The 115343-nt window shown below is 38.4% G+C and carries 109 protein-coding genes and 1 pseudogene (1 of these 110 only partly in view); 94 read left to right on the forward strand and 16 right to left on the reverse strand.

Annotated features, from left to right (window positions below; translation table 11 throughout):
- The 9 genes from AC1D0Y_RS17695 to AC1D0Y_RS17735 all read left to right on the forward strand — a co-directional run.
- Positions 1-692, forward strand: the end of a protein-coding gene (locus AC1D0Y_RS17695; protein WP_060745879.1) for a (Fe-S)-binding protein. 1420 nt of this gene lie to the left of the window's left edge; only the last 692 of its 2112 coding nucleotides appear in the window; its start codon lies beyond the left edge, outside the window; it ends in the stop codon at positions 690-692.
- A gap of 102 nt (positions 693-794) precedes the next feature.
- Positions 795-1958: an acetyl-CoA C-acetyltransferase gene (locus AC1D0Y_RS17700; protein ID WP_098249412.1), complete on the forward strand. Its 1164-nt coding sequence runs from the start codon at positions 795-797 to the stop codon at positions 1956-1958.
- A gap of 15 nt (positions 1959-1973) precedes the next feature.
- Positions 1974-2828 (forward strand): 3-hydroxybutyryl-CoA dehydrogenase, encoded by an 855-nt coding sequence (locus tag AC1D0Y_RS17705; protein WP_028409711.1) that lies wholly within the window; start codon positions 1974-1976, stop codon positions 2826-2828.
- Between the two features lie 12 nt (positions 2829-2840).
- Complete coding sequence (locus AC1D0Y_RS17710; protein ID WP_028409710.1) at positions 2841-3968, forward strand: acyl-CoA dehydrogenase; 1128 nt, start codon at positions 2841-2843, stop codon at positions 3966-3968.
- Between the two features lie 11 nt (positions 3969-3979).
- Positions 3980-5113, forward strand: coding sequence for an acyl-CoA dehydrogenase (locus AC1D0Y_RS17715; RefSeq protein WP_028409709.1), 1134 nt, complete (start codon positions 3980-3982; stop codon positions 5111-5113).
- Between the two features lie 27 nt (positions 5114-5140).
- Positions 5141-5785 carry a TetR/AcrR family transcriptional regulator gene (locus tag AC1D0Y_RS17720; RefSeq protein WP_014457745.1) on the forward strand — a complete coding sequence of 215 codons (645 nt, stop codon included), beginning with the start codon at positions 5141-5143 and terminating at the stop codon, positions 5783-5785.
- A complete protein-coding gene (gene icmF, locus AC1D0Y_RS17725; protein ID WP_028409708.1) occupies positions 5782-9024 on the forward strand; it encodes a fused isobutyryl-CoA mutase/GTPase IcmF in 3243 nt (1080 codons plus the stop codon). Before AC1D0Y_RS17720 ends, icmF begins: the two co-directional genes overlap by 4 nt.
- Positions 9025-9374: 350 nt before the next feature.
- Positions 9375-9911, forward strand: coding sequence for a DNA-directed RNA polymerase subunit delta (gene rpoE, locus AC1D0Y_RS17730; RefSeq protein ID WP_477707825.1), 537 nt, complete (start codon positions 9375-9377; stop codon positions 9909-9911).
- A gap of 320 nt (positions 9912-10231) precedes the next feature.
- Positions 10232-11839, forward strand: a complete 1608-nt coding sequence (locus AC1D0Y_RS17735; protein WP_060745876.1) for a CTP synthase — start codon at positions 10232-10234, stop codon at positions 11837-11839.
- Positions 11840-11878: 39 nt separating this feature from the next.
- Here AC1D0Y_RS17735 and AC1D0Y_RS17740 read toward each other — a convergent pair whose 3' ends face one another.
- Positions 11879-12409 carry a DUF2529 family protein gene (locus AC1D0Y_RS17740; protein WP_060745875.1) on the reverse strand — a complete coding sequence of 177 codons (531 nt, stop codon included), beginning with the start codon at positions 12407-12409 and terminating at the stop codon, positions 11879-11881.
- A 237-nt stretch (positions 12410-12646) separates the two neighbouring features.
- Here AC1D0Y_RS17740 and AC1D0Y_RS17745 point away from each other — a divergent pair, with 237 nt between their 5' ends.
- The 41 genes from AC1D0Y_RS17745 (at position 12647) to fabZ (ending at position 48666) form a co-directional block, all read left to right on the forward strand.
- Complete coding sequence (locus AC1D0Y_RS17745; protein ID WP_087944205.1) at positions 12647-13021, forward strand: response regulator; 375 nt, start codon at positions 12647-12649, stop codon at positions 13019-13021.
- Positions 13022-13245: 224 nt separating this feature from the next.
- Entirely contained in the window at positions 13246-14103 is an 858-nt protein-coding gene (locus AC1D0Y_RS17750) for a class II fructose-bisphosphate aldolase (RefSeq protein WP_013059826.1), read from the forward strand.
- Between the two features lie 137 nt (positions 14104-14240).
- A complete protein-coding gene (fsa, locus tag AC1D0Y_RS17755; RefSeq protein WP_028409704.1) occupies positions 14241-14885 on the forward strand; it encodes a fructose-6-phosphate aldolase in 645 nt (214 codons plus the stop codon).
- A 207-nt stretch (positions 14886-15092) separates the two neighbouring features.
- Positions 15093-16379 carry a UDP-N-acetylglucosamine 1-carboxyvinyltransferase gene (locus AC1D0Y_RS17760; protein ID WP_477707826.1) on the forward strand — a complete coding sequence of 429 codons (1287 nt, stop codon included), beginning with the start codon at positions 15093-15095 and terminating at the stop codon, positions 16377-16379.
- 525 nt (positions 16380-16904) lie between these two features.
- Positions 16905-18179 carry a transcription termination factor Rho gene (rho, locus tag AC1D0Y_RS17765; protein WP_013059823.1) on the forward strand — a complete coding sequence of 425 codons (1275 nt, stop codon included), beginning with the start codon at positions 16905-16907 and terminating at the stop codon, positions 18177-18179.
- Positions 18180-18333: 154 nt separating this feature from the next.
- On the forward strand, positions 18334-18534 hold the full coding sequence (gene rpmE, locus AC1D0Y_RS17770) for a 50S ribosomal protein L31 (RefSeq protein WP_013085477.1): 201 nt from the start codon (positions 18334-18336) through the stop codon (positions 18532-18534).
- 204 nt (positions 18535-18738) lie between these two features.
- Positions 18739-19353 carry a thymidine kinase gene (locus tag AC1D0Y_RS17775; RefSeq protein ID WP_226897604.1) on the forward strand — a complete coding sequence of 205 codons (615 nt, stop codon included), beginning with the start codon at positions 18739-18741 and terminating at the stop codon, positions 19351-19353.
- Between the two features lie 138 nt (positions 19354-19491).
- On the forward strand, positions 19492-20559 hold the full coding sequence (prfA, locus tag AC1D0Y_RS17780; RefSeq protein ID WP_013059820.1) for a peptide chain release factor 1: 1068 nt from the start codon (positions 19492-19494) through the stop codon (positions 20557-20559).
- Entirely contained in the window at positions 20559-21410 is an 852-nt protein-coding gene (gene prmC / locus AC1D0Y_RS17785; protein ID WP_060745874.1) for a peptide chain release factor N(5)-glutamine methyltransferase, read from the forward strand. The genes prfA and prmC overlap by 1 nt, the downstream gene beginning before the upstream one ends.
- 121 nt (positions 21411-21531) lie before the next feature.
- Positions 21532-22425, forward strand: coding sequence for a stage II sporulation protein R (gene spoIIR, locus AC1D0Y_RS17790; RefSeq protein WP_028409702.1), 894 nt, complete (start codon positions 21532-21534; stop codon positions 22423-22425).
- Between the two features lie 85 nt (positions 22426-22510).
- Entirely contained in the window at positions 22511-22957 is a 447-nt protein-coding gene (locus AC1D0Y_RS17795) for a GNAT family N-acetyltransferase (RefSeq protein WP_013059817.1), read from the forward strand.
- Between the two features lie 192 nt (positions 22958-23149).
- The gene (locus AC1D0Y_RS17800) at positions 23150-24190 is read left to right on the forward strand and encodes an L-threonylcarbamoyladenylate synthase (protein WP_098249414.1); all 1041 of its coding nucleotides are present in this window, start codon (positions 23150-23152) and stop codon (positions 24188-24190) included.
- Positions 24191-24257: 67 nt separating this feature from the next.
- Positions 24258-24818 carry a manganese efflux pump MntP gene (locus AC1D0Y_RS17805; RefSeq protein ID WP_013059815.1) on the forward strand — a complete coding sequence of 187 codons (561 nt, stop codon included), beginning with the start codon at positions 24258-24260 and terminating at the stop codon, positions 24816-24818.
- Between the two features lie 22 nt (positions 24819-24840).
- Positions 24841-24996, forward strand: coding sequence for a hypothetical protein (locus tag AC1D0Y_RS17810; RefSeq protein ID WP_155660731.1), 156 nt, complete (start codon positions 24841-24843; stop codon positions 24994-24996).
- A 50-nt stretch (positions 24997-25046) separates the two neighbouring features.
- Positions 25047-25475, forward strand: a complete 429-nt coding sequence (locus AC1D0Y_RS17815; RefSeq protein WP_025752493.1) for a low molecular weight protein arginine phosphatase — start codon at positions 25047-25049, stop codon at positions 25473-25475.
- Between the two features lie 80 nt (positions 25476-25555).
- Complete coding sequence (rpiB, locus tag AC1D0Y_RS17820; RefSeq protein ID WP_013085468.1) at positions 25556-26017, forward strand: ribose 5-phosphate isomerase B; 462 nt, start codon at positions 25556-25558, stop codon at positions 26015-26017.
- 35 nt (positions 26018-26052) lie between these two features.
- Positions 26053-26604, forward strand: a complete 552-nt coding sequence (locus AC1D0Y_RS17825; RefSeq protein WP_028409699.1) for a TIGR01440 family protein — start codon at positions 26053-26055, stop codon at positions 26602-26604.
- Positions 26605-26721: 117 nt separating this feature from the next.
- Positions 26722-27966: a serine hydroxymethyltransferase gene (locus tag AC1D0Y_RS17830; RefSeq protein ID WP_013059811.1), complete on the forward strand. Its 1245-nt coding sequence runs from the start codon at positions 26722-26724 to the stop codon at positions 27964-27966.
- 213 nt (positions 27967-28179) lie between these two features.
- A complete protein-coding gene (gene upp / locus AC1D0Y_RS17835) occupies positions 28180-28809 on the forward strand; it encodes a uracil phosphoribosyltransferase (RefSeq protein WP_013059810.1) in 630 nt (209 codons plus the stop codon).
- Between the two features lie 22 nt (positions 28810-28831).
- Complete coding sequence (gene wecB, locus AC1D0Y_RS17840) at positions 28832-29983, forward strand: non-hydrolyzing UDP-N-acetylglucosamine 2-epimerase (protein WP_016765923.1); 1152 nt, start codon at positions 28832-28834, stop codon at positions 29981-29983.
- Positions 29984-30050: 67 nt separating this feature from the next.
- Positions 30051-32243 carry a S8 family serine peptidase gene (locus AC1D0Y_RS17845; protein WP_253351985.1) on the forward strand — a complete coding sequence of 731 codons (2193 nt, stop codon included), beginning with the start codon at positions 30051-30053 and terminating at the stop codon, positions 32241-32243.
- A 297-nt stretch (positions 32244-32540) separates the two neighbouring features.
- On the forward strand, positions 32541-32762 hold the full coding sequence (locus AC1D0Y_RS17850) for an AtpZ/AtpI family protein (RefSeq protein ID WP_013085464.1): 222 nt from the start codon (positions 32541-32543) through the stop codon (positions 32760-32762).
- A 6-nt stretch (positions 32763-32768) separates the two neighbouring features.
- On the forward strand, positions 32769-33140 hold the full coding sequence (locus AC1D0Y_RS17855; protein ID WP_013059806.1) for an ATP synthase subunit I: 372 nt from the start codon (positions 32769-32771) through the stop codon (positions 33138-33140).
- Positions 33141-33158: 18 nt separating this feature from the next.
- Positions 33159-33869: a F0F1 ATP synthase subunit A gene (gene atpB, locus AC1D0Y_RS17860; protein ID WP_013059805.1), complete on the forward strand. Its 711-nt coding sequence runs from the start codon at positions 33159-33161 to the stop codon at positions 33867-33869.
- 90 nt (positions 33870-33959) lie between these two features.
- The gene (gene atpE, locus AC1D0Y_RS17865; RefSeq protein ID WP_013059804.1) at positions 33960-34172 is read left to right on the forward strand and encodes a F0F1 ATP synthase subunit C; all 213 of its coding nucleotides are present in this window, start codon (positions 33960-33962) and stop codon (positions 34170-34172) included.
- Between the two features lie 102 nt (positions 34173-34274).
- Complete coding sequence (locus tag AC1D0Y_RS17870; RefSeq protein ID WP_013085463.1) at positions 34275-34793, forward strand: F0F1 ATP synthase subunit B; 519 nt, start codon at positions 34275-34277, stop codon at positions 34791-34793.
- Positions 34790-35335, forward strand: a complete 546-nt coding sequence (locus AC1D0Y_RS17875) for a F0F1 ATP synthase subunit delta (protein ID WP_050690856.1) — start codon at positions 34790-34792, stop codon at positions 35333-35335. The genes AC1D0Y_RS17870 and AC1D0Y_RS17875 overlap by 4 nt, the downstream gene beginning before the upstream one ends.
- Positions 35336-35350: 15 nt before the next feature.
- Positions 35351-36859, forward strand: coding sequence for a F0F1 ATP synthase subunit alpha (gene atpA, locus AC1D0Y_RS17880; protein ID WP_013085461.1), 1509 nt, complete (start codon positions 35351-35353; stop codon positions 36857-36859).
- Between the two features lie 105 nt (positions 36860-36964).
- Positions 36965-37822 carry a F0F1 ATP synthase subunit gamma gene (locus tag AC1D0Y_RS17885; protein WP_013059800.1) on the forward strand — a complete coding sequence of 286 codons (858 nt, stop codon included), beginning with the start codon at positions 36965-36967 and terminating at the stop codon, positions 37820-37822.
- Between the two features lie 36 nt (positions 37823-37858).
- A complete protein-coding gene (gene atpD / locus AC1D0Y_RS17890) occupies positions 37859-39280 on the forward strand; it encodes a F0F1 ATP synthase subunit beta (RefSeq protein ID WP_013059799.1) in 1422 nt (473 codons plus the stop codon).
- A gap of 26 nt (positions 39281-39306) precedes the next feature.
- The gene (locus AC1D0Y_RS17895) at positions 39307-39711 is read left to right on the forward strand and encodes a F0F1 ATP synthase subunit epsilon (protein ID WP_013059798.1); all 405 of its coding nucleotides are present in this window, start codon (positions 39307-39309) and stop codon (positions 39709-39711) included.
- Positions 39712-39985: 274 nt separating this feature from the next.
- Entirely contained in the window at positions 39986-40222 is a 237-nt protein-coding gene (locus AC1D0Y_RS17900; RefSeq protein WP_013059797.1) for a DUF1146 family protein, read from the forward strand.
- A 160-nt stretch (positions 40223-40382) separates the two neighbouring features.
- Positions 40383-41123: a YwmB family TATA-box binding protein gene (locus tag AC1D0Y_RS17905; RefSeq protein WP_028409697.1), complete on the forward strand. Its 741-nt coding sequence runs from the start codon at positions 40383-40385 to the stop codon at positions 41121-41123.
- A 31-nt stretch (positions 41124-41154) separates the two neighbouring features.
- Positions 41155-42459 (forward strand): UDP-N-acetylglucosamine 1-carboxyvinyltransferase, encoded by a 1305-nt coding sequence (murA, locus tag AC1D0Y_RS17910; protein ID WP_013059795.1) that lies wholly within the window; start codon positions 41155-41157, stop codon positions 42457-42459.
- A 162-nt stretch (positions 42460-42621) separates the two neighbouring features.
- A complete protein-coding gene (gene spoIID, locus AC1D0Y_RS17915) occupies positions 42622-43644 on the forward strand; it encodes a stage II sporulation protein D (RefSeq protein WP_477707827.1) in 1023 nt (340 codons plus the stop codon).
- 162 nt (positions 43645-43806) lie between these two features.
- Positions 43807-44637, forward strand: a complete 831-nt coding sequence (locus AC1D0Y_RS17920) for a stage II sporulation protein SpoIIQ (protein WP_028409695.1) — start codon at positions 43807-43809, stop codon at positions 44635-44637.
- A gap of 275 nt (positions 44638-44912) precedes the next feature.
- On the forward strand, positions 44913-45176 hold the full coding sequence (spoIIID, locus tag AC1D0Y_RS17925; protein WP_013059792.1) for a sporulation transcriptional regulator SpoIIID: 264 nt from the start codon (positions 44913-44915) through the stop codon (positions 45174-45176).
- A 186-nt stretch (positions 45177-45362) separates the two neighbouring features.
- Positions 45363-46364 (forward strand): rod shape-determining protein, encoded by a 1002-nt coding sequence (mreB, locus tag AC1D0Y_RS17930; RefSeq protein WP_013059791.1) that lies wholly within the window; start codon positions 45363-45365, stop codon positions 46362-46364.
- A gap of 114 nt (positions 46365-46478) precedes the next feature.
- A complete protein-coding gene (locus tag AC1D0Y_RS17935; RefSeq protein WP_477707828.1) occupies positions 46479-47303 on the forward strand; it encodes a flagellar hook-basal body protein in 825 nt (274 codons plus the stop codon).
- 23 nt (positions 47304-47326) lie between these two features.
- The gene (locus tag AC1D0Y_RS17940; protein ID WP_477707829.1) at positions 47327-48148 is read left to right on the forward strand and encodes a flagellar hook-basal body protein; all 822 of its coding nucleotides are present in this window, start codon (positions 47327-47329) and stop codon (positions 48146-48148) included.
- Positions 48149-48231: 83 nt separating this feature from the next.
- The gene (gene fabZ / locus AC1D0Y_RS17945; RefSeq protein WP_013059788.1) at positions 48232-48666 is read left to right on the forward strand and encodes a 3-hydroxyacyl-ACP dehydratase FabZ; all 435 of its coding nucleotides are present in this window, start codon (positions 48232-48234) and stop codon (positions 48664-48666) included.
- A gap of 28 nt (positions 48667-48694) precedes the next feature.
- Here fabZ and AC1D0Y_RS17950 read toward each other — a convergent pair whose 3' ends face one another.
- The gene (locus tag AC1D0Y_RS17950) at positions 48695-49117 is read right to left on the reverse strand and encodes a helix-turn-helix domain-containing protein (protein WP_028409692.1); all 423 of its coding nucleotides are present in this window, start codon (positions 49115-49117) and stop codon (positions 48695-48697) included.
- A gap of 524 nt (positions 49118-49641) precedes the next feature.
- Positions 49642-50079, reverse strand: a complete 438-nt coding sequence (locus tag AC1D0Y_RS17955) for a YwpF-like family protein (protein WP_014457773.1) — start codon at positions 50077-50079, stop codon at positions 49642-49644.
- A 96-nt stretch (positions 50080-50175) separates the two neighbouring features.
- On the opposite strand from AC1D0Y_RS17955, the gene ssb reads away from it, so the two are divergent.
- Complete coding sequence (gene ssb / locus AC1D0Y_RS17960) at positions 50176-50538, forward strand: single-stranded DNA-binding protein (protein WP_014457774.1); 363 nt, start codon at positions 50176-50178, stop codon at positions 50536-50538.
- A gap of 523 nt (positions 50539-51061) precedes the next feature.
- On the opposite strand, the gene AC1D0Y_RS17965 is transcribed toward ssb, so the two are convergent.
- From AC1D0Y_RS17965 to AC1D0Y_RS17975, 3 genes are all read right to left on the reverse strand, one after another.
- Positions 51062-52102, reverse strand: coding sequence for a C40 family peptidase (locus AC1D0Y_RS17965; RefSeq protein ID WP_477707830.1), 1041 nt, complete (start codon positions 52100-52102; stop codon positions 51062-51064).
- A 297-nt stretch (positions 52103-52399) separates the two neighbouring features.
- Positions 52400-55030: a DEAD/DEAH box helicase gene (locus tag AC1D0Y_RS17970; protein WP_477707831.1), complete on the reverse strand. Its 2631-nt coding sequence runs from the start codon at positions 55028-55030 to the stop codon at positions 52400-52402.
- Positions 55023-56585: a hypothetical protein gene (locus AC1D0Y_RS17975; protein WP_028409688.1), complete on the reverse strand. Its 1563-nt coding sequence runs from the start codon at positions 56583-56585 to the stop codon at positions 55023-55025. Before AC1D0Y_RS17975 ends, AC1D0Y_RS17970 begins: the two co-directional genes overlap by 8 nt.
- A gap of 241 nt (positions 56586-56826) precedes the next feature.
- On the opposite strand from AC1D0Y_RS17975, the gene galU reads away from it, so the two are divergent.
- From galU to AC1D0Y_RS17990, 3 genes are all read left to right on the forward strand, one after another.
- Positions 56827-57711: a UTP--glucose-1-phosphate uridylyltransferase GalU gene (gene galU, locus AC1D0Y_RS17980; RefSeq protein WP_050690865.1), complete on the forward strand. Its 885-nt coding sequence runs from the start codon at positions 56827-56829 to the stop codon at positions 57709-57711.
- A gap of 245 nt (positions 57712-57956) precedes the next feature.
- Positions 57957-59240: a nucleotide sugar dehydrogenase gene (locus AC1D0Y_RS17985; protein ID WP_013059780.1), complete on the forward strand. Its 1284-nt coding sequence runs from the start codon at positions 57957-57959 to the stop codon at positions 59238-59240.
- A 66-nt stretch (positions 59241-59306) separates the two neighbouring features.
- Positions 59307-60014, forward strand: a complete 708-nt coding sequence (locus AC1D0Y_RS17990) for a WecB/TagA/CpsF family glycosyltransferase (RefSeq protein ID WP_098967000.1) — start codon at positions 59307-59309, stop codon at positions 60012-60014.
- A 36-nt stretch (positions 60015-60050) separates the two neighbouring features.
- Here the strand turns inward: AC1D0Y_RS17990 and AC1D0Y_RS17995 are convergent, their stop codons facing one another.
- Together AC1D0Y_RS17995 and AC1D0Y_RS18000 are read right to left on the reverse strand one after the other, a co-directional pair.
- Positions 60051-61580 carry a flotillin family protein gene (locus AC1D0Y_RS17995; protein WP_013085445.1) on the reverse strand — a complete coding sequence of 510 codons (1530 nt, stop codon included), beginning with the start codon at positions 61578-61580 and terminating at the stop codon, positions 60051-60053.
- Between the two features lie 20 nt (positions 61581-61600).
- The gene (locus tag AC1D0Y_RS18000) at positions 61601-62134 is read right to left on the reverse strand and encodes an NfeD family membrane protein (protein ID WP_098249421.1); all 534 of its coding nucleotides are present in this window, start codon (positions 62132-62134) and stop codon (positions 61601-61603) included.
- A gap of 630 nt (positions 62135-62764) precedes the next feature.
- Here AC1D0Y_RS18000 and AC1D0Y_RS18005 point away from each other — a divergent pair.
- Positions 62765-63817, forward strand: a complete 1053-nt coding sequence (locus AC1D0Y_RS18005) for a glycosyltransferase family 4 protein (protein WP_013059776.1) — start codon at positions 62765-62767, stop codon at positions 63815-63817.
- Between the two features lie 38 nt (positions 63818-63855).
- Here AC1D0Y_RS18005 and AC1D0Y_RS18010 read toward each other — a convergent pair whose 3' ends face one another.
- Both AC1D0Y_RS18010 and AC1D0Y_RS18015 read right to left on the reverse strand, forming a co-directional pair.
- A complete protein-coding gene (locus tag AC1D0Y_RS18010) occupies positions 63856-64854 on the reverse strand; it encodes an LCP family protein (protein ID WP_060745864.1) in 999 nt (332 codons plus the stop codon).
- 196 nt (positions 64855-65050) lie between these two features.
- Positions 65051-65686, reverse strand: a complete 636-nt coding sequence (locus AC1D0Y_RS18015; protein WP_060745863.1) for a YigZ family protein — start codon at positions 65684-65686, stop codon at positions 65051-65053.
- Between the two features lie 439 nt (positions 65687-66125).
- Here AC1D0Y_RS18015 and AC1D0Y_RS18020 point away from each other — a divergent pair, with 439 nt between their 5' ends.
- The 15 genes and pseudogenes from AC1D0Y_RS18020 to cudC all read left to right on the forward strand — a co-directional run bounded on the left by AC1D0Y_RS18020 (position 66126) and on the right by cudC (position 78013).
- Positions 66126-67274, forward strand: a complete 1149-nt coding sequence (locus tag AC1D0Y_RS18020; protein ID WP_028409683.1) for a sensor histidine kinase — start codon at positions 66126-66128, stop codon at positions 67272-67274.
- A gap of 77 nt (positions 67275-67351) precedes the next feature.
- Positions 67352-68035 (forward strand): response regulator, encoded by a 684-nt coding sequence (locus AC1D0Y_RS18025; protein ID WP_013059772.1) that lies wholly within the window; start codon positions 67352-67354, stop codon positions 68033-68035.
- Positions 68036-68457: 422 nt separating this feature from the next.
- A pseudogene (fliS, locus tag AC1D0Y_RS18030) lies at positions 68458-68889 on the forward strand (flagellar export chaperone FliS).
- Positions 68890-69008: 119 nt separating this feature from the next.
- Entirely contained in the window at positions 69009-69446 is a 438-nt protein-coding gene (locus AC1D0Y_RS18035) for a YaaR family protein (RefSeq protein ID WP_028409681.1), read from the forward strand.
- 106 nt (positions 69447-69552) lie between these two features.
- Positions 69553-70398: a DegV family protein gene (locus AC1D0Y_RS18040; RefSeq protein WP_013085440.1), complete on the forward strand. Its 846-nt coding sequence runs from the start codon at positions 69553-69555 to the stop codon at positions 70396-70398.
- A 79-nt stretch (positions 70399-70477) separates the two neighbouring features.
- Positions 70478-71986: an ATP-dependent helicase ComFA gene (locus AC1D0Y_RS18045; protein ID WP_098332551.1), complete on the forward strand. Its 1509-nt coding sequence runs from the start codon at positions 70478-70480 to the stop codon at positions 71984-71986.
- Between the two features lie 53 nt (positions 71987-72039).
- Positions 72040-72675 carry a ComF family protein gene (locus AC1D0Y_RS18050; protein ID WP_257146763.1) on the forward strand — a complete coding sequence of 212 codons (636 nt, stop codon included), beginning with the start codon at positions 72040-72042 and terminating at the stop codon, positions 72673-72675.
- Positions 72676-72736: 61 nt separating this feature from the next.
- Entirely contained in the window at positions 72737-73150 is a 414-nt protein-coding gene (locus AC1D0Y_RS18055) for a TIGR03826 family flagellar region protein (protein WP_028409677.1), read from the forward strand.
- Positions 73151-73309: 159 nt separating this feature from the next.
- Positions 73310-73564, forward strand: a complete 255-nt coding sequence (gene flgM, locus AC1D0Y_RS18060; RefSeq protein WP_477707832.1) for a flagellar biosynthesis anti-sigma factor FlgM — start codon at positions 73310-73312, stop codon at positions 73562-73564.
- Between the two features lie 21 nt (positions 73565-73585).
- Positions 73586-74047 (forward strand): flagellar protein FlgN, encoded by a 462-nt coding sequence (locus AC1D0Y_RS18065; protein WP_255257933.1) that lies wholly within the window; start codon positions 73586-73588, stop codon positions 74045-74047.
- Positions 74048-74065: 18 nt separating this feature from the next.
- Positions 74066-75589: a flagellar hook-associated protein FlgK gene (gene flgK / locus AC1D0Y_RS18070; protein ID WP_098332554.1), complete on the forward strand. Its 1524-nt coding sequence runs from the start codon at positions 74066-74068 to the stop codon at positions 75587-75589.
- Positions 75590-75591: 2 nt separating this feature from the next.
- Positions 75592-76473, forward strand: a complete 882-nt coding sequence (gene flgL / locus AC1D0Y_RS18075; RefSeq protein WP_477707833.1) for a flagellar hook-associated protein FlgL — start codon at positions 75592-75594, stop codon at positions 76471-76473.
- Between the two features lie 81 nt (positions 76474-76554).
- Complete coding sequence (gene fliW / locus AC1D0Y_RS18080; RefSeq protein WP_050690875.1) at positions 76555-76977, forward strand: flagellar assembly protein FliW; 423 nt, start codon at positions 76555-76557, stop codon at positions 76975-76977.
- A gap of 24 nt (positions 76978-77001) precedes the next feature.
- Positions 77002-77232 carry a carbon storage regulator CsrA gene (gene csrA, locus AC1D0Y_RS18085; RefSeq protein ID WP_013085431.1) on the forward strand — a complete coding sequence of 77 codons (231 nt, stop codon included), beginning with the start codon at positions 77002-77004 and terminating at the stop codon, positions 77230-77232.
- 226 nt (positions 77233-77458) lie between these two features.
- A complete protein-coding gene (cudC, locus tag AC1D0Y_RS18090; protein WP_028409671.1) occupies positions 77459-78013 on the forward strand; it encodes a choline uptake/conversion transcriptional regulator CudC in 555 nt (184 codons plus the stop codon).
- A 42-nt stretch (positions 78014-78055) separates the two neighbouring features.
- Here cudC and AC1D0Y_RS18095 read toward each other — a convergent pair whose 3' ends face one another.
- Both AC1D0Y_RS18095 and betB read right to left on the reverse strand, forming a co-directional pair.
- Positions 78056-79258: an iron-containing alcohol dehydrogenase gene (locus AC1D0Y_RS18095; protein WP_016765895.1), complete on the reverse strand. Its 1203-nt coding sequence runs from the start codon at positions 79256-79258 to the stop codon at positions 78056-78058.
- A 21-nt stretch (positions 79259-79279) separates the two neighbouring features.
- Positions 79280-80737 (reverse strand): betaine-aldehyde dehydrogenase, encoded by a 1458-nt coding sequence (gene betB / locus AC1D0Y_RS18100; protein WP_430248591.1) that lies wholly within the window; start codon positions 80735-80737, stop codon positions 79280-79282.
- Between the two features lie 661 nt (positions 80738-81398).
- Between betB and AC1D0Y_RS18105 the strand changes: the two genes are divergently transcribed.
- Complete coding sequence (locus tag AC1D0Y_RS18105; RefSeq protein WP_253351961.1) at positions 81399-83111, forward strand: high affinity choline transporter 1; 1713 nt, start codon at positions 81399-81401, stop codon at positions 83109-83111.
- A 37-nt stretch (positions 83112-83148) separates the two neighbouring features.
- Here the strand turns inward: AC1D0Y_RS18105 and AC1D0Y_RS18110 are convergent, their stop codons facing one another.
- Positions 83149-84546, reverse strand: coding sequence for an amino acid permease (locus AC1D0Y_RS18110; protein ID WP_098967009.1), 1398 nt, complete (start codon positions 84544-84546; stop codon positions 83149-83151).
- A gap of 325 nt (positions 84547-84871) precedes the next feature.
- Between AC1D0Y_RS18110 and AC1D0Y_RS18115 the strand changes: the two genes are divergently transcribed.
- The 5 genes from AC1D0Y_RS18115 to hpf all read left to right on the forward strand — a co-directional run bounded on the left by AC1D0Y_RS18115 (position 84872) and on the right by hpf (position 89065).
- Entirely contained in the window at positions 84872-85558 is a 687-nt protein-coding gene (locus AC1D0Y_RS18115) for a hypothetical protein (protein ID WP_334038626.1), read from the forward strand.
- A 201-nt stretch (positions 85559-85759) separates the two neighbouring features.
- The gene (locus tag AC1D0Y_RS18120) at positions 85760-87565 is read left to right on the forward strand and encodes a flagellar hook-associated protein 2 (protein WP_098433194.1); all 1806 of its coding nucleotides are present in this window, start codon (positions 85760-85762) and stop codon (positions 87563-87565) included.
- Positions 87566-87581: 16 nt separating this feature from the next.
- Positions 87582-87983 carry a flagellar export chaperone FliS gene (gene fliS / locus AC1D0Y_RS18125; RefSeq protein WP_025752547.1) on the forward strand — a complete coding sequence of 134 codons (402 nt, stop codon included), beginning with the start codon at positions 87582-87584 and terminating at the stop codon, positions 87981-87983.
- 2 nt (positions 87984-87985) lie between these two features.
- Entirely contained in the window at positions 87986-88324 is a 339-nt protein-coding gene (gene fliT, locus AC1D0Y_RS18130; protein ID WP_028409666.1) for a flagellar protein FliT, read from the forward strand.
- A gap of 189 nt (positions 88325-88513) precedes the next feature.
- A complete protein-coding gene (gene hpf / locus AC1D0Y_RS18135; RefSeq protein WP_013059750.1) occupies positions 88514-89065 on the forward strand; it encodes a ribosome hibernation-promoting factor, HPF/YfiA family in 552 nt (183 codons plus the stop codon).
- 71 nt (positions 89066-89136) lie between these two features.
- Here the strand turns inward: hpf and AC1D0Y_RS18140 are convergent, their stop codons facing one another.
- A complete protein-coding gene (locus AC1D0Y_RS18140) occupies positions 89137-89541 on the reverse strand; it encodes a GNAT family N-acetyltransferase (protein WP_098332558.1) in 405 nt (134 codons plus the stop codon).
- Between the two features lie 226 nt (positions 89542-89767).
- Here AC1D0Y_RS18140 and secA point away from each other — a divergent pair, with 226 nt between their 5' ends.
- The 6 genes from secA (at position 89768) to cccB (ending at position 96981) form a co-directional block, all read left to right on the forward strand.
- Entirely contained in the window at positions 89768-92284 is a 2517-nt protein-coding gene (gene secA, locus AC1D0Y_RS18145; RefSeq protein WP_013059748.1) for a preprotein translocase subunit SecA, read from the forward strand.
- A gap of 99 nt (positions 92285-92383) precedes the next feature.
- A protein-coding gene (gene prfB, locus AC1D0Y_RS18150; protein WP_114324550.1) for a peptide chain release factor 2 occupies positions 92384-93482 on the forward strand; the annotation gives its coding sequence in 2 pieces (ribosomal slippage) (positions 92384-92446 and positions 92448-93482; 1098 coding nt in all).
- 278 nt (positions 93483-93760) lie between these two features.
- Positions 93761-95521, forward strand: a complete 1761-nt coding sequence (locus AC1D0Y_RS18155; protein ID WP_477707834.1) for an alkaline phosphatase D family protein — start codon at positions 93761-93763, stop codon at positions 95519-95521.
- Positions 95522-95547: 26 nt separating this feature from the next.
- Positions 95548-95766: a twin-arginine translocase TatA/TatE family subunit gene (locus AC1D0Y_RS18160; protein WP_013059745.1), complete on the forward strand. Its 219-nt coding sequence runs from the start codon at positions 95548-95550 to the stop codon at positions 95764-95766.
- Positions 95767-95825: 59 nt separating this feature from the next.
- Positions 95826-96542, forward strand: coding sequence for a twin-arginine translocase subunit TatC (tatC, locus tag AC1D0Y_RS18165; RefSeq protein WP_477707835.1), 717 nt, complete (start codon positions 95826-95828; stop codon positions 96540-96542).
- A gap of 124 nt (positions 96543-96666) precedes the next feature.
- Positions 96667-96981: a cytochrome c551 gene (gene cccB / locus AC1D0Y_RS18170; RefSeq protein ID WP_013059743.1), complete on the forward strand. Its 315-nt coding sequence runs from the start codon at positions 96667-96669 to the stop codon at positions 96979-96981.
- 25 nt (positions 96982-97006) lie between these two features.
- Here the strand turns inward: cccB and AC1D0Y_RS18175 are convergent, their stop codons facing one another.
- Positions 97007-97543: a flavodoxin family protein gene (locus AC1D0Y_RS18175; RefSeq protein ID WP_098249438.1), complete on the reverse strand. Its 537-nt coding sequence runs from the start codon at positions 97541-97543 to the stop codon at positions 97007-97009.
- A 338-nt stretch (positions 97544-97881) separates the two neighbouring features.
- Between AC1D0Y_RS18175 and ftsE the strand changes: the two genes are divergently transcribed.
- From ftsE to pruA, 8 genes are all read left to right on the forward strand, one after another.
- Positions 97882-98568 carry a cell division ATP-binding protein FtsE gene (gene ftsE / locus AC1D0Y_RS18180; protein ID WP_013085414.1) on the forward strand — a complete coding sequence of 229 codons (687 nt, stop codon included), beginning with the start codon at positions 97882-97884 and terminating at the stop codon, positions 98566-98568.
- Positions 98558-99448, forward strand: coding sequence for a permease-like cell division protein FtsX (ftsX, locus tag AC1D0Y_RS18185; protein ID WP_014457813.1), 891 nt, complete (start codon positions 98558-98560; stop codon positions 99446-99448). Before ftsE ends, ftsX begins: the two co-directional genes overlap by 11 nt.
- A gap of 160 nt (positions 99449-99608) precedes the next feature.
- On the forward strand, positions 99609-100817 hold the full coding sequence (locus AC1D0Y_RS18190; protein ID WP_098791949.1) for a murein hydrolase activator EnvC family protein: 1209 nt from the start codon (positions 99609-99611) through the stop codon (positions 100815-100817).
- 173 nt (positions 100818-100990) lie between these two features.
- Positions 100991-102430 carry a S41 family peptidase gene (locus AC1D0Y_RS18195; protein ID WP_013059738.1) on the forward strand — a complete coding sequence of 480 codons (1440 nt, stop codon included), beginning with the start codon at positions 100991-100993 and terminating at the stop codon, positions 102428-102430.
- Between the two features lie 162 nt (positions 102431-102592).
- Positions 102593-103783, forward strand: coding sequence for a PDZ domain-containing protein (locus AC1D0Y_RS18200; RefSeq protein ID WP_025752562.1), 1191 nt, complete (start codon positions 102593-102595; stop codon positions 103781-103783).
- Positions 103784-103803: 20 nt separating this feature from the next.
- Entirely contained in the window at positions 103804-104034 is a 231-nt protein-coding gene (locus AC1D0Y_RS18205) for a DUF2198 family protein (RefSeq protein WP_063611554.1), read from the forward strand.
- A 315-nt stretch (positions 104035-104349) separates the two neighbouring features.
- Positions 104350-105264, forward strand: a complete 915-nt coding sequence (locus tag AC1D0Y_RS18210; protein ID WP_477707849.1) for a proline dehydrogenase family protein — start codon at positions 104350-104352, stop codon at positions 105262-105264.
- Positions 105265-105291: 27 nt separating this feature from the next.
- Complete coding sequence (gene pruA, locus AC1D0Y_RS18215; protein WP_253351951.1) at positions 105292-106863, forward strand: L-glutamate gamma-semialdehyde dehydrogenase; 1572 nt, start codon at positions 105292-105294, stop codon at positions 106861-106863.
- 66 nt (positions 106864-106929) lie between these two features.
- On the opposite strand, the gene AC1D0Y_RS18220 is transcribed toward pruA, so the two are convergent.
- Positions 106930-108591, reverse strand: a complete 1662-nt coding sequence (locus AC1D0Y_RS18220) for a sigma-54 interaction domain-containing protein (RefSeq protein ID WP_028409657.1) — start codon at positions 108589-108591, stop codon at positions 106930-106932.
- 335 nt (positions 108592-108926) lie between these two features.
- Here AC1D0Y_RS18220 and uvrB point away from each other — a divergent pair, with 335 nt between their 5' ends.
- The 4 genes from uvrB (at position 108927) to AC1D0Y_RS18240 (ending at position 115318) form a co-directional block, all read left to right on the forward strand.
- Entirely contained in the window at positions 108927-110906 is a 1980-nt protein-coding gene (uvrB, locus tag AC1D0Y_RS18225; protein WP_013059732.1) for an excinuclease ABC subunit UvrB, read from the forward strand.
- Between the two features lie 6 nt (positions 110907-110912).
- Positions 110913-113789 (forward strand): excinuclease ABC subunit UvrA, encoded by a 2877-nt coding sequence (gene uvrA, locus AC1D0Y_RS18230; protein WP_028409656.1) that lies wholly within the window; start codon positions 110913-110915, stop codon positions 113787-113789.
- 87 nt (positions 113790-113876) lie between these two features.
- Positions 113877-114188 (forward strand): hypothetical protein, encoded by a 312-nt coding sequence (locus AC1D0Y_RS18235; RefSeq protein ID WP_013059730.1) that lies wholly within the window; start codon positions 113877-113879, stop codon positions 114186-114188.
- Positions 114189-114226: 38 nt separating this feature from the next.
- Positions 114227-115318 (forward strand): DUF4097 family beta strand repeat-containing protein, encoded by a 1092-nt coding sequence (locus AC1D0Y_RS18240; RefSeq protein WP_028409655.1) that lies wholly within the window; start codon positions 114227-114229, stop codon positions 115316-115318.
- The last annotated feature ends 25 nt before the right edge of the window (positions 115319-115343 follow it).

Genomic DNA, 115343 nt, shown 5'->3' on the forward strand with positions numbered 1-115343 from the left:
TCGCTCTATCGTTTGCAAAGCTTCTCAATGAAGCGGGTGTTTCATTTGCGATTTTAGGAAATAAAGAAAAAAATTCTGGTGACACGCCGCGCAGGCTGGGCAATGAATTTTTATTCCAAGAGTTAGCTTCTAAAAATATCGCTGAATTTGAAAAAAATGAAATCAAAAAAATTGTTACAATTGATCCACATGCTTACAATATTTTTAAAAATGAATATCCAGATTTCGGTTTTGAAGGAGAAGTGTATCATCACACAGAATTACTAGCTATGTTGGTGAAAGAAGGTAAGCTGTCACCAAAACATGCGGTTAATGAAAAAATTACCTTCCATGATTCCTGTTATTTAGGAAGATATAACGAAGTATACAGTCCGCCAAGAGAAATTTTGAAAGCGATTCCAGGTGTTCATTTGATTGAAATGGATCGCAACCGTGAAAATGGTATGTGCTGTGGAGCAGGAGGAGGGTTAATGTGGACGGAAGAAACGACCGGCCAGCGCATTAATGTAGCGCGCACGGAACAGGCCTTAGCTGTTAACCCAAGCATTATCAGTTCAGGTTGCCCATACTGCTTAACGATGCTAAGTGACGGAACAAAAGCAAAAGAAGTAGAAGAACAGGTTCATACGTATGACGTAGCAGAACTGCTTGAAAAGTCAATTTATGGCGACGTGCAAGAACAGGTTTCATAAAGGAGAAGTAGAGGTGGTCTTCATCTCTACTTTTTACAGAAAGGAAATTGAGCAAGCGTTCAATCGGCGAGGACAAAGAGGAAGAAAAAGGAGGAAATAACAGTGGGGAAAACAGTTATTGTGAGTGCAGTTCGAACACCTTTTGGAAAATTAGGTGGCAGCGTAAGTGGACTAAAAGCGGCAGAACTAGGCGGGAAAGCGATTCAAGCAGCATCAAAAGGACGTACAGAAATTGATTCCGTTATTATGGGGTGCGTGCTGCAAGGGGGCCAAGGGCAGCTGCCTTCTAGGCAAGCCATGCATTATGCAGGTTTACCGTGGCAAGTAGAGACGGAAACCATTAATAAAGTCTGTGCATCGGGTATGCGCAGCATTACAACTGCTGATCAGCTGATTCGATTAGGAGAAGCAAAAACAATCATTGCAGGTGGAATGGAATCGATGAGTAACGCACCGTATCTTCTTCCAAAAGCAAGGTGGGGGTTCCGTATGGGAGATAGCGTTGTGACGGATCTGATGGTTCATGACGGTTTGACATGCAGCTTTACAGGGGTCCAAATGGGTACGTATGGAAATGAAATAGCTTCTGAAATGGATATTTCCCGAGAAAAGCAGGATGAATGGGCCCTTCGCAGTCATCAATTAGCGGTAGAGTCAGAAGAGAAAGGGAGATGGACCGCAGAAAGAATTTCAGTTGATATTCCGTCTAAAAAAGGAACGATAACGGTTCAAAAAGATGAAGGACCAAGAAAAGACACGTCGTTAGAAAAACTTTCTTCTCTTCGGCCTGTATTTGGTCACAGCGGAACCATTACAGCAGGAAATGCACCTAGCGTGAATGACGGAGCAGCTGCGCTCATGCTAATGGATGAAGATGTGGCAAAAGCAAATGGCTATGAGCCGTTGGCTACGATTGTAAACCATACTTCTCTTGCGATGGAGCCAAGGGAATTTCCGAAAACGCCCGGGTTTGCTATTAATAAGCTATTGCAAAAAACAAATAAAACAGTAGACGATATTGCGCTGTTTGAAATCAATGAAGCTTTTTCAGCGGTAGCGTTGATGAGTATGGAAATTGCAGGGCTTCCGGCTGAAAAAGTAAATGTGAACGGCGGGGCTGTAGCACTTGGACATCCGATTGGAGCAAGCGGCGCCCGTATTGTTGTAACGCTCATTCATGAATTAAGACGACGAGGCGGCGGACTAGGCATTGCTTCTATTTGCAGCGGCGGCGGCCAAGGTGATGCCATTATGGTAGAAGTGTAAAAGGGGGATACCAACTTGAATATTGAAACAGTTATGGTTATTGGAGCAGGTCAGATGGGAGCAGGAATTGCGCAAGTATTTGCTGCGAGCGGATACCAAGTTTCTTTGTATGACGTTGATCAAAAAAATACACAAAAAGGAATAGAAGGTATTGATAAACGTCTGAAAAAGCAGGTGGGAAAAGGTTCTCTCTCAGCTAAGGAACATGAAGGGATTATGGAGCGCATTCAGCTGGCAAATGAAATAACGGCAGCACAAAAAGCAGATTTAATCGTCGAAGCGGTTGTGGAAAAGATGGAAGTCAAACAAGCCATTTTTGCGGAGTTGGATTCGTTAGCCCCGAGTCATACTATTTTAGCAACCAACACGTCTTCGCTTCCTATTACTGAAATTGCAGCTGTGACCACTCGACCTGAAAAAGTAATTGGCATGCACTTTATGAATCCTGTTCCGGTGATGAAACTCGTTGAAATTATTAGAGGGCTGGCTACTACCGATGAAGTGTATCAAGCAGTCTATGAAACAACGAAAAAATTAAATAAAACCCCGGTGGAAGTTCATGATTTTCCAGGGTTTGTTTCAAATCGAATTTTAATGCCAATGATTAACGAAGCTGTGTTTACGCTCTATGAAGGTGTAGCAAGCGAAGAGGATATTGATCAAGTGATGAAACTAGGAATGAACCATCCAATGGGACCTTTGACATTAGCAGATTTCATCGGCCTCGATACATGTTTGTTTATTATGGAAACGCTTCATAAAGGGTTTGGTGATGACAAATATCGTCCTTGTCCATTGCTTAGGAAATATGTAAAGGCAGGGTGGCTTGGTCGAAAAACAGGAAAAGGATTTTTTACGTACGAAACATAAAGGAGTGGCGAAATGATCTTTTTTACGTCTGAACAACACATGATTAAAAAGATGGTAGCTGATTTTAGTGAAAAAGAAGTCGCTGCGGCTGTGCCAAACATGGAAAAGGGTGAATTTCCTCGAGGTTTATTAAAACAGATGGCTGATCTTGGCCTGATGGGCATTCCCGTTCCTCAAGCATACGGAGGGGGCGGACTGGACTTTGTATCGTACATGATTGCCATCCACGAAATATCAAAAGTAAGTCCAGCCCTAGGCGTCATTTTGTCTGTTCATACTTCTGTAGGTACGAATCCTATTGTCGTATTTGGGACGGAAGATCAAAAACAAAAGTATGTAAAAAAACTGGCGACAGGTGAATATCTAGGTGCTTTTTGTTTAACAGAACCTAGTGCAGGGTCTGATGCTGCAAGCTTAAAAACAAAGGCAGAACGAAAAGGAGACCACTATCTTTTAAATGGTTCAAAGCTTTTCATTACAAACGGCGGCGAAGCAGATACGTATATTGTATTTGCTAAAACGAATCCCGAACGCGGGTCGAGAGGGATGAGCGCTTTTATCGTTGAAAAGACGATGGAGGGATTTTCAGTAGGAAAAGATGAACATAAGATGGGCCTTCATGGTTCTCGAACGGTTCAACTTCACTTTGAAAATATACAGGTGCCTGTAGAAAATCGTCTCGGAGAAGAAGGTGAAGGCTTTCGAATTGCGATGGCTAATTTAAATGCCGGAAGAATTGGTATTGCTGCTCAAGCGGTAGGAATTGCTGAAGGTGCGTTAACGGCAGCTAAAAACTATGCAAATGAACGATATCAATTCGGAAAACCGATTTTATCTCAGCAGGGTATTGCCTTTAAGCTGGCTGATATGGAAACGGCTGTTGAATCAGCGAAGCTTTTAATGTATAGAGCCGCTTTTTTATATGATCAAAAACTTCCTTGTAAAAAAGAAGCCTCAATGGCGAAATTATTTGCTTCCCAAACGGCCATGAATGTAGCAATCGATGCGATTCAAGTTTTGGGAGGCTATGGTTATATGAAAGATTATCCAGTAGAGAGGTATTTTCGTGACGCCAAAGTATGCGAAATCTACGAAGGTACAAGCGAAATTCAGCGCATCGTCATTAGCAGTCAATTATAGGGGGAATAATCATGTTTTTTAAACTTTCAGAAGAACACGAAATGATTCGAAAAATGGTGCGGGACTTTGCCAAAAACGAAGTGGCTCCGACAGCTGCACAACGAGATGAAGAAGAGCGTTTTGACAGAGGAATCTTTACGCAAATGGCTGATCTAGGATTAACAGGTATTCCATGGCCGGAGCAATACGGAGGAATTGGCAGTGACTATCTAGCTTATTGCATTGCTGTTGAAGAACTGTCTAGAGTATGTGCATCAACAGGCGTTACTTTGTCGGCTCATACTTCTCTTGCCGGCTGGCCAATCTATACATTCGGAACAGAAGAACAAAAACAAAAATACCTGAAACCTATGGCAACGGGTGAGAAAATAGGTGCTTATGGGTTAACCGAACCGAGTGCTGGATCAGATGCAGGAGGAATGAGAACGCTCGCTGTAAAAGACGGAGAAAATTATATTTTAAATGGTTCTAAAATCTTTATTACAAACGGCGGCGAAGCGGATATTTACGTCGTATTTGCTCGCATCGACCCCAATGAAAAACGCACGAGCGCTTTTATTATTGAAAAAGATATGCCGGGATTTTCAGTTGGTAAAAAAGAAAAGAAACTGGGCATTCGCTCTTCACCTACCACAGAAATTATTTTCGAGGACTGCCGTGTTCCAAAAGAAAATTTGCTGGGAAATGAAGGAGAAGGATTTAAAGTTGCGATGATGACACTAGATGGCGGCCGAAATGGCATTGCAGCGCAGGCTGTAGGAATTGCTCAAGGGGCGTTAGATGCGGCCGTAGCTTATGCCAAGGAACGTCAGCAATTTGGTAAGCCAATTATTTCTCAGCAAGGAATTGCGTTTAAGTTAGCCGACATGGCCACGAGTATAGAAGCTGCAAGACTGTTAACCTATCAAGCTGCTTGGTTAGAGTCCCAAGGGCTGCCATATGGCAAAGAATCAGCCATGTCAAAATTATATGCCGGGGATACAGCAATGAAAGTAACGACAGAAGCTGTTCAAGTATTTGGAGGATACGGTTATACAAAAGATTATCCAGTAGAACGTTTTATGAGAGATGCAAAAATCACGCAAATTTATGAAGGCACACAAGAGATTCAGCGTCTCGTCATTTCTAGGTATCTTGCTAAATAAAACACTTGTTGTAGGAGAGGTGAAAAAATGAAAAAGAGAGAAGTTCTCACATCCATTAAAGATGAAAAGCTGATTGTAGAGCGTCGTAATCAAATGATTAAAGGGGCCGTCACGCTATTTAAGGAAAAAGGTTTTCACCGAACAACAACAAGGGAAATTGCCAAAGCCGCTGGGTTCAGTATCGGTACACTTTACGAATATATTCAATCTAAAGAAGATGTTTTATATCTTGTATGTGACAATATTTACGATGAAGTGAGAGAGCGATTAGAAGAGATGGTGGTGGATCGTTATACAATCGCTGAGCTTCAACAAGCGATTCAGCACTATTTTAAAGTTGTGGATGAGCTTCAAGATGAAGTATTAGTCATGTACCAAGAAGCGAAATCACTGTCTAAAGATGCGCTTCCATATGTATTAAAAAAAGAGCTGGATATGGTTGAGATGTTTAAGGTTATTATCGAAGGCTGCGTAGAAAACAATCAATTTGCACTTACGGATAAAGAAATTTCGCTGTTTGCTCATCATTTATTTGTTCAAGGTCAGATGTGGGCATTTCGCAGATGGTGGCTGCAAAAGCATTATTCATTAGAAGAATATACAAATATGCAGTTAGATTTTTTACTTAAAAATTTTTCATTTCAACAACTGTGTGAGGGGGAGACAGTTTGAATACAAGCAAAAGACCGCTTCGTTTTTTAACCGCTTCTAGCCTGTTTGACGGCCACGACGCGTCCATTAATATTATGAGACGAATTCTTCAAGCCAAGGGGGTAGAAGTCATTCACCTGGGGCATAACCGATCTGTCGAAGAAATTGTTAACGCTTCCATACAAGAGGATGTTCAGGGGATTGCCATTTCTTCTTATCAAGGCGGCCATGTAGAATATTTTAAGTATATGTACGATTTACTCCAAGAACAACAGGCTTCTCATATTAAAATTTATGGCGGAGGAGGAGGGGTCATTATTCCGAGTGAGATTCAAGAGCTTCATGATTACGGCATTTCTAAAATCTTTTCTCCGGAAGATGGACGAAAAATGGGGTTAGAAGGCATGATTCAATTTATGATCGATGATTGTTATTACACAAATCCCCCTGCACTGCCGAAGGATCGAACCTTAACGCCGGCTAATGACCGTTTAATTGCCCAGCTTATTACATGCGCTGAAAATGAAGCCTATGAATACACAAAAGAGCACGCAGCTGCTCTTGAAGAAATCCGAGAAAGTGTAATCGAAAGCGAGACGGATCAAAAAATACCGGTTATTGGAATCACAGGAACAGGAGGAGCGGGGAAAAGTTCGCTTACGGATGAATTAGTAAGAAGGTTTATTGAACATATTCCAGATATTCATGTAGCTGTTTTATCCGTCGATCCAACTAAACAAAAAACCGGAGGAGCGCTTCTTGGGGATCGAATTCGCATGAACATCGCAGCGTCTCCTCGTGTGTATATGAGAAGTTTGGCCACGCGTTCATCTGGACATGAGCTATCGGCGGCCATTCGAGATGGAATTGCTGTCGTGAAAAAAGCGGGTTTCGACATTATCATTGTCGAAACAAGCGGCATCGGGCAAGCTGATGCTCAAGTCAAAGATATTGCAAACGTCTCTCTGTATGTAATGACAAGCGAATTTGGCGCGCCGTCGCAGTTAGAAAAGATTGAAATGATTGATTACGCAGACTTTATTGTAATCAATAAATTTGAAAAAAAAGGTTCTGAAGACGCAAAAAAACAAGTGCAGCGTCAATATCAGCGTAATCATCAGCTGTTTGAAAATAATCTCTCTACGATGCCAATTTACGGCACAATTGCGAGCCAGTTCAACGACGGGGGAACAAATATTTTATTTGAAGATCTTGTAAATCATCTGCATCAAACATGCCGTACGTCTTGGCACGTAGAAAAATCATCAGAGCGCGTAAGTGAAAAGAAATATACCATCATTCCTAATGATCAACAGCAATATTTACAGGAGATTGTAAACAGCGTTCGCTCTTATCACCGCAATACGGATGTTCAAGTACAAATAGCGCGTAAATTTTATCAGCTAGAGGGTGCTCTGGAAGAAGTGGAAACAGAAACGGCCAAGCAAGAGCTCACTCAGCTAAAGGAGAAATATCAAAAACAGCTAACGGCTGAATCGATTGAAAAGCTGGAAAACTGGCCTAAATTAAAAAGTCAGTACGGGAAAGAAGAACTTATTACAAAGATAAGAAATAAAGAAATTAAAACCTCTCTGCAAGTTGATACCCTATCAGGACTGCGTATTCCGCGCGTGGCTCTTCCAAAAGTTAAAGAATATGGGGAAGTTCTTCGTTTTCTTTATAAAGAAAATGTGCCAGGTGCGTTTCCTTATACAGCAGGTGTTTTTCCTTTCAAACGAAAAGGTGAAGATCCTAAGCGTCAATTTGCAGGCGAAGGAACACCAGAACGAACAAATCGTCGCTTTCACTATTTGTCAAAAGATGATGAGGCTAAGCGTTTAAGTACAGCATTTGATTCTGTAACGCTTTATGGAGAAAATCCAGATCCAAGGCCAGATATCTTCGGGAAAATTGGCGAAAGCGGCGTAAATGTCTGTACCCTTGATGATATGAAACTCCTGTATAAAGGATTTGATCTTTGCCATCCGTCGACTTCCGTTTCGATGACCATCAATGGGCCGGCTCCAATATTACTAGCTATGTTTATGAATACAGCTATCAGTCAGCAGGTGGAAAAGAAGGAAGAGGAGCTGAAGCGTCCTTTAACGGAAGAGGAATACGAGGAAGTAAAATCGGGTACGTTGAAACAAGTGAGAGGAACTGTTCAAGCGGATATTTTAAAAGAAGACCAAGGGCAAAATACGTGTATTTTTTCCACAGAATTTGCATTAAAAATGATGGGAGATATTCAACAGTACTTTATTGACGAGAAAGTGCGCAACTATTATTCTGTTTCTATTTCAGGCTATCATATAGCTGAAGCAGGGGCTAACCCGATTTCTCAGCTAGCTTTTACATTGGCCAACGGTTTTACGTACGTGGAATATTACTTGAGTCGAGGCATGCACATTGATGATTTTGCTCCTAATTTATCGTTTTTCTTTAGTAATGGACTTGACCCTGAATACACGGTTATTGGACGTGTAGCGAGAAGAATCTGGGCAATTGTGATGCGTGATAAATACGGCGCGAATGAACGCAGTCAAAAGCTTAAGTATCATATTCAAACATCCGGCCGATCGCTTCATGCACAGGAAATTAATTTTAATGATATACGTACGACGTTGCAAGCCTTAATGGCTCTTCATGACAATTGCAACTCTCTTCATACCAATGCGTATGATGAAGCAATTACAACGCCGACAGAGGAATCTGTACGAAGAGCGATGGCCATTCAATTAATCATTACAAAAGAGCATGGATTAACTAAAAATGAAAATCCACTACAGGGCTCTTTTATTATTGATGAACTAACAGACTTGGTAGAAGAAGCGGTATTGGCTGAGTTCCAACGCTTAAATGATCGAGGCGGCGTTTTAGGTGCGATGGAAATGCAGTATCAGCGAGGTAAGATTCAAGATGAATCGATGGAATATGAGATGCAAAAACATACGGGAGATTTACCTATTATAGGAGTAAATACGTATATTAATCCAAATGAAGAGGAAAATTCCTCAGTTGATGACATGCAGTTAGCCCGCGCATCAAAAGAAGAAAAAAATCATCAAATTAATCAGCTTCAGAAGTTTCAACAGCAGCATGAAGAAAAAAGAGAAGATGCGCTGAAAAGGTTAAAGAAAGCTGCAACAGAAGGAGAGAACATTTTCAAAGAGTTAATGGAGACCGTTAAAGTAGCCAGCTTAGGAGAAATTACGCGAGCTTTATATGAATGCGGTGGGCAATATCGCCGAAATATGTAATAATGTATCGTTAGTATATAGTGATATATTAAAAGCCGAGATGACTGTTTGTGGGTCATCTCGGCTTTTATAGACTTAACCTTAGCGGAGTCAGAATAACGGATGGTGAATTCCTTTTGATTAAAGGATGTTGTTGGCGTATTAAGTAGAATGTATTATAGTGAAAAAATGTCTATTTTTTCGTTGTTTTATGCGAAATTCTCGAGAATTTTAGAAACGAGGCTAGCATAAATGTATTGAATTTGTTTATAATGAATGGTATGTATTTATTCGTTTCCATCATTTACACATATGATGAATTGATTTAATAGATTTTCGATATACATAGCCATAGAAAGGATGTGCCAGATTTGAGTTTAGCACAGTACTCAAAAACGGATTTAAAAGAAATGTCGATGATTGAGATTGCTTATGCGCTTCTAGAAGAAAAAACAGATCGTCAAGCAATGTCATTCCAAGAAATTATTGCTGAAATTAAAGCAGCAGCTGAAATGTCAGATCAAGAATTAAAAACGAGATTAGCTCAGTTTTATACAGATATTAATATTGATGGTCGCTTTTTAACAGTAGGGGACAACCACTGGGGTCTTCGTGGATGGTATCCTTTTGACCAAGCTGAAGAAGAAGTTATTCCGGTTGCAAAACCTAAAAAGAAAAAAGCGAAAAAAGCTGTTGTTGAAGAAGTTGAAGATTTTGATGATTTAGAAGAAGATTTGGATTATGAAGATGTTGATGATCTAGAGGAAGAAGAAGATTTTGAAGACATTGACGAGCTAGAAGAAGATGAAGATGATCTTGCAGAAGACGATTTTGACGATTTAGAAGATGATCTAGAAGAAGATGAAGAAGATGAAGAAGAAGATTATGAGGACGACAAAGAAAAATAATCCTTCTTGACTTTTTCAAGCGAAGTAGGTAGAATCTTTTTTGGGCTCTTTAAACAAGCATTTAAAAAGTTTTTATTTAAAATAGACTATTGCTCCCAATCCAGTTTTGGTATTGGGAGCAATTTTTTTATTTTATCTATCCATGTTTTACACCCCGATATGTTCTTATAAATCCTTGATAGAAACTTTCTTTTGGTTCTTGAACGTTTCACATTCATAAGGTTTCTTATAATTTCGCATGCACAATGAATGAATTGTGATTGTTTATGTGAAAACTTTTAATATTGTACAGTTCAAATTATTTAGAGGGGGAAGTATAGATGACAAAGTATATTTTCGTAACAGGCGGTGTTGTATCATCTCTAGGAAAAGGGATTACAGCAGCTTCTTTAGGCCGTTTATTAAAAAACCGTGGGTTGAACGTAACGATTCAAAAGTTTGATCCATACATTAACGTAGACCCGGGAACAATGAGTCCATACCAACACGGTGAGGTATTCGTAACGGATGATGGCGCGGAAACAGACTTAGACTTAGGTCACTATGAGCGTTTTATCGATATCAACTTAAATCGCTACAGCAACGTAACAACAGGTAAAGTATATTCAACAGTATTGAAAAAAGAGCGTCGCGGTGATTATTTAGGCGGAACAGTTCAGGTTATTCCGCACATCACAAATGAAATTAAAGAACGCGTTTTCCGTGCAGGTAAAGAAACAAATGCGGACGTTGTTATTACTGAAATCGGCGGAACGGTAGGAGATATTGAATCACTTCCTTTCCTAGAAGCTATTCGTCAAATTAAAAGTGATATTGGCCGTGACAATGTTATGTACATCCACTGTACACTTGTGCCATATTTAAAAGCTGCTGGTGAAATGAAAACAAAACCAACACAGCATAGTGTAAAAGAATTACGTAGCTTAGGTATTCAGCCAAATGTTATCGTTGTTCGTACAGAAATGCCAATTTCTGAAGATATGAAAGACAAGCTAGCTTTATTCTGCGACATTGATCCAAAAGCGGTTATTGAGTGTGCAGACGCTGAAACATTATATGAAATTCCACTATCTCTACAAGAGCAGCACCTAGATCAAATCACATGCGATCACTTGAAATTAGATTGCAAAGAAGCAGAAATGACTGAGTGGAAAGCACTGGTTGAGAAAGTAAAAGGACTTTCAAATACAACAAAAATTGCATTGGTTGGTAAGTATGTAGAGCTTCAAGATGCTTATATTTCTGTCGTAGAAGCAATGAAACATGCTGGATATGCATTCGATGCAGATGTAAACATCAAGTGGGTAAACTCGGAATTTGTAACAAAAGAAAATGTTCAAGATTTACTTGGTGATGTAGACGGTATTTTAGTTCCAGGTGGATTTGGTGATCGTGGAATTGAAGGTAAAATTGTAGCAACACAATATGCACGTGAGCAAAAAGTTCCATTCTTAGGTATTTGCTTAGGTATGCAGCTGGCATCAGTTGAGTTTGCGCGTAATGTATTAGGCTTAGAAGGCGCACATTCAGCAGAAATTGCACCTGAAACAAACTATCCAATTATCGACTTATTACCAGAACAAAAAGACGTAGAAGACCTAGGTGGTACACTGCGCTTAGGATTATACCCTTGTAAATTGTCTGAAGATACGCTTGCATATAAAGCATATCAAGATGAAGTGGTATATGAGCGTCATCGTCACCGTTATGAATTCAATAACGAATACCGTCAACAAATGGAAGAGAAAGGCTTTATCTTCTCTGGTACAAGCCCAGACGGCCGTTTAATTGAAATTGTAGAGCTAAAAGACCACCCATGGTTCTTGGCTTCACAATTCCACCCAGAGTTTACTTCTCGTCCAACTAGACCGCAACCATTGTTCAAAGAATTTATTCGCGCATCAATGGAATCAAGTCAAAACAAATAAGTGAAATAAAAAACACGCTGTCTTTAGACAGCGTGTTTTTTATTCATATTCTTCTACGATTTCTTTTAATGTGAAAGTTAAACCGTAGTACGCGTATAAAGCGACCATCATTGCTGGAAAACCAAATCTTGAGCCGTCTTCTCCAGGAATAAGCGGCTTTAACAATTTTGTATCAATATGCGCATCTGCGAGTGCTGTTAAAGAAGGCTCGGTTATCTCTTTAGGAGCAGCAGCAATGCTAACAAATGGAATATCGTGTTTCTTTAAACGTTCAGCTATTTCCACTGCTTTATTATCTGTTGAAAATCGAGAGACAAGCAGTACGCGATCAACGCTAGTCAGCTGATCTAATTCATGTAAAGGCAAAGCTTTTGCCTGACTTAAAGGTTCTGCACTGCTTAGTGCTTCAAGCGTAATGGCGTGCATTTCTTCTACGCCATAAATATAAATAAATCCTTCTCCGACAGAGGCTTGTGCTAAAATACGCGCGGCATCTTCAAATTGGAATTCTTCTTGTTCTTCAATTCGTTTAAAAAAACCTGAAAGTTGAGTTGTGAAAATTTTAAGCATAGAATCTCCCTTCGATTTAAGCGGCTAAAGCCGTCTATCTACACATTATAACGAAAAAAGCTATCTGTATTCTATCTTGAAATGAGCTACAATGAAAGTAAAGTGCAATGAAATTGGATGGATGACAAAAAAAGCTATGTTTTGTAACAATTTCTCTAATTAGCAGGGATTTTTGTTTTAAAGGCGAAATACATATGTTAGTTTTGTCTGTAGAAGAGGAATATAAAAGGTGGGATTATATTGGCAGAGAAAATTTTAATTGTTGATGATCAGTATGGTATACGTATTTTATTAACGGAAGTGCTGCAAAAAGAAGGCTATACAACATTTCAAGCGGCGAACGGCTTCCAGGCGATTGATATTACAAAAGAGCAAGCACCGGATCTTGTCTTATTAGATATGAAAATTCCAGGAATGGATGGAATTGAAATTTTAAAAAGGTTAAAGCAGCACGATGAAACGATTAAAGTCATCATTATGACCGCTTATGGTGAATTGGATATGATTCAAGAAGCAAAAGATTTAGGAGCATTAACACACTTTGCAAAACCGTTTGATATTGATGAAATCCGAAAAGTTGTTAGGGAATATATACCAGTAAAGTCGAATTAAGGTTTTGGTAGGGTTTTCATCCTAACAAATTTTGAATATCAGCCTAAAAATGTTGCTGTTTTCATTGTTAGTTGGTATCCTAATTACTGTATTCATAATTCGACAATCTATTATGTAAAGATGCGCGTTGTTTCTACATGAAACACTCAATTCAAGAGCATACTATTTGAGTGTGCCTTTTGGTTAGCATCTAATCTAAGGTTGATTTTAAGGAGGATTTCAATATGCCTTTAGTATCAATGAAAGAAATGCTTATTACAGCAAAAGAACAAGGCTATGCAGTAGGTCAATTTAACTTAAATAACTTAGAGTTTACTCAAGCTATTCTTCAAGCAGCAAAAGAAGAAAACTCTCCAGTTATTCTTGGTGTATCTGAAGGTGCAGCACGCTACATGGGCGGTTTCAAAACTGTTGTAGCAATGGTTGAAGCTCTAATCGAAGATTACGACGTTCAAGTACCAGTTGCAATTCACTTAGACCACGGTTCAAGCTTTGAATCATGTGCAAAAGCAATCCATGCTGGATTCACTTCTGTAATGATCGATGCTTCTCACCACCCATTTGAAGAAAACATTGCAATTACTTCTAAAGTAGTTGAACTAGCTCACTTCCACGGAGTATCTGTAGAAGCAGAACTAGGAACTGTTGGTGGACAAGAAGACGACGTTATTGCTGAGGGCGTTATCTATGCAGATGCTAACGAGTGTGAAGAACTTGTTAACCGTACAGGTATCGATTGCTTAGCTCCAGCATTAGGATCAGTTCACGGACCATACAAAGGTGAACCAAACCTAGGTTTTGCTGAAATGAAAGAAATCGGAGATCGTACAGGTTTACCATTAGTTTTACACGGTGGAACTGGTATTCCAACAAAAGATATCCAAAAATCAGTTTCTTTAGGTACTGCTAAAATCAACGTAAACACTGAAAACCAAATTGCTTCAGCTAAAGCTGTTCGTGAAGTATTAGCTGCGCAACCTGAACAATATGATCCACGTAAATACTTAGGACCTGCTCGCGAAGCAATCAAAGAAACGGTTCAAGGTAAAATGCGTGAATTCGGTTCTTCTAACAAAGCATAATTTGAAATCTTCGGATTGCCTGTTTGCAATTAGTTGAGTCTGAAAAATAAAACCGTCTTATTTTTATTGTAAGGCGGTTTTATTTTTACTATAATTTTCTTATCATTCTGAATACATAACACAAGGGGATGGCATTCATGAAGTTTTTTATTGATACGGCTAACTTAGACGAAATTAAGGAAGCGCATTCATTAGGTTTGTTAGCGGGGGTTACAACAAATCCTAGTTTAGTAGCTAAAGAGAACATCACGTTTGAAGATCGTCTTCGTGAAATTACAGAGTTTGTTGAAGGGTCTGTAAGTGCAGAAGTGATTGCGCTTGATGCAGAAGGCATGATTCGCGAAGGAAAAGAGCTTGCCGCGATTGCGCCGAATATTACAATCAAGGTACCGATGACTCCAGATGGCTTAAAAGCAGTAAAAGAATTTACTAGTTTAGGTATTAAGACAAACGTTACGCTTATTTTCTCAGCTAACCAAGCGTTAATGGCAGCAAGAGCAGGTGCTACTTACGTATCGCCTTTCTTAGGAAGATTAGACGATATTGGTTTTAATGGTCTCGATTTAATCTCAGATATCGCAGATATTTTTGTGATTCATGACATTCCATCAGAAATTATTGCAGCATCTATTCGTCATCCGATGCACGTAACAGAAGCTGCAAAAAATGGAGCACATATTGCGACAATTCCTTACAAAGTTTTAATGCAATTGTTCAAACATCCGTTAACAAACGCAGGAATTGACCAATTTTTGGCGGATTGGGAAAAACGAAATGTCTAAACATGTATAAATTTGTGTGGCGTTTACCATCCTGACAGGTGAATGCCATATTTTTCTTTTATCTTGTCGAAACTATACATGATTTTTTCATTTTCGTGTACACTAGTAGGTAATAGGAAAAATAACCATTCTTTTAGGTATTCTTTGTACCAAAATTTTCCTCAATTACTAGGTGAGAAACTTTCTTTCACTAGAAGGGAGCTATAAATGGAAAAGTTAAAAATACAAGGTGGCTTTACCTTAAGTGGATCCGTCCGCGTCAGTGGTGCTAAAAATAGTGCCGTTGCGCTTATTCCAGCAACAATTTTAGCCGAGTCACCTGTTACAATTGAAGGTCTGCCCGATATTTCAGACGTGCAGTTATTAGGGGATTTAGTTGAAGAAATTGGTGGGAAAGTAACCATTGATAGCGACGAATTAACAGTAGATCCATCCGGAATGGTTGCAATGCCTTTACCGAACGGAAAAGTAAAAAAATTACGCGCTTCTTATTATTTAATGGGGGCGATGTTGGGACGCTTTAAAAAAGCGGTAGTTGGGCTTCCAGGAGGCTGTTACCTTGGTCCTAGACCAATCGATCAGCACATTAAAGGCTTTGAAGCTCTTGGCGCTAAAGTAACAAATGAGCAAGGAGCTATTTACATTCGAGCTGAGGAATTAATTGGTGCTCGAATTTATTTAGACGTTGTTAGCGTAGGAGCAACAATCAATATTATGCTCGCTGCTGTAAGAGCAAAAGGGCGTACCGTTATTGAGAATGCTGCTAAAGAGCCTGAAATTATTGATGTAGCTACGTTACTGACAAGTATGGGTGCCCGTATTAAAGGTGCAGGTACGGATGTTATTCGAATTGATGGAGTAGATCAATTAAAAGGATGCCGTCATTCTATCATTCCAGACCGAATTGAAGCAGGCACGTATATGATCATGGGAGCGAGTATGGGAAAAGAAGTTGTTGTTGACAACGTTATCCCTCAGCATTTGGAGTCATTAACGGCTAAAATGCGTGAGATGGGTATTCATATCGAAACAAGCTCAGATCAGATTCTTGTAGCGACTCGTCAGCTATTGAAGCCTGTAGATATTAAGACGCTAGTATATCCAGGTTTCCCAACTGATTTACAGCAGCCATTTACGACGCTTCTAACAAGAGCGTCTGGTACAAGCGTTGTGACGGATACAATTTACGGTGCAAGGTTTAAGCATATTGATGAGCTGAGACGAATGAATGCATCTGTTAAGGTAGAAGGACGTTCTGCTATTATTAATGGTCCTATTCACTTACAAGGTGCGCGTGTGAAAGCGTCGGACTTACGAGCAGGAGCAGCTCTCGTAACCGCTGGCTTAATGGCCAAAGGGATTACAGAGGTAACGGGTTTAGAGCACATTGACCGTGGTTACAGTCATTTAGTAGACAAGTTATCGGATTTAGGGGCAATGATTTGGCGTGAAGAGATGACTCAAGAGGAAATTGAGCAATTTCAAAATTCATAAAGGCAAATCGGTGCCACAGTCATGAAAGCAAAGTTTAGAAATGAGCTTTTTAATAAGCTACACAGGCGTAGGAGCGTTCTTCTATGTCTGTGTAGCTTATATATTTATGAATAGGGTAAATAGATAAAAAGGGAAGCTAAAAGATAAATTTCATTTCTTATTTTAATGTCCAGTTTATTTCCTTTAATGTGAAATTATGAAAAGGTTTTCCTCGCTTCTCGTAAGCTATTAAATTTCCTTTTTTTTATTCATCTTCTAAAGTAAAAAAAGATTGATTAAAAAGATAGAAAAAGGTTAGAATATAAATTGCTACGTTAAATTTATCAAGATAATATAAATGGTTTTATGTCGGAATTATTCTTCTAAAAGTGTATAGTTAATCAATTGATTCTACTTATTATACTTCAAAGGTTATATTCTCCATTTTCACAGATTTATTCCATCCATATCATCTCTCAATTTTATATTTGAATTTAATATGGGAGGAACGGTTAAAAATTATTCATTATAAAGCGTGGTGTCCTAATGAACTTAACATTATCCAGTTTAGAAAATATGAAATTAAAAGAGCTATATGAACATGCTCGTGAGTATAAAGTTTCGTACTATAGTAAATTAACGAAAAAAGAACTTGTCTTTGCTATTTTAAAGGCTCAAGCTGAACAAGATGGGCTTTTATTTATGGAAGGCGTTCTTGAAATTATTCAGTCAGAAGGATTCGGTTTCTTACGACCAATTAACTATTCACCGAGTTCAGAAGATATTTATATCTCAGCTTCACAAATTCGTCGCTTCGATCTGCGTAATGGAGACAAGGTATCGGGGAAAGTTCGTCCTCCAAAAGAAAATGAGCGCTACTACGGATTATTACATGTAGAAGCAGTAAACGGAGAAGATCCGGAAACGTCAAAAGATCGCGTGCATTTTCCAGCGCTAACGCCGATTTACCCAAATGAGCAAATGCTGCTAGAAACTCAGCCAAGAAGTTTCTCTACGCGTATTATTGACTTGATTTCACCAATTGGATTTGGGCAAAGAGGACTAATTGTCGCGCCGCCAAAAGCAGGTAAAACGATGCTGTTAAAAGAAATTGCCAATAGCATTACAACAAATCATCCTGATGCAGAATTGATTGTCCTTCTTATTGATGAGCGTCCTGAGGAAGTGACGGACATTGAGCGTTCGGTTGACGGTGATGTTGTCAGTTCTACATTTGACGAAGTGCCAGAAAACCACATTAAAGTAGCGGAACTTGTCCTTGAACGTGCGATGAGATTAGTCGAACATAAGAAAGATGTTGTCATTTTGATGGATAGCATCACAAGACTTGCTCGTGCTTATAACTTAGTTATTCCACCGAGCGGTCGTACACTATCAGGGGGTATTGACCCGGCTGCTTTTCACCGTCCAAAACGATTCTTTGGAGCTGCTCGTAACATTGAAGATGGAGGCAGCTTAACCATTCTAGCAACAGCCTTAATTGATACAGGCTCTCGTATGGATGATGTTATTTATGAAGAATTTAAAGGTACAGGTAACATGGAACTGCATCTAGATCGTTCACTAGCTGAAAAACGTATCTTCCCTGCGATTGACATTCGTCGCTCAGGCACACGTAAAGAAGAGCTGTTAATTCCAAAAGAGCATTTAGACCACTTATGGGCAATTCGTAAATCAATGGCAGATGCTCCTGATTTTGCAGAAAAATTCTTAAAACGTTTACGTCAAACAAAGACAAATGAAGAGTTCTTCTCGATGTTAACGGAAGAGAAAAAAACGCTTCTAGCAAATAAACGATAAGTTATAAAACATGTGGTTGCAAAAGCATACAACCCTTGTTATAATTTCATCATGTGTGTTGATAAAGTACACAGTGAAATAGTTACTATTTCATCACTATCTTTATCAATAAACTCTGTTTCAGAATGATTCAGGGCGGAAGGAGATGAAACGAATGAAAACAGGAATTCATCCAAACTATAAAACAGTTATGGTTAAATGTACTTGCGGAAACGAATTTGAAAGTGGTTCTGTAAAAGAAGAGATCCGCGTTGAGACTTGTTCTGAATGTCACCCATTCTACACTGGTCGTCAAAAATTCGCTGAAGCTGGTGGCCGTGTTGATCGCTTCAACAAAAAATACGGTCTTAAATAATCACATTGTCGAAACAAACAGGCAAGTAGCTTAACTTCTTGCCTGTTTTTTTGCTTATAAAAGTAGAAAAACAGTGTCTGCTTGATAAAAAAGTGGGTACTTTATCATAGGAATAAGATCTACATAGAAGACGTAGATTAAGTTAGTAGCGGTTCGCTCAGAAACGGAACGAGAAGAAGGGAGAGTCCCGCAGTGGTGTACGTAATGAAACAAAGCGGTTGGATAGAAGTAATTTGTGGCAGTATGTTTTCAGGGAAATCAGAAGAGTTAATTCGACGTGTGCGCCGTACGCAGTTTGCTAAACAAAAAGCACAAGTGTTCAAGCCTGCAATCGATAATCGATATAGCGAAGAAGCGGTCGTTTCACATAATGGTACATCTGTTATGGCTTATTCAATCTCGGCATCGCGCGATATTTTAAAGCGAGTAGATGAAGAGACAGACGTAGTAGCGATAGATGAAGTACAGTTTTTTGACACAGATATTTTAGAAATTGTTCAATCTTTAGCGGATCAAGGCTTTCGTGTGATTGTAGCGGGGTTAGATCAAGACTTCAAAGGTGAACCTTTTGGACAAATGCCGCAGTTAATGGCTATTGCAGAGTCAGTAACAAAGCTACAGGCTGTGTGCGCTTCATGTGGCTCTCCTGCGAGCCGTACGCAGCGTTTAATTAACGGTGAGCCTGCTTCTTATGACGACCCTATTATTTTAGTCGGTGCGTCTGAATCTTACGAACCAAGATGTCGTCATTGCCACGTTGTGCAAAAGTCTAAAGGACAAGCTGTGTCTGTGGACTCAAGCGAAATGGTCGAAAAATAAAGCAAGAATTTTATGATGATAAAAACAGAACGCGCAGTTCTGTTTTTTTGTTCATATACGTGTATTAACAAGGTTTTGACTCTATTTTAAAGCTATACTATAATTACAATGTTATGGATAAAGAATGAGGTGAATGACGTGTTTGATCGTTTAGAAGCGGTAGAGGCGCGCTATGAGAAGTTAAACGAACTTCTGAGTGACCCTGAGATCGTAAACAACCCCTCTAAGTTGAGAGAATATTCGAAGGAACAATCAGATATACAACAAACGGTAGCTGCTTATCAAGAATACAAAGATGTAAAAGAGCAGTTATCAGAAGCGAAAACGATGCTTGAAGATAAGCTTGATGCAGATATGCGTGACATGGTAAAAGAAGAAATTGCCGAGTTAGAAACGCAGCAAGAAGAGCTAGTTGAAAAGCTACGTATTTTATTAATTCCAAAAGATCCAAACGATGATAAAAACGTAATTATGGAAGTTCGTGGAGCTGCTGGCGGAGATGAAGCAGCATTATTTGCAGCTAATCTGTACCGCATGTATTCGCGCTTTGCTGAATCACAAGGCTGGAAAACAGAAGTAATGGAAGCAACGACTACTGGAGTAGGCGGTTATAAAGAAATTATCTTTATGATTAACGGTAAAGGTGCGTACTCAAAGATGAAATTTGAAAACGGCGCACACCGTGTTCAACGAGTTCCTGAAACAGAATCAGGCGGTCGTATTCATACATCTACAGCAACGGTAGCATGTCTTCCTGAAGCAGAAGAAGTCGAAGTGGACATTCATGAAAAAGACATCCGTGTAGATACATTTGCTTCAAGTGGACCTGGTGGCCAAAGTGTTAATACGACGATGTCAGCCGTTCGTTTAACGCATTTACCAACAAATACAGTGGTATCATGTCAAGATGAAAAGTCTCAGATTAAAAATAAAGAAAAAGCAATGAAAGTATTGCGTGCTCGCGTGTACGATAAGTTTCAGCGAGAAGCACAAGCAGAGTACGATGCAACGCGCAAACAAGCAGTTGGATCAGGAGATCGCTCCGAGCGTATCCGTACGTATAACTTCCCGCAAAATCGCGTAACGGACCACCGTATTGGTCTGACGATTCAAAAGCTAGATCAAATCTTAGAAGGCAAGCTTGATGAAATTATCGATGCATTAGTCATGGAAGACCAAGCGCGCCGAATGGAAGATTCGAACTAATGAAAGTATTTGAAGCCCTTAAGTGGGCTTCTTCTTTTTTGAAAGAGGCAAAGCGAGATGAAAACGCGGGAGAACTCTTGCTTCGCCATCACTTGCAGATGACGAGAACTCATTTGCTAGGTGCTCTGCAGGAAGAACTAGAAGAAGAAAGTCTAAAAAGGTTTGAACAAGATGTCCATGCTCATAAAGCAGGTATGCCTGTACAATATCTAATCGGGACAGAAGAATTTTACGGGCGTTCATTTATTGTAAACGAACATGTATTAATTCCAAGACCCGAAACGGAAGAGCTGGTATACGGAATGATTTCTCGAATAAAAAAAGAATTTCAACACCAGCCTATTGAGCTTGTAGATATTGGAACGGGAAGTGGGGCAATTGCTATAACTTTAGCTTTGGAACTTGACAGAGTGGAAGTTACAGCAACCGATATAGCTATAGAATCTTTAAGCGTAGCCAAAGAAAATGCTCAAAACCTGGACGCTGCTGTCACGTTTATACAGGGAGATCTATTACAACCATTTCTATTATCAAATCAGAAATTTGATGTGATTGTGTCTAATCCGCCTTATATTCCAGCAGATGATGTGTTGTCCACAGTGGTAAAAGATCATGAGCCAAACCGAGCTCTTTTTGGTGGGAAAGATGGCCTGGATTTTTATCGGCGTTTCATGGAAGAGCTGCCATATGTGACGAAGTCAAATAGTATTATTGGATTTGAAGTCGGGGCCGGACAGACAAAAGATGTAGCTGAGATGCTGCAAAAAACGTTTCCGACAGCTTTTGTAGAATGTGTATATGATATTAATGGAAAAGATCGAATGGTTTTTGCAAAACTTCGCGAGAACTAAAAAAATCAGAGGGAATGATTTTCCCTTTGGTTTTTGAAAATCATGCATTTTTTTACTAAATTACTAGTTTAAGATATCTTGCTTTCGGCCATACTGTTCCTATGAAAGGACGGTGGCCGAAATGAAGAAATATGCTATCATTTATTTTATTTTATTAATTATTGGAGCAAATGCTCAACTTATATATACACATAACCAAGTGCAGGCAGATCAGCCTGCCGTCATTCCAGACGAGGCGATTCGACTGCGCATTTTAGCAAACAGCGATGGTGAAAAAGACCAGTACGTAAAACGTCTGATTCGTGACCGGGTGAACGAACAAATTACAGAATGGGTAAAAGATTTAACATCTGTAACTGTAGCTCGAAAAACGATTAAAGAAAATTTGCCGGCGCTTGAAACAATTGCGAAAGAAGTGTTAAAAGAAGAAGGCGTAAATGAATCTGTTCATGTTAAATTCGGAAAAGTAGAGTTTCCTACTAAGTTGTACGGTCAGTTCTTATATCCAGCAGGGGAGTATGAAGCCGTGCTTATTACTCTTGGCAAAGGAGAGGGAGCAAACTGGTGGTGTGTACTATTTCCTCCTTTATGCTTCTTAGATTTCTCAAACGGTGAAGCGGTAAAAGCGCCGGAGCCATCTGAAGAAGAGCCAACGGAAGAAAAAGAGAAACCAGCAGCTTCTGAATCAAAATCTGCAGACAAAACAGATGACAAATCGGCTGAAAGTAAAGAGCCTGCAGTGAAAACAGAAATTCAATCTGCAACTATTACATCGGATTCTATTGAGCAGAAAGCTGAGGAATCTTCTCAATCAACAGTATCTTCTAAAGAAGTAATTGCAAAAGATACAAGCAGCACAGTAAAGGAAGAGACAAGTGCTAAGGCTGAAAAAAAGGAAAGTAAAGAAGCTGAAAAGTCTGTTTCATCTAAGAAAAAAGCTGATTCTAAATCAAAAGAAGATTCTGTAGAAGTTAAGTTTTTTGTAGTAGAATGGGTATCGTCAGTATTTAATTAATAGAATCATTAAAAATAAAATTCAGTTCTACTTCTTTTAATCATCTCATAGATTTGTTACTAGAAAACAAGTTGAGGTGATTAAAATGAGAGAACAATTAAAAATTGCCAGTGAAAATGATTATATTCGAATTCAGCAGTTCTTGCAAAAAGCGGGCATCAGTACAGCTGGTGTGGAAGAGCATATTCATCAATTTGTCATAATGGAAAATGAAGAAGGCGAGCTGCTAGCAACAGTTGGGTTTGAAAAAGAAGGTGTGGATGGAATTCTCCGCTCCCTTGTCGTGTCTCCTTCTTTAATGCAATCTGATATTCTGCTGCTATTTAAAAGCATCGTCCAGCTGGCTCAAAAGCATGGCGTAAAGCAACTATATTTACTAACAAATAAGGCATCTTCTCTACATTTTTTTCAAATGATGAATTTTCAGCAAACATCTTACAGTGCACTGCCTGAGTTGTTAAAAGAACATTCTTATTTAAAAAAGTTACCAAACCCTCAGGATGTCTATGTGATGTTTTATGCAGCTAGTTAAAAGAAAATGTGGATAAATCATTTTAATGGGGTATCCACAATGTTATTCACAAAAACATAAGCTTTATCCACATTTTGTGGATAAAGCTTGTTTGTTGATATAATGAATGCATGTATTTTACTATCTTTGATACATATTGTACTTTTAAAGTAAAAAAAACCTAGATATAGAAAGAAAAAGGAGTTGAAGAAGATGGAAACTAAGTTATGGGTTGTGGATAATTTTACGCACGAAAAAGATATTTATCCACAGATAGAAGAAGCAGCAGATTTGCTGCGCAATCACGAAGTAGTTGCTTTTCCTACAGAGACGGTGTATGGATTAGGAGGAGACGCAACATCGGATAAAGCTGTGGATAAAATTTTTGCAGCGAAAGGACGTCCTAGTGATAACCCTCTTATTGTTCATATTGGAGATAAAGAGCAGCTTCATACATTTGTAGAGTCGATTCCTTCAAAAGCAGAGAAAGTGATCGATGCTTTTTGGCCGGGTCCTCTTACAGTCATATTACCCAAAAAAGATCGAGTTTCAGATAAGGTTACGGCTGGTTTAAACAGCATTGCAGTGAGAATGCCCTCACATCCAGTAGCCCTCGCATTATTAAAAAAAGTGGCTTTGCCTATCGCGGCTCCTAGTGCAAACCTTTCCGGCAAGCCAAGTCCCACTCTAGCTCATCATGTGATGAATGATTTAGAAGGGCGTATTAGTGGAGTTGTGGATGGAGGAGCAACAGGGGTAGGAGTAGAGTCAACGGTCCTTGACTGCACAGAAGAGATTCCTATTATTTTACGGCCGGGCGGCATTACTCAGAAAGAGTTGGAAAATGTAATTGGTCCCGTAAAAGTAGATCAAGCGTTATTAAGTGATAAAGAAGCGCCAAAATCTCCAGGTATGAAATATACGCATTACGCACCTGATGCACCGCTTGTCATCGTTGACGGCAGTTCGGATTTTTTTCAGTCTATTATCAATCGCTATAAAGATCAGGGTAAGCGAGTGGGGGTATTAACGACATCTGAACATGAAGATGCGTATAAAGCCGATGCGGTTATCACATGTGGATCTCGTTCAAATTTAGAGACGGTTGCTAGCCACTTATACGAGTCGCTTCGTTCATTTAATGAGTGCGACGTAGATGTTATCGTTAGTGAAAGTTTTTCTGAAGAAGGAGTCGGTCATGCCGTTATGAACCGATTAATGAAAGCTGCAGGACATCACGTGATTAAGCAATAAAATTCATCTTCTAAACCTTTTCGAATGTGCATATTTTGAAATAGGAGCACGTCCGAGGAGGGTAAAGATGAATGTATCTCAGTTAATTAGTGAAATGATCACGTTAGTCATTATGGCGTTTGCCTTGGGAATGGATGCTTTCTCAGTTGGTTTGGGAATGGGATTAATTCGTTTACGCTTTCGCCAAATTTTCTACATTGGTGTTGTTATCGGTGTATTTCATATTTGGATGCCGCTGTTAGGCATGTTTATTGGACGACTTTTGTCTGATAAACTTGGAATGTTTGCTACCTATGGCGGTGGAATTTTATTGCTGATTCTTGGGGCGCAGATGATTTATTCCTCCTTTAAGCATGACGATACGCCGTTTATCAAACCAGTTGGCTTTGGACTGTTATTTTTTGCGCTCAGCGTGAGTCTAGATAGTTTTTCTGTTGGACTTAGCTTAGGTATTTTTGGAGCAAGAACGTTTTTGACCATTATTGTTTTTGGCGTAGTAAGTATGCTATTAACTTGGTTAGGACTGCTGCTAGGCAGAAGAGTACAAGGCTGGCTTGGTTCATATAGTGAGGCACTGGGCGGAAGCATTTTATTAGCTTTTGGAATCAAATTGTTACTACCTTTTTAACTATATAAATAGGTAAAGGATCATGACCATTCAGGTTATGGTCTTTTTTTGCTTCTTTTGGATTGCAGCGATAAAAGAAGGAAAGCGAAGTCGTTTTTTCGAGATGGATGAAGCGGTAATGGATAAAAAATACCCGGAAAAGCTAACTGGATTTATGCAGGCAATAGAGATACAATAGGGTGGAATATCAACATAGTCGAACATAGTGAAAGCAAGGGAGGATGTATCTTGAAAAACATCTTATTTGTATGTACAGGAAACACGTGCCGCAGCCCTATGGCAGAAGCGTTGCTCAAAGCTAAAGAGATAGATGGAATAAACGTGAAGTCTGCAGGCGTATTCGCTTCAAATGGAAGTGAAGCTTCTGTTCATGCACAAGTTGCCCTTCACCAGAAAGGCATAGCTTGTTCTCATGCTTCGGCAGCATTAACGGAAGAACAATTGATGTGGGCTACTTATATTTTTACGATGACGGAGCAGCATAAAATGCTGATTTTGAACCAAGCTCCATACGTAAGTGATAAATTATTTACGCTAAAAGAATTTGCCGACGAGCAAGGTGAAGTGTCTGATCCGTTTGGCGGATCATTACAGACGTACGAACAGACTTTAGAAGAGTTAGAGCGTATGATTAACAAAATAGTCGACAAATTATAAAAGGTCCCATAAATTTTTGCTGACTTAAAATGAACAGAAATTTAATATAAGACGAAGGTACGTATGAGGAGGAAAAAAAGATGAAAGTAGCTATTGCATCTGACCACGGCGGTATAAATTTGCGACAGGAAATTATCTCTTTAATGGAAGAATTAAATATTGAATATGTGGATTTAGGGTGTGAATGCACAGCGTCCGTAGACTATCCGGATTATGCACTTCCCGTTGCTCAAAAAGTGGCAAGCCAAGAAGTAAGTCGAGGCATTCTTATTTGTGGAACAGGCATCGGTATGAGTATAGCAGCTAATAAAGTAAAAGGAATTCGCTGTGCTCTAGTGCATGATACGTTCAGTGCAAAAGCGACAAGAGAACATAATGATAGCAACATTTTGGCAATGGGTGAACGTGTCATTGGGCCGGGACTTGCACGTGAAATTGCGAAAATTTGGTTAATGACAGAATTTGAAGGCGGCCGACATGAAAATCGCGTGAATAAAATTAAACAGTATGAGCAGCAAAGTGATGCAACATTAACTGTATAATGTGAACGTATTCAATGAAAGAAAGGAAGAAAAACGTGTCTGAACTTACGAAATGGAAAGAGCAGTTGGAAACAGTTTTATCTGATTTTTTAGCACAAGTGCAGTTGTCTTCAGAACATACACTTGTCATTGGATGCAGTACAAGCGAGGTAATTGGTGAAAAAATAGGAACCGCAGGCGCAATGGAAGTCGCAGAAATGATTTTTGATGCGCTATCAGATTTTCGAAAAAAAACGGGTGTTCACTTAGCATTTCAATGCTGTGAACATCTCAATCGAGCACTGGTAGTAGAAAGAGAATTAGCTCGCAAAGAGCGTTTAGAAATGGTTAGTGTTGTGCCTATTCATAAAGCAGGCGGAGCGATGGCTACACAGGCCTATGGCCAGCTTAAAGATCCCGTTTTGGTAGAGTTTATTAAAGCTGATGCCGGTATTGATATTGGAGATACATTCATTGGTATGCATTTAAAGCACGTCGCAGTACCCGTTCGTTGTACGTTAAACGCAGTTGGACACGCTCATGTTACTGTAGCAAAGACGCGTCCAAAACTAATTGGTGGAATGAGAGCGTTTTACGAACTTTCGTAATTAAATATATTAAAATAATACACATTTTTTCTTTTTTATTCTAAATAAATCATGTTACAATGTAGTTGAATCAACAAATAACGAACATTGCGAATACGAAATGAGGAGAGGATTTTGATGGAGAAACAACTAATGCAACAAGATCCAGCAGTTTATAATGCGATTAAGGATGAATTACAAAGACAACGTACTAAGATTGAGCTAATTGCTTCAGAAAACTTTGTAACAACAGCGGTAATGGAAGCACAAGGTTCAGTTTTAACAAATAAATATGCTGAAGGCTATCCAGCTAAACGTTACTACGGCGGCTGTGAACACGTAGACGTAGTAGAAGACTTAGCTCGTGATCGTGCAAAAGAAATTTTCGGAGCAGAGCATGTGAATGTTCAACCTCACTCAGGTGCACAAGCAAACATGGCTGTATACTTCACTGTTTTAGAGGCTGGAGACACAGTACTTGGTATGAATTTATCGCACGGCGGTCACTTAACGCACGGAAGTCCTGTTAACTTTAGTGGTGTTCAGTACAATTTCATCGAATATGGCGTAGATCGTGAAACACATCGTATTAACTACGATGATGTATTAGAAAAAGCGCGTACACATAAGCCAAAATTAATTGTGGCTGGTGCAAGCGCATATCCACGCGCAATCGACTTCAAGCGTTTCCGTGAAATCGCTGATGAAGTAGGCGCTTATTTAATGGTAGACATGGCTCATATTGCTGGTCTAGTAGCTGCAGGACTTCATCAAAATCCTGTGCCACATGCTCATTTCGTTACAACTACAACACATAAAACACTGCGCGGACCACGCGGCGGTATGATTTTATGTAAAGAAGAATTTGCGAAAAAGATTGATAAGTCAATCTTCCCTGGTATTCAAGGTGGCCCATTGATGCACGTTATCGCTGCAAAAGCAGTAGCATTTGGTGAAGCACTACAAGATGAATTTAAGCACTATGCTCAAAATATCATCGACAATGCTAATCGTTTAGCAGAAGGATTAAAGAAAGAAGGATTTGCTCTTGTATCTGAAGGAACAGACAATCACCTTGTGTTAATCGACGTAAGTTCAATGAATTTGACAGGTAAAGTAGCTGAAAAAGCACTTGATGATGTAGGTATTACAACAAACAAAAATACAATTCCTTACGATGAGCAAAGCCCATTTGTAACAAGCGGTATCCGTATTGGTACAGCTGCGGTTACAACTCGCGGATTTGGCTTAGAAGAGATGGATGAAATTGCTTCTATCATCGGATTAACGCTTAAAAATATTGAAGATGAAGAAAAGCTAGCTGAAGCTAAAACACGCGTTGAAGCTTTAACAAGCAAGTTTGAAATGTATAAATCACTTTAAGAGAGACAGGCCTTTGTGCCTGTTTTTTTATGGAGAAAGTGGTAGCAATTCAATCATTTTTTGAATAATGCTTGAACTCAAAAACTTTTTTCTGTAAAATGAATGCAATGTATAAATTTAATTAGCAAGAGATATGTTTTTACTAGTACGTACCATTCAATTCGTTGAATGGTATTTTAATGTGTACATCTTTATATATAAGGAGAGATATCAATGGGCAAAGTATACGTATTTGATCACCCGCTTATTCAACACAAATTAACTTACATACGCGATGTAAAAACGGGAACGAAAGAGTTTCGTGAATTAGTTGATGAAGTGGCAAGCTTAATGGCTTTTGAAGCGACACGTGATTTACCGCTAGAAGACGTTGAAATTGAAACACCGGTTTGCAAAACAAAGTCAAAAGTTATTGCAGGGAAAAAGCTTGGTATCGTTCCAATTCTTCGTGCTGGTATCGGCATGGTAGATGGATTTTTAAAACTAATGCCAGCTGCTAAAGTTGGACACGTTGGCTTATATCGTGATCCAGAAACATTACAGCCTGTTGAATATTATGTAAAGCTGCCTAATGATGTAGAAGAGCGTGACTTTATTGTAGTAGATCCTATGCTTGCAACAGGAGGGTCAGCTGTAGAAGCAATCAACTCTCTTAAAAAAAGAGGCGCTAAAAACATTAAATTTATGTGTTTAATTGCTGCTCCTGAAGGCGTGGAAATCGTAAAAGAAGCACACCCTGACGTAGATATTTACATTGCGGCATTAGATGAAAAATTAAATGACCATGGATATATTGTTCCAGGTTTAGGTGATGCAGGGGATCGTTTATTCGGTACAAAATAATTTGTAGATTCGGGTGATGAACATGAAGCAGCCAATTAAAGTAATGACGATATTCGGGACAAGACCAGAAGCAATTAAAATGGCCCCTCTAGTTCTAGAGCTTAAAAAGCGACCGGAGGAGTTCGAAGCGATTGTTACGGTAACGGCTCAGCACCGTGAAATGTTAGACCAAGTATTGAGCATTTTTGACATTCAGCCTGACTATGACCTTAACATTATGAAAGATCGCCAAACTCTTATGGACGTAACGACCAGAGGATTAGAAGGTTTGGACGACGTAATGAAAAAAGTAAAGCCGGACATCGTACTTGTACACGGCGATACAACTACGACGTTTATTGCCGGACTAGCAGCTTTTTATAATCAAATTCAGGTGGGACATGTTGAAGCAGGTTTGCGCACATGGAATAAATATTCTCCATATCCGGAAGAAATGAACCGTCAGCTTACAGGCGTTCTCGCTGATTTGCACTTTGCTCCAACCGATAAGTCTGCAGCTAATTTGCAAGCAGAGAATAAAAAAGAAGAGCGGATCTTTGTGACTGGAAACACAGCTATCGATGCGTTAAAAACGACAGTAAAAGAGACATATGAGCATGAAGTGTTAACGAAATTGGGAGATGATCGTCTCATTTTATTAACGGCGCATCGCCGCGAAAATTTAGGCGAACCAATGAAAAACATGTTCCGTGCTGTTAAACGTATTGTGGATGAACATGAAGATGTGCAAGTTGTGTATCCTGTTCATTTGAATCCGGTAGTTAGAGAAACAGCAAACGATATCTTAGGAAATGACCCACGCATTCATTTAATTGAACCGTTAGATGTAATTGACTTCCATAACTTCGCTGAGCGCGCTCATATTATTTTGACAGATTCGGGCGGTGTTCAAGAAGAAGCTCCTTCATTAGGCGTACCTGTATTGGTACTTCGTGATACAACAGAGCGACCGGAAGGAATTGAAGCAGGAACGCTCAAACTAGCAGGAACGGAAGAAGAAACAATTTATACGCTAGCAAAAGAGCTGTTAATAGATGAAGACGTATATAAGCAAATGTCACAAGCATCGAATCCTTACGGAGATGGCTTAGCTTCTAAACGTATTTGTGATGCTATTAGCTACTATTTCAACCGCCGGGAAAACAGACCGGAAGCTTTTAATCCGCTTTCGTAAGATTTCTAAACACCTTTCACATGAAAAGTGTCTCTTTGAGACACGATAGTGTGAGAGGTGTTTTTTTATGTGGATTAAATGGTTAATGCTTAGCTTTATATTAGGGAGCGGGGGAGGGCAAATGTCGCTCAATCCGACATTTCCTTCTATAAAACAAGAAATGAATCATCAGGAAAAATCAATAATTGTCATGGTTGAAAAAGAAAAATTCGCGGAATTTAAAAGTCAGCTACAAAAAAATTATCCTAATATAAAGATTAAGAGCGAATTTCAAACGGTATTTACAGGACTTTCATTAAATGGCTCCATCTCGGATTTGGAAAAACTATCTCATAATCCTTCTATTATTGGTTCACATTCTATTAAAAACTACCAGGTTGCAGAAGAAAATAGTGTAACCTTCATTGGCTCAGAACAGGTAAGAGGCTTATTTGATACTCATAATCAGCGCTTAACAGGAAAAGGGATCAAAGTAGGCGTCATCGATACGGGTGTTGATTATTCTCATCCCGATTTAAAACAAACCTACAGGGGAGGGTATGATGTAATAGATAAAGATTATGAGCCGATGGAAACCACTCGGGAGCAAGGAGAGCCTACTCTGCATGGCACTCATGTAGCCGGTATTATTGCAGCAAATGGAAATATTAAAGGTGTAGCACCTCAATCGGAGATCTACGCATACCGAGCTCTTGGACCAGGAGGAGCTGGAACGTCTGAAAGTGTTATTCTAGCTATCGAAAAAGCAATTCAAGATGATGTAGATATTATTAATTTATCATTAGGAAATGATGTGAATGGTCCGGATTTACCAACAAGCTTAGCGTTAGATCGAGCTGTTGAAAAAGGAATTGTAACGGTTACATCCAGCGGCAATTCAGGTCCAGGTTTATGGACGGTGGGCTCTCCGGGTACAGCGGGAAAAGCTATTTCCGTTGGCGCTTCTGTTTCCCCGACGACAGTTCAATTTCTAACAATTGGATTTAACAAAGAAAAAATTATGATGGCGCCAGTAGAAGGGTCTCGTCCATGGACGTTTAATCAAACGCTGCGTGTAATAAATGAACAATACTCCAAAGAGCAAAAGCATGCGTTGGGCAACGTCATTTTGCTAAAAGCAGAAGGAAATGCGGTTGAAAAAAAGATTAAACAAGCTGAACAGGCAGGAGCAAAAGCCGTTATTTTATATAGTCCGACTGAAAAAAGCATAATCGGTAAACTAAAAGAGTCAGTAAATATTCCAGTGATATGGGTAAGTAAAAAAAGCGGTGATATCATTAATCAACACATTCAGTCTCAACAGCCATACTTACGCACTGGCAAGCAAGTGGTTCAAGACTTGCTTACATCTTTCAGTTCAAGAGGGCCTGTAACGACTACTTGGGGAATCAAGCCGGACGTCGTCGCACCTGGTTACTTCATTAATAGTACAGTTCCCGGGGGATATGAACGCATGCATGGCACAAGTATGGCTGCGCCCCATGTAGCTGGAGCGTGTGCTCTTATTTTACAAGCTCACCCGAACTGGTCTCCTGAACAAGTCAAAGCTTCATTGATGAACACAAGTAAAGTAATGCAGCAGCTAAACGGTCAAACGTATCGCGTATATGAACAAGGAGCCGGGAGAATTCAAATAGCAAAAGCTGTCACAGCAGACTCTTTATTTTATCCATCTTCTTTATCTTTCGGTATTTTTACGCGCCCATCAAAGAAAGTCTTATCATTTAAAATTGATAACCAGTCTGATAAAGCAAAAACGTATCGCTTAAACGTTCCGAAAAGGGATGAAGGAGTGAACTGGGATGTTCCATTACCCGTCACGGTGCAGCCACATCAGACAAAAGAAATAGCTGTCACTTTATCGGTGCAGCCCCGTTTTAAAAATAAAGGTATATATGACGGATATTTGGAAATAAATGATTCACGTGAAACATTTTCGCTTCCTTATATGTACATGGTTAGCATTCCAGATTATCCTCGTGTCATGGGATTGCAAGTAGCAGCGGAAAAAGAGAAAAATACGTATAGTTATGAACTGTTTTTGCCTGAAGGAGCAGATGAGTTAGGCGTTGCTCTTTTTGATAAGCAGTCTTTACAGTTTATATCGTATTTAGATGTTGACGTTGATGTAGAAAGAGGCATGAGAAAACGAAAAATAACGATCGATGAATCGCTTGTACCGGGGTCGTACCAAATATTTGCATTTGTGAAAAAGCATAGACAAGAGCAGGTTGTACACAGTACAATAACGATTGAATGAACCTCTTTAAATGTTTTCATTTGAAGAGGTTTTATGTGTGGCAGAAATGTGAACAATAAGAAGAGATTGTGAAGTTTTTAGCTTAAACACATTGACATTAAATATACGCTATTGTATGCTTACAGGGAATATAAATGATAAGGTTTTCAACCTGTGAAAACCGTTGATATTTCTGCGTATTTTATTAGCTGTTTTTACCTTTTTTAGCAATTTTTTTTGCCCTTCTATCATATATTGAGCTATAAAAACGATAGAGAATTCGGAAAAAAGAAAATTTTGCAAAAGGGGTATGAGCTTATGAAAGATCGCAACCGTCATCCTTTGCAAGCGATGGCATTAGTGTCAATCATTCTATCACAGTTAGCAGGTTCAGTCTTAATTGGCTTATTCTCTGGGAGATGGGCTGATCAATGGCTTGATACCGAACCACTATTTTTGATTTTAGGCCTTCTTTCAGGGCTAGCAGCAGGTGTTTTTATGATGCTGCGGACAGTCCACCATTTTTTTTCAGGAGATTAATAATTCATGCAGGATTTGCAGCACGTTTTTCCAAGACTTCGTTCATACATATTGTATTTGTTAGCATTATACGTTCTCGGCTGGGGATTTACAAGTTATAAGGCTGTTTTTGCAGGTTTAATTTTAGGAACCGCCCTGAGTTTGTATAATTTGTGGAACTTGGTAAGAAAGTTTGAGCAGTTTGGACAGGCGTTGGATGAGGGGAAAAAGCCCCGTTCAATTGGGACTGTTGTAAGATTTGCAACAGCTGCTCTCGCAGTTGTGATTACCATCTCTTATCCAAAAACCTTTCATATTATTAGTGTAGTTGTGGGATTAATGACGTATTATGTTGTCATTATCATAGATTTAGTTGTTCAAAATATGCGTAGAAGATAGAAAGAGAGGTGAACACAGTTGGGTCATGAATCACCAACTATAGAGTTTCTAGGCCTTACTTTTAGTCAAAGTAACTTGCTTATGGTTACCGTAGCTTCTGTTATTGTATTCTTAATTGCAGTTTTATGTACTCGTACTCTTGCTATGAAGCCAAGCGGTGCACAAAACTTTATTGAATGGGTCTTAGATTTTGTTAAAGGACTCGTTAATAGCAATATGGATTGGAAAACAGGTGGCCGCTTTTTGACGCTAGGTGTAACTTTACTTATGTACATTTTTGTGTCAAATATGTTGGGTCTTCCATTTGCCATCGTGATTGACCATAACTTATGGTGGAAATCGCCAACCGCTGATCCAGCAATTACGCTGACGTTAGCCGTTATGGTAGTTGTACTATCACATTATTATGGTATTAAAATGCGAGGTTTCTCTGCATACACGAAAGATTACTTCAAGCCAATGGCATTTTTATTCCCGCTTAAGATTATCGAGGAGTTTGCCAATACGTTAACGCTTGGCCTTCGTCTTTACGGTAATATTTATGCTGGGGAAATTTTGTTAAGCTTGCTAGCTGGTTTAGCAACAACAGGCTTCTTAGGTACAATTGGAGCTGCTATTCCAATGCTTTTATGGCAAGGATTTAGTATTTTTGTAGGCGCAATTCAGGCCTTCATTTTCACAATGTTAACGATGGTTTATTTATCTCACAAAGTGAGTAGCGACCATTAATTTATAAAGCTTTGTTCAAGTAATACCCAATTTGGACAAAACAAAACTTTGTTAAACAAAATCATATATATTAAGGGAGGACTTTATAAAATGGGTTTAATAGCATCTGCAATTGCGATTGGTTTAGCGGCACTAGGTGCTGGTATTGGTAACGGTCTTATCGTTTCTAAGACGATTGAAGGCACAGCTCGCCAACCAGAAGCACGTGGTACATTAACTTCAATGATGTTCGTTGGGGTTGCCTTAGTTGAGGCGCTTCCAATTATCGCCGTAGTTATTGCATTCATGGTACAAGGTAAATAATAATGTGTTACATGTGGCGAAGATCATTCAAAAGAACCTTCGCCATTACTTTATGTCTTTAATAAGTAAATTATATATGTGGAGTCTCTGAAGGGAGTGAACATGGCCGTGTCGAACATGTTTGTGTTAGGAGCAGCAGGCATTAATGGTGGAGATATTCTTTTCCAATTAGTGATGTTCCTTATCCTACTTGCGTTACTTCAAAAATTCGCGTTTGGTCCTGTAATGGGAATCATGAAAAAACGTGAAGAGCATATTGCCGGTGAGATTGATGAAGCAGAAAAGCAAAATGAGGAAGCGAAGAAGCTTGTTGAAGAGCAGCGTGAAATCTTAAAGCAATCTCGTCAAGAAGTGCAAGTAATGATGGAAAACGCTAGAAAGTCTGCAGAAGATAAAAAAGAAGAAATCATTGCGGCAGCACGCGAAGAGTCTGAGCGTCTAAAAGCTGCAGCAAAACAAGAAATCGAACAGCAAAAAGATCAAGCAGTTGCTGCGTTACGTGAGCAAGTTGCTTCATTATCTGTTTTAATTGCGTCGAAAGTTATTGAAAAAGAACTTTCTGAACAAGATCAAGAGAAGTTAATTCATGAATATATCCAAGAAGTAGGGGATGTACGATGAGTCAACCAGCTGTAGCCAAACGCTATGCACTAGCTCTTTTTCAATTAGCAACAGAAAAACAGATGATCGATGAAATGCAAGACCAGCTACAAATCGTTGAAGAGGTGTTTGCTAAAACACCTGAATTAATGGATGTATTAACTCATCCAAAAATTACAATTGAGCGAAAAAAACAGTTTGTAAGTGAGGCATTTGCTGAACTTTCACCAACTGTTCAACATACGGTTCTTCTATTATTAGAGCGTCACCGCATTCAAATTGTTAGCGAAATGGTACAAGAGTATCGTTTCCTAGCGAACGAAGTACGTGGCGTGGCAGATGCAACTGTTTATTCTGTCAAACCTTTAAGTGCAGATGAGAAAAGAGCAATCTCGCAATCATTTGCTTCTAAAGTTGGAAAACATACGTTAAATATTTCAAATATAGTAGATAAAAGCCTAATCGGCGGCGTGAAGCTTCGCATTGGTAATCGTATCTATGATGGCAGCATTAGCAGCAAATTAGAAACGATCCAACGAGGACTTCTTGCACACAGATCGTAGATAGGGGTGAAATTCATGAGCATCAAAGCTGAAGAAATTAGTGCGCTGATCAAGCAGCAAATTGAAAACTATCAGTCTGAGATTAAAGTGAGTGATGTAGGTACTGTTATCCAAGTTGGGGACGGTATCGCACGTGCTCATGGCCTCGACAATGTCATGGCTGGAGAACTGGTTGAATTTTCAAATGGTGTCATGGGAATGGCACAAAACTTAGAAGAAAACAATGTAGGTATCATTATTTTAGGACCATATACGGAAATTCGTGAAGGTGATGAAGTTCGCCGTACAGGACGCATCATGGAAGTTCCGGTAGGGGAGCAGTTAATCGGTCGTGTTGTTAACTCATTAGGTCAGCCAGTAGACGGACTAGGCCCAGTAGAAACAACAAAAACACGTCCAATTGAAGGTGCTGCACCTGGCGTTATGGATCGTAAATCAGTACATGAGCCGCTTCAAACAGGTATCAAGGCGATTGACGCACTTGTGCCGATCGGTCGTGGACAGCGTGAGTTAATTATCGGTGACCGCCAAACGGGTAAAACATCGGTAGCAATCGATACAATCTTAAATCAAAAAGATCAAGATATGGTATGTATCTATGTAGCGATTGGCCAAAAAGAATCAACAGTTCGTAACGTAGTAGAGACATTGCGTAAACACGGTGCTCTAGATTACACAATCGTTGTAACAGCATCAGCTTCACAACCAGCTCCACTATTATTCTTAGCGCCATACGCTGGGGTAACAATGGGTGAAGAGTTTATGTATAACGGTAAGCACGTACTTGTTATTTACGATGACTTAACAAAACAAGCATCAGCTTATCGTGAACTTTCATTACTATTACGCCGTCCTCCGGGTCGTGAAGCGTATCCAGGGGATGTATTCTACCTGCACTCTCGTTTATTAGAGCGTGCGGCAAAGTTATCGGACGCAAAAGGTGGAGGTTCATTAACAGCTCTTCCATTTATTGAAACGCAAGCAGGAGACGTATCTGCTTATATCCCAACGAACGTAATTTCGATTACAGACGGACAAATTTTCTTACAGTCAGATCTATTCTTCTCAGGCGTACGTCCTGCGATTAATGCTGGTCTTTCTGTATCACGTGTAGGGGGATCTGCACAAATTAAAGCGATGAAAAAGGTAGCAGGTACACTGCGTCTAGACCTTGCATCTTATCGTGAGCTTGAATCGTTTGCTCAGTTCGGTTCTGATCTTGACCAAGCAACTCAAGCAAAATTAAATCGAGGAGCGCGTACAGTTGAAATCTTAAAACAAGGTTTACACAAACCGCTTCGCGTAGAAAAACAAGTAGCTGTGCTTTACGCATTAACAAAAGGCTTCTTAGATGATGTTCCAGTATCAGATATTACGCGCTTTGAAGACGAGTACTTAACATGGTTAGAGTCAAACCGTAAAGAAGTACTTGAATCAATCCGTACAACTGGTGGTCTTCCTGAAGCTGGCGTATTCGAATCAGCACTTGAAGAATTCAAGAAAACATTTATTGCATCTGAATAATATATTGTCAGCATGGTATGTTAAGACAATCTTTCAATAAGGTGAAGGTGAACATTTGTTCACCTTTCATACCACGTGATCTTCTAAAACAAGGTGGTGAAACCTTTGGCATCATTACGTGATATACAAACTCGAATCACATCGACGAAAAAAACGAGCCAGATTACGAAAGCAATGGAAATGGTTTCAGCTGCAAAGCTGAATAGAGCGGAACAAAATGCAAAATCGTTTGTTCCATACATGGAAAAAATTCAAGAGGTAGTCTCAAGCGTAGCCCTAGGCAGCAGAGGCGCTTCACATCCAATGTTAACTGCGCGCAGTGTGAAGAAAACTGGTTACATCGTAATCACTTCAGATCGCGGTCTAGCAGGAGCATATAACAGTAATATTTTGCGAAAAGTATCTCAAGCTATTGAAGAACGCCATCAATCACCTGATGAATACGGTGTGATTGCAATTGGACGAGTAGGGAGAGATTTCTTTGTAAAACGCGGTATTCCGGTTTTGCTTGAAATCACAGGCTTAGCAGATCAGCCAGCTTTTGCTGACATTCAAGGAATCGCTTCACAAACAGTTCAAATGTTTGCGGACGGTACGTTTGATGAACTTTACTTATACTACAATCACTTTATCAATACGATTTCACAAGAAGTGACGGAGAAGAAGTTATTGCCTCTAACAGATCTTCAACCTTCTGGTAAACTTGTTGGTTATGAATTTGAACCATCACAAGAAGAGATTTTAGAAGTATTACTTCCTCAGTATGCAGAGAGTTTAATTTACGGCGGCCTGCTTGATGGAAAAGCAAGTGAGCATGCTGCTCGTATGACAGCGATGAAAAGTGCAACAGACAACGCAAAAGATCTTATCAATAATCTTACATTGTCATATAACCGTGCACGTCAAGCGGCAATTACCCAGGAAATTACGGAAATTGTTGGCGGAGCGGCAGCGTTAGAATAGAAAGTTTAATGGAAAAGCAAGTTAGGAGGGAACACGATGACAAAAGGACGCGTTACTCAAATCATGGGTCCAGTTGTAGACGTAAAGTTTGACAACGGACACCTTCCGGCAATTTATAACGCCCTTAAAATTTCACATAAACCGAGCAGTGCAAGTGAAGTTGCAATCGAATTAACATTAGAAGTTGCGATTCACTTAGGTGATAACACGGTTCGTACAGTAGCAATGTCATCCACTGACGGCTTAGTTCGTGGATTAGAAGTAGAAGATACAGGTGCAGCAATCTCAGTACCAGTTGGTGACGTTACGTTAGGTCGTGTATTTAACGTATTAGGTGAAAAAATCGACTTAGACGCCCCAATCGATGCAGGTGCACGTCGTGATCCAATCCACCGTCAAGCACCAAAGTTCGAAAATCTATCTACACAAGCTGAAATTCTTGAAACAGGTATTAAAGTAGTAGACTTATTAGCTCCTTACATTAAAGGTGGAAAAATCGGTCTATTCGGTGGTGCCGGTGTAGGTAAAACAGTATTAATTCAAGAATTAATCAATAACATTGCTCAAGAGCACGGCGGTATTTCAGTATTCGCTGGTGTAGGTGAGCGTACGCGTGAAGGTAATGACTTATACCATGAAATGACAGATTCTGGTGTTATTAAGAAGACGGCTATGGTATTTGGACAAATGAATGAGCCACCTGGTGCACGTCAACGTGTTGCATTAACAGGATTAACAATGGCAGAATACTTCCGTGACGAACAAGGTCAAGACGTATTATTCTTTATTGATAATATCTTCCGTTTCACACAAGCGGGTTCAGAAGTATCAGCATTACTTGGCCGTATGCCATCAGCAGTAGGTTATCAGCCAACATTAGCGACAGAAATGGGTCAGCTTCAAGAGCGTATCACGTCAACAAGCGTAGGTTCTGTAACATCGATTCAAGCGATTTACGTACCAGCCGATGACTATACGGATCCAGCTCCAGCGACAACATTTGCTCACTTAGATGCAACAACAAACTTAGAGCGTAAATTATCAGAGATGGGTATTTACCCTGCGGTAGATCCATTAGCATCTACATCTCGCGCTTTATCTCCTGAAATTGTTGGAGAAGAGCACTATGCAATTGCGCGTCAAGTTCAACAAACGTTACAGCGTTATAAAGAGTTACAAGATATCATTGCAATCCTAGGTATGGATGAGTTATCTGATGAAGATAAACTTGTTGTACAACGTGCTCGTCGCGTTCAATTCTTCTTGTCTCAAAACTTCCACGTAGCAGAACAATTTACAGGTCAAAAAGGTTCTTATGTTCCTGTAAAAGAAACTGTTAAAGGATTTAAAGAGATCTTGGAAGGTAAATACGATCATTTACCTGAAGATGCGTTCCGTTTAGTTGGTCGCATTGAAGAAGTTATTGAAAATGCGAAACGTATGGGAGTAGAAGTTTAATTTAAGGGACATAGGAGGTTTTTTAAATGAAGACAATCCATGTCAGTGTAGTGACTCCTGATGGCCCAGTTTACGAATCAGAAGTGGAAATGGTAAGTACCCGAGCACAGAGCGGTGAGCTTGGTATTTTACATGGCCATATTCCGATGGTTGCTCCTTTACAAATTGGAGCCGTCCGCTTGAAGAAAGCAAGCAGTACAGAACTTGTGGCTGTTAGCGGAGGATTTCTTGAAGTAAGACCTGACAAAGTAACAATTCTTGCACAGGCTGCTGAAACAGCTGAAGAGATTGACGTAGCTCGTGCAGAAGAAGCGAAAAAGCGCGCTGAAATGCGCCTTGATAGCAAACAAGACGACGTTGATGTTAAGCGTGCTGAAATTGCCTTAAAACGGGCAGTCAATCGTTTAGATATTAGTCAACGTAAGTTCTAAAAAAAGCCCTCTCAAACGAATGAGAGGGCTTTTTTGCTCTATTATACAAAAGGGGAAGAGCAAATAGCATTCATCTATGATTATATATTCCATTCAACTAAGCGCATCCATCTTCTTTATTTTGCTCAATAATGGAAAAGGATCTTAAAATAGGGAATAAAATAAATGTTTTTCATGTTACCGTTTACGAATTTGCATAAGTGTGCTTTAATATGAAAAGAAGAGACGATGATCGTCTCTTCTTTTCATATGGTGTTTAAAAGGAGTGCTTTTATTGTTTGGAGGAATTGAACAGCAAACGTTACTAACCATGATTTCACATTTGATTTTTATTGTGATTACTTGGTATGCTTTGCAAGGCTTTCAAATTGAAAAGCTGATGAAACCTAATCATGTGTTTCAAGCAAAATTAATGCTTATTTTATTGACCATTACGATTTCATCAACAGTAAGTAATTTCTTTTTGGATTATTTATTTTGGTCACAGCGCATTCCCTCATTTTTTCAATGATTGGCAAGCTATAAGTCTATGATAAAATAGACGTTCATTCATTGAAGATATACGAATTTATACGCTAATGTATGTCGCTATGTCTAAATATGACGACCCTTTTCATGTATGTATCATCGCCTTCTGGAAAGACTGGTGAGTACGGAAAGGGAGTGGCGAAATGTTTAAAAAAATTAGTGTCTTTTTGGCTATTTTCATTACTGGCTTATTCGTATATCATGGAAGTTATGTGAGCAATGCCCAAAACAATGAAACTACTATTGAGAAGATTGTTCACACCTTAAATAAGCAGCATGTTTCGTTAACTGAAGTATCGTTGTATGCAAGAGAAGAAGTAAAAGCTGTTACTGACCAAAAAACCTTTTATTCGCAAGCTAAAATTATTAAAAGTAATTTTAGAGGTTTTAAATGGGAAGTGAAGAGGGAAAGAGACCTATGGAAAGCAATAGGTACACGCAAAAGTGAAGATGTGAACGAAGTCATTCTGTTAACTTATGCGATCGATGAACACAGCAATGCGTACATATCGTATCATGTAACGGGACAAGGTTTAAAAGAAAAAAATATGACCCATTTTCAAAATGTATTTCAGACAAATTATGAAAAAATTTTCCTATCAGAACCCATAATTTTCTCTTGTGCAACAGGGGAAATCAATGATAAGATGGAAAGTGTTTTGTCTGTTGAAATTCAAGACCTATTACGAGCTTTCAATGCTAAACCAGTGGAATCTCTAGTGGAAGAGTCATTTACCTCTGTTTCAGCATATACTGGACTGTGGAAAGAAGCTCTTCAAACGAAAAAGCAGGAAATGAACTTACAAATTGCATTACGCAAGACAAGAATGGGCGGTCAAACAACCATAGTTGTTGGCACACCTATCATTACGTCTGAATATTAATATAGAGAAAATGGACGCGGAGGGGAATACCTTGGAAAAAATCATCGTCCGCGGTGGAAATAGATTAAGCGGTACAGTTAAAGTTGAAGGAGCAAAAAACGCCGTTTTACCTATTATCACTGCAACCTTATTAGCTAGTGAAGGAAAAACAATTCTAAATGATGTACCAGCTCTCTCCGATGTATTTACGATTGGCGAAGTTTTAAGACATCTGAATGCAGAAGTAGATTTTGAAACAAATCGTGTAGTTGTAGATGCATCAAGAGAGTTAAAAACAGATGCACCTTTTGAATATGTAAGAAAAATGCGCGCTTCAGTACTTGTAATGGGTCCTTTATTGGCGCGTACAGGTGAGGCTCGTGTAGCTTTACCTGGCGGATGTGCGATTGGATCAAGACCGATTGACCAGCATCTTAAAGGCTTTGAAGCAATGGGTGCTAAAGTTCAAGTAGGAAATGGTTTTATTGATGCAAAAGTTGAAGGAAGACTAAAAGGTGCTAAAATTTATTTAGACTTCCCAAGTGTAGGTGCCACAGAAAATATTATGATGGCAGCAGCATTAGCGGAAGGCACTACAATTATGGAAAACGTAGCAAAAGAACCTGAGATTGTCGACTTAGCAAACTTCTTAAACGCAATGGGCGCTAAAGTTCGCGGTGCAGGAACTGGTACGATCCGTATTGAAGGTGTTAATAAATTATATGGTGCAGAACATGCAATTATTCCAGATCGTATCGAAGCTGGAACATTCATGGTAGCAGCAGCTATTACAGGTGGAAACGTACTTGTACGCGGTGCAGTAGCAGAGCACATCAGTTCACTTGTTGCTAAAATGGAAGAAATGGGTGTTGAAATTACTGAAGAAGGCGACGGCTTACGCGTTGTAGGACCTGAAAAGCTAAAATCAGTAGATATTAAAACAATGCCTCATCCAGGTTTCCCTACGGATATGCAATCTCAAATGATGGCATTATTATTAGCAGCAGAAGGCACAAGTATGATTACAGAAACAGTTTTTGAAAACCGCTTTATGCACGTAGAAGAGTTTCGCCGCATGAACGCTGATATTAAAATTGAAGGGCGCTCTGTTATTATTAACGGACCTTCTCAACTACAAGGCGCTGAAGTAGCAGCAACAGATCTTCGTGCAGCAGCAGCGTTAACATTAGCAGGACTTGTAGCAGACGGCTATACGCGTGTAACGGAATTAAAACACCTTGATCGTGGTTATGTAAATTTCCACAATAAATTAGCCGCTTTAGGCGCTGATATTGAACGTGTAAATGACGAAACAAAGCAAGTAGAACAAACTCAACAGGCTTCAGACGTGAAATAAATATGTCATAAAAAAAGCATCTCATAGCGAGATGCTTTTTTTGTCGTTGGACGACCCTTATGGCCGGTTTGCTGTCATAAAAGGTTGTCCACCTCCATACATATGGAATATAGGGATATAGGTGTTCCTTGTCAAAATAATAGATATGGAGGCTAGGCGTTCATGAAACAAGCAAAGCCAATCGTCGTACTAGGAGTCATCTTTTTTTTCGTTGTGTTACTCATCCCAACACTTCTCGTTGTTCCTTTTACTGAAAAGACAGATGGAAAGCTACATGAAAATGTCAAACAGACCCCACAAACCGAAAAACTACAAAAAGTGACAGCGTCTCCTCTTGACGTCAGTGTTTATCGTACGGAAACGAAAAAAGTAGAAAAACTGCCGCTCGAAGACTATCTTGTAGGGGTAGTAGCAGCTGAAATGCCTGCTACTTTTGAGCTTGAAGCACTTAAGGCTCAAAGTTTGGCAGCCAGAACCTATATTGTACAAACTATGATGAATGGAAATAGTCATCTTCCCCAAGGAGCGGATGTGACTGATACCGTAGAGTACCAAGTATATTTAAATAAAGATGAGCTAAGAAGCAGATGGAACAAAGACTATGATTGGAAAATCAAAAAAATTCAAGAAGCAGTGAAAGACACCCAAGGTCAAATTCTTACGTATAAAAATAAGCCAATTAATGCTACGTTCTTTTCTACAAGCAATGGTTACACTGAAAATTCAGAGGCGTATTGGAAGAATTCCATTCCTTATCTAAAAAGTGTAGCTAGTCCATGGGATAAAAAGTCCCCAGAATTTACAAATCAGAAAGTAATGTCTGTTGCTAGCTTTGAACAGAGGCTTGGAGTGAAATTAACAAACAGTGGATCAGTAGGTGAAATCCTCTCTAGAACGCCGGGGCAGCGCGTAGATTACGTAAAGATAAACGGTAAAGAACTGTCGGGAAAAGATGTTCGGGAAAAATTGGGTTTATCGTCAGCCGACTTTCATTGGACAAAAAAAGGTAATGAAATTATCATCAACACAAAAGGATATGGACATGGTATTGGGATGAGTCAGTACGGAGCAAATGGTATGGCACTGGAAGGAAAAACGTATAAAGATATTGTTACTCATTATTATACAGGTGTTGCGATTACCCCTAACGATCAGTTTGTTGCACAATTGACAGCTAAACGCTAATTCAAAGACCCTTATATCAGGGTCTTTTTTTATGGTTTTCACTTTTTTTAAATAAAATGTATATTTTAGATTCATCTGTTGAAAAATAATCGAAAAAAATTTTTTATCGCTGTGTATATATTCATTCAATTGTGTTCAGACTGATTGCTGAGGTGATGATATATGAGAGAGGAAGAAAAGAAACGTACTTCTCCAAAATCGAAAGTTCAAAAATTAGTTAGAAAGCGTTGGGTGTTCCCGGCTATCTATTTAGCGAGTGCAGCAATTATTCTTACAGCAGTCCTTTGGTTTCAAGCTAATGGAAACGATATTAGCAAAGAAGACAAAAGCGGCTATAGCCAAGACGGTACGGCTTATCGAGACGACGCTGTAGAGGTAAATGCTTCACTTGAAAATTTAAAAATGCCAGTCGCTAGTGAAGCATCAGCAATCGTGAAAAAGCCTTTCTACGACGATCAAGCATCTGAAAAACAGCAAGAAGAAGCACTAGTTTTCTACAACAATACGTATCATCCAAACACAGGTGTTGACTTAGCTGTTAAGGGAGATAAATCATTTGATGTTGTAGCAGCAGCTAGCGGTACAGTAACAAAAGCAACAAAAGATCCTTTACTAGGTTATGTAGTAGAAATTGATCACAAAGATGGTTTAGTCACACAGTATCAATCTCTTGAGAAAGCTGATGTAGAAGTAGGAGATATTGTTAAACAAGGCCAAACGATCGCAAAAGCTGGAAAAAGCTTATATAATCAAGAAGCAAAAACACATGTGCATTTTGAAGTTCGTAAAGATGGTGTAGCAATTAATCCAAGCAGTTATTTTGGAAAATCTGTTAGTTCTATCAAAGAAGTCAAAGCAGCTGAAGTGACAGAACCAAAAGACGACTCTTCTTCTGAAGAATCAAAGGATAGCGAAAAATCATCTGATGAAAAGACTAAAGAAGATAAAGATTCAAAACAACCTTCAACAGATACGTCTAAACCAAATGCATAAGGCAAGACCATAAATACGAAAAGAAGCTGGATAAAATCGAGCTTCTTTTTTTATGAATTTTTCTAAAATGAGATGCATTATGTTAAAAAAGTAAATAAAAAACACTAAATTTTCAAAAAAATATAAGAAATCACTTGTCCTTACTGACTTTTCTAGCATATATCTGCACACAAGCTAATAAACTGTTACAAACCTATAAAGAGAATGTTAGAAAAGGGATAATATATACATTCCCTTGGATACTTCTCATATCCAATTTGGGGAGGGCGAGTAGTGTGCACGATTACATCAAAGAGAGAACTATCAAGATTGGAAAGTATATTGTAGAAACAAAGAAAACAGTTCGTGTAATTGCGAAAGAATTTGGCGTTTCGAAAAGTACTGTCCATAAAGATTTAACAGAGCGTCTACCAGAAATAAATCCTGAGTTAGCAAATGAAGTAAAAGAAATTCTTGATTATCATAAATCTATTCGGCATTTGCGTGGAGGAGAAGCAACAAAATTAAAGTACAAAAAGGAAGAAGAAACTGTAAAATGAAAAAATGCCCAATATTGCCTTTTTTATAGAGGTAGTATAGGGCATTTTATTTTTTGGATAAAATAGGTATATAATAAATATTTTTGCTAATAACAACATACATATACAAATTGTGATAAAATAGTAAATTAGGAAAAAAGAATGGTTATCATGCAAAGATATGTAAATAGAAGGAGGATTTAAGGTATGTTAGCAAAAGACATTGGTATCGATTTAGGTACAGCTAACGTCTTAATTCACGTTAAAGGCAAAGGAATTGTGTTAAATGAACCGTCTGTTGTGGCGATTGATAAAAATACAAATAGAGTGCTAGCAGTAGGGGAAGAAGCGAGACGTATGGTAGGAAGAACGCCCAGTAATATTATTGCCATTCGTCCCTTAAAAGATGGTGTTATCGCTGACTTCGAAATTACAGAGTCTATGCTCAAACACTTTATTAACAAATTAAATGTAAAAGGTTTTTTATCCAAGCCTCGCATTTTAATTTGTTGTCCAACAAATATTACTTCTGTTGAACAAAAAGCAATTCGCGAAGCTGCTGAAAAGAGCGGTGGGAAAACCATTTATTTGGAAGAAGAACCAAAAGTCGCGGCTATTGGCGCTGGAATGGATATCTTTCAGCCGAGCGGAAATATGGTCGTAGATATTGGTGGAGGTACAACCGATGTGGCCGTCCTTTCAATGGGCGATATCGTAACAGCAGCTTCTATTAAGATGGCTGGTGATCGTTTTGATGCCGAAATTTTGCAGTACATTAAGCAAAAATATAAGCTCTTAATTGGAGAGCGTACAGCAGAAGAAATTAAAGTGAAAATTGGTACGGTGTTTCCTAAAGCTCGTAATGAAGAGCTGGACATTCGAGGGCGAGACATGGTTTCAGGCCTACCACGTACGGTTACTGTTTATTCTGAAGAAGTAGAGGAGGCACTTAGAGAGTCTGTCAGCGTCATTGTACAAGCTTCGAAAAGTGTATTAGAGCGTACACCTCCCGAACTTTCTGCCGATATTATAGACAGAGGCGTTATTTTAACTGGCGGTGGAGCATTGCTTCACGGTATGGATCAGCTGTTAGCGGAAGAATTAAAGGTGCCTGTGCTAATTGCAGAAAATCCAATGGGTTGTGTAGCTGTTGGAACAGGTATTATGCTCGATAATATTGATAAACTATCTCGTCGCAATATTGTTTAAATAAATGAAGACTCCTCTATTGGCTCGTTTCATACAGAGGAGTCTCTTCTTTTATCTAATATACTCTGTGAGCTAGCTCTAACGAACAACGTTTACTTGTAAGGAGGATGAAGTATGTTTAAAGGGTTTTACACGGCAGCAGCCGGTATGCTGTCTCAACAGCGTCAAACTGACTTATTAACGAATAACATAGCAAATGCTAATACGCCAGGATTTAAAGCAGATCAAGGTACGTTAAAGGCATTTCCTGATATGTTGCTGCAGCGAATGGAATCTGAAGATTTACCTACTGAACGTAGCATCTCTGTTCAGAACAAAAAAGACATAGGTGCGATTAATACAGGCGTGTATATGCAAGAAACAGTTCCAAATTTTACACAAGGTGATCTTCAGCAAACATCTCAATCAACTGATATTGCATTGATGGAGCAAAATATGCCTACAAAAGAGGGCGGACTATTTTTTGTGGTACAAAACCCTGATAATACGCCTCAATATACAAGAAACAGTAATTTTACATTAGATCAGGAAGGTTTTTTAACTACGTCTACCGGAGCTTATGTATTAAATACAAATAATCAACCAATCCAACTAAAAAGTGAAAACTTTACAGTTGATTCACAAGGTAACGTAACAGAAAATAATCAGCAGGTTGCACAAATCGATATTGCTTATGCTAGTGATTTACAAACGATTAAAAAGACAGGGAATGGATTGTATGAAACGCTGAACAATCAGTCCTTGCCTTCAGCAAGGAATAACCCAGGCATTTCTTATCAGTTAAAGCAAGGATTTGTTGAACGTTCCAATGTAGATGCTGCTCAAAGTATGACTGATTTACTAACGGCTTACAGAGCTTTTGAGGCAAATCAAAAAATAATGCAAGCTTACGATAGGAGCATGGATAAAGCGGCAAATGAAATTGGGCGTGTGCGCTAAAAGCAACAGGGGAGATGAGAAGGATGAACCGTACAATGATAACAGCGGCCAATACGATGGGACAGCTGCAGCAGCAACTTGATGTCATTGGTCATAATCTATCTAATACAAATACGACAGGATATAAAGCGAGAGATGCTTCATTTAATGATATGCTGTATCAACAAGTAAACAATCAAGAAGACAAGGGAACAGAAAAGCGGCTTACGCCAGCCGGAATTCGGCAAGGCACAGGCGCTTATTTAGATCAAACGAGCTTGAATATGACGCAGGGTACTTTTCAGAATACAGATAAACTATTAGATGTAGCTGCATCTAATCCAAACGTTTATTTTCAAGTTGCCGTAAAAGATTCCCAACAGCCTGTACAATATACGCGAGATGGTTCTTTTCATCTTAGCCCCGAAGGCCCGAACAATGTTAAATTAGTAAACGGTTCTGGTCAGGATGTGCTGGGGGAAAATGGTCAAGCTATTATTTTCAGTAACGCGTTCAAAGATATACAAATTGATGGAAGTGGAACGGTAACGGTTACTACGAATACGGGCGTTGACCAGTTTACCCTTGGGTTAACAAATGTCCAAAAGCCGCAGGTGCTAGAAGCTAAAGGAGAAAATCTATTTGCCTTTCCAGCAGGGATGAACCAACCGAATATGTTTACAGATTTGACTGGAAAACCTCGAGAAACAGCAGGCGTAGAGCAAGGAAAACTGGAACAGTCAAATGTAGATTTGAGCAAAGAACTCACTGATATGTCCATTGCTCAACGTGCGTATCAATTTAATTCCCGCTCTATTTCAATTGCAGATCAAATGATGGGCTTGGTTAATGGAATCAGAGCTTAAGCAAGTAGTTGCTTCTCAATTGAGCATTCTGTATATTGATAATAGTATCGTATGTTACATGCGGTTTGAAAGGAGACTTATTTATGCTTGATATTGAACAAATTAAAGAAATTATTCCACACCGATATCCATTTTTATTGGTCGATCGTATTTTAGAAGTGGAAGAGGGAAAAAAAGCAGTTGGTTTAAAAAACGTATCTGCCAATGAAGAATTTTTCAACGGGCATTTCCCTGACTATCCTGTGATGCCAGGGGTTTTAATTGTAGAAGCTTTGGCTCAGGTAGGAGCAGTAGCTATGCTAAAAAAAGAAGAAAACCAAGGACGTTTAGCATTTTTTGCAGGCATTGACAACTGCCGTTTTAAAAAGCAAGTAAGACCTGGTGATCAACTACGTTTAGAGGTTGAAATTGTACGTGCACGTGGATCTATTGGCAAAGGAAAAGGTATCGCAACTGTAGATGGAGAGTTAGTCTGCGAAACAGATATTATGTTTGCTTTAGGCGATAAAAAAGAATAGTACATAAGAGCTGCTGATGCAGCTTTTTTTATTGGCGCTGCAAAGCAGAAAAAAGTTTCTTTAATAAAGGTATAATATCCGTTAGCAACTCTTTTTGAAGAGTTGGTGACAGAGATGAAAATTGTAAGAGCACATGTTTCAATAAGGGCTGTTTATCTATGAGGGTTAAAATGGTATCGTCTTGTGAATCTGATTCACGTTTTCTTGTTAAGTAAAGAAGTTGGAAGTCATGTAAATAATCTTGTTTATAAGAGGAAGGATCAATAAGTTGGTCCAGCGTAATTTGAAAACAATTACATAGAGATAGAAAATCAAAAATGGAAGGCGTTTGTTTCGAACATTCCCATTTTGAAATAGTTGTACGAGAAACATTCAACTGATTTGCTAATTCTTCTTGTGAAAACCCTCCTTTTAGTCTAAAATGTTTAATTCTTTCTCCCAAACCTTTCATATGCATCACCTGATTTCGTAAAGATAAGTATATGTCTTATTGTTCGAATGTAGTTCATGTTCTTTGTAACATGCTGAATTTACACAATATGAAACATATACACTTTACCTTCTGCAATAAAGGGAATAAAACCTGTTTTTATTTCTTTTTTTTTCTCTAAAAAGATTCATTTTTCTGCATATATATATAAAAAAGAACAAAAATAGAGGTTTTTATAGTAAAAAAATCCTATTTTTTGTTCGGTATATTGAAAAAAATGGTTGAATAACGGGGAAAAATGCATTAATATACGAATTACAAAGAAAAAGGAGTGAAAAAATGACAAATTTTTATTTGAAAAGGCAAGGCGCTCGCGCAAGAGATAATCGGTTCAAACGTTCTAGTTGTGATCATTTATTTTTAGGAAAAAAAGAAAGGTACCTCCCCAGTGAGTTCTCTTTGCTTTATCCTTCTCATGGACCAACGAAAAAGACCGCAAACAATAATCCTCTCTTTTAAATCCAGACACCTTAAGATGACATGACTTATTTTTTAGATGTACTTTTTATCGGTCTGTTCCGAAGCTGCAGTTTGAACTGTTGAAGTAAATCTTGACCTGATAATCCTTGGTTAATTAAATCCTCTAAGAGCATTTCAGCATAATGAAGTCTCCGTTCTTTTAAAACACCTTTCATCAACAAACTAATACGATTTTCACCAATTGAAGTAATGGAAGCCACGGTAGCTATAAAGGTAGCCGGATCATTTGTTTCTTTCGTAATTTTAGCTTCTACCGTCATTTTTTGTTTATCTTTCAACAAAACATGAAATTCATCGTACCATTTCTTATCGATAACTGCTTCTAAAATCCAGTTATTTTCGCCGTCTTCTTTATTAATAATAAGGCCATTAGTTAGTGAGACAGACTGACGTTTTTCTTGATCATCAACCAATTGAAATGACACAAGTTTAAATGTTTTCATTGATGTTTCCTCCTTTGCGTAAATAGTAGGTTATCCATATTATAACATGAATGAGCTTAAAGATTCCCATTATTCAATCAGTTGGAGTGGTAGACTATGATTAACCATATTGTTCTTGTAGGAAGACTGACAAAAAAACCTGAGCTTCGATATACCCATGAAGGGATTGCAGTATCTACTATTACTTTAGCAATTAATCGAACGTTTCGAAATGTTGAAGGTGAATATGATGCTGATTTTGTCAATATTACTCTGTGGAGAAAAAATGCAGAAAATACGGCTGCTTACTGTGATAAAGGAGCGGTTGTAGGTGTGGTAGGGCGTGTACAAACGCGCACATTTGAAAATAATCTTCAGCAACGAGTATATATGACCGACGTTGTGGCTGATGCTGTTAAGTTTTTAAGTGGAAAGCCATCCGGTTCTTCTTCATTTGATTCAAATCAGCAAGAAGAATGAAGTTATCTAGCATGAAAGGGGGTGATTAGTTCAGCTAAGGTTCTAAGTCCTCTTATCTATCATAATAGAAGATAGATCCTCTTTAAGAGCAACAAGGCTCTTTCTATATTCTCAAGAGAGAAAATTAAAGTATTTACTATCCCCGAACTATTCCTCTATTTCAGCCGTTAAATCATTTAACGGTTTTTTTCTGTATATAAGAGATTGAGACGTGACTGAATTAATGCAATCTAAAGACAAACAAATGGGATGAGCTAGTATAGGTCACTTGTTACACGACTGTTGATTTCCGTGCAAGACTTCGCTTTTCGAAGACGGCCGATGAGCCTCCTCGTCACTTGCGTACGGTCTCATCTATTCTGCTTTTCTTGCAGGAGTCTTCGCTTTGCCCTCCGCTCAACAGCTAGAAAACCTACGTCCACCCTACCAATGAAAAGATCCGAACGAGTTTAATTCTTCATCAAGAATCAAACTCGTTCGGATCTTCCTTTAACTAACATAATTTTGTTTCAGCTTCTATCAATTATTTAGAAAATCTTTTTGCACCTAAGTAGCGCTTGCTCCAGTAGCTGTTATCTAGGCTTGCAATGGTTACACCCGTAGAAGATCCAGCATGAATAAATTGACGATTACCAAGGTAAATGCCCATATGTGTAGGACCGCTAGAATATGTATTAAAAAACACTAAGTCTCCAGGCTGTGGATTACTGACAGGTGTTGATACACTCCAATAACCAGCCGTCGTATAGCGCGTTGTAGAAATTTGTTGTTTCGTTACGTAATAAATGAATCCGCTGCAGTCAAAACCAGAAGGAGTCGTGCCACCCCATTTGTAAGGAACACCTATATAACGTTTTGCATCTGAAATCATTTGCGATACATTTAATGTTCCGTTAGAAGTTGAAGGTGTGGATGTACTTGGTTTTGTTGTTGGCGTAGTTGTTTGGCTGCTTTTTGATACCTTTAATTGTTGATTTACATAAATCGTATTAGACGTTAATCCGTTTATTTGTTTTAGCTCACTGACGCTCATGTGAAATGTCGAAGCTATTTTAGATAAGCTATCTCCACGCTGAACTTTGTAAGTTCCGTTTGCATCCTTAGAAGGAGTTTCTGCTGGTTTACTCGTAGTTGGAGTCGATGCGCTATTGCTTCCATTTACTTTTAACGTTTGGTTAATATAAATAATGTTAGAAGAAAGAGCGTTCAAACGTTTTAATTCTTCTACGCTCATATTAAAACGAGTAGCAACTTTCCAAAGGGTATCGCCGCTTTGAACTTTATAGGTCGAACCAGTAGCTGAAGGCTTTTCTTCCTTATTAGATGGTTGAGAGGTTGAAGCAGAAGGAATCGATAACGTTTGTCCTATGTGAATTGTATTTGAAGATAACTTATTTACGCTTTTTAAAACGTCTACCGTTGTATGGTATTTGGTAGATAATGACCAAAGTGTATCTCCAGCTTTCACTTGAACAGTTGAAGCAGATGCTTCAGCTGAAGCTTGATATAAAAATGTCCCGCCAACAATGGCGCCTAGAGATAAAGCGAGCTGCCTTTTTTTCATTAATAAATCCCCCTAATTATGTAAATGTTTCGTGTTTATTTTTCCAATATGTCTATTAAATTACAAAAATATTATATGTATAAATATGCTGGAATTTAAAGAGAAAGTAAAGGGTCTTTTTCGCTATAAAAATACCTTTTTATTCAAAAAACGCTATTTATTGCGCTTTTTGTATCTTTATCAGTAGCTGGATAATGATTTACACTTATTTTTTTGTGTCGAATGATCTAATAAAAAAAGAGGACAAGTAAAAAAGTCCTCTTTTTAGTAACGCTGTAACACATTTTATAATTTTTCTTATTCATTTCTGTATGCAAGAAGCTCTTGTAGTTCGTTATTAGAAAGTTCTGTTACCCATTGATCTCCTTGGATGAGTTCATTGTTTAGATGTTGTTTCTGATTGATCACTTCATCAATTTTTTCTTCAATCGTTCCTCTTGTAATAAACTTATGAACATGAACAAATTTATTCTGCCCAATTCGATGGGCACGATCGGTTGCTTGGTTTTCAACGGCTGGGTTCCACCATCGGTCAAAATGAATAACGTGATTTGCAGCTGTTAAATTCAATCCAGTTCCACCTGCGCGAAGAGAAAGGATAAAGATGGCTTTTTTCCTTGCTTGAAATTGAGCAACCATTTCATCTCTTTGTTCTTTCGACAAACTTCCGTGAAGGAATAAAACCGGCTCGTTAATTTCTTTTTCTAAGGTTCTTTGCAGCATGAGTCCTGTTTCAATATACTGAGTAAAAATTAAACAGCTTTCTTGCTGTGTGCGAATGCTCTCTACGAGTTCAATAATTTTTTCACTTTTATGAGATCGCCGTACCGTTTGTTTAGCTGCACTTTCCTTTAAGTACAAAGCTGGATGATTGCATAATAATTTTAGCTTATTTAGTGTTTGCAAAATCATGCCTTTTCGTTCAAATCCTGTTTTTTCCTCTGTTTCTTGAAGCATTCCTTGAACTAGCTCCTGGTAAAGTGAAGCTTGTTCCGCTGTCAGCGGAATATATTCTTTTTGTTCTTGTTTATCAGGCAGTGAGCGGGCGATGTTTTTATCTTGTTTTGTTCTTCTCAATAAGAAAGGCTGAATGAGTGCTTTAAGCTCAACAGTTCGTTCAGGTTTCTCGCCTTTTTCAATGCCTGCTACAAATCGGTTTTTAAATGAATTGATTGTTCCTAAGTAACCAGGATTGATGAATTCAAATAATGACCATAGTTCCAGCAGACGGTTTTCAATTGGAGTTCCAGTAAGCGCAATTTTGTGTCTTCCTTGCAGCTGACGGATGGCTCTCGCCTGTTTAGTCTGCGGGTTTTTAACATGTTGGGCTTCGTCTAAGGAAATGCTGTTCCATATAAACCCTTTCAACAATTCGACATCCAAAAGAGCAACTTGATAAGTCGTGATCACAACGTCAGTACTTTCACATATCTTCTCAAATGCATATCCGCTGGTTCTTTTCGGCCCGTAATGAACATGAACACGAAGAGAAGGGGCAAATTTCTGTAATTCTTTTTCCCAGTTTCCAATTAAAGACGTTGGGCAAATGATAAGAGAAGGAGAGCTATGTAACTGATGAATATTTGTTAAATAACTAATTAATTGAATGGTTTTACCTAGCCCCATGTCATCTGCTAGACATCCTCCTAAGTTAAACTTTCTCAAAAACATGAGCCAATTCAAACCTTGCTGCTGATAAGGTCTTAATGCACCTTTGAATTCAGAGGAAGGCAGCACTTCCGGCAGCCGTTCTAAATCCGTTAAGGATGTAATAAATGATTGAAAGGAAGCGGGGAGTTGGAACTCAACTTTTACCTCTTCTTCATCGGTTTTACTGTCTGCCATGTAGGTTAGCTTCGTTTTTAAAATTTCATGAATTGAGACGCCTTTTTTACTAGCTTCTTTAACAATTTTCTGCGCTTGTTTAATTAATCTAGAATCCAGTCGAATCCACTGTCCGTTAATAGATAATAATCGGCGTTTTTGTTCGACTAATTTCCGAAACTCTTCTTCTGAGAAAGTTTGATCGCCAATAGAAAATGACCAGCGGAAGCTGCTGATAGCTTGTTTACCAAACAACGCAGATGAAGTATTTTCTATAGCGCCAGATACTTTGATGGTGGCTTTTTTTAATGATTCCCACCAGCTTGGCAAATGGATAGAGACACCTTGTTTAATCAATGCTGCACTATCTTGAGTTAGAAATTCCCATACTTCCTCATCTGTTAGAACAGACTGAATAAACGCTCCTTTTTGGTATAAAGTAGGAGCCAATGCTTTCCATCGTTCGTGTTCGTAAGCGATATATGATTCGTAGTGATTCCACTCTTTAGGAAGCGTTCTTCCCAGTATAAAAGGTTCTTTGGCTTCATCGTGGGGAATCACGAATGTTTCAGCCATCCATACATCTCCATCGGTCGCTGGTTCTACAATACGCAACGAAAGGTCAAAGGGAGGATTATAGCTCTCGCCTTCTATGCTTATTAAAAAGTCCTTTCCTTCTTTTTTTAGTAGGCTCTCTTTAATTTGTGCTCGCCACTCTTGCTCATCAGCTTGTGAAAGCGATCCAGTCATTTGTTTTTTTAGAGGAAGAGAATGAAATTTCCCTTGGATAATCCTCTTTGTCATATCGACTGCAATTTGCTGATAAGCTTCCGCTGAAGCGGACAAAGCCGGTTTCAACACATGCTGTTGAATAGGTGATTGTATGAAAGTGAACATTTGCCATGCAGAAAGAAGAATTCCTTTTTTTCCATTAATCTCAACCTGTGTGGCTTCGCTTCCGTAATAGGTCTGTTCATGCCATAGAAACAGCGCATCTTTCCATGTATCAGGGAGCAAAATTTGGCCGCTAGGTGATACACAGTAGAGAAAAAAGTCACCGTGTACAGGTTCGACTTCAAGTGTTAAATGAAACAAATCAAACATTCAGTAAATCTCCTTTTTCTAATAGTTGTTGAAACGCGCGCTGTTTCTTCGTTTTTATCGCTAATTCTTCCATATAATGTTCCCATAGTAGAGAGCGATTCATTTGTAGATAAAGTCTCTTTAATTCTTGTAAGTAGATATAGGCTTCTTGATAACTGCTTTTCTTTTTTTCATAAATCAGCTTTGAGATCATTTGATGATAAAGAGGAATAACCAGCTTTTCATCTTTTTGTTTTAAGGCTTCTATCGTTTGCTCGTCATATTTGATACTGTCATATTGAAGAAGCACCTGTAATTCAACCCACTTTTTCAATTGGTCAGAAGCATATAGAAAATCACTGTATTCAATAAAACTATAGGGAAGTAACGTTTGCAATGCTTCAGTATACAAAGTTTGATCGTTCGTTAAGTCTTTATAGTGCTGAAATAAATTTACAATCATGGAGACCATGTTTCGGCTTCCTTGATAAGTAGTCGGAACGGTGCGTACGTAATCTCCTATATAGGTCATTATATAAGAGCCCCACTGAGCAAAGCGGTCAGTTTCTTTTTCATGCAATAAATCATTTAACCAAGGAATAAGATAGGGAATTGTTTGTAGGGTTTCATCGCTCAAACGTTCTTTTGCTTCCCCATCTTTTTCTTGAAGGAATAAAAGATAGGAAAGAGCTGTATTGTTTATAAAAGAACCGTACTTAGCTTTTAATTTGCTTTCCTCAGTTTTTCGCCACTTTTCTAACGTGAAAATTTTTTGCCAAATAACGCGATAAATCTCCATACGTTCATATTGTAAAGGCATATCTTTATGCAATAATTCTCGGATGTATGGAATGCTGTCCTCTATAATAGATAATGCATCTCCATCGTATTTCATTTGCTTTAATGAATCAGCGGTAGCATAAATTTCATTTGTTATTTTGTAGACGTGACTATATACGAATGATTCCTCGATGTTAGTAGAAAGCTGATGTGCCTGTAATTGAGCTGATAGTTTATAGAATGTATGAACTGCTCCATACATACAAAATAAAGCATAAAGCAATGGGTGCTCAGGAGCCTTTTTCACTAAAGCACGGTAATAGTACTGATAATATTCATGATAAATGGAACGGTCATTTTCGTTCCGCCCCTGCATAAAAAGCGTATACTGCTTCTCAAAAGTTTGTCTCCACTCTTGAAAAGTTGCCTTCGGCTTTTTTAACACTTGTTTGGCAGATAGCATAGTCAAAGCTGCTTTTTCATGGTTTCGCCATTCTTTGAATAGGGGCGCAAGCGGTTCTATTAATGAATACATATAAAAAAACGCTGCAAAGCAGTGTTCACAAAATCCGTTATGCTGACAAGAACAGGTACTTTCAGGGAGCAGCTGCTTGTTTAGTTCCACATAAAACGAATCGATTTTAATGTTTAATATCTGTTCGTCATTGTGCAAAATGAAGAATGAATGGGTACGGTAAAGGTCTAGTCCTGCTTGGGCATTCGTGCGATAGCGTGCATCACTGTACGGGAAATGATGTATAAATTGGTGCTGTAAGTGATCTGAAAACGAACTCATAATCCCATTCCTTTCTATACATAAGTGGAGCATAAAATTATATTTATAAGTGATTAATTTTCTTTTCATTATAAATGATAAAAATAGAATTATACAAAATCTTTTGTTATGATAAAGCAGAATCCAATATGACTCTTTATAAAAAGAAATGGATTCCACATGACTTTGTGTACATACTCAATCGCAGACTTACTATACTATAACCAATAAGCACGATTGACATTGACAGGAGGAAAAGTAAGTGAAAATTCGTAAAGCTATTATTCCAGCAGCTGGATTAGGGACACGCTTTTTGCCAGCTACAAAAGCACAGCCTAAAGAAATGCTGCCAATTGTAGATAAACCAACGATTCAATACATTGTGGAAGAAGCAGTAGCATCAGGTATTGAAGATATTTTAATTGTAAGCGGTCGCGGAAAACGAGCAATCGAAGACCATTTTGATAAATCATATGAGTTAGAAGAAACATTAGCCGCAAAGGAAAAGTGGGACATGCTCGAAGAAGTGCAGGGGATTTCAAATTTGGCTAATGTTCACTACATTCGTCAAAAGGAACCTAAAGGATTAGGTCATGCCATTCACTGTGCAAGAAGTTTTATCGGAGATGAGCCTTTTGCTGTTATGCTAGGCGATGATGTAGTTCAATCAGAAACCCCTTGTTTGAAGCAGTTAATGGACGTATACGAAAAATATGAATGCGCTGTAGTTGGTGTACAGGAGGTTCCTAGGAAAGAAACTTCAAAGTACGGAATTGTAGGTCCTAAAGGAGAGCCTCTTGAAAAAGGATTACTAGACGTAGAAACGCTCGTTGAAAAACCGAATCCAGAAGAGGCTCCTTCAGGCTATGCAATTATGGGGCGCTATATTTTAACACCGGAAATTTTTGATATCTTAAGCAGAGAAGAGATTGGCGCAGGAGGAGAAATTCAATTAACAGATGCTATTTTACGTCTGAATGAATTCCAACGTGTTCTTGCTTATTATTTCGAAGGAAAACGTTATGATGTTGGAGATAAATTTGGATTCATTAAAGCAACAATTGATTTAGCTCTGCAAAGAGAACCACTGCGAGAAGAGTTAGTGAGCTATTTTAGAGAAATTGTCGAAAAACAAGGGCATATGTAAAATATATTTACTAAGGGAACTATTGGGAATCAAGGAGATTTTCAATAGTTCTTTTGGGTTAGGGCTCGTTGTACAAAAGATGGTTATATCGTTTATTGATGAATTCTCATAAAATGTTACATAATAATAAGTAAAAGAAATTATTTCATGTTTTTATATAAACGCTATCATGAAATGACATTTTTCGATATAATATCAGATAGGTTTTATTTATTAAGCATGTCATATAAAGGAGATTTTCTGCAATGACAAAGAAATTGTGTGTAGTTGGTTTAGGATATATAGGTTTACCGACAGCTGTTATGTTTGCCAATCACGGCTTATATGTACATGGTGTCGACGTAAATGAAAAAGCAGTAGAATTAATTAAAAATAAGCAACTTCATATAGAAGAAAACGGCTTACAAGAACGTTTAGAATCAGCAGTTGACAACGGACACTTCACGGTAGGCACAACGGCTGAAGAGGCGGATATTTTTATTATTGCTGTACCATCACCAATTAATGAAGATAAAACGGCAAACTTGAACTATGTTCGAGAAGCGACAAAATCGATTGTTCCTTACGTTCGTAAAGGAAATTTAGTAATTTTAGAATCCACAGTTCCTCCGCGTACAGTAGAAGACGTTATGCTACCTGTGCTAAAAGAAACTGGTTTAGAATTAGGCAGTGAGTTATTTGTTTCTCATTCACCTGAACGCGTTATTCCAGGAAAAGTATTTGAGGAATTAGTAAATAATGACCGTATTGTCGGTGGTATTAACGAAGAGTCTAGTCGTTTGACTGTTGAGCTTTATAAAACATTTGTAAAAGGAAATATTCACGTAACGGATGCTACAACAGCTGAAATGGTGAAAGTAATCGAAAACACATATCGTGATGTGAACATTGCGTTTGCAAATGAGCTGGCAAAAATCAGTGAAAAAATTGGTGTAAATGCGTGGGAAGCGATTAAGTTAGCGAACTATCATCCGCGTGTAAACATTCATTTACCAGGTCCTGGTGTAGGCGGCCACTGTATTGCTGTTGACCCTTGGTTCTTAACGGAGCTTCAGCCAGAACTGGCAAAAATTATTTCTCTTTCTCGTCATACAAATGATTCAATGCCTGAATATACAGCATTGAAAACGAAAAGCCTACTAGATGAAAAGGGCATTCAACATGGACGTGTAGCTGTTTTAGGTTTAGCTTTTAAAGGAAATATTGACGATATGCGTGAAAGTCCATCAACAGATGTACTTCATCATTTAGAAAAGCTGGGCGTTGATTACACAGCATTTGATCCTCATATCAAAGAGAATAAGATCGAGCGTCAGACGCAAAGTTTGGATGAAGCTGTTGCACATGCGGATGTGATTCTTATTTTAACAGATCATAATGAGTTCAAAGAGCTTCTTCCATCAGCTGTTGAAAATCACATGCGTACAAAAGTTATTTTTGATACGAAAAACTGCATTCAGCGTGATCAATGGAAAGCAGCAGGCTTTGACGTAGTGTTACTTGGTGATTCAAAAGTTTCTACTTTATAAAAAGACGGGCTGAACAGCCTGTCTTTCGTTTGTAAAAAACTAAAAAATCAACATACGGGTGATTTAATGAAGGAAAACATCTTAGGAATAGACGTTTGTAGCGACACGTACGATGAGCTAGCGGTAAAGTTACTTCAGGATATAGATAAAGGCCGAAAATCATTTATTGTAGCAATCAACCCTGAAAAAATTATGAAAGCACAAGAAGACAGGGAATTAAAGTCACTATTAAATCAAGCGACTTATCAAATTCCAGATGGAATCGGTGTGATTTTAGCTTCAAAGCTCAAAAAAGGACGTATTCGTGAGCGTGTAACGGGTATTGATATGATGCTGAAGCTGTGTAAAGAAGCAACGAATAACGGTAAAAGAATTTTTTTATACGGAGCCAAGCCTGGAATTGCAGATGAAGCCAAAGCTAAGTTGGAAGAGATGTTTCCAGGGATTTTAATTGTTGGAACATTAAATGGCTATGAAAAAAATGAAGAAGTCATTGAACGTACGATTAATGATTCAGGAGCAGAAATTGTTTTTGTGGCTTTAGGCAGTCCAGCCCAAGAAAATTGGATTATTGCTCATAAAGAGAAACTTAATCCTTCTGTTTATCAAGGCGTAGGGGGCTCGTTCGATGTTATTTCAGGACGATTGAACCGAGCACCTGCTTTTTTTCAAAAGTTTGGTTTAGAGTGGCTTTATCGACTGTTAAAAGAACCATGGAGATGGAAGCGTCAGTTAGAATTACCTAGGTTTCTTCTTCGAGTGTTAAGAGGTTAAAAAAGCATGCGGATATAATCCGCATGCTTTTTATTTTTAGATATCTTCTTTCTTGTTTTGCTGCTTGATTTCATCCGTTAGTTCGTGCAAGCTTTGTCGCACATTTCCTTTTCCGGAAAAGTTTTCAATCAATTCCTTCACATCTATACCTGAGGATGCTTTCAGCGATTCTTGAAGAGAAGACATTAAGTTCGTTGCATAGCCAGTCACTTTATTAGCTCCGCTGTTTTCACCGTTGCTTCCTGTATCCACAACCGTAATTTTGTCGATATTTGCTAAAGGACTTGCAACTTGTTTTGCATATTCAGGAAGCATCTTGATAATCATATCTAAAATAGCCGCTTGACCGAACTGCTCGAATGCTTCAGCTACTTTTTGTTTAGCTTCAGCTTCAGCTAAACCTTTTAAGCGGATAATCTCAGCTTCGGATTCACCTTGGGCACGCTGAGCTTCAGCCTTTGCTAAACCATCAATTCGAACGCGTTCAGCTTCAGCTTTAGCCATTGCTTCAATCCGATATTTATTGGCGTCTGCTTCAGCAAGCTGTTTTGCTTTTTCAGCTTCTGCGGATTGCTCAACAGAGTAACGATCTGCATCTGCTTTCTTTTTTACTTCAGAATCGTATTGACGCTCACGACGAAGAATTTCTTTTTCTTCTAATTCAATTTGTTTCTGACGTTCAATGATGCGGATTTGCATTTCTTGTTCTGTTACATCTTGTTTCGCGCGAGCTGTTTCTAGATCATATGCTTGGTCAGCACGAGCTTTGGCAATATCTTGTTCGCGACGATATTCAGCGGTTTTTAACTGATTCATCTTTTCAGCTTCCGCAATTTCTGTATTTCGCTCAAGCTCCGCTTTTTGGGCATCTTTATGAGCCTCAGCACGCTTGATTCGTGTTTCTTTTTCAGCTTCAGCTGTTGCGATGTCAGCATCTCGCTTAACTTGAGCAATACGAGGTTTCCCTAGAGATTCTAGATAGCCGTTCTTATCCCGAACGTCTTTAATTGTAAACGATACAATAATTAAGCCCATTTTAGCCAGATCTTGTGAAGCAACGCGCTGTACTTCTTGAGAGAATTTTTCACGGTTTTTATAAATTTCTTCTACCGTCATAGAACCAAGAATCGAGCGAAGGTGACCTTCTAAGACTTCTCTAGCTTCGGTTTCACGGTCTTCTTTTGCTTTGCCTAAAAACTGCTCAGCGGCCGTGGCAATTTCTGAAATAGAACCTCCAATTTTAATGATTGATACCCCATCAGCCATAACAGGAACACCTTGTTCTGTATATACTTCAGGTGTAGATACTTCCAGTTTGCTTGACAGCAAGCTCAGAGGCTCAGCCTGCTGAAAAACTGGCAGCACAAACGTACCGCCGCCGCGAACAATTTTAATGCGGTTTCCGGATTCATCAACGTGCACGTTTTTATTTCCCAGATAGCTTCCTGTTACAATTAAGGCTTCATCTGGACCTGCTGTACGGTATTTTGTAATAAATACGGCAATCAGCGCAATTAATAAAAAAACAACAATTCCAACGACAACTAATATAGGTGTTGAAAACATAAAACTCCCCCTAATACTATTTATAATGAGTGATTGGTCATAACTTCTTCATAAATCACAACGAGTGCGTTGCCCTTTTGTATATCTACAACAAGCACTTTGCTGCCTAAAGGTATAGCAGTGTTTTTAAAGCTGACAGCGGGTTTGGAGATAGTGCCGCTAACCCCTTCGATAAATACTTCTCCATAACCATCTGCAGGAACGGAAGTAATAATAGTACCAAGTCTTCCTTTTAACGAATCTTCAGTAAAAGCAAGAGATTCTTCAGCCGATGATAAAGGAATTAATACAAAAACGTTGAGCAAAATAACGAGTAGAAGGGCAATAAGAGCGGAAATTGAAATAATCCAATAATTTTGCAATGACGTATAGGCGAACAAATATCCACTGGCACTAAAGAATGTTAAAAAAGAAAAAAGAAGAGTGGGGTTAAAAAAAGGTATCGCTTCAGATAATCCATCTAACAAATCGCTAAATAAAATGTATAAGAAGGTAAGACTTCCGCAGATGATTAATCCATACAAATACACTGTTTGAACAGATAGGCCGAACATAGTTCATTCAACACCCCCTTTATGTAAGATAATTGATGCTGTTTCTACTATGTATTACGAACCGTATTGAAAAAAAGTTTCATTTTTTTGATAAAATTCCTTTTTTTGTTTAATTTCATCTCTATCCATTTCACTATATTTTAACTTTTAAATGATATAAGATAAGGACAACGATTCAGTGAATGTGGTTTGAAGTAGTGGACATAGATAGGTCAAAAGCTTGTTCATATAATGAGTGGGGCCATGTGAAATAAAAATAAAGGTTTAAATATGCTTAATAAAAAGGAAAAAGAGTTAGAGATGACGAATAAATTAGACGAAAAGGGGGGAGTTCGCTTATATTTTAATAAAGTATAGTAAAGAAAATGTTCTACATAAAATAACCACATAAGAATAAAGTAAATCAGCTGTTTATACACCAAAAAATACAGTTCTTTTCTATTGATAGTTTGTAAATGTGCTAATTTTTGAGAATAAATTTCTATTTAAGTAGTAGAATCATTGTGATATAATCCATTTTGGGAATAAGTAAGTAATTATTGTGATACGCAATTTGAAATACTATCCAATTATATAAAGTTGGATACATTTTTTATGGTTTTGGTTAACATAAACCTGAGGAGGGTCTCCATGCTATATTTGACCTTGTTTATTTGTTTTATTACATCTATTCTGATCACTCCGCTGGTTAAGAAGCTGGCGTTTAAAATAGGTGCAACGGATAAACCAAATCAACGAAAAGTTCATCAAAAAATTATGCCTCGCCTTGGAGGTTTGGCGATATTTTTTAGTTTTCTTATTGGATACCTCGTTTTACAGCCTGACAGTAAATATGCGCTGCCGATTTTAATCGGAAGCATCATTATCATCATTACCGGTGTCTTAGATGATATGATTGAGCTATCCGCTAAAATCAAATTAGGCGGTCAGCTAGTAGCGACATTAATTGTTGTTGTATACGGCGGAGTCCAAATTGACTTCATTAACTTGCCGTTTGGCGGAAAATTAGAATTCGGAATGTTAAGTATTCCAATTACGGTATTATGGATTGTAGGAATTACCAATGCTATTAATTTAATTGATGGATTGGATGGATTAGCTGCCGGCGTTTCCTCTATTGTATTGATTACCATCTCGGGTATGGCTATTATGATGGGCAATGTGTTTGTGACAAGCATGGGTTTCATCGTATTGGGAAGTACGCTCGGATTTTTGTTTTACAACTTTCACCCCGCTAAGATTTTTATGGGCGATACAGGAGCACTATTTTTAGGCTATATGATTTCTGTATTGTCTCTGTTAGGATTTAAAAATGTAGCGGTTATTTCCTTCATTGTTCCAGTTATTATTTTAGGAGTGCCAATTTCAGATACGTTCTTTGCTATTATTCGCCGAATCGTAAAAAATCAACCGCTATCGGCTCCCGATAAATCCCATTTGCATCATTGCTTGTTGCGCTTAGGGTACAGCCATAGACAAACGGTTTTAATTATTTATGGAATGAGTGCGATATTTGGTTTAGCGGCAGTTATCTTCTCAAAGGTACAAACAATGTGGGGGTCTTTTCTTGTACTAGCTATCCTCCTTGTAGCGATTGAAATTATCGTCGAAAAGATAGGACTAGTTGATAAGACATATAGGCCAATTCTCAACATGGTTCGTGGGCTTCGTTTAAAAAATTAATTAAAAAGACCTCTTGGATATCCAAGAGGTCTTTTTAATTATTCTGTTGTATCTGAAGTTGATTCAATGCCTAAATGCTTGCGGAGCTTTTCACTTACTTTTTCCACCGAATCATTATCTAGTTTGAAGTAGTAAACGCCGTTAATTTTTTCATCGCTGCCGTCTAAGTTAATGGTTTCGATGTCTACTTTTTTCGAAGCATAATCATAAAATGAAAGCATTTCACCGAACATTAAATTCGTTTTCATATTATCGCCAACAGCTTCGATAAGATTGCCATATTTATTTAGTGATCCAATGGAAGCAGCTTTTTTAATCATGGCTTCAATCAACTGCTGTTGTCTTTTTCCTCGCTCAATATCGTTGTCTTGTTTTCGTGTTCGAGCAACAGCTAACGCTTCTTCGCCATTTAAATGTTGATTTCCTGGTTTTAAGACAATGGCATTATGACGATCTTTTGAGTCCTTTTCACTCATCGCATAAGGTACATCAAAATCGATTCCTCCAAGTGAGTCTACAATGTCTGTGAAAGCTTTAAAATTCACTTTAACATAGTAATCAACAGGAACATTAAACAGCTGTTCTACCGTTTCTACAGTTGCTTTTGGACCTCCGTAAGCATGCGCATGAGTAATTTTATCTTTTTTGTTCACTTCAGGTATATAAACCCGCGAATCTCGAGGTATGCTTACAAGCTTTACGGTTTTATTTGTTTCGTTAAAGGTCGCCAAGATTAAAGCATCTGTACGGGCTGAATTTCCGAATTTCCTGGTTTCACTATCATCTACGCCCATAAATAAAATGGATATATCATCTTTTTTGGGATCGATTTTACGATCACGCATAGGAGAATTATCGCGATCTCCGAGTCCTTCATAAGAATCAGAAGCTACTGTTTTAGCTTTAACAAATAAATAAGAGCCATAAGCGGTTGCAGAAAGCCCTAAAATAAGGATAGGTAACAGAAAAAATGTAAAAAGCCTTCGTTTTCTTTTCCGTTTGTTTACTCTTTTTTGAAAACGTCTATATTGAGCCATACGGTTTCTCCTTTTATTCGTATATTCGAACACTTATTGTGACACTTAGTATGTGTTATAAATTGGAATGTATGAATCAAACTCGTCAAAGCTATGCATCTGTACGAGGTTTTTTACTCATTGACAAGTAGCGCAACCATCAGAATAGTTGCGCTATTTATCAATTGTACAATGTTTTTTAATGAGAGTAAATAATTCATTCTACATCTTCTTCTAAATAGGTCGTCTCACCTGCTCGAATATCTGCTTGGCCGTTTGTTAGCTCGGTCATCCATTCAGTAAATGCTTCTGTTTGAGCTTCCTCTGCAAATGTTTCAATCTCTACCATATCTGCGTAGTGGATTTCTTTTAATAGATAAACAGAACTGCGAAGCTCATTTTCTAATTTTCCAAGCCATGTATAGTCGACGGTTGTATGCATAACCGCCATGAGAGTTCGTTTGACTGTACCTATTTCATTTAACGCTTCGGAAACAGATTTCCCATATGCGCGCACCAAGCCACCTGCGCCCAATTTAATGCCTCCGAAATAGCGCGTAACGACGACCACCGTATCTTTTAAGCCTCTTTTTTTGAGCACTTCTAACATGGGTACGCCTGCTGTTCCACTTGGTTCTCCATCATCGTTTGCTTTTTGAAATTGATCTCGTTCTCCAATTAGGTAAGCTGAACAGTTATGAGTAGCATTCCAGTGCTGTTTTTTAATGTCTTGGATAAATTGCTGAGCTTCTTCCTCAGTTGTTACACGTTTCATATGACAAATGAATCTAGATTTTTGAATAGTGATTTCATGTGAACCTTCTTGTTTTACGGTATAATATTGTGATAACAATCAAAAAATCCTCCTTAGCGTTATAAATAGAAGAAAAACGGGTATTTACGTACTGTTTACTTGCTATTAGTATAAAATGTTTATGAAAAGACATCAATTAATCAAATTCAACATCACTTGAACAAGCTATACAGAATATACGTTATAATAAAAGAGTGTGCAGGCTTGTATAGCTAAATGATGAAATAGTCTAAACAGGCAGTTAGTCACTGTTGAATAGTGAGTGTAAATGGTAATCTATTCAAATAACGCGAGTCAAGCGTCGATTGATGTCGAGTTTGAGGGTACTAAAAACAACCGTTACTTTTTGGATATAAAAAGTCAGATAGGGAGAAAATATGGATCTTATCCTCACAATTCAGATAGGTCATACGAATACTATATATAGCATGAACGTATAGACATTTCTCCGAATGTGAGTATAGTTTGGGGTGAGTAAATGTCGAAACATAAATTAACAAGTAAGGCACTTGATGAAATTTTTGAGAAGATTATTGGCACAGTGGGAGATAGTAAAAATGAAGTCTATCGCCTTTCTGAAGATGCCAGACAAGAATATCAGCAAATTAAAGAAGAGTTAGAAGTGTTAAAAGGGAAAGTTCTTGAGACGATAGAGCAAGGCGATCAATTGGAAACTCAGGCAAGGTTGGCTCGAAAGCGTTTGTCTGATGTGAGCCGACATTTTCAAATTTATTCAGAGCCTGAAGTAAAAGACGCTTATGAAAAAGCACACGAATTACAAACCAAGCTGCTGATGAATCAGCAAAGCGAATATCAGCTGCGTAATCGTCGAGATGAACTAGAAAGACGCTTGCTTACATTGGAAGAAACGATTAAACGTGCAGATCACCTAGTAGGTCAAATTTCCGTTGTGTTAAATTATTTAACAAGTGATTTAAAACAAGTAGGGGAAATAGTAGAAGATGCCATTCAAAAAGAGTATTTCGGCTTTCGGATTATTGAAGCTCAGGAAGAGGAACGGAAACGTTTGTCAAGAGAGATTCATGACGGCCCAGCTCAAATGCTTGCAAATGTTATGATGAGATCGGAATTAATTGACCGAATTTACCGGGAACGTAGTGCAAAAGAAGCAATGGAAGAAATTCGAGATTTACGAAAAATGGTTCGTTCTGCCCTATACGAAGTGCGTCGAATTATATATGATTTAAGACCGATGGCACTTGACGACTTAGGTCTAATTCCGACGCTGCGTAAATATCTTGATACAATCGAAGATTATAACGAAGGCAAGCCTCGGATTACGTTTATTTCCATTGGACAAGAGAAGCGAACTGCTTCAAAATTAGAAGTAGCACTGTTTCGTCTAGTGCAAGAAGCTGTAACGAACGCATTAAAACATGCAGACGCGACAGAAATCCAAGTGAAGATAGAGTTCAACAATGAACACGCTATTTTGCTTGTCAAAGATGACGGCTGCGGTTTTAATCAAGAAGAGAAAAAAGAGAATTCGTTCGGCTTAATAGGAATGAAAGAGCGTGTTGATTTGTTAGATGGGACTATTTCTGTTCATTCGAAAATTAACCAAGGCACGCTTGTTATGATTAAAGTACCGATTATAGCCGCTTAAAAAGGCAGAGATATGTATATAAATAGGGGTCAGTATAGAGTAAAACATTTGTTGTTCGATTTGGGGAGGAATCAAACATGCAGACAAGAATTATCATAATCGACGATCACCAATTATTCCGTGAAGGAGTAAAAAGAATTTTAGATTTCGAAAAAGATTTTGAAGTAGTTGCAGAAGGTGACGACGGTAGCGAAGTTATTGACCTTGTAGAAGAACATCAACCTGATGTTGTAATTATGGATATTAACATGCCGGCTGTAAATGGTGTAGAAGCTACGAAAAAGCTTGTAGAAGTAAATCCGGACGCTAAAGTTATTATCTTATCTATCCATGATGATGAGACATATGTAACTCATGCCTTACAAACAGGTGCACGAGGCTATCTGCTAAAAGAAATGGATGCGGATGCGTTAATTGAGGCGGTGAAAGTAGTTGCAGAAGGTGGTTCATATTTACACCCTAAAGTAACACATAGTTTAGTAAAAGAGTACCGTCGATTAGCAGCTCAAGGACAATCGTCTTCTTATCCGCACGAACCAATTGAGATTCGCCGTCCACTACATTTGTTAACACGTCGTGAGTGCGAAGTGCTACAACTGTTAGCTGATGGTAAAAGTAACCGAGGAATCGGAGAAGCATTATATATTAGTGAAAAAACCGTTAAAAACCATGTAAGTAATATTTTACAAAAAATGAATGTAAATGATCGTACTCAAGCTGTTGTTGTGGCAATTAAAAACGGTTGGGTAGAAGTAAGGTAAGTCCAAAAGTCTGATATACCGCTAGGTATATCGGACTTTTTTTTTCTTTTTATAACTTTTTTTGAAATTGTGGGTAAAAAGTCATGTTTAATGAGAGAGGAAAACAACCGATAAGTTAAAGGTAGAAAATATCTTTTAGGAAGGCGAAGGGTGATACCTTTGCGTATTTACTCGTCCTTCAACTTCACTTAAGCAGAAAGGAAATCTTAAGGATTCTACAACCTTCGAAGAAAGCATCCATACCTCAAACCAACGTTCATCAAGTTGATGCATGCTCTTGTAAACGAAGGTCTTTAATACATTCAGATACATATGAGGCCGTAGAAGAATTTATTCGAACCTCAACTGGTGTCCTTTAAAAATTTAAAAGTTAGCTTTTAGTGAAATAAATAGAAAACGGATTTAAAGAAGACAAGAAGGTGATGAAGCTGAATTTTATAACGGAAGAATTAATCTATCATAAATCTCCGCAAGAGCTAACAGCTATGATGTATGAAAAATTTATTCAAAATATTGATGAAGCTGTTATAGCAATTCAACACAGCGATTATTTTATAGCGAATGAAAAAATTAAACAGTGCAACGATATTTTATATCGGCTAGGAATTGGCTTAACATATTAAGCAGGTATCATTGCAGAGCAGTTAGATACTCTTTACAACTATATGTCTGAGCGATTAATTATGGCTAATTTAAAAAAAGATACGTTTATTTTATGTGAAGTTCAACAAATGATGAAGAAGCTTTCTAACGTTTGGAATGAAGTATTAAAAGCAACGCCTAAAGTTACCTCTTCGCCCCGAAAAAACAAGCTGTCTTCTTATGAACAGCATATAAGTATCACTCTTAGCTAGAGGATAATCATTATATCCACGCATCGGATGCCTCTCTAAACTTTCACCTAATCAAGCTGGCGCATCTAAAAGTCTAAATTGAATGAAGTGTATACTAACAGAGAAAGGAGAGATACATAGTGGAGGTACAGCGAATTAACGGTCTTTCTTCTTCAGTGAATCTCATTAGAGAAAAAGAAGTAAGTGGTTCGGGTTCATTTACAGGAGTAATGGCCAAGAAACAAAAAGAACTAACCAATGAACATTTAACTCAAGTGATAAATAAAATTGAAGAACAGGGAAAGCAGTTAGTGAAAAATCAAACTATTGATTCTTTGCGGAAATACAAGACGCTTGTGAAGCAGTTTATGAACGAAGTCGTTAAAAATGGTTTTGAACTGCATGAAGAAAGAGGGTTTAATCATAGAGGAACGACTAAAGTATATAAATTAGTGAAAGAAGTGGATACAAAACTAGTTGACTTGACAAATGATATCCTTCAAAAAGAAAAAAACAGTTTAAATTTACTCAAGCGGGTTGGAGAAATTCAAGGTTTGTTAATTAATATGTATACGTGAGAGAGCCTTTACTAAGAGGTAAACCTCTCGTTACATGCATTTTAATCCTAAATGTTGTAGAATAGAGTGAAATTATTTTATATAACAAAGGATGGATCCCTATCTTATGAAAACAGCAATTATTACAGATAGTACCGCCTATATATCAGAGGAAATTCGATCAAACTATCATATACATATGGTGCCGCTAAGCGTTATTTTCGGTGAAGAAACATATCGTGAAGAAGTAGATATGACTGCAGATCAATATTTTGAAAAAATTAAAGAAGCAAAAAATCTTCCAACCACTTCTCAGCCTGCTATCGGAGAATTTGTAGAGTTGTTTGAACAGTTAAAACGAGATCAATTCGATGCTGCTATCGTTATTACGTTATCTAGTGGAATTAGCGGAACGTATCAGGGTGCTTTGACGGCAGGTAGCATGGTAGAAGACTTTGATGTGCACGTATTTGATTCAGAAATCAGCTGTATGGTTCAAGGCTTTTATGCGATTGAAGGAGCCGAGATGGTCCAATTAAATAAACATCCTGACGAAATCATTGCGCGTTTTGAAGAGATGAAACTATCAATGCGTGCGTATTTTATGGTAGATGATTTATCTCACTTGCAGCGTGGAGGTCGCCTAAATGCTGCTCAGGCTATTATCGGCAGTCTGCTTCAAGTAAAGCCAGTGCTACATTTTGAATCTAAAAAAATTGTTCCGTTTGAAAAAATTCGTACGCGTAAGCGAGCGTTAAAACGAATCACGGAGCTTCTTGATGAGGATGCAAAAGAAAATGTACCTATGAAGGCTGTAGTTATTCATTCTAATCGTGAAAATGAAGCAAAAGAAATTCAACGAGACTTAGAACAAGAATATCCTCATATTGAATGGAGTCTTTCATATTTTGGCGCTGTCATTGGCACACATTTAGGTGAAGGTGCCATCGGTATAGGCTGGTATAAAAAGTAATCGAAAACCAAATCATTTGATTTGGTTTTTTTGCAGGAAAAAACACCTTTCTTTACGTATATAGATGTGTACGATAAACATGGAAAGGAATGAAGATATGCTTTTTACTGTTAAACAAGAATTGCTAAATCCCGTTCAAGTACCTAGCCCAGCTGCTTTTCCTCTCTCAAAAATCGATACGTGGAGAACTCCACCTTTAAATCCTTCATACTCCTACTCTTTAGGTCTTCAGCGCTCTCTAAGCGGAAAGCAGCTTCTACTAACTCAGACTCCCTATCCTTTATCTCTCATTCATGAACATTATCTAAACGGATATATTTCCTATCAAAAAGCACTTACCCAGAAAGAAAACGGATATAAATGCAACCGGTGTGGAAGTGATAGTCCCTTTTATTTTGCTTCATTTCCATGCAGTAGATGTCACCAGGAGTGCTACTATTGCCGAGCATGTATTGTAATGGGCAAAGTAAGTGAGTGTACACCCTTTATAAACTGGGAAGGACCAGCAAGCAATGTCCTGCCAAAAAGCAGCGTGATGAATTGGAAAGGAACGCTGTCTAAAGCTCAAGAACGTGCTTCAAATGAACTCATTCAAGCTATAAAAAAGGATGAAGAGCTGTTAATTTGGGCTGTTTGCGGAGCAGGAAAAACGGAAATTTTATTTAAAGGTATTGAATCAGCGTTGAACAGCGGAAAGAAAGTCTGTATTGCTACTCCAAGAACAGATGTAGTTATTGAGTTAAAGCCAAGAATTCAATCGGCATTTCCAGATATGTCTGTGCTGGCTATGTATGGAGGCAGCGAAGACCGTTTTCATGAATCCTCTCTTATTATTTCCACCACTCATCAACTTCTGCATTATTATCAAGCATTCGATGTGCTGATTATTGACGAAGTAGATGCATTCCCGTATTCGACAGAGCCTATGCTGCACTATGCTGTTGCAAAAGCAGCTAAACACGCTGCATCAAAGATTTATTTAACAGCGACTCCAAGTGAATCATTAAAAAAAGAAGTTGAGCAAGGAAAAAAACAAGTAGTTAAAATTCCAGCCCGCTATCACCGAATGCTTATTCCTGTTCCTCGATTTGAATGGTGTGGCAATTGGAAGAAAAAAATGAAAACAGATACTTTGCCTGCTAATGTTGAGAAATGGCTGAAAAAAAGAATAGAGGAAGGAAAACAATGCTTTATCTTCGTCCCGCAAATTAAGTGGATTGCTCCCATCACAGACATGATTCGAAAGCTGACCGAAAAGGTAGACGGTGTCCATGCTGAAGATTCCCAGCGAAAAGAAAAAGTAATGAAATTTAGAGAAGGACAGCTAGTTATTTTAGTAACGACAACAATATTAGAGCGAGGCGTAACGGTTCCCAACATAGATGTTGCAGTATTGGGAGCAGAAGAAACGATTTTTACTGAAAGTGCTCTTGTTCAAATTTCAGGAAGAGTAGGGAGGAGCGCTCAATTTCCAACAGGAGACGTGGTCTTTTTTCATTATGGGCAGTCTCTGTCTATGCGAAAAGCAAAAGAACATATTGAATATATGAATGCTCTAGCTTATAAGGAAGGGCTGATTGATCAATGACAATATGTCTGATTTGTTTTGAACCTCTTGACTCTTCTTTCGATTGGAGGTCATTGTTAAAACCTTCTTCAACGGACAGGATTTGCGCTGTTTGCTTGCAAAGATGTCCCATCATCACCAGTAGCATTTGCAGAGGATGCGGCCGTTCTCTTGGAGACCTGGCTCCTTCTCATTATGAGCTAGACACATGTATGGACTGTCAGAAATGGAATGATGCTTCTTTTTTTAACCGTTCTCTTTATACGTACAATGATTTTATGCAAAGCATAATAGAACGTTTTAAATTTCAAGGAGATTATGAAATTATCCAAGCATTCAAGGAGCAGTGGTATAAGTTCTATAAAAAAGAATGTAATCCAAAAGCTATACTAGTTCCTATACCTTTAACGGACGAGAGATTATATGAGAGAGGGTTTAACCAATCTTTAGCGCTAGCTGAACTGATCAGTGACAACATAGAAATACCTCTTGTTCGCTGTTCAGGAACAAAGCAATCAAAAAAAAATAGGCGAAGTCGGCTGGCAGAAAGGCTGGAATTTAAAGTAGTCGATTCCTCAATGGTTACGAATCAAGAATTTCTCTTGATTGATGACATTTATACAACAGGAGCAACCGTGCGCCAAGCGGCAAATTGCTTGCAGGAAGCTGGTGCACGTTCAGTTCGTTCGCTCACTTTAATTCGTGCATGAAGATGTATAATTTAAAACTTTGACCGATAGTAAAATAAAAAACAAATGAGGAGTTTCGAATATGGGAACGTTAGATAATTGCAGGGAATGCGGTCATTTATTTGTAAAAAATGGATCAATAAACATATGTAAATCATGTTTTGACAAAGAAGAAGCTCTGTTTCAACGTGTTTCTTCATTCTTAAAGAAACGAGCAAATCGTACAGCAACGACTTACGAAGTGATGAAAGAAACGGGCGTTTCAGATTCGTTAATTCACCAATTTATTCGACAAGGTCGCTTAGTGCTAACTAATTTTCCAAATATAAGCTATCCATGCATGCAATGCAACGCTCAGATTCGAGAAGGTAAACTTTGTCATTCATGCTCTCAAGAAATTAAACATGGGTTAGAAAAGCATAATCGTGAGATGATTCGTTCAAATGAAGAGCCGACGCGTCCCACCTATCGTTCTAACGAAAGGAAAAAAGAGTAAAAGTGTGCTGAGTGTTTGCACGTTCTCTATCTATAGACCTATGTTTAAGGAGGACTGTGAAAATGGTCTCAACTTCCTTGCCGATGCTAAAGGTTTAGATGGAAATTCCGATATAATGAATAGAGATAACGGATACAAATATAAAAAGAGGTGAGAGAGATGAAGATTAACCCATCGAACTTATTTGGAATAAATCCGTACAAAAAACAATCAGAAAAAACAGAACAGGTCTCTAAAAAGAATTCACAAGATCAGATTCATATTTCATCTGAGGCGAAGAAACTTCAGAGAAATGAACCATCTCCAGAAAGACTTGAAAAATTGGAGAAACTAAAACAGCAAATTAACAGCGGAACGTACGAAATTAACGGAAAAGAAATTGCTAAAAGTATTGTAGATTTCTATAAAAAATAAAAGGACTGACATTGATTGAACGTGCAAGAAATTCAAACGATCCTAGAAAAACAAGTAACGCTTCACAAAAGTTTGTCTGTCATTGTTGAAGAGAAAGCAAATTTTATTATTAAACAAGATGTAAAGGCACTCACGGCTTCTTTGCAAAAAGAGCAATCTCATATAGCTGCTATTTCTGCACTGGAAACAAAACGTATAGAAGCGATGGAAAAAAGCGGACATGCTGCTCGCTCCATTGAAGAAATAGCAGGCTCATTCTCTGAATACTCCATCTTGATACCCTTTCAAAAACAGCTAATAGATATAATTCAAGATATAAAGTATGCAAATGACTTGAACAATCAGCTGCTTACACAGTCTTTGCAGCTGATTCATACGGAACTAGACCTTCTTGTTCCATCGAAACGAGAGGATTCGTTCAATTACACAAAAACAAATAATAGATCGTTTCAGTCCAATTCTATTTTTAATTCGAAGGCATAAAGAACGGAGGAAAGCAGAATGAGTTCAACATTTCATGGTTTGCAGGTGGCTAAGCGAGGAATGGATGCCCAACAAGCGGCTCTTTACACGATTGGCCATAACGTATCTAATGCAAATACGCCGGGCTATACGCGTCAGCGAGTAAGTTTAGAAACGTTCCCAGCTTATCCAGCCCCAGGGATGAATCAGACTGGAACTGCGGGTCAAATAGGAATGGGAGTAGAAGCCAGCACGGTAGAGCGAATACGTGATACATTTTTAGATACCCAGTATCGAGATGAAACCATTAAAGTGGGGTATTGGGATGCGCGCGCTGGTGCTCTTGAAAAAATGGAGGAAATTATGAATGAACCTACTGAAGATGGACTTTCAGCTGTTTTTAATCAACTTTTTGAATCCATTCAAGATGTAGCTTCACACCCTTCAGAAGCAGGAGCCAGGTCTGTTATGATTGAACGAGCTGAAGCAGTAGGCGATACTTTCTCTTATTTATCTACTTCTCTAAAAACGATTCAAGGTGATTTGCAAAACGAGCGTGACGTAGCCGTAACACAAGTGAATTCTTTGCTAGAGCAAATAAATAACGTGAACCAACAAATACAAAAGGTAGAACCGAATGGCTATTTGCCTAATGATTTGTATGATGAAAGAGATCGGCTGTTAGATGAGATTTCTAAATTTATGCCGGTTTCTTTAGAGTATACAAAAAGCAGCGGGAACGCTTCTGCAACGTCAGAAGGAGTGGTAACGGTTCAGCTTCAAACGTCTCAAGGGCCTATTACTCTTTTAGATGGAAAAACTCATCAAGTAAATGCCATCAGTTTGACAACAAATCAAGATTCCTATGTAACGGAAATTCATATAGGGGATGAGATACGAAATCCCGAGTCATTTCCTCAAGGAAAACTTAAAGGGTTAATTGAGGCTTCTGGATATATAGATAATAGTGGTAATAAAACAGGTGTTTACGCTTCAATGATTAATGATTTAGATGAAATGGCATATGAGTTTGTGAACTGGTTTAATGATAAGCACAAACAAGGTGTCACGCTAGATGGTGAAACTGGTATGTCCTTTTTTAATGAGATTTCTCAGAAAGAAGGGGCTGCAACTGGAATTGTTATTGCTGATAAAATCAAACAAAACACAAACAATATTGCAGCTGCTTCTTCGGCCTCTTCTGGAGATGATGGAACTGGCCGCAAAGGAGATGGACAAAATGCTCAGCTATTGTCTCAATTTCGTCAAAAGGTGCTTATTAATTCCGGGAATCAAGCTGTTTCCCTAGATGGCTTTTATCAATCTGTTATTGGCCAAATGTCAGTAGATGCCCAACAAGCCAACCGCTTAAAAAGCAATTCAGAAACTCTCCAGGGAGCTGTGGAGCAAAGGCGCCAGTCTACCAGTGCAGTTTCATTAGATGAAGAGATGACCAATATGATTCAGTTTCAGCATGCATATAACGCTAGTGCCCGTATGGTGACTATGATTGATGAAATGCTTGATAAAATTGTAAACGGTCTTGGAACTGGAGGAAGGTAAAGATGCGTGTCACACAAGGAATGTTAGCGGCTAATTCGTTAAAACAGATTAGCAATAGCTATAATAAGCTGGAAACACTTCAAAACCAATTATCAACGGGGAAGAAAATTACTCGTCCTTCAGATGATCCGGTAGTGGCTACTAAAGGAATGGCTTATCGTTCGAATTTTTCTGAAGTAAATCAATATAAACGTAATTTAACAGAAGCTCAGTCTTGGTTTGATAGTTCAGAATCTGGACTTGAACAAGTCAACTCCATTCTTCAGCGCACCAAAGAGCTGGTCGTGCAAGGGTTAAACGGTACGAATGAAAGTGATGACCGCCAAGCAATTGCACGTGAAATTGAACAGTTAAAGCTGGATTATATGCAAGTAGGGAATACGCAGGTGGCAGGAAACTATATCTTTAACGGTGTAAATGTAGGAGCACCGCCTATAAGTGAGAATGCAAGCGGTATAATAGAATCGAACATTAACCTGGATCCTTTTTCAGTTGAAGTATCAAAAGGTATCCAGCTGAGAGTCAATATTCATCCTGAAAACATTTTTGGACAAGGTGCATTCGACTTAATGAACAATGTTCAAACAGCTTTTGAACAAAACGATGTCAACTCACTAAAAGATCTCTCTACAAAGGTAGATACGCAGCTGTCTACGCTATTAGCGGAGCGATCTGAATTGGGAGCAAGGAGCAATCGGCTTGAGCTGATCGAAAACCGCCTTGATTCACAGGAAATTACGGCTACTAAGATGCTTTCAAATAATGAAGATGCAGATATTGAAAAAGTCATTACGGATTTAACCGTACAAGAAAGCGTACATCGTGCTGCTTTGGGAGTAGGGGCTCAAATTATTCAGCCTACGCTGCTAGATTTCTTGCGTTAAAAAGTTCCTTCTAAACAGAAGGAGCTTTTTTACAATGGAAAAAGACAACAAGAAAAAATCAATTAACAAAGGTGTGATGAGATGAAAATTTCAACAAGCTACCATGGAGATATAGAAATAGATAATCAGCAAACACTGACATTCAATCAAGGGATTCCAGGTTTTTTGGAAGAAACTGAATTCGTTATTTTACCACTTCCCGAAGCCGAAGCTTTCCAAGTTCTGCAGTCTATTCAAACCAAAGAATTAGCTTTTATTATCACGGATCCATTTCAGTTTTTTTTAGATTATGATTTTCAACTAGAACCTCAGGAAATCGAAAAGCTTCAATTACAACAGGCGGAAGATGCAGCTGTTTACGTATTGCTTACGATGTCAGATTCTGTGGAAAATATAACAGCTAATTTGCAGGCTCCTGTTATTATTAATACAAAGCAACAGCTTGCTAAGCAAGTGATTTTAATGAATACAGCTTACGAAACGAAGCACAGGTTATTTGAGTAAGAGGAATAGATAAGGAGTGAGTCCATGCTTGTTTTAACACGAAAGTTAAATGAAACAATCAAAATAGGTGATGAAATTGAAGTGACCGTCCTTGCAGTTAATGGTGATCAAGTAAAGTTAGGAATTCAAGCTCCAAAGTCTGTAGATATTCATAGACAAGAGATTTATGAAGAAATACGTAACGAAAATAAAAGTGCTTCTCAAATTACATTACATGCTATTGATATGCTGAAACAATTACCGAAAAAGAAATAAAACGATCAGTTTGAAAATAATCAAAAATATACGGTATAAATAATATCTAAATCGGGAAAGATAAACATATAGTATTCCCCACTATGTCTTAAGCCTTTCTCTTTAAGAGAAGGCTTCTTTTTTATCAAAAAATTGAACTGAATTTCTGTTTTTTTCCTTTTTATCGTGTATCATTAAATTTATTAAGTATAATTCAAATAAATTTAACAAAAGAGGAGAAGAGTAAATGAGTGATGTTCAAGAGTATCATGATTTATTAAAAGAAGCAGAAGATGTGGTTGTCAGCGCTTTAGCTGATACGATGGATTTATATGGTGTCACACCTTCAGTAGGAAGGCTGTATGGCATGCTTTATTTTATGGATGAGCCGGTTACGTTAGATCAAATGAGTGAAGAATTGGGTATGAGTAAACCAACGATGAGTACATCCATTCGTTCACTGCAAAATATTGATATGGTTCACAAAGTGTGGAAAAAAGGTGTTCGAAAAGACTTATATGAAGCAGAAAAAGATTTTTCTAAGTCCTTTTTTTCATTTTTCTGTAAGAAGTGGCAAAGAGAAATTTCAGTTAATTTAGAGGCAATCGAAGAAGCAGAAAACAAGCTGCAGATTCTCTTAAATGATGAAGATGTACCTGAGGAGATCGCAGTAAAAGCAAAGCGTAATTTAGCGCAGATTATAGAGTCCAAACATTATTATCATTTCTTGAAAAAAGTAGTAAAAGTTTTTGACGACCGAAGAATCATCGATATTTTAAATGAAGAATTAGCGAAAGAGTAAATAAAAAAGGCTGTTGAAAAATCAATAGCCTTTTTATTATTTTTATACGGTTAATGGTGTAGCTTCAAAACAGCGATTATAAATCCATTCGTAACTTTTTACAGTTAGATCACGAGGGTTACCAACCGTTTGTGGATCATTAAATGCTTCTTGAGCTAAGCGAGAAACTGCTTCTTTTGGAACACCTTGTTCTTCTAAAGAAGGGATTTGTACATCTTTAACTAGTTGATATACTTCACGAACAGCTGCTTGAGCTGCTTCTTCAAGCGTTAATTCATGTGTATTAACTCCTAAAGCTTGAGCTATGCGCGCAAATTTTTCAGGCTCGCCCATCCAGTTATATTCCATTACAGGACCTAGCATAGCTGCTACGCAAGGGCCATGGGCAATTGGATAAATGCCTCCTAATGTTTGTGCCATCGCGTGAGCTGCTCCTGCAGATTCACTTCCATATGAAAGGCCAGCAAGCATAGCCGCATGCGCCATTCCATAGCGTGCTTCGATGTCCTGTCCATTTGCAACTGCACGTCGTAAGTATTTCCCAACATACTCAATAGCCAATAAAGCAACAGAGTCTGTCATTGGTTGTGCAAAGTGACATGTATAACATTCAATTGCATGAGCTAATGCGTCAATTCCTGTACCGGCCGTAATATGTGAAGGCATAGATACATGCAGTTCTGGATCAATAATTGTTAAGTGAGCAGCAATTAAAGGTCCACCTGTATTAAACTTAAACTCACGAACAGGATCTGTAATGACAGCCCATTGTGTGACTTCACTTCCTGTACCCGCAGTTGTAGGAATGGTTGTTAAAGGAGGAATACGTTTTGTTAAAGGTTTTTTTCCTTCAGCTGCTTCATAATCTAAGACGGGAGCATTATGAGCTACTTCTACACCAATAGCTTTTGCCGTATCCATTGAGCTTCCGCCTCCAACAGCTACTAATCCGTTGCATCCATTTTCTTTGTACATTTTTGTGCCGTCTGCTACTACGTGAATAGAAGGGTTGGCTTCTACTTGGTCAAATAAAATAACGTCTACGTCCGCTTCTTTTAAACTAGCGATTACAGGGTCTGCTAAGCCTACTTTTTTTACACCAGGATCTGTTACTAGTAAAACCTTAGATACACCTAGGTTTTTTACTTCTTCTCCAGTATGCTTAACAGCACCAATTCCATGTTTTACAACCGTTGGCATCTCAAAACTTTTTAAACGTTCCATTCTTTCAAATCGCATAAACATCTTTACATTCCCCCTTGAATTTTATTGAAACCAGCGCATTGGCTGTGGATTTGTATTCGTATAAATATGTTTAATTTCCGTATATTCTTCTAGCCCAATGTGGCTAAGCTCTCTTCCAATCCCAGATTGCTTATATCCTCCCCAAGGAGCCTGCGGGAAGTAGGGATGATAATCGTTAATCCAAGTTGTTCCCATACGGAGTGCTTTTACTACACGTTCAGCTCGATTCATATCACTTGTCCAAACGGCTCCAGCTAATCCATAGATTGTATCGTTAGCAAGTGCCACCGCTTCTTCTTCGGCGCTGAAGCGCTCAATGGTCATAATTGGACCAAATGACTCTTCTTGGACAACTTTCATATCTCCATGACAGTCTGTGAAAATAGTTGGTTCAATGAATAAACCTTTTTGTAAAGACTCTTGAGTTGGACGTTTGCCTCCTAAAACAAGGGAAGCACCTTCTTGTTTGCCAAGCTCAATGTAATGCTCTACTTTAGCTAGATGCTCTTTTGAGATAACGGGTCCCATTTGAGTGGCTTCGTCCATGCCGTCTCCTAGCTTAATTTTTTTGGCTTGTTCAATAACTGCTGAAATAAATTTATCGTGAATATCATCTTGAACGAGTAATCTCGCACCAGCTGAACAAACTTGACCAGCATGAAAGAAGACCGCATTTAATGCATAGTCAACCGCAGTGTCAAAGTCAGCATCAGCAAAGACGATATTCGGATTTTTCCCACCGAGTTCAAGAGCGATTTTTTTAAAGTTGCCTGCGGCAGCCTGCATGACTTTACGTCCAGATACACCGCCACCTGTAAAGGAAACTAAATCTACTAAGTGACTTTCTGCCATTTCTTGTCCAACCGTCGCACCCGGGCCGAGTACAATGTTAATGACGCCTGCTGGAAAGCCAACTCTTTCAAAAATTTTCATCATATGAATAGTTGTTAAAGGGGTGATTTCGCTTGGTTTAATAACAATTGTATTCCCAGCAGCAAGTGCCGGAGCCAATTTCCAAGAGGCTTGCAATAAAGGGTAATTCCAAGGAGTAATTTGGCTGCATACACCTACAGGTTCGCGGACAACGCGGCTAACAGAATCGGGATTAGGTGACTCAATCATTTGTCCACCATCTTTATCTGCTAATCCAGCATAGTATTGAAAGACATCAGCAATCCCATCCATGTCTGCCAGACTTTCAACGAGGGTTTTTCCAGTATTTAAGGTTTCAAGTTTAGCGAGTTCTTCACGATCATTACGAATTTCTTCCGCTACTTTAAATAGTAAAGAACCTCTTTGGGCCGCTGTAAATTTAGACCATTCACCTGCATCAAAAGCTTTTCTAGCTGCTTCAATAGCTTCTACAGTATCAGCACGATTTCCTTCTGTAACGACAGCGATAACCTCTTGATTAAAAGGATTTATAATCTCTCTTTTCTCGCCGCTGCGTGCTTCAACCCATTCGCCGTTTATGTGCATTTTTTCAAGCGTAAGTGTTTGTTCCAATAGCACCGACCTCCAAATAATAGAATTTGTTAAATTTATATTTAACGTTCTTAACAATTTGAATTATAGCATCGGTTATTTAATTTAGTCAAATCCTAAAACTCTAAATGTTCTGAATTTATTAGATTATCTTCTCTGTAAAAGACTAATCATTCGGATATTAAGAAAAAATTTAACAAAAAGTGATAAAAAATCACTGATTGCTATGTCCCTTGATACAAAAGGTTTTTTTGTGTATGAGCTATGAGAATATTATTCTTTTTTTATATGAAAACCCTCAAACTTTTTTGACAATATCCTAAACATTCAGATATATTAACCATAGTACTATATCTGCTTGCATACAAACCTTGAAAAACAAAGGATTTTGAATGTGGAAATTAAGAAAGGAGTTTAGATGGAAGATGAAAATAATTATGATTTCTTAGTGAAATAATAAAAAAGGTCAATTTAAATTATTTTAATATAATTATATAAACGTAATTTCTCCCCTTCTCATTGGTATTTATAATCCAACTATTTATATTTTATTCTAAAAAATCTATTTTTAGGTTTAATTGTATGCTGGTAGGAAAAAGGAATAGAGGACAATTATGTCTTTAGATTTCTTTATCAATTTAAAGGATGTGAGACGATGCAAAATGCTAAAAAGCCATTTCGTTCAGACACACAACAAGCCAGGCCTGAAAAGTCGAATGAGACTTCTGACTTTTCAGGGAAATCAAACAGGAACAACCGTCTACTAACCCCCTTATGGACAACTATTATAGGATTTTCCATCTTTATGGTTGTCGCATTTATCTATTCTCTCTATAATCCAGATCTCTATTGGCCAGGCCTCATTTTAATGTTCATTATGTATGGTGTTATTTATTTTATTGGTGCTCGAGCCGCTGCAAGTAAAAAAGGAAAATCAGATGATATGCTTGTTGCAGGAAGATCTATGCCGCTATGGATTTCAATGTTCACAATGACCGCCACTTGGGTAGGTGGAGGGTATATTGCTGGAACGGCCGAAACCGTTTATTCCTCAGGGCTGACATGGACGCAAGCGCCATGGTGTTATTCAATCAGCTTGATTTTAGGCGGTATCTTTTTTGCTAGAAAGATGAGAAGATTTGAGTTTATGACAATGCTCGATCCTCTAGAATCTCGTTTTGGTAAGAAAATGGCTACGGTTCTTTATTTTCCGGCTATACTGGGAGAGCTGTTTTGGAGCGCAGCTATCTTAACTGCTTTAGGAACAACATTCGGTGTGATTTTAGGCCTCAGTTTTTCAATTTCCATCATTCTTTCCGCACTTATTGCCATTGCATACACCGTGATTGGCGGCCTGTGGGCAGTAGCACATACCGATATCTTACAGCTTTCTATTATGTTCTTAGGACTATTTCTGGTGCTTCCCTTTGCATTTTCGAATACGGGAGGGGTGGGAGCTGTTTTTTCCACTTATTCAGAAGGCATGACTGGTTCCCTTCATTTATTTCCTCCATTAAAAGGCTGGGAAGATCCGAAATGGGGAAATACATATTGGCAATGGTGGGATAGCACATTTTTACTTATTTTTGGTGGTATTCCATGGCAAATTTATTTTCAGCGCGTGTTATCTGCTAAAAATGAAAAAGCAGCAATGTGGCTATCTATTACAGCCGGCATCTTTTGCGCGTTAGCGGCCTTACCTCCAACTTTAATAGGGATGATAGGTTATAGTGCAGACTGGTCTTCATTTGGAGCGTCAAGCCCTGAGAGCGCGTCCATGATTTTAACGTATGTATTTAAATATCTAACGCCTGATTTAGTAGGAGCGATTGCACTTGGAGGACTAGCTGCTGCCGTCATGGCTGCAGTAGCGGCTTCGTTACTTTCAGCTTCGGGGATGGCAGCCTGGAACGTGTATCGTCCGATTGTAAAACCAAATGCGACACAGGCGCAGTTAGATAAAGTTATTAAACGTTCTATCATTATCATTGGCACGGGAGCAACTCTAATTGCTTTAAACTCTGAGAGTGTCTACTCTTTATGGTATTTATCAGGGGACCTCGTGTATTGCATACTTTTTCCGCAGTTGGTTTGTGCTTTATTCTTTAAAGGAGCTAACTGGTACGGATCTTTGGCTGGGTTTATTGTGTCTCTTGTTCTTCGAATAGGTGGAGGAGAACCGCTGCTTCATTTAAAAGCGCTGCTTCCGTATCCGATGATTGAAGAAGGAGTGGTCATGTTTCCGTTTCGTACATTTGCGATGATAGGCGGGTTGTTAACTATTTTTATCATTTCTTACGCGACGCGACGTATTTGCCCTCCTCAGCCGCTTCGAAATCTTCATCGTGACATATCGGTTGAGAAATAATCAAAAGCAAAATAAAAAAGCCGCATCTGCGGCTTTTTTATTTTGCAATATTTTCTGACTCGGAAAATTGATCGTCAGGTCGCTTGTTGTTTGTTTTTTTGATGAACGAGTATGAAAGAAGAACCACAGCGGTTAATCCAAGAGTTAAGAAAAACTGTGAGCGCATCGAATCAATAAATGCCATTGATAAAAAGATCACGGTAATAACAGCAATTGTTACGTATGTTAAATACGGGAACAACCACATTTTCATCCCTTTAATTGGCTGGTTGGCTCGATTCATTTTCTTACGCAGGCGTAAGTGAGAAATAGCGATAGCTAAATATACAATAAGAGCGATGGCTCCTGATGCATTAACTAAGAATAAAAAGAGTTTATCCGGCGAAACGAAGCTAAAGATAGCACATACATATGCGGCAGCTGTGCTAATCCATACAGCTCTTGCCGGCACGCCTGATTTGCTTACTTTTGCTAAAGCGCGAGGAGCTTGTCCTTTTTGAGCTAATGATAAAATCATTCGTGAGTTCGTATACAAAGCAGAGTTTAAGCAAGACAAAACGGATACTAATACGACTAAATTCATAATTTGTGCAGCTGCTGGAATATTGACCATTTCTAACATTGTTACATATGGACTTTTTAGTAAATCAGCTGAGTTCCAAGGTAAAAGAGTTACTAAAATAGCAACTGAACCAATATAGAAAATTAAAATTCGCCATACGACACTGCGAATAGCAGTTGTGATAGCTTTTGCTGGGTTTTCTGATTCACTAGCTGCAATAGCCGCAATTTCAGCCCCGAAATAAGAGAAAATAACGGTAATAACTCCCAAAAAGATAGAGTTCGTACCTTTTGGCATAAAGCCTCCGTGGCCCGTTAAATTAGATAGACCAGGTGAAGATGTACCTGGGATTAATCCGAAAATAATAGCTAAACCGATTCCCATAAAAGCAACGATTGCCACAATTTTAATCATAGCAAACCAATATTCAAATTCTCCAAATGATTTGACAGAGAACAAGTTTGTTAAAGTTAATGCAAAGGTTAAGATTAAGCTTAAAAGCCAAATTGGTACGGAAGGGAGCCATTCATGAACAATTGCTCCTCCTGCAGTGGCTTCAATCGCAATTACAATTAGCCAGAAAAACCAGTAAAGCCATCCAACAGCATAACCTGCCCATGCGCCAATTCCTTGCTGAGCATATGTTGCGAATGAGCCTTTATCTGGGTTTACCATAGCCATCTCACCGAGCATACGCATCAATAGAACGACTAGCAGTCCGGCTGCTGCATATGAAACTACTGCTGCTGGGCCTGTTGCGTTAATAACGGATCCGCTTCCTACAAACAAGCCGGCTCCGATAATACCTGCAATGGAAATCATGGAAACGTGACGTTGCTTTAACTTTCCGTGTGATTCTGTTTTGTTTCCCATCGTATTCACTCCTTTAAAATTATCGAAAGACTATTAGAAAATAAAGTAAATTCTGAAAATATAAATAGAAATTCCTCCCCTTACCTTTATAATAAGCAAGAAGTGTGCCAATTATCAAATTCCTATAAAAATCGACTTTAAGTTACTAAAATTGACGTATTTTAAGTCAAAATAGACTTGATTTATTCGATATAGACTTATTCGTCATTTGGGATGTCGGGTATATACGTACATTTTATACAAGTTTTCGACATACATCTTATTTATCTTGTATGATAAAAGAGAAATCGGTATTATATTCCAAGAAGAATGTTTGAGAGGGTGCGTGTGTTTGAGAAAATTTATAGCTGTTATTTTTCTATTTATTATCCTTTTAGTTGGATTGTATTTTTTTATTAGTCCCGTCAGAAATATTGAAAAACTTGATCAGACTGCTTCATTATCTTCACTGGCACAAGAAAAGTCCGCTCATGCGACGTCGCTAGAACTGAACGGAGGCTCTCCTATTTTAGGATACCGATTAAGCGAGAGCGATGTTAATGATTATTTGCGCAGCTACCTTTACGAAAATGATGAAACGATTGACGGAGCAGAAGCCGAGTTGCTTCCAAAACATATAAAATTGTATATTAATAAACATGTAGTATCTTTTATGGAATCACAGTTTGTAGTTGACGTAACACCAAATGCCGAAAATGGAAAGCTTGTTTTAAAGGTGAATAGCGTGCATTTAGGAAGAATGCCGATTCCGATGTCTCTTGTATGGGATCGCTTAAATATTGATAAGGATTCTGATGTCACGGTCGATAAAGAAATGAATGAAATTACTCTGCTCAATAATTTGCCAGACTCCATTTCGTTTGAGCAAGCAGATACAACGGATGAATATATAAATTTATCTGCCTCTGTAACTATTGATTCGTTACGAGATATTATAAATCTAGCACCGTACCTTATTCCTAAGGATATTCAAAGAGATTTATCCCAGAAACTGAACTTGTTTGGCCAATAATAAAAAGCTCACTTATTATAGAAAAATAAGTGAGCTTTTTCTATCTTGCACCATTTGACCTATGAAAAAAATGTTTGTTTTACCGATACAAAATAAAGAAGTGTTGAACCTATGAACGAATAAGAAAATCCAAAAAAATGTACTCATATTTTATGGCTAACAGTTGATGAATAGATGAATAAAAAACGGTGGTGATGCTAAGTGGTAAGAGTAAGTGGGTTAGCAAGCGGAATGGATATTGATCAAATCGTTAGTGATTTAATGAAGGCTGAACGAATGCCTATCGATAAAATGAAAAAACAAAAGCAAACGTTAGAGTGGCAGCGAGATGATTATCGCTCTATGAACTTGCTTCTATCAGACTTTAATAATCTTGCTTTTAATATGACCTTGCAGTCTTCTTATTCGTCCAAAACGGTATCTTCAGCAGATGAAACAAAAGTAAAAGCAGCAGCTACTTCCTCAGCAGGAAATGCGTCTTATACCCTTTCAAACGTGACAATGGCGACTGCTGCTCAGACTATTAGCACCAGTATTGATTCTAGTATGGATCCGACGAAAAGCTTGTGGTCTCAACGCGGGTCGATGGATTCAAGTGTTTGGACTGAGAAAACAGTGGAACAAGCCGTCATAACATTAAGTGCGGATACTAGTACAGTGAAATTAGCTAAAGGTGCTGTTTCTGCTGTAAATCAGAACACAGGCACTTTAAACTCTATATCCGTTACCACGAATGGTACAAGTAAAGCGTATACCGTAAGAATAGGAACAGCGGCGGGAACTATAAATTCTAATGAAGTATTTATTAACGAAGACACAGGTGAAATGACGTTTGGTACCACATTAACAAGCGGCAGTACAATTGAAGCGTTCTCGTATCAGCAAAATGTGCTGAACTTTTCTATGACAACTTATGATAGTACAGGCAAAGCAACAGGAAATATTCAAGATGGGGGAAGTACGCCATTTGAATTTGATGGTTCCACCTCATTAAACACCCTTCTTACACAAATCAGTAATTCAAAAGTAGGCATTTCAGCTTTTTTTGATGAAGGAACGAATAAAGTTGTCATGACTCGTAAAGATACGGGGAATTTATCTTCTGTTGACAGTCCAGATGGATCCAATATGGTTTTTTCAGGAGCATTTTTGACAACGGGGTTTCTACAGCTTGCCGGTGATGCGAAAGGAACAGACGCAAAATTTACGCTAAACGGTCTAGAAACAACTCGTAAGTCTAATACATTTACAACAGGAGGCGTTACCTATACCCTTCAAAATAATTTCACAGGAGATGTGCGCGTTAACGTAAGCAATGATACGCAAAAAGTATTTGATACAATCAAAGATTTTGTGACTAAATATAATGAGCTGATTGAGAAAATTAATGGAAAGATCACGGAAGAAAGAGACCGAAACTATCAGCCTTTGACGGATCAAGAAAGAGAAAAGCTAACGGACAAACAAGCTGAGCAGTGGGATGATAAAGCAAAAAGCGGTTTGTTAAAAGGAGACACAATTTTATCAAGCGGGCTGAATCAAATGCGTTCCAACTGGTATGCCTCTGTATCAGGGGTGAGCGGAGCATTTTCACAGCTAACCGACATCGGTATTTCAACTAGTGCAAACTATAGCGATCGAGGCAAGCTAGTCATAGAAGGTGATGGAACTAAATTAAAAGAAGCAATTGAAAAAGATCCGCAGTCTGTCATGGATTTATTTATGAAAAGTGGAAGTACAACAAGTGAAAAAGGGATTGTACGACGTTTACGAGATACGATTACTCAAACCGTATCCAAAGTTGAGCAGCGCGCTGGCCGTTCAACGTGGACAAGTGAACAATTTTTGCTTGGGCGGAATTTAAAAAGCGTAAACAGCCAAATTACTAGTTTTGAAAGCAGGCTCACACAGGTAGAGGACCGGTATTATCGGCAGTTTACAGCAATGGAAAAAGCCATTCAAAATGCAAATGCTCAAAGCGCGCAGTTATCGCAATATTTTAGTTAAGAAGGAGTGAACGTTTATGGCAGCAAATAATCCATATCAAGCGTATCAGCAAGGAGCTGTTCAGACTGCTTCTCCAGGAGAGTTAACGCTTATGCTGTATAACGGGTGTTTAAAATTTATCAAACTTGCACGAACAGGCATACAGGAAAAAAATATTGAGCTGAAAAATACGAATCTGTTAAAGGCACAAAATATTATTCAAGAATTAATGATTACTCTTGATACAAACGTGCAAGTTGCTAAGTCTATGATGGCTATGTATGACTATATTAACCAGTGTTTAATTGAAGCAAATACAAAAAATGACACAGCAAGCTTGGATGAAGCCGAACAATATGTAACAGAATTTCGCGATACGTGGAAGCAAGTTGTGCAGCTTCACCGCCAGCAAGTCCATGGAAGCGGCGGTCAAGCATAAAGATGATTAACGACCTATATCAGCTAACGGATGAGATTTATCGGCTTATTCAAACATTTTCTGACAAAAATCGAGAAGAAGGTATTCAAAAGTTAGAGTATCTTCTATTAAAAAGACGTGACCTCATAGAAAAACTGCCGCCAAAAAATAGGGATAATGAATCGATGGGTAAGAAAATTGTCGAAATGAATAAGGAAATTGATCAAAAACTCATCTTAATTCGGCATCAAATTATGGTAGATCTCCGTTTGCTAAAAGCAAAAAAAAAGCATAATAACAGCTATGTAAACCCTTACGAAACAAAAACGTTTGATGGGATGTTTTACGATAAAAAAAATTAATTCTGCGTAAAAAAATACAACCCTTCTTCTTATGAAGAAGGTCTATTTTTTTGGTTTTTTCATAAACTTTTCTCAGGTTCCATAAATTTTCACTAAATTTTCAAAAAATTTTAATAGTTTAGGAAGGGATTGTGTCGGGTATTGTAGAATTGTAGAGGTATAGCAATGGATTAAAGGAGGAGTTCGAACATGATGTATAACATTCGCGGTGAAAACATTGAGGTGACTCCAGCAATTAGGGAATACGTAGAGAAAAAGCTTGGTAAGTTAGAGCGTTATTTCGACGAAACACCAACTGCTGACGTAAATGTAAACTTAAAAGTCTACAATAACGATCAAAAAATAGAAGTCACAATCCCAATGAATGATCTCGTATTGAGAGCTGAAGAGACACACAGTGATTTATACGCAGCTGTCGATCTTGTCCTAGATAAATTAGAGCGTCAAATTCGTAAACATAAAACAAAAGTAAATCGAAAAATGCGTGAAAAAGGCGCTGAGAAGTATCTGTTCGCAGCATTAGAAAGCGAAGCGAACGTAGCTGTTGCAACTGAAGAAGATGAATTAGAGCTAGTTCGTACAAAACGATTTAACTTAAAACCAATGGATAGCGAAGAGGCTATTTTGCAAATGAATATGTTAGGACATAGTTTCTTTGTATTTACAAACGCTGAGACCAACATTACAAACGTTGTATATCGAAGAAAAGATGGACGATATGGATTGATTGAACCAAACTAAGATTATAAGCTCTCTTAAACAAGAGCAGTAAAGTGAAAGCAGCGTGCCTAAGCACGCTGCTTTTTAGCTGCTTAAAAAAATAGTTCCATTACTACATAGCGCGTAGAAGATTTGGTGAATACACGCGTGGTTTCTTTCATGTTGAACACCTTATAAAAATAGACTTTATTTTCTCGTGCGTTACACCAGATCTTTCGTACCCCAAGGTTCTTAGCTTTGAGAAAAACCTCCTCTAGTAGACGACTGCCATATCCTTTTCCTTGTTCTTCTTTGAGAGTAGCAAATTTTCGAAATTGAGCTTCATGCCCTGTTATAAATAAAGAAGCAACTGATTTTAACTCTCCTTCTTCAAACAGTCCATAGTGAATGCCTGATGGATCATCTTTCAGCTGAATATAACTGAAATCTTTATCAGGCCACATGACGGTATGTCGGACTTCCCAAGCTTGTTCTTTTGTAATCGATTGAACGTTCATTCTACATTCCCCTTTTTTATTGTAAGAGTGAGGAAGGGGAAATCACAATAGAAAATAACTCGTTAATAGAGTAGTACTCGTAAAGAGACAGACGAAAAAGGGTACAAGTTGCTACTTGTTTAGCTGCAATGTTACAATTTTACTCAGAATGTTTTATAATGAAAGATACAGATATGAATGAAAATAGTATAAAATGTACTGATTATAAATAGAGGAGCGTTTTAATATGCTTGGATTATTTAAAAAAGTGTTTGACGGCAATCAACGTCAAATCGGCCGTTTAGAAAAAATGGCGGACCAAATTGATGCGTTAGGTCCTGAAATTGCGTCTTTAACGGACGATCAGCTTCGTGAAAAAACAGCTGAATTTCAACAACGCTACCAAAATGGCGAATCGCTCGATAACCTATTAGATGAAGCTTTTGCGGTTGTACGTGAAGCAGCGAAACGTGTGTTAGGCATGTATCCGTACAAAGTTCAGCTAATGGGTGGTATTTCTCTGCATGAAGGGAATATCTCGGAAATGAAAACGGGTGAAGGTAAAACGTTGACAGCTACTATGCCTGTGTACTTAAACGCTATTACAGGAAAAGGTGTACATGTAGTAACAGTCAATGAATACTTAGCGAGCCGTGATGCTAGTGAAATGGGTCGTTTATATGAATTCCTAGGCTTGAAAGTAGGGTTAAATTTAAACCATTTAACGCGTGAAGAAAAGCAAGAAGCATATGCAGCCGATATTACGTATAGTACAAATAATGAACTAGGATTTGACTATCTACGTGATAACATGGTGCTTTACAAAGAACAAATGGTTCAACGTCCGCTTCATTTTGCCGTAATCGATGAAGTTGACTCTATCTTAATTGATGAAGCACGTACGCCGCTTATTATATCCGGCAGCGCACAGAAATCGACTGCTCTTTATATTCAAGCTAATGCATTCGTTCGCACGCTTGATAAAGAAACCGATTTTACTTTTGATATCAAAACAAAAAGCGTTCAGCTAACCGAAGAAGGTATGTCAAAAGCCGAGCGCGCATTTGGCATTGAAAACTTATTTGATATTTCACACGTAGCGCTAAACCATCACATCAACCAAGCGCTTAAAGCACATGTAACGATGCAAAATGATGTGGATTATGTAATTGATGAAGATCAAGTCGTAATCGTTGACCAATTTACTGGTCGTTTAATGAAAGGAAGACGTTTTAGCGACGGCTTGCATCAAGCTATCGAAGCTAAAGAGAACGTTGAGATTCAAAACGAAAGCATGACGTTAGCTACAATTACATTCCAAAACTACTTCCGTATGTATGAAAAATTATCAGGTATGACGGGTACAGCTAAAACGGAAGAAGAAGAATTCCGTAATATCTACAACATGCACGTTGTTGTTATTCCGACAAACAAGCCAATTTCACGTGATGATAAAGCTGATTTAATTTATAAGTCAATGGAAGGCAAGTTTAATGCGGTAGTAGAAGATATTGCCGAGCGCCACGCAAAAGGGCAGCCTGTTCTTGTTGGTACAGTTGCGATCGAAACATCTGAAGTTTTATCAGCTTTATTAAAGAAAAAAGGCATTCGTCATCACGTGTTAAATGCAAAACAGCATGAGCGTGAAGCGGATATTATTGAAAATGCGGGTCACAAAGGTGCGGTAACAATCGCAACGAATATGGCTGGTCGTGGTACGGATATCAAACTAGGTGAAGGTGTCGTTGAAGCTGGCGGTCTTGCTGTAATTGGTACAGAGCGTCATGAATCACGCCGTATTGATAATCAGCTTCGCGGACGTGCTGGACGTCAAGGTGATCCAGGGGTATCTCAATTCTATCTATCCATGGAAGATGAATTAATGCGCCGATTTGGTTCAGATAATATGATGGCAATGATGGATCGCCTTGGTATGGATGACTCACAGCCAATTCAAAGTAAAATTGTAACAAGAGCTGTTGAATCCGCTCAAAAACGCGTTGAAGGTAATAACTTCGATGCGCGTAAACAATTGCTTCAATATGATGACGTGCTTCGTCAACAGCGTGAAGTTATTTACAAACAGCGCTTTGAAGTGCTTGATTCAGACAACCTGCGTGCGATTGTAGAACGTATGATTGAATCAACGCTACAGCGTGTGGTTGAAGTAAACACGCCGCGTGAAGAATTAGAAGAAGAATGGAATTTACAAGCGATTATTGATTACGTAAATGCTAATGTTCTTGAGGAAGGTGAAGTCACAGAAGAAGATCTTCGCCGTAAAGAGCCTGAAGAAATGGTAGAACTGCTGGTAGATCATGCAAAAGCTCGTTATAATGAAAAAGAAGAGCAGCTCCCTGAAGAACAAATGCGTGAATTTGAAAAAGTTGTTGTTCTTAGAGCAGTTGATTCTAAATGGATGGATCATATTGATACGATGGATCAGCTTCGCCAAGGTATCCACCTTCGTGCGTACGGCCAAACAGATCCTCTTCGCGAATACCAAATGGAAGGTTTTGCGATGTTTGAAAATATGATTGCAACCATTGAAGAAGAAGTGACGAAGTATATCATGAAAGCCGAAATTAACAACAATCTTGAGCGTCAAGAGGTAGCGCAAGGTCAGGCGGCTGTTCATCCAAAAGAAGGAGACGCGCCGGCTAAGAAGAAGCCAAAAGTAAATGCAATAGAAGTTGGCCGAAATGATCCTTGTATCTGCGGAAGTGGCAAAAAGTATAAAAACTGCTGCGGTAAAGAATCATAAAGTAAGAGTCAATTAGTATAGAATGAATTAGTACAGGAAGGAAATGAGTCTTCTCATTTCCTTCCTGTGCGTCAAAAATAAAATAGAGGTGTTCAACTCATGGATTTAGTAGAAATTAAGCAAGAACTTGACAAAACAGCTAAGCGATTAGCGGACTTTAGGGGGTCTCTTTGACCTCGATACAAAACAAGCTCGTATCGATGAATTAGATGAGACTATGGCTGATCCAAATTTTTGGAATGACCAGCAGGCAGCTCAGACTGTTATTAATGAAGCCAATGGTTTGAAAGATGCAGTAAATCAATTTAACCACTTGGATGAAACATATGAAAATTTACAAGTGTCTCATGAACTTGTAAAAGAAGAATACGATGAAGATTTAGCAGAAGAACTAGTTAGTGAATTAAAAGAGCTTATATCAGGCATGAATGACTTTGAATTACAGCTGCTTTTAAGCGAGCCGTATGATAAAAATAATGCCATTTTAGAACTGCACCCAGGTGCTGGTGGAACAGAATCACAGGATTGGGGTTCAATGTTACTACGTATGTATACGCGTTGGGCAGAGAAAAAAGGTTTCAAAGTAGAAACGCTTGATTACTTACCTGGAGATGAAGCTGGTATTAAAAGTGTAACGCTTTTAATTAAAGGTCATAATGCGTACGGGTATTTAAAAGCTGAAAAAGGCGTTCATCGTCTCGTTCGTATTTCTCCGTTTGATTCATCAGGCCGTCGTCATACGTCATTCGTATCGTGTGACATAATGCCGGAATTTAACGATGAAATTTCAATTGATATTCGTACGGAAGATTTGAAGGTTGATACGTATCGTGCAAGCGGTGCGGGAGGTCAGCATATCAATACAACAGATTCAGCTGTTCGTATTACTCACCTTCCAACTAATGTAGTCGTATCTTGTCAGACGGAACGTTCACAAATTAAAAACCGTGAGCAAGCAATGAAGATGTTAAAATCTAAGCTGTATCAATTAGAAATCGAAAAGCAGCAAGAACAGCTAGCTGAAATTCGCGGAGAACAAAAAGATATTGGGTGGGGAAGTCAAATACGTTCTTACGTATTCCATCCGTATTCATTAGTAAAAGATCACCGCACAAATACGGAAGTCGGAAACACGCAAAGCGTAATGGATGGAGATTTAGATCCGTTTATCGATGCGTATTTACGTTCTCATATTTAATCAAAAGGCAGCATACCTAGGTATGCTGCCTTTTTTTAGTTGTTGGGACTTTGTAAAATTTGGATGAAGAAAAACGAGCGTAAAGAACTATTGTTAAAAAGAAAATTAAGAAAATGCAGAAATTTAAAGGTTACTGTCGTCAGTTCTCTTATTTTGTCAATGAAATAAAATGGTTAAAAATACCTGTTCTGCGGTAAGTGCTTCTTTACAATCCTTTATACCCCTTTTACAAACAGTGTTTATAATTTGAGCTAAATCATGAGGAAGGGGCATGTGCAATGGAAAATAAATCGTTAAACGAATTAATAGAGCAAGTGAAACAGAATAGTTTTTCTTCGAGTAAAGGGTTTGACAGACGGCGTTTTTTACAAGGAGCTGGAAAAGTAGCGGGAGTATCACTTGGCTTAACAATTGCTCAGTCTATTGGTTTAAATGCAGTAGAAGTTTCAGCTGCAGCGCCTAAATTTTCAAGTTATCCGTTCACTCTAGGCGTCGCATCAGGAGATCCTTTAGCAGATAGTATTGTCCTTTGGACAAGATTAGCACCAGACCCATTGAGTGGCGGGGGAATGCCTAATCAACCTATTCCAGTAAAATGGGAGCTTAGTGAAGATGAAGACTTTCATCGAATTGTCAAACGAGGAACAGAAGTGGCTAGACCTGAACTTGCTCATTCTGTTCACGTTGATGTAAAAGGATTAAAGCCAAGTCATATTTATTATTATCGATTTAAAAGCGGCCATGAGTTAAGCCCGGTCGGAAAAACAAAAACACTTCCTTCAGCAAATGCAGAGGTAGCCAGCATGACGTTTGCATTCGCTTCGTGTCAGCAATATGAACATGGGTACTTTACAGCCTATGAACATATGGTTAAAGAACAATTAGATTTTGTTGTTCATTTGGGTGATTACATCTATGAATATGGACCAAACGAGTACGTGGCTGCAAGCGGAAATGTTCGTACTCACAGCAGCGCAGAAATTCAAACGCTGCAAGACTATCGAAACAGGCATGCTCAGTACAGGTCAGATGCCAATTTGAAGTCTGCTCACGCTGCTTTTCCATGGATTGTGACGTGGGATGATCATGAAGTAGAAAACAATTATGCAAATGTAATTCCTGAAAAAGGCCAATCAGTAGAAGCATTTATTCAACGCCGTGCTGCAGCTTATCAAGCTTATTACGAACACATGCCTTTGCGTCAAACATCCTTGCCTCACGGAGCGGATATGAGATTATATCGTGACTTTTCATATGGAAAACTAGCTTCTTTTCAAGTGTTGGATACACGTCAATACAGAGACGATCAAGCAAACGGAGACGGAACAAAGCCGCAAACGCCAGAATCACTTGATCCCAAACGTACGCTATTGGGGAGTGAACAAGAAGAATGGCTGTTTACTAATCTTGAAAAGTCAGCGTGTCACTGGAACGTACTGGCTCAACAAATTTTCTTTGCGCCAAGAAAATTTGGAACGGTGGCTAAGCCTACATACAGCATGGATGCATGGGATGGGTATACGGCGAATCGTCAGCGCGTCATTGATTTTATTGAAAAGAAAAAGTTGGACAACGTCATTGTACTAACTGGAGATGTACACGCTAACTGGGCTTCTAATTTACACACGGATTTTGCCAATCTTAATTCTAGAATTATTGGTGCAGAGTTCGTCGGCACCTCCATCACTTCCGGAGGGAACGGAGCAGATAAAAGAGCAGACACGGATAAAATTTTAAGTCAAAATCCCCACCTCACATTTTTTAATGATTACAGAGGATATGTAAGGTGTACGGTAACTCCTGATATATGGCAAGCTGATTATCGCGTTATGCCTTTTGTAACAGAACCTGGTGCAGAAATTTCAACTCGAGCTTCCTTTCAATATAAAAAAGATGGCAAAGGTATGACGGAAGTTAAAGTAAATAATGTGCCGCGTGGACTAAAGATTTCTAAGGAAGTAGAGGAAGATCGTATGCGGGCACACGGGAAAGCACATGAAAAACAAGAGTTGAAAAAGAAAGAAAAAGTCCAGCCGTAAACTGAGTAAGGAAAAGGAGGTCAAGTATGTTTTCTAATATTGGAATCCCTGGTTTGGTTATTATTTTAGTCATTGCCTTAATAATTTTTGGACCGTCTAAGCTGCCGGAAGTTGGACGAGCGTTTGGACGAACATTAACTGAATTTAAAGGAGCAGCAAAAGGGCTCGTATCAGATGATGAAAGTGTGAAAGAAAAGCAAACCGCAACCGTTTCTGAACAAAAAGAGAATGAATCTACATTGTAAGTAAGGAAATAGACGAGGAAACTCGTCTATTTCTACTTGTCAGAAAGGAGAGAAATACAATGGGAGAAATGAGCTTGATGGAGCACCTTGAAGAATTGCGTGTTCGTATCATTAAAACACTTTGTGCATTTGTAGTTTTACTTATTGTCAGTTTTGTATTTGTACAAGATATTTATCAGTGGCTAGTGAAAGATTTGGACGGCAAGCTTGCGGTACTTGGACCAAGTGAAATCGTATGGATTTATATGGTGATTGCATTTGTTTTTGCGCTTGCTTTTACACTTCCAGTAGCTGCTTATCAAGTATTTCGGTTTGTTTCACCTGGGTTAAAAAAGGAAGAATATAAGGTTCTACTTACCTTCATTCCATTCTTTTTTCTTTTGTTTGTAAGCGGGTTGGGATTCGGTTATTTTGTTTTATTTCCAATGGTTTTAGCATTTTTAACGGGCTTGTCGAATAATCAGTTTTCACTGATGTTTACGGCGGAGCATTATTTTCGTTTTATGCTTAATCTTTGTTTACCGTTTGGGTTTTTATTTGAAATGCCTTTAGTTGTTCTATTCTTAACGCGCTTAGGGGTTCTAAACCCTTTAAGATTAGCTAAAGCAAGGAAGTTCTCTTATTTTGCTTTAATTGTGATATCTGTACTTATTACTCCTCCTGATTTTATTTCAGATATTTTAGTCATTGTCCCGCTTCTGCTTTTATATGAGATCAGTGTGACAATTTCACGCGTAGTATACAAAAAACGTTTAGGAAACGAATCAATTGCTTAATCGTATACATAAGTGTGATGAGAGAATTCATGAAATTGAAACAAAGTCCTTGTAAACAGAGTGTTTTAAACATTCTGGAGTAGGTTATAATAGAGTGAAAACTCTACAGCAAGGGGGAGAAGGCTTGAAAAAAGTATTACTGACGTTAACAATCGGTCTAGCGCTTGTTTTGTCCGCGTGCGGCGGAGGAAGCTCTAAAAATGAATCTGCTGGTGAATCTTCAGCGAGTGCAGAAGACATTGTGAAGAAAAACTGTACAGGCTGTCACGGAGTAGATTTAGGAGGAGCGAATGGACCAAGCTTGCAGCATGTAGGCAGCAAGCACTCAGAAGCTGAAATTGAAAACATTATTAACAATGGTCAAGGCGGCATGCCAAAAGGACTAATTAATGAAGAAGATGCAAAAAAAGTTGCTGCTTGGCTGGCAAAGAAAAAATAAGACGGATATCCGTCTTATTTTTGTGTTAAAGCTGCTTTAATTCTTGGTTTAAGACAATGGCTTGCTGTTGAGCTTTGACATCTTTTGCTATGTCTCCAGGTGCATTTGCTTCTCCAATGATGTATCCGCTAAAGGAAGAGCCAATAAAATCGACAATGTATTGAAATTGCATAATAAGAGGAAGAGCTTTTACAGATGCGCCTGTGCCCCCTACTACTAATACATACACCCGCTTATTTTTCATTTGTTCTTTAAAGTTGATTGTCGAATCTCTAAGACTTTCAGACCAACGATCCACAAAGTTCTTCATTAATCCGCTCATACCGTACCAGTAAAGAGGCGTAACAAATAAAATAGTGTCGTGCACTGCCATCTTTTTCGCTATATCATAATAATCATCTTGTTGATTGGTAAACCCAAGTTCATCGTGACGCATATCAGTAATGTGGTTAATGGTATGCCGGCGCAAGTAAACTTCTTCCGTATTGATATCTTTTAAGACTGCTTTAGCTAATTCCTCCGTATTTCCGTTTTCTCGTGAACTTCCATAAATGGTGATCATGTTATCCCTCCTCATCGTTTTTCTTATTTATCATACCTTGTTTGTAAAAAAAGTAGACATGAATGTGCTTTGTCTAACGATATTCGTAAAAAATGAACAGCAAAAAACAACAGAATTAAAAATAAGGATAAATTCTCATACCTTGCTAAAAATATCCTACTTATGTCATATTTGAAATAAAAATGTAATATTTTTGGGGCTTATTTTCACGAAGAGTGATGTTATAATGAGAAAGCGCGTGAGAAGAGTCGAATTTTTGGTTTGGATTGTAGAGTTTTGTCGTATTTTGACAAGTTTTACATAGTATTAAAATAACACACTTGATTAGGTGATTACTTATGATTGAAATGCAAAATGTATATAAAACGTATCCGAACGGTGTAAAAGCAATCAATGGCATTAGCATCAAGATTAATCAAGGTGAGTTTGCTTATATCGTAGGACCAAGTGGAGCAGGAAAATCCACTTTTATTAAAATGATGTATCGTGAAGAAAAGCCTTCTTCAGGAAATATCATTGTAAACGGTGCAAATGTAGCAAAAATAAAAGATAGCAGAGTTCCTATCTTTAGACGTCATATTGGTGTAGTCTTTCAAGATTTCAAGCTGCTTCCAAAATTAACGGTCTATGAAAACATTGCTTTTGCACTAGAAGTAATTGAGCAAAGTCCCGAAGAAATTAAAAAGCGAGTGCTAGAGGTGCTAGAGCTTGTTAAGTTAAAGGGTAAAATGGATTCTTTCCCTGATGAATTATCTGGAGGAGAGCAGCAGCGTGTGTCTATTGCGCGTTCAATTGTGAATAGTCCGAAGGTTGTCATCGCCGATGAACCGACAGGGAATCTTGATCCGGAGACTTCGTGGGAAATCATGGATATCTTTGAGGAGATTAATAAACGCGGTACGACTATTTTGATGGCAACGCATAACCGTGAAATTGTAAATACAATTCGAAAGCGCGTAATTGCGATTGAAAATGGAAATGTTGTGCGCGATGAAGTAAGAGGTGAATACGGATATGAAGGCTAGAACATTCGGGCGCCACTTACGTGAAGGATCTAAAAGTTTAGGAAGAAACGGCTGGATGACATTCGCATCTGCAAGTGCTGTTACCGTGACGCTCTTGCTTGTAGGCGTATTTTTTATGTTGATGATGAATTTAAACCACATTGCTAAATTGATTGAAAATGATGTGGAAATTCGTGTTCACGTTGATGCTGCAGCGACAGCAGATGATCGAAAAGCAATGAAAGAAAAGCTAGATGCAATTAAGCAAGTTGATACGGTGACGTTTTCTTCTAAAGATAAAGAGTTAAAAGATTTAATTAATAGTATGGGTGATGAAGGACAAGCTTTTGAACCGTTTGAACAGCAAAACCCATTAAATGATGTATTTGTTGTTAAAACAAAAGAGCCTACTGATGTCGCAAAAGTAGCTAAACAAATTGAGAAATATCCGTATGCAGCAAAAGTTCAATACGGACAAGATCAAGTTGAAAAGTTATTTAAAGTGCTGAAAGTAGCTCGTAATATTGGAGTAGTGCTGATTTTAGGGCTTCTATTTACAGCAATGTTCCTAATTTCAAATACAATTAAAATTACGATTGTAGCTCGCCGTGAAGAGATTGAAATTATGCGCTTAGTTGGAGCTACAAACTCCTTTATTCGCTGGCCGTTCTTTATTGAAGGTCTGTTTTTAGGGGTGCTTGGTTCTATTGTGCCAATTGCAGTTATTATCGGTGTGTACAGCGTTTTATATAATGAAGTTCAACCTAAGTTTGATGGATTCTTTGAACTTTTACCTGCCTTTCCATTCGTGCTTCAAGTGTCGCTATTATTACTAGTGATCGGCGGTCTAATTGGGATGTGGGGAAGTACATTATCCATCCGTAAGTTCTTACGAAAATAAGAATAGATTTTTAACATAGTAGATTACAACAACCTCACATTTGATGTTTATCAAATGTGAGGTTGTTGTGTAATTACAGATAAAAATAGAAAAAAGTGCTAATGGGGGTCTTGCTAATGCCCGTTTATACGGGGAAATATGTGCAGATGGGGAGAAACAAATGACACGTAAGACATTAGTAATGACAGCAGCAGTTTTAGTTGGACTAAGTGCGGCTTGGATAGGTAATGAAAAAATTGCTTATGCACAAAGTGCCAGCACTACTAAACTCAGTGATTTAGAGAAAAAAAGTGATGATGTGAACCAAAATATTAATCAAAATAAAGAGAAATTAAAAGAGGTTCAAGAAAAGCAAAAAAACGAAGAAGCTGAGATTGCGCGCTTGGATTCAGAGGTCGGACAAACGAATGCAGATATCCGCAGCCGTGAATCTGAAGTAGAAAAAGCAAAGCAAGACATCGAAAAGCTGAAAAGCGAGATTGACGTTGTAAAAAAACGAATTGAAAAACGAAATGAGCTATTAAAAAAACGTGCTCGTGCTTTACAAGAAAACGGCGGGTCTGTGGATTACATAGATGTACTGCTAGGCTCTGAAAGCTTCGGAGACTTTATTAGCAGAGTGAGTGCGGTTTCGACAATTGTAGGGGCTGACCGTGATTTGTTAATGCAGCATGAAGCCGATAAAAAGGCAAAAGAAGAGAAAGAAACAAAAGTTCAAAACAAGCTAACGGAAGTAAATCAAGCGCTTGAAGAACTTAAAAATCTTCGTGCGCAGCTGCAAAAACAAGTGGATGAAAAGAATCAGCTCATGCAAACGCTCAAAGATCAGGAAAAAGAATTTAATGAAGAAGCCGTTGGATTAGAAGAGCAAGCTTCTATTTTAGCTGATCAAAAAAATGCAGCACAAGCTCAACAGCAAGAAATTGAAACAGCCGGGGCAACAGAAGAGGCACCCCCTGTTACAAGCGGGTCGTTTATGAGGCCAGCAAAGGGCCCGGTAACATCTCATTTTGGGTATCGGGAAACGTTTGGAAGAGGACACTACGGTATTGATATTGGAAAGCGAGGAGAAAGTGTCCCAGTTGTAGCCGCAGCAAGCGGAAAGGTAATTAGAGCATATCATTCTTCTTCTTTTGGTAATGCCGTATTTATTCGTCACAATGTAGAAGGTCAGACGTGGGTTACAGTTTATGCTCATCTAGAGAGCTACAGCGTCTCAAGCGGTCAATCTATCAATAAAGGTCAACAATTAGGTTATATAGGGAACACAGGACGTTCGTTTGGTGCTCACTTGCATTTTGAATTGCATAAAGGCGATTGGAAAGGCAAAAGTTCCGCTGTAAACCCTGAAAGTTATATTAAATTTTAAGTTCCTAGCATACGTGGTACAAGCTCAACATATAGTTTAACAAAAAGGCATCGCACTTGATTTGTGTGGTGCCTTTTGCTACAAATAACACATGCATCCTTTTTATTACATAGTTTTGGTTGTATCTATTATAATAAGAAGAGATGGCTTAAGGTTGAGGAGGATGAAAGAACTTGAATCGGAAAATCGTTGCACTATTAATGGCACTCTCCTTAGTTGTTGGAGCAGCAGGTACATATTTTGGCATTCAGTATGCAAATGCTGGAACGGTCAGTACCCCCCTTACAACTTCTTCAAATGATAGTAAAGTGGAAAAGGAAGAGCTAGACAAAATCAAGCAAGCTTATGAACTGATATCTTCAAAATATTACAAAGATGTAGATGACAAAAAATTATTAGATGGCGCAATCCAAGGGATGGTACAAACCTTAGGAGACCCTCACTCATCTTACATGGATAAGAAAACGGCACAGCAATTCACGCAGTCTCTTGATTCATCGTTTGAGGGAATTGGCGCTGAAGTAAGCATGGTAGATGGAAAAGTAACAATTGTAGCTCCGTTTAAACAATCTCCTGCGGAAAAAGCAGGATTAAAACCAAATGATCAGATTTTAAAGATCGATGGTAAAAGTATCGCGGGTCTGGAATTGAATGAAGCAGTATTAAAAATTCGCGGTAAAAAAGGCTCTACCGTGACATTAGATGTTCAACGACCGGGCGTGAAAGAAACGATGAAAGTAAAAGTTGTAAGAGATGAGATTCCAATTGAAACCGTCTATTCTTCTGTTAAAAATGTAAACAATAAAAAAATTGGATACATGGAAATTACGTCATTCTCTGAATCAACGGGAGACGAATTTACGAAACAGTTGAAAAAACTTGAAAATAAAAATATTGATGGCTTAGTTCTAGACGTTCGGGGAAATCCTGGTGGCTATTTAACGAGCGTTGAAAAAATGCTTGATAAATTAGTAACGAATAAAAAGCCATATATTCAGATTGAAGATCGTAACGGTGAACGTCAAAAAGTGGTTTCTTCAATGAAAAAGCAAAAGGATTATCCAATTGTGGCCTTGATTGATGGAGGGAGTGCATCCGCTTCTGAAATTCTTGCCGGGGCATTAAAAGAAGCAGGAGGATACAAGCTAGTCGGTGAAAAATCCTATGGAAAAGGAACCGTTCAACAAGCTGTTCCAATGGAAGACGGCAGTAATTTAAAATTAACGTTCTATAAATGGCTAACGCCTGATGGAAACTGGATTAACGAAAAAGGTATAAAACCAACGGTAGAAGTCAAGCAGCCGGATTATTATTATGCAAATCCAATTCAAGTTGATAAAAAGCCATTAACACGTGATATGACAGGTGACCAAGTGAAGAATGCTCAAGTGATGCTAAAAGGCCTTGGCTTTGAACCTGGACGTACAGACGGATATTTTAGTAAAGAGACAGAAACAGCTGTAACTGCATTCCAAAAAGCCAATAAGCAAAAAGCTACAGGTGAAATCGATGAAGATACAGCAGCGCTTTTACAAACAAAACTTCTAGAAAAAATTAAATCAAAAGATGAAGATCGTCAGCTTCAAACGGCTTTAAAGCTAGCTAGTCAATAAGAAGTAGAAAAAGTTCCGTGCTTTTCCAAAGCACGGAACTTTTTTAGTAAAAACAACATTGTCGGTTAGTGATGCATTTTGATAAAATAAAGAAGCCTATGATACATAACAATCAATCGTAAATGTTGTAATAAAAATGTGAAAAATACAGGTGGTGAAAAAATGGATTTTGCATTAGAGCTCTTAAAAGGTATCGGGCGTTTGTTTTTACATCCGTTAACTTATCTATTTCTGCTCGTCTCGTTTTTTGTAGGTCTTTCTCGCGTCAAGAGAGAGCGTCAGAATTTTCATGTTCGCGTGTTTGATTTTATTTTAGAAGCAAAATATTTATTTTTTCCAGGTATCATTATTGGGTTGATTTTATCCGTTGTTACCGTGTTGCTAGGTGTCTATGTATCTATAGGAATGATTGTACTTGTAGCTGTTTTAACTTTTATCATAAGCGGTCCGTGGACGTTTAAATGGCTTTCTCCTTCTTACACCGTAGGACTGGCTGTGCTTGCAACCTTGCTTATTCCGGCATCTGGTTTCGGTGAAGGATTTATTCAAACGTGGTCTGTGCAAGCTCATAACGCAGATTTACCTTCTCTGACTATTTTAATGTCTCTGCTTGTATTAGCAGAAGGATATTTAATTTGGAAATTTGGAGCAAAAGGTACGTCTCCAGCCATTGTGAAAAGTAAAAGAGGGCAGGAAATTGGAGCTCATTACTCTCAAAAATTATGGGTTGTCCCGCTTTTTGTCTTAATTCCAGGCAGCGCCATTACGTCTGTGTTTCCATGGTGGCCTGTGTTATCTATTGATGGAACATCATTTAGCCTGTTTTTTGTTCCTTTTGCTATCGGTTTTTATCAGCGAATTCAAAGTATGGTGCCGTTTAAATCTATTGAATTTACTGGTAAGCGTGTATTAGCATTAGGCGTGGGATTAACGATCATTACGATTGCTGCTATTTTTTATCCTCTTGCCGCTGTAGCTGTTGTTATTCTAGCGATCATAGGAAGAGAGTGGATTCGTTTGCAGCAGCGTCGAAGCGATGAAAAAGCGCCCGCACTATTTACTAAGCGTACACAAGGTTTGGTTGTATTAGGAATCATCCCTCATTCTCCGGCAGAGAAAATGGGTTTGAAAGTAGGAGAAGTGATTATTAAGGTAAATGGAATCGCTGTATCTGAAGTCCATAAATTTTATGAAGCATTACAAGTTAATAACCGTGCTTTTTGTAAGCTAGAAGTTATTGACGAAAATGGAGAAGTTCGCTTTACTCAGCGAGCATTGTATGACAACGAACATCATGAACTAGGTATTTTGTTTGTACACAATTATACAAAACGTGATTCACAAGCTGGTTAAAAGACGGATAAAAAGGAGAAATGTTTGTGGAAGTCAAAACGATTGCCGCAGTTTTTCTACCCGCCATATTGCTTCTTCTGTTTGCTAGAGTAACATATAACTTATATGTTGCCACAGCGCTGACGCTTTTGTTGATAGCTGTTTCTGTATATAAAGGGTACGCAGATTATCCGCTTATTATTTTAATAGATTTACTTTCAGCAGCCATCGGTTTTATATATGCAAAAAGCATGCTAGCAGCTGGAAAATAAAGATTGTTGGTTTGATGATAAGTTAATCGCTTATTATTAAACTGTACACAAAAGCTCTCTACACAACGTGGAGAGCTTTTGTGTGTAAAAAAGTGAGTTAGAACTTATAACAATATTGTTTCGGTTCATTTAATGAGCGAGTATAATCAAATTAATTAGACAAATATGTTTATGAATAAAACATTTTAAACACTTATGTATAAATTTATTTAAATAAGTGTACAGAAATGTGAGAAGGGTATAGAAAAATAAAATTATTAATCTGAAAATTTAGTTTATTTTTAATTTTAAAAAATAAAAGGAGGTTTAGGATTGATGGAAGTATTAATGAGAACGATGTTTCAATCGCTTGGCAAAAATCATTCAATGAACAAATTAGCTAAAAAGTATGGATTGAGGATGGGGGCAGCTCGTTTTGTTGCTGGAGACTCAACCGAATCAGCAATTCAAACATCTAAGGAGCTTAACAATAGTGGAAAAGTTGTTACACTTGATCATTTAGGAGAATTTGTTTTTACAGAAGAGGAAGCTAGGTTGTCTACTACCATGTGCATTCAGACACTAGAAGCCATTGCAGAATCGGGCGTTCAATCAAATTTATCATTAAAGATGACTTCTTTAGGAGTGGATATTAGCAAAGAGCTTTGTATGGAAAATATGCGCAGAATTCTACACACGGCCAGAATGAATAATATTTTTGTTCGAATTGATATGGAAGACTACTTGCACTGCCAAATCTCCCTTGATATGTATAAAGAATTACGCAAAGAATTTGATAATGTTGGAATTGTGATTCAAGCGTATCTTTATCGTACAGAACAAGATATGAATGACTTACATCAATATCAAGCTAATTTACGTCTAGTAAAAGGAGCTTATAAAGAATCACCAGAAGTATCATTTCCAGAAAAGAAAGACGTAGATGAAAACTATAAAAAAATCATTAAAATGCATTTATTAAATGGTCACTATACAGCTGTAGCAAGTCATGATGAAGAAATGATTCAGTACACAAAACGATTAGTAAGAGAAAATGGTATTTCACATGACCAATTTGAGTTCCAAATGCTTTATGGAATTTGCGTAGAGCTGCAGGACCGTCTAGTAAAAGAAGGATATAAAGTCAGGGTTTATGTTCCTTACGGCATTGATTGGTTTGGGTATTTCATGAGACGCCTAGCTGAGCGTCCCGCCAACGTATGGTTCGTGCTGAAAAACTTCGCGAAATAAATTTCTAATTAAAGGGGACTGGTTGAAATGACAGTAAGTACAAAAATCTCAGTTTTTAAAAATGAACCGTTTACTGATTTTTCGTTAGAAGAGAATAAACAAGCGATGCAAGCGGCGTTAATGAAAGTGAAAAAAGAACTGGGACAAACATATCCTCTCACGATTGGAAAGGATAAAATCTCAACAGAAGAAGTGATTGTCTCTACGAACCCGGGAAAAGTAGATGAAGTGATTGGCAGAGTAAGCCGTGGCACTAAAGCTTATGCTGAGCAGGCAATGCAAGAAGCATCAGCAGCATTTCAATCATGGAAGAATGTCTCGCCTGCTGAACGTGCTGATTATTTATTCAAAGCAGCAGATCTGATGAGAAAAAGAAAGTATGAATTTTCTGCCATGCTCGTTTATGAAGTGGGGAAAAACTGGGCAGAAGCTGATGCGGATACCGCGGAAGCTATTGACTTTATGGAATTTTATGCGCGAGAAATGATTCGTTTAAGGGAAACGAATGAGCATCGGCCTTTAACGCCAGTAGAAGGTGAAACAACAGAGATGACGTATATTCCTTTAGGCGTAGGAGTAGTCATTTCACCTTTTAATTTTCCCCTTGCCATCATGGCTGGAACGACTGTAGCTGGAATTGTATCTGGAAATGCAGTTATTTTAAAGCCAGCTGATTCTGCACCGGTTATTGCTGCGAAATTTGTTCAGTTGATGGAGGAAGTCGGTCTTCCGTCTGGTGTTCTGAATTTTATCCCTGGAGATGGCATAGAAGTTGGAGAATATTTAGTCGAACATCCTCAAACTCGTTTTATTTCTTTTACGGGATCAAGAGAAGTAGGATGTCGCATTTATGAACGTGCTTCAAAAGTGCAGTCTGGACAAATTTGGCTGAAACGCGTCATAGCTGAAATGGGAGGAAAAGATGGCGTTGTAGTAGATGAAACGGCAGACTTAGACGCGGCAGCGCAAGCGATCGTAGCATCTGCGTTTGGATTTCAAGGCCAAAAGTGTTCCGCTGGCTCTCGAGCGATTATTGTAGAATCTGTTTATGAAGAGGTTGCCCAAAAGGTAGCCGCATTAACAAAAGAATTAACCGTCGGACTGCCTGAAGACAACCCTTCTATGGGACCTGTTATTGATCAAAAAGCGTATGAAAAAGTATTAGCCTACATTGAAATTGGCAAAGAAGAAGGAAAGCTTATTGCCGGGGGAGCTAAAGCTCCCGGAAATGGCTACTATATAGAACCTACAGTATTCAAAGATGTGGATTCAAAAGCACGAATTATGCAAGAAGAGATTTTTGGACCGGTCCTTGCGTTGACAAAAGCAGCTAACTGGGAAGAAGCCATTGAGATTTACAATGAAACTGATTACGGTTTGACGGGAGCCTTTTTCTCTGAAAGCGAAGAGAGAATTCAAAGGGCGTTAGCTACCATGCACTGCGGTAACTTATATATTAACAAAAAATGTACAGGAGCATTAGTTGGCGTTCATCCTTTTGGCGGTTTTAATATGTCCGGAACGGACTCGAAAGCCGGAGGGTATGATTATCTTCTATTATTTACACAAGGGAAGATGACAGCGAGAAAACAGAAATAAGTTCAGTCTATAGGAAATCAAAAAATTCGACACGAAGCATCTTTAGCTTCGTGTCGAATTTTTTGATTAGTTTAGTCCGTATTCTTTGATTTTGTTGTAAAGGGTGCCGCGTGAAATGCCAAGCAGATCTGCTGCTGCACTTTTGTTTCCATAGGTTTTTTGAAGAGTCTCTTCTATTAGCCTAGCTTCTTGAAGAGAATCTTCTTCTTTTTGAACTTCTGTGAAAGAACTTGCATCCTTCAGATTGTCAGGAAGGTGCGTAAGGGTAATCAACGACTGATCACTTAGAAAAATCATTCGTTCAATCGTATTTCTCAGCTCGCGAATATTGCCTGGCCAATCGTATTGCATAAAGGCTTCGAGAACTTCAGAGCTAATGAAAGGAGCCTTCTTTTTATACTTCTTGCTGAATTCCTGTACAAATTGCTGTGTTAATGCTTCGATGTCTTCTTTATGGTCTCGAAGCGGCGGAATAATAATGTTGATGACGGTCAGTAAATAGTAAAGATTTTCATGGAATTCACCGGCTTTTAGCAACTCTTCCAAAGGCGTCGTGGTAGAGGCTACAATTCGGGTTTGAACTTGAATTTCTTCCGTGCCTCCAACGTGATAAAAGGATCGTTCTTCCAAGTAACGGAGAAACTTAACTTGAATTTCAAGAGGCATTTTATCAATTTCTTCAATAAATAACGTCCCGTTGTGAGCCTGCTCCAGTTTTCCCGCAATGGTAGTTGGATCTTCTGAAAAGACATCTTTTTGATGACCAAAGAGCTCAATTTCCAGGAGTCCCGATGGAATAGTGGCGCAATTTAAAGATAAAAAAGGTTCTTTATGTTTGGATCCACCGTAGTGGATAGCCTGAGCCAGCATTTCTTTCCCAGAACCAGGTTCTCCCGTTAATAAAATAGGCATATCTGTAGATGCCACTTTTTTGGCAATGTCAACGGCTTGCTTAATTTCAGGACTGATACCCGCGAAAGAAGAAAATGGATTATCTTTTGGGATGAGAAGAGACACATCAATTTCTTCATTTAATCTTACAATATTGGTAATGTCATGTTCAGTTGCGACTCCACCTATGACTCGATTGTTTCTTATAATAGGAGATGCATTGATGAGCACGTGAGTTTGTTCATTAGGACGATGATACGTTCCGCGTACAGGGCGCCCTTCATTTAGAATCGTATGTAGAATGATGGATTCATCTTTGAAATGCTCTCCGATTTTTCTACCCATAATATCATCTCTCTGAATCTTATACGTATGTTCCGCAGCAGTATTCCACAAGATTACATTTCCTTCATTATCGACGGCTGTCACTGCATCATTAATGGTTTCTGCCAATGTATCAAAATAGGAAGCTAATATCTCATTTTGGCTATGCAAATGTGTAATCCACTGTGAAGGTGTTACAAGTCCTATTGTGGTTTCTTGGTTTTCTGCTTGAATGAGGACTGGTCTGTTCCAGTTTGTGTTGGCTTGTAAATTGGCTAACGTAGAAGTAGAAGATGAAGGCCAATTTGTATCCGCTATTACTTTTTTTATGGACGATGCCTCGTCATGACCTGTTAACAGGTATCGTTCATCTTTTTGTATTACATAAAAGGTACTTGCTGTGACTATAACGAAGTCATAGTTTGAAAGTTCAGATTTCACTTTAGCTAAAGAAGTTGATTCTTCAACTGTTATAAAGGAGTTATTTATAAGAACTTGATCAACGCTTGCCATACTAAACCCCTCTCAGTACATATTTTTTATACTGTATCATAATTTAGAAATTGGCGCAAAAGCCTATCTCTTTCAAACAATTATGCAGCTTACTTTCTTTTATTGCTTTCATCTAAAGAGTTGTATTCCCTTCGAAAAGGGTAGTATAAGAATTTAGTGGGTAATAAAGTAACAGGGTAAAAAATAAAAACAAACAAACACTATATAAGATTAATACTCATTAGTTTCATTTATGATTATAAAGTGATAAAATACGAATATCAGTTCGTGTTTTCGGTTTTTACATATCGTAATAAAAATAGATAAAACAAGAAAATGGAAACGGAGGCCTTCATTTGAAAGATCAGTTTGAATTAGTATCCCCATATCAACCGCAAGGTGATCAGCCAAAGGCAATTGAAAAGATCGTGAAAGGAATTAAAGAAGGTAAGCAGCATCAAGTTTTGCTAGGTGCTACAGGAACGGGAAAAACCTTCACCATGTCTAATGTTATTAAGGAAATAAATAAGCCGACACTAATTATGGCTCATAACAAAACGCTTGCTGGTCAATTGTACAGTGAGTTTAAAGAGTTTTTTCCTAATAATGCAGTTGAATACTTTGTCAGTTACTACGATTACTATCAGCCTGAAGCCTATGTACCTCAAACAGATACATTTATTGAAAAAGATGCAAGCATTAATGATGAAATTGATAAACTTCGTCACTCGGCAACTTCTTCTCTCTTTGAACGAAAAGATGTCATTATTATTGCCAGCGTGTCCTGTATTTATGGTTTAGGTTCTCCGGAAGAATACAAAGAAATGGTCGTATCTCTTCGAGTAGGAATGGAAAAAGAGCGTAATCAGCTGCTTCGTACGCTAGTGGATGTACAGTACGAAAGAAATGATATTGACTTTAAGCGCGGAACGTTTCGCGTTCGCGGTGATGTTGTGGAGATTTTTCCTGTATCTCGAGATGAACACTGTATTCGCGTTGAGTTTTTCGGCGATGAAATTGACCGCATTCGAGAAGTTGACGCTCTAACAGGAGAAATTATTGGAGATCGTGAACATGTAGCTATCTTCCCGGCATCTCACTTTGTCACGAGAGAAGAAAAAATGCGTGTTGCCATTCAAAATATTGAAAAAGAACTAGAAGAACAGCTAGAGAAGCTAAAAGAAGCAGGAAAGCTTTTAGAAGCGCAGCGCTTGGAGCAGCGCACGCGCTACGACCTAGAAATGATGAGAGAAATGGGCTTTTGTTCGGGAATCGAGAACTACTCTCGTCATTTAACGCTTCGTCCCGCTGGTTCTACACCTTATACACTGCTGGACTTCTTCCCGGAAGATTTCCTTCTTGTTGTGGATGAATCACACGTTACGATTCCTCAAGTTAGAGGAATGTACAATGGAGACCAAGCGCGTAAACAAGTGTTAGTAGACCATGGTTTCCGCTTGCCGTCCGCATTAGATAACCGCCCGCTTAAATTTGATGAATTTGAACAGCATATTAACCAAATTGTTCATGTTTCTGCAACACCAGGTCCTTACGAACTTGAGAAGGCACCTGATGTAATTGAACAAATTATCCGTCCAACGGGATTATTGGATCCAAATATCGAAGTTCGACCAATTGAAGGACAGATTGATGATTTAATTGGAGAAATTCACGACCGGATTAAGCGAAATGAACGAGTGCTCGTTACGACGTTAACAAAGAAAATGTCTGAGGATTTAACGAACTACTTAAAAGAAATTGGCATTAAAGTTCAATATCTTCACTCTGAGGTGAAGACGCTCGAGCGTATTGAAATTATCCGAGAGCTGCGGCTTGGAAAATATGATGTGCTCGTAGGAATTAACTTACTTCGTGAAGGTTTAGATATTCCGGAAGTTTCGTTAGTAACCATATTAGATGCGGATAAAGAAGGATTCTTGCGTTCAGAACGATCGCTTATTCAAACCATCGGACGTGCTGCGCGAAATGCTAATGGACATGTCATTATGTATGCAGATCGCATCACAAACTCCATGGATATTGCTATCAATGAGACCAAGCGTCGTAGAAGTATTCAAGAAGCTTACAATGAAGAGCATGGTATTACACCGACAACGATTCAAAAAGAAGTTCGAGGCTCAATTCGTGCAACAGTAGTAGCAGAAGATACAGAAACGTATGAAGAAGCACCGGCATTTGATAAGCTCAACAAAAAAGAAAAAGCAAAGCTCGTAGAAGAAATGGAACAAGAAATGAAAGAAGCAGCCAAAGCGCTTAACTTTGAACGCGCAGCTGAGCTTCGTGACTTGATTCTAGAATTAAAAGCGGAAGGGTGATAAAACATGGCGATGGAAAAAATCGTGGTAAAAGGTGCACGAGCCCACAATTTGAAAAATATCGATATTGAAATCCCGCGAGACAAATTAGTGGTATTAACAGGGTTATCAGGTTCTGGTAAATCTTCTTTGGCTTTCGATACAATCTATGCAGAAGGACAAAGACGTTATGTCGAGTCGCTTTCGGCATATGCAAGACAGTTTTTAGGTCAAATGGATAAGCCCGATGTAGATTCAATCGAAGGATTGTCGCCTGCTATTTCAATCGATCAAAAAACAACGAGCCGAAACCCTCGTTCAACCGTCGGAACTGTGACCGAAATCTATGACTATTTGCGTCTTTTGTTTGCTCGTGTAGGAAAGCCGATTTGTCCTAATCATGGAATTGAAATTACATCTCAAACGATTGAGCAAATGGTAGATAGAATTTTAGAGTACCCTGAACGCACAAAACTTCAAGTACTGGCACCTGTGGTATCTGGACGAAAAGGTACCCACGTAAAAGTGTTAGAAGATATTAAAAAGGAAGGGTACGTTCGCATTCGAGTAGACGGAGAAATGCGTGAAATAACAGAAGAAATTGAACTGGAAAAAAACAAAAAGCATTCCATTGAAGTAGTGATTGATCGCGTTGTTGTAAAAGAAGGTGTAGCCGCTCGTTTGTCGGACTCTTTGGAATCAGCTCTTCGCCTTGGAGAAGGGAAAGTAATTATTGATGTGATAGGTGAAGAAGAACTGCTTTTTAGTGAGCATCATGCTTGTCCAAAATGTGGTTTCTCCATTGGAGAACTTGAGCCCCGCATGTTTTCATTTAATAGTCCGTACGGGGCGTGTCCAACGTGTGACGGGTTAGGAACGAAATTGGAAGTGGATAAAGATTTAGTTATTCCTAACTATGACTTAACGCTTCATCAGCACGCAATTGCACCTTGGGAGCCAACAAGTTCTCAATACTATCCGCAGCTGCTTGAAGCCGTATGTACACATTACGGCATCGATATGGATGTGCCGGTTCGAGATATCCCGGAACATTTATTTGATAAAGTATTATATGGCAGCGGTAAAGAAAAAATTTACTTTCGCTATGAAAATGATTTTGGCCAAGTAAGAGAAAATCATATCGAATTTGAAGGCGTGCTTCGGAACGTAGAGCGCCGTTATCATGAAACAAGTTCAGATTATATCCGTGAGCAAATGGAAAAGTACATGGCTCAGCAAGCTTGTCCAAAATGTAAAGGAAATCGTTTAAAACGCGAAAGCTTAGCGGTGCTTATTGACGAAAAGCATATAGGAGATACAACCCGCTTCTCAGTAAAAGAAGCATATGATTTTTTTGAAAGTCTCAGCCTATCTGAAAAAGACATGAAGATTGCAGATATGATACTGCGTGAAATTCGTGAGCGTCTAAGCTTTCTCATTAACGTGGGGCTTGATTACTTAACATTAAACCGTTCTGCTGGAACTCTCTCAGGAGGAGAAGCACAGCGGATCCGTTTAGCTACTCAAATTGGTTCTCGTTTGACGGGGGTTCTTTATATTTTAGATGAACCTTCTATCGGTCTTCATCAGCGTGACAATGATCGCTTAATTCGCACGATGCAAGATATGCGCGATATTGGAAATACGTTGATTGTTGTAGAACATGACGAAGATACGATGATGGCAGCTGATTATTTAATTGATATCGGACCAGGAGCCGGCGTACACGGGGGGGCTGTTGTTTCTCAAGGCACGCCTCAGGAAGTGATGGAAGATGAAAACTCTTTAACGGGTCAATATCTATCAGGAGAGAAGTTTATTCCTCTTCCAGCGGAAAGACGGTCAATAGATAAAGATCGGATGATTGAAATTATAGGAGCAAAAGAGAACAATTTAAAAAACGTAAAAGCAAAGCTTCCGTTAGGTATGTTCACGGCTGTTACAGGTGTATCTGGATCAGGTAAGAGTACGCTCGTAAATGATATCCTTCATAAATCATTGGCGCAAAAGCTGCATAAAGCAAAAAGCAAAGCAGGAGAACATAAAGAAATCAAAGGTATTGAACACTTAGATAAAGTCATTGATATTGATCAGTCTCCCATAGGCCGTACGCCTCGTTCGAACCCTGCAACGTATACAGGTGTATTCGATGACATTCGAGATGTATTTGCCCAAACAAACGAAGCAAAGGTGCGCGGATATAAAAAAGGCCGTTTTAGCTTTAACGTGAAAGGCGGCCGCTGTGAAGCTTGTCGAGGAGACGGTATTATCAAAATTGAAATGCATTTCTTGCCAGATGTATACGTCCCTTGTGAAGTCTGCCACGGCAAACGATATAACCGTGAAACTTTAGAAGTGAAATACAAAGATCAAAACATTTCAGATGTGTTGGATATGACAGTTGAAGATGCGCTTCACTTCTTTGAAAACATTCCAAAGATTAAGCGGAAGCTGCAGACAATTTACGATGTAGGACTTGGCTATATCACGCTTGGACAGCCGGCTACTACTTTATCCGGTGGAGAGGCACAGCGTGTAAAGTTAGCTTCAGAGCTTCACCGCCGCTCAACAGGAAGAACGCTGTACATTTTAGACGAACCGACTACCGGTCTTCATGTCGATGATATTGCACGATTATTAAAAGTGCTCCAGCGTTTAGTTGAAAATGGAGATACGGTTCTAGTGATCGAACATAATTTAGACGTTATCAAAGCTGCTGATTACCTTCTTGATTTAGGGCCTGAAGGTGGAGATAAAGGCGGACAAATTGTGGCTACGGGTACGCCAGAAGAAGTGGCAAAAGTAAAAGAATCCTATACGGGTCATTATTTGAAGCCAATTTTAGAACGTGACCGTAAGCGTATGGAGAAAAAAGTTGAAAAAGCAGAGGCATTAACTCGTTAAAAGACACCAGCATTGGTGTCTTTTTTATAAAGAATGAAACTTTTTAACTCATTAAAACGTAATACATGATATAAGGAGCTGATTATTATGGAAGGAAATCGCATACTATCTTCCTTAAATTATTTTAGCGTTTTCTTTGCACCATTTTTATTACCTATTATTATTTATTTTGTTGTTCATAACATAGAAGTAAAGAAACATGCAAAAACTGCATTTTTGTCACATTTATTACCTATCGCTACAGCGATCTTGTTCTTATTTTTCTTGCTTCCTGCTCTTACTGGCTCTAGTGGAACGGTATTTATTCTTTTAATTGTAGCTTTAGTTGTTGTTTCTTTAGTTAATGTTGTTGTGTTTGTATGGAATATTGTAAAAGGGATACAAATATTAAGCAGATAAAAGTTAAATGACTAAAACGTAAAGAGGAGATGGAACGTATGAGTGAAAAGCGCAAACAAATTTTACAGATGGTAGAAGAAGGGAAACTTAGCGTAGATGAGGCTTTAACTTTGCTAAATTCACTGGAAAAAGACTCAGCTAATGATTCTTCCTATGCTACGCCTGATAAAGCTGAGCTATCCCCTTATGTAGGAGGAAAACAGAAAAAAACGTACGCTTCTAAGTCATCTCAAAGCTCTTTAAAGGAAAAATTATTTACATTTGTAGATCAAACAGTAAAAAAAGTAAAAGAAGGAGATTTAGATTTTAACTTTGGTCCTTCGATTGACGTTCAGCACATCTTTCAACAATCAGAAGCATATATTCAAGAGATTGACGTAGATTTAGCAAATGGAAGCGTTCAACTCCGACCTTGGGGAAGTACAGAAGTACGAATAGAGTGTGAAGCTGCTATCTACAAAGTAGAGAATTCGGATGAAGCGCGCCGCACTTTCTTGCAGCATACGGCATTTTCCATCGAAAATGGCAAATTGCGCTTTGCAATTCAGCAAAAGCAAATGAAGGTGAAAGCGATTATTTATATTCCAGAAATGGAATATGAACGCGTCAAGCTCCGTATGTTTAATGGTTCAATCGATGGGGAAAGACTAAGCGTACGAGACCTGAAAGCCAAAACAGCTAATGGTACCATCCGCTTTTACGATGTGAACAGCCATTCTCTTGAAATGGAGACATCAAACGGGCATATGGAACTTTCTCGAATACTCGCTTCGAAATGTGAGCTTGAAACAATCAATGGAACGGTTAAATTTGATGGAGATACAAAAAAGATTGATGTTCAGACATTTAACGGAGATATTGATACGTATTTAAAAGGAGAGCGCATTGAAAAAGCATTTTTCAAAACGACTACAGGAAGCATTACGCTCTATACGCCGCCTCACCTCTCCGTTGATGGAGATTTGAAATCTAACTTTGGGAATTTTACGTGTACACTTCCTGAGATGGAAATAGTAGATGAGAAAAAAGAAACGGTGATAAAACAACTTCGTTTCAAAGCAAATGTCGCTTCGCCGAAAGGCTATAAATTGTTAGCTGAATCCAAAACGGGCTCAATTGTTATAAAATAGAAAACGCTTGTTTTAGTAAAAAAAC

This window comes from Priestia sp. P1_B12_1 (assembly GCF_056406695.1).

Excerpts from the sequence above, each read along its gene's own strand:
- AC1D0Y_RS17710 (WP_028409710.1), top strand. The coding sequence starts at position 2,841 with ATGATCTTTTTTACGTCTGAACAACACATGATTAAAAAGATGGTAGCT.
- AC1D0Y_RS17715 (WP_028409709.1), top strand. The coding sequence starts at position 3,980 with ATGTTTTTTAAACTTTCAGAAGAACACGAAATGATTCGAAAAATGGTG.
- AC1D0Y_RS17720 (WP_014457745.1), top strand. The coding sequence starts at position 5,141 with ATGAAAAAGAGAGAAGTTCTCACATCCATTAAAGATGAAAAGCTGATT.
- AC1D0Y_RS17735 (WP_060745876.1), top strand. The coding sequence starts at position 10,232 with ATGACAAAGTATATTTTCGTAACAGGCGGTGTTGTATCATCTCTAGGA.
- AC1D0Y_RS17740 (WP_060745875.1), bottom strand. The coding sequence starts at position 12,409 with ATGCTTAAAATTTTCACAACTCAACTTTCAGGTTTTTTTAAACGAATT.
- AC1D0Y_RS17750 (WP_013059826.1), top strand. The coding sequence starts at position 13,246 with ATGCCTTTAGTATCAATGAAAGAAATGCTTATTACAGCAAAAGAACAA.
- fsa (WP_028409704.1), top strand. The coding sequence starts at position 14,241 with ATGAAGTTTTTTATTGATACGGCTAACTTAGACGAAATTAAGGAAGCG.
- AC1D0Y_RS17760 (WP_477707826.1), top strand. The coding sequence starts at position 15,093 with ATGGAAAAGTTAAAAATACAAGGTGGCTTTACCTTAAGTGGATCCGTC.
- rho (WP_013059823.1), top strand. The coding sequence starts at position 16,905 with ATGAACTTAACATTATCCAGTTTAGAAAATATGAAATTAAAAGAGCTA.
- rpmE (WP_013085477.1), top strand. The coding sequence starts at position 18,334 with ATGAAAACAGGAATTCATCCAAACTATAAAACAGTTATGGTTAAATGT.
- AC1D0Y_RS17775 (WP_226897604.1), top strand. The coding sequence starts at position 18,739 with ATGAAACAAAGCGGTTGGATAGAAGTAATTTGTGGCAGTATGTTTTCA.
- prmC (WP_060745874.1), top strand. The coding sequence starts at position 20,559 with ATGAAAGTATTTGAAGCCCTTAAGTGGGCTTCTTCTTTTTTGAAAGAG.
- spoIIR (WP_028409702.1), top strand. The coding sequence starts at position 21,532 with ATGAAGAAATATGCTATCATTTATTTTATTTTATTAATTATTGGAGCA.
- AC1D0Y_RS17795 (WP_013059817.1), top strand. The coding sequence starts at position 22,511 with ATGAGAGAACAATTAAAAATTGCCAGTGAAAATGATTATATTCGAATT.
- AC1D0Y_RS17800 (WP_098249414.1), top strand. The coding sequence starts at position 23,150 with ATGGAAACTAAGTTATGGGTTGTGGATAATTTTACGCACGAAAAAGAT.
- AC1D0Y_RS17805 (WP_013059815.1), top strand. The coding sequence starts at position 24,258 with ATGAATGTATCTCAGTTAATTAGTGAAATGATCACGTTAGTCATTATG.
- AC1D0Y_RS17810 (WP_155660731.1), top strand. The coding sequence starts at position 24,841 with ATGACCATTCAGGTTATGGTCTTTTTTTGCTTCTTTTGGATTGCAGCG.
- rpiB (WP_013085468.1), top strand. The coding sequence starts at position 25,556 with ATGAAAGTAGCTATTGCATCTGACCACGGCGGTATAAATTTGCGACAG.
- AC1D0Y_RS17830 (WP_013059811.1), top strand. The coding sequence starts at position 26,722 with ATGGAGAAACAACTAATGCAACAAGATCCAGCAGTTTATAATGCGATT.
- upp (WP_013059810.1), top strand. The coding sequence starts at position 28,180 with ATGGGCAAAGTATACGTATTTGATCACCCGCTTATTCAACACAAATTA.
- wecB (WP_016765923.1), top strand. The coding sequence starts at position 28,832 with ATGAAGCAGCCAATTAAAGTAATGACGATATTCGGGACAAGACCAGAA.
- AC1D0Y_RS17845 (WP_253351985.1), top strand. The coding sequence starts at position 30,051 with ATGTGGATTAAATGGTTAATGCTTAGCTTTATATTAGGGAGCGGGGGA.
- AC1D0Y_RS17850 (WP_013085464.1), top strand. The coding sequence starts at position 32,541 with ATGAAAGATCGCAACCGTCATCCTTTGCAAGCGATGGCATTAGTGTCA.
- AC1D0Y_RS17855 (WP_013059806.1), top strand. The coding sequence starts at position 32,769 with ATGCAGGATTTGCAGCACGTTTTTCCAAGACTTCGTTCATACATATTG.
- atpE (WP_013059804.1), top strand. The coding sequence starts at position 33,960 with ATGGGTTTAATAGCATCTGCAATTGCGATTGGTTTAGCGGCACTAGGT.
- AC1D0Y_RS17870 (WP_013085463.1), top strand. The coding sequence starts at position 34,275 with ATGGCCGTGTCGAACATGTTTGTGTTAGGAGCAGCAGGCATTAATGGT.
- AC1D0Y_RS17875 (WP_050690856.1), top strand. The coding sequence starts at position 34,790 with ATGAGTCAACCAGCTGTAGCCAAACGCTATGCACTAGCTCTTTTTCAA.
- atpA (WP_013085461.1), top strand. The coding sequence starts at position 35,351 with ATGAGCATCAAAGCTGAAGAAATTAGTGCGCTGATCAAGCAGCAAATT.
- atpD (WP_013059799.1), top strand. The coding sequence starts at position 37,859 with ATGACAAAAGGACGCGTTACTCAAATCATGGGTCCAGTTGTAGACGTA.
- AC1D0Y_RS17895 (WP_013059798.1), top strand. The coding sequence starts at position 39,307 with ATGAAGACAATCCATGTCAGTGTAGTGACTCCTGATGGCCCAGTTTAC.
- AC1D0Y_RS17905 (WP_028409697.1), top strand. The coding sequence starts at position 40,383 with ATGTTTAAAAAAATTAGTGTCTTTTTGGCTATTTTCATTACTGGCTTA.
- spoIID (WP_477707827.1), top strand. The coding sequence starts at position 42,622 with ATGAAACAAGCAAAGCCAATCGTCGTACTAGGAGTCATCTTTTTTTTC.
- AC1D0Y_RS17920 (WP_028409695.1), top strand. The coding sequence starts at position 43,807 with ATGAGAGAGGAAGAAAAGAAACGTACTTCTCCAAAATCGAAAGTTCAA.
- mreB (WP_013059791.1), top strand. The coding sequence starts at position 45,363 with ATGTTAGCAAAAGACATTGGTATCGATTTAGGTACAGCTAACGTCTTA.
- AC1D0Y_RS17935 (WP_477707828.1), top strand. The coding sequence starts at position 46,479 with ATGTTTAAAGGGTTTTACACGGCAGCAGCCGGTATGCTGTCTCAACAG.
- AC1D0Y_RS17940 (WP_477707829.1), top strand. The coding sequence starts at position 47,327 with ATGAACCGTACAATGATAACAGCGGCCAATACGATGGGACAGCTGCAG.
- fabZ (WP_013059788.1), top strand. The coding sequence starts at position 48,232 with ATGCTTGATATTGAACAAATTAAAGAAATTATTCCACACCGATATCCA.
- AC1D0Y_RS17950 (WP_028409692.1), bottom strand. The coding sequence starts at position 49,117 with ATGAAAGGTTTGGGAGAAAGAATTAAACATTTTAGACTAAAAGGAGGG.
- AC1D0Y_RS17955 (WP_014457773.1), bottom strand. The coding sequence starts at position 50,079 with ATGAAAACATTTAAACTTGTGTCATTTCAATTGGTTGATGATCAAGAA.
- ssb (WP_014457774.1), top strand. The coding sequence starts at position 50,176 with ATGATTAACCATATTGTTCTTGTAGGAAGACTGACAAAAAAACCTGAG.
- AC1D0Y_RS17965 (WP_477707830.1), bottom strand. The coding sequence starts at position 52,102 with ATGAAAAAAAGGCAGCTCGCTTTATCTCTAGGCGCCATTGTTGGCGGG.
- AC1D0Y_RS17970 (WP_477707831.1), bottom strand. The coding sequence starts at position 55,030 with ATGTTTGATTTGTTTCATTTAACACTTGAAGTCGAACCTGTACACGGT.
- AC1D0Y_RS17975 (WP_028409688.1), bottom strand. The coding sequence starts at position 56,585 with ATGAGTTCGTTTTCAGATCACTTACAGCACCAATTTATACATCATTTC.
- AC1D0Y_RS17985 (WP_013059780.1), top strand. The coding sequence starts at position 57,957 with ATGACAAAGAAATTGTGTGTAGTTGGTTTAGGATATATAGGTTTACCG.
- AC1D0Y_RS17990 (WP_098967000.1), top strand. The coding sequence starts at position 59,307 with ATGAAGGAAAACATCTTAGGAATAGACGTTTGTAGCGACACGTACGAT.
- AC1D0Y_RS17995 (WP_013085445.1), bottom strand. The coding sequence starts at position 61,580 with ATGTTTTCAACACCTATATTAGTTGTCGTTGGAATTGTTGTTTTTTTA.
- AC1D0Y_RS18000 (WP_098249421.1), bottom strand. The coding sequence starts at position 62,134 with ATGTTCGGCCTATCTGTTCAAACAGTGTATTTGTATGGATTAATCATC.
- AC1D0Y_RS18005 (WP_013059776.1), top strand. The coding sequence starts at position 62,765 with ATGCTATATTTGACCTTGTTTATTTGTTTTATTACATCTATTCTGATC.
- AC1D0Y_RS18010 (WP_060745864.1), bottom strand. The coding sequence starts at position 64,854 with ATGGCTCAATATAGACGTTTTCAAAAAAGAGTAAACAAACGGAAAAGA.
- AC1D0Y_RS18020 (WP_028409683.1), top strand. The coding sequence starts at position 66,126 with ATGTCGAAACATAAATTAACAAGTAAGGCACTTGATGAAATTTTTGAG.
- AC1D0Y_RS18025 (WP_013059772.1), top strand. The coding sequence starts at position 67,352 with ATGCAGACAAGAATTATCATAATCGACGATCACCAATTATTCCGTGAA.
- AC1D0Y_RS18040 (WP_013085440.1), top strand. The coding sequence starts at position 69,553 with ATGAAAACAGCAATTATTACAGATAGTACCGCCTATATATCAGAGGAA.
- AC1D0Y_RS18045 (WP_098332551.1), top strand. The coding sequence starts at position 70,478 with ATGGAAAGGAATGAAGATATGCTTTTTACTGTTAAACAAGAATTGCTA.
- AC1D0Y_RS18055 (WP_028409677.1), top strand. The coding sequence starts at position 72,737 with ATGGGAACGTTAGATAATTGCAGGGAATGCGGTCATTTATTTGTAAAA.
- flgM (WP_477707832.1), top strand. The coding sequence starts at position 73,310 with ATGAAGATTAACCCATCGAACTTATTTGGAATAAATCCGTACAAAAAA.
- flgK (WP_098332554.1), top strand. The coding sequence starts at position 74,066 with ATGAGTTCAACATTTCATGGTTTGCAGGTGGCTAAGCGAGGAATGGAT.
- flgL (WP_477707833.1), top strand. The coding sequence starts at position 75,592 with ATGCGTGTCACACAAGGAATGTTAGCGGCTAATTCGTTAAAACAGATT.
- fliW (WP_050690875.1), top strand. The coding sequence starts at position 76,555 with ATGAAAATTTCAACAAGCTACCATGGAGATATAGAAATAGATAATCAG.
- csrA (WP_013085431.1), top strand. The coding sequence starts at position 77,002 with ATGCTTGTTTTAACACGAAAGTTAAATGAAACAATCAAAATAGGTGAT.
- cudC (WP_028409671.1), top strand. The coding sequence starts at position 77,459 with ATGAGTGATGTTCAAGAGTATCATGATTTATTAAAAGAAGCAGAAGAT.
- AC1D0Y_RS18095 (WP_016765895.1), bottom strand. The coding sequence starts at position 79,258 with ATGTTTATGCGATTTGAAAGAATGGAACGTTTAAAAAGTTTTGAGATG.
- betB (WP_430248591.1), bottom strand. The coding sequence starts at position 80,737 with ATGCACATAAACGGCGAATGGGTTGAAGCACGCAGCGGCGAGAAAAGA.
- AC1D0Y_RS18105 (WP_253351961.1), top strand. The coding sequence starts at position 81,399 with ATGCAAAATGCTAAAAAGCCATTTCGTTCAGACACACAACAAGCCAGG.
- AC1D0Y_RS18110 (WP_098967009.1), bottom strand. The coding sequence starts at position 84,546 with ATGGGAAACAAAACAGAATCACACGGAAAGTTAAAGCAACGTCACGTT.
- fliS (WP_025752547.1), top strand. The coding sequence starts at position 87,582 with ATGGCAGCAAATAATCCATATCAAGCGTATCAGCAAGGAGCTGTTCAG.
- fliT (WP_028409666.1), top strand. The coding sequence starts at position 87,986 with ATGATTAACGACCTATATCAGCTAACGGATGAGATTTATCGGCTTATT.
- hpf (WP_013059750.1), top strand. The coding sequence starts at position 88,514 with ATGATGTATAACATTCGCGGTGAAAACATTGAGGTGACTCCAGCAATT.
- AC1D0Y_RS18140 (WP_098332558.1), bottom strand. The coding sequence starts at position 89,541 with ATGAACGTTCAATCGATTACAAAAGAACAAGCTTGGGAAGTCCGACAT.
- secA (WP_013059748.1), top strand. The coding sequence starts at position 89,768 with ATGCTTGGATTATTTAAAAAAGTGTTTGACGGCAATCAACGTCAAATC.
- AC1D0Y_RS18155 (WP_477707834.1), top strand. The coding sequence starts at position 93,761 with ATGGAAAATAAATCGTTAAACGAATTAATAGAGCAAGTGAAACAGAAT.
- AC1D0Y_RS18160 (WP_013059745.1), top strand. The coding sequence starts at position 95,548 with ATGTTTTCTAATATTGGAATCCCTGGTTTGGTTATTATTTTAGTCATT.
- tatC (WP_477707835.1), top strand. The coding sequence starts at position 95,826 with ATGGGAGAAATGAGCTTGATGGAGCACCTTGAAGAATTGCGTGTTCGT.
- AC1D0Y_RS18175 (WP_098249438.1), bottom strand. The coding sequence starts at position 97,543 with ATGATCACCATTTATGGAAGTTCACGAGAAAACGGAAATACGGAGGAA.
- ftsE (WP_013085414.1), top strand. The coding sequence starts at position 97,882 with ATGATTGAAATGCAAAATGTATATAAAACGTATCCGAACGGTGTAAAA.
- ftsX (WP_014457813.1), top strand. The coding sequence starts at position 98,558 with ATGAAGGCTAGAACATTCGGGCGCCACTTACGTGAAGGATCTAAAAGT.
- AC1D0Y_RS18190 (WP_098791949.1), top strand. The coding sequence starts at position 99,609 with ATGACACGTAAGACATTAGTAATGACAGCAGCAGTTTTAGTTGGACTA.
- AC1D0Y_RS18200 (WP_025752562.1), top strand. The coding sequence starts at position 102,593 with ATGGATTTTGCATTAGAGCTCTTAAAAGGTATCGGGCGTTTGTTTTTA.
- AC1D0Y_RS18205 (WP_063611554.1), top strand. The coding sequence starts at position 103,804 with ATGTTTGTGGAAGTCAAAACGATTGCCGCAGTTTTTCTACCCGCCATA.
- AC1D0Y_RS18210 (WP_477707849.1), top strand. The coding sequence starts at position 104,350 with ATGGAAGTATTAATGAGAACGATGTTTCAATCGCTTGGCAAAAATCAT.
- pruA (WP_253351951.1), top strand. The coding sequence starts at position 105,292 with ATGACAGTAAGTACAAAAATCTCAGTTTTTAAAAATGAACCGTTTACT.
- AC1D0Y_RS18220 (WP_028409657.1), bottom strand. The coding sequence starts at position 108,591 with ATGGCAAGCGTTGATCAAGTTCTTATAAATAACTCCTTTATAACAGTT.
- uvrA (WP_028409656.1), top strand. The coding sequence starts at position 110,913 with ATGGCGATGGAAAAAATCGTGGTAAAAGGTGCACGAGCCCACAATTTG.
- AC1D0Y_RS18235 (WP_013059730.1), top strand. The coding sequence starts at position 113,877 with ATGGAAGGAAATCGCATACTATCTTCCTTAAATTATTTTAGCGTTTTC.
- AC1D0Y_RS18240 (WP_028409655.1), top strand. The coding sequence starts at position 114,227 with ATGAGTGAAAAGCGCAAACAAATTTTACAGATGGTAGAAGAAGGGAAA.